This is a genomic window from Chitinophaga sp. (assembly GCF_017745275.1).
Lineage (GTDB): Bacteria > Bacteroidota > Bacteroidia > Chitinophagales > Chitinophagaceae > Chitinophaga.
Genome location: NZ_JAGHZS010000003.1, coordinates 692060 through 807402, shown reverse-complemented (window position 1 = coordinate 807402; position 115343 = coordinate 692060). Strand labels below are relative to the sequence as shown.

97 protein-coding genes (2 of these 97 running past the window's edge) are annotated in these 115343 nt (G+C 44.9%); 37 read left to right on the top strand and 60 right to left on the bottom strand.

Annotated elements, in window-relative coordinates; genetic code table 11:
• The 5 genes from J7623_RS12855 to J7623_RS12835 form a co-directional block, all read right to left on the bottom strand.
• Positions 1–1655: the 5' portion of a SusC/RagA family TonB-linked outer membrane protein gene (locus J7623_RS12855; RefSeq protein ID WP_291920697.1), read on the bottom strand. 1480 nt of this gene lie to the left of the window's left edge; 1655 of the gene's 3135 nt are visible here — the first part of the coding sequence; the start codon lies at positions 1653–1655; the stop codon falls past the left edge of the window.
• Positions 1656–1860: 205 nt separating this feature from the next.
• Positions 1861–4338, bottom strand: a complete 2478-nt coding sequence (locus J7623_RS12850; protein WP_291920696.1) for a glycoside hydrolase family 9 protein — start codon at positions 4336–4338, stop codon at positions 1861–1863.
• A gap of 101 nt (positions 4339–4439) precedes the next feature.
• Positions 4440–6824 carry an ABC transporter permease gene (locus J7623_RS12845; protein WP_291920695.1) on the bottom strand — a complete coding sequence of 795 codons (2385 nt, stop codon included), beginning with the start codon at positions 6822–6824 and terminating at the stop codon, positions 4440–4442.
• 139 nt (positions 6825–6963) lie between these two features.
• Complete coding sequence (locus J7623_RS12840) at positions 6964–7428, bottom strand: hypothetical protein (protein WP_291920694.1); 465 nt, start codon at positions 7426–7428, stop codon at positions 6964–6966.
• A 26-nt stretch (positions 7429–7454) separates the two neighbouring features.
• On the bottom strand, positions 7455–7823 hold the full coding sequence (locus J7623_RS12835) for a hypothetical protein (RefSeq protein ID WP_291920693.1): 369 nt from the start codon (positions 7821–7823) through the stop codon (positions 7455–7457).
• Positions 7824–7868: 45 nt separating this feature from the next.
• Here J7623_RS12835 and J7623_RS12830 point away from each other — a divergent pair, with 45 nt between their 5' ends.
• Entirely contained in the window at positions 7869–8264 is a 396-nt protein-coding gene (locus J7623_RS12830; protein ID WP_291920692.1) for an SRPBCC domain-containing protein, read from the top strand.
• 115 nt (positions 8265–8379) lie between these two features.
• Here the strand turns inward: J7623_RS12830 and J7623_RS12825 are convergent, their stop codons facing one another.
• Positions 8380–9018, bottom strand: a complete 639-nt coding sequence (locus J7623_RS12825) for an SMI1/KNR4 family protein (protein WP_291920691.1) — start codon at positions 9016–9018, stop codon at positions 8380–8382.
• A 39-nt stretch (positions 9019–9057) separates the two neighbouring features.
• Positions 9058–9885: a metallophosphoesterase gene (locus J7623_RS12820; protein WP_291920690.1), complete on the bottom strand. Its 828-nt coding sequence runs from the start codon at positions 9883–9885 to the stop codon at positions 9058–9060.
• A gap of 212 nt (positions 9886–10097) precedes the next feature.
• Here J7623_RS12820 and J7623_RS12815 point away from each other — a divergent pair, with 212 nt between their 5' ends.
• Positions 10098–11612 carry a malate:quinone oxidoreductase gene (locus J7623_RS12815; protein WP_291920689.1) on the top strand — a complete coding sequence of 505 codons (1515 nt, stop codon included), beginning with the start codon at positions 10098–10100 and terminating at the stop codon, positions 11610–11612.
• Between the two features lie 144 nt (positions 11613–11756).
• Here the strand turns inward: J7623_RS12815 and J7623_RS12810 are convergent, their stop codons facing one another.
• The 10 genes from J7623_RS12810 to J7623_RS12765 form a co-directional block, all read right to left on the bottom strand.
• Positions 11757–12107: a hypothetical protein gene (locus J7623_RS12810; RefSeq protein WP_291920688.1), complete on the bottom strand. Its 351-nt coding sequence runs from the start codon at positions 12105–12107 to the stop codon at positions 11757–11759.
• A 38-nt stretch (positions 12108–12145) separates the two neighbouring features.
• Positions 12146–13060 carry a M23 family metallopeptidase gene (locus tag J7623_RS12805; protein ID WP_291920687.1) on the bottom strand — a complete coding sequence of 305 codons (915 nt, stop codon included), beginning with the start codon at positions 13058–13060 and terminating at the stop codon, positions 12146–12148.
• Between the two features lie 12 nt (positions 13061–13072).
• Positions 13073–15514 (bottom strand): TonB-dependent receptor, encoded by a 2442-nt coding sequence (locus J7623_RS12800; RefSeq protein ID WP_291920686.1) that lies wholly within the window; start codon positions 15512–15514, stop codon positions 13073–13075.
• A gap of 31 nt (positions 15515–15545) precedes the next feature.
• Positions 15546–15962 carry a DCC1-like thiol-disulfide oxidoreductase family protein gene (locus tag J7623_RS12795; RefSeq protein ID WP_291920685.1) on the bottom strand — a complete coding sequence of 139 codons (417 nt, stop codon included), beginning with the start codon at positions 15960–15962 and terminating at the stop codon, positions 15546–15548.
• The gene (locus J7623_RS12790; RefSeq protein ID WP_291920684.1) at positions 15953–17467 is read right to left on the bottom strand and encodes a transglutaminase domain-containing protein; all 1515 of its coding nucleotides are present in this window, start codon (positions 17465–17467) and stop codon (positions 15953–15955) included. Before J7623_RS12790 ends, J7623_RS12795 begins: the two co-directional genes overlap by 10 nt.
• On the bottom strand, positions 17454–19181 hold the full coding sequence (locus J7623_RS12785) for an O-antigen ligase family protein (protein ID WP_291920683.1): 1728 nt from the start codon (positions 19179–19181) through the stop codon (positions 17454–17456). The genes J7623_RS12790 and J7623_RS12785 overlap by 14 nt, the downstream gene beginning before the upstream one ends.
• Before the next feature lie 7 nt (positions 19182–19188).
• Entirely contained in the window at positions 19189–19695 is a 507-nt protein-coding gene (locus J7623_RS12780; RefSeq protein ID WP_291920682.1) for a hypothetical protein, read from the bottom strand.
• Positions 19696–19740: 45 nt separating this feature from the next.
• Positions 19741–20664, bottom strand: a complete 924-nt coding sequence (locus J7623_RS12775; protein ID WP_291920681.1) for an HTTM domain-containing protein — start codon at positions 20662–20664, stop codon at positions 19741–19743.
• A 2-nt stretch (positions 20665–20666) separates the two neighbouring features.
• Positions 20667–21311: a hypothetical protein gene (locus J7623_RS12770; RefSeq protein WP_291920680.1), complete on the bottom strand. Its 645-nt coding sequence runs from the start codon at positions 21309–21311 to the stop codon at positions 20667–20669.
• A gap of 76 nt (positions 21312–21387) precedes the next feature.
• Entirely contained in the window at positions 21388–21714 is a 327-nt protein-coding gene (locus tag J7623_RS12765; RefSeq protein ID WP_291920679.1) for a hypothetical protein, read from the bottom strand.
• Between the two features lie 714 nt (positions 21715–22428).
• Here J7623_RS12765 and J7623_RS12760 point away from each other — a divergent pair.
• Complete coding sequence (locus J7623_RS12760; protein ID WP_291920678.1) at positions 22429–23004, top strand: Crp/Fnr family transcriptional regulator; 576 nt, start codon at positions 22429–22431, stop codon at positions 23002–23004.
• Between the two features lie 197 nt (positions 23005–23201).
• Positions 23202–24566 (top strand): alpha-L-fucosidase, encoded by a 1365-nt coding sequence (locus J7623_RS12755; RefSeq protein ID WP_291920677.1) that lies wholly within the window; start codon positions 23202–23204, stop codon positions 24564–24566.
• A gap of 278 nt (positions 24567–24844) precedes the next feature.
• Here J7623_RS12755 and J7623_RS12750 read toward each other — a convergent pair whose 3' ends face one another.
• Positions 24845–25240, bottom strand: coding sequence for a DUF1634 domain-containing protein (locus J7623_RS12750; RefSeq protein WP_291920676.1), 396 nt, complete (start codon positions 25238–25240; stop codon positions 24845–24847).
• A gap of 3 nt (positions 25241–25243) precedes the next feature.
• Positions 25244–26080: a sulfite exporter TauE/SafE family protein gene (locus tag J7623_RS12745; protein ID WP_291920675.1), complete on the bottom strand. Its 837-nt coding sequence runs from the start codon at positions 26078–26080 to the stop codon at positions 25244–25246.
• Positions 26081–26224: 144 nt separating this feature from the next.
• Here J7623_RS12745 and J7623_RS12740 point away from each other — a divergent pair, with 144 nt between their 5' ends.
• Positions 26225–27058: a S1-like domain-containing RNA-binding protein gene (locus J7623_RS12740; RefSeq protein ID WP_291920674.1), complete on the top strand. Its 834-nt coding sequence runs from the start codon at positions 26225–26227 to the stop codon at positions 27056–27058.
• 96 nt (positions 27059–27154) lie between these two features.
• Here J7623_RS12740 and J7623_RS12735 read toward each other — a convergent pair whose 3' ends face one another.
• The 7 genes from J7623_RS12735 to aspT all read right to left on the bottom strand — a co-directional run bounded on the left by J7623_RS12735 (position 27155) and on the right by aspT (position 35466).
• Positions 27155–28603 carry a hybrid sensor histidine kinase/response regulator gene (locus tag J7623_RS12735; protein ID WP_291920673.1) on the bottom strand — a complete coding sequence of 483 codons (1449 nt, stop codon included), beginning with the start codon at positions 28601–28603 and terminating at the stop codon, positions 27155–27157.
• Between the two features lie 51 nt (positions 28604–28654).
• Complete coding sequence (locus J7623_RS12730) at positions 28655–30076, bottom strand: DHA2 family efflux MFS transporter permease subunit (RefSeq protein WP_291920672.1); 1422 nt, start codon at positions 30074–30076, stop codon at positions 28655–28657.
• Complete coding sequence (locus tag J7623_RS12725) at positions 30073–30420, bottom strand: hypothetical protein (RefSeq protein WP_291920671.1); 348 nt, start codon at positions 30418–30420, stop codon at positions 30073–30075. The genes J7623_RS12730 and J7623_RS12725 overlap by 4 nt, the downstream gene beginning before the upstream one ends.
• Positions 30413–31360 carry a J domain-containing protein gene (locus J7623_RS12720; protein WP_291920670.1) on the bottom strand — a complete coding sequence of 316 codons (948 nt, stop codon included), beginning with the start codon at positions 31358–31360 and terminating at the stop codon, positions 30413–30415. The genes J7623_RS12725 and J7623_RS12720 overlap by 8 nt, the downstream gene beginning before the upstream one ends.
• 124 nt (positions 31361–31484) lie before the next feature.
• A complete protein-coding gene (glsA, locus tag J7623_RS12715) occupies positions 31485–32489 on the bottom strand; it encodes a glutaminase A (protein ID WP_291920669.1) in 1005 nt (334 codons plus the stop codon).
• 26 nt (positions 32490–32515) lie between these two features.
• A complete protein-coding gene (locus J7623_RS12710; RefSeq protein WP_291920668.1) occupies positions 32516–33727 on the bottom strand; it encodes a DcaP family trimeric outer membrane transporter in 1212 nt (403 codons plus the stop codon).
• A gap of 32 nt (positions 33728–33759) precedes the next feature.
• The gene (aspT, locus tag J7623_RS12705) at positions 33760–35466 is read right to left on the bottom strand and encodes an aspartate-alanine antiporter (protein ID WP_291920667.1); all 1707 of its coding nucleotides are present in this window, start codon (positions 35464–35466) and stop codon (positions 33760–33762) included.
• A 192-nt stretch (positions 35467–35658) separates the two neighbouring features.
• Here aspT and J7623_RS12700 point away from each other — a divergent pair, with 192 nt between their 5' ends.
• The gene (locus tag J7623_RS12700; RefSeq protein WP_291920666.1) at positions 35659–37047 is read left to right on the top strand and encodes a glutamate decarboxylase; all 1389 of its coding nucleotides are present in this window, start codon (positions 35659–35661) and stop codon (positions 37045–37047) included.
• Here the strand turns inward: J7623_RS12700 and J7623_RS12695 are convergent.
• The 5 genes from J7623_RS12695 to J7623_RS12675 form a co-directional block, all read right to left on the bottom strand.
• A complete protein-coding gene (locus J7623_RS12695; protein WP_291920665.1) occupies positions 37044–37370 on the bottom strand; it encodes a DUF6686 family protein in 327 nt (108 codons plus the stop codon). The genes J7623_RS12700 and J7623_RS12695 overlap by 4 nt on opposite strands.
• 235 nt (positions 37371–37605) lie before the next feature.
• The gene (locus J7623_RS12690; RefSeq protein ID WP_291920664.1) at positions 37606–38466 is read right to left on the bottom strand and encodes a DUF4249 domain-containing protein; all 861 of its coding nucleotides are present in this window, start codon (positions 38464–38466) and stop codon (positions 37606–37608) included.
• A gap of 4 nt (positions 38467–38470) precedes the next feature.
• On the bottom strand, positions 38471–41110 hold the full coding sequence (locus J7623_RS12685; RefSeq protein ID WP_291920663.1) for a TonB-dependent receptor: 2640 nt from the start codon (positions 41108–41110) through the stop codon (positions 38471–38473).
• Between the two features lie 37 nt (positions 41111–41147).
• A complete protein-coding gene (locus J7623_RS12680; protein ID WP_291920662.1) occupies positions 41148–42125 on the bottom strand; it encodes a FecR domain-containing protein in 978 nt (325 codons plus the stop codon).
• 98 nt (positions 42126–42223) lie between these two features.
• Entirely contained in the window at positions 42224–42754 is a 531-nt protein-coding gene (locus tag J7623_RS12675) for an RNA polymerase sigma-70 factor (RefSeq protein WP_291920661.1), read from the bottom strand.
• A 166-nt stretch (positions 42755–42920) separates the two neighbouring features.
• Here J7623_RS12675 and J7623_RS12670 point away from each other — a divergent pair, with 166 nt between their 5' ends.
• Entirely contained in the window at positions 42921–43946 is a 1026-nt protein-coding gene (locus J7623_RS12670; protein WP_291920660.1) for a quinone-dependent dihydroorotate dehydrogenase, read from the top strand.
• Between the two features lie 30 nt (positions 43947–43976).
• Positions 43977–44714: a TerC family protein gene (locus J7623_RS12665; protein ID WP_291920659.1), complete on the top strand. Its 738-nt coding sequence runs from the start codon at positions 43977–43979 to the stop codon at positions 44712–44714.
• A 114-nt stretch (positions 44715–44828) separates the two neighbouring features.
• Here the strand turns inward: J7623_RS12665 and J7623_RS12660 are convergent, their stop codons facing one another.
• The 3 genes from J7623_RS12660 to dnaB all read right to left on the bottom strand — a co-directional run bounded on the left by J7623_RS12660 (position 44829) and on the right by dnaB (position 48633).
• Entirely contained in the window at positions 44829–45533 is a 705-nt protein-coding gene (locus J7623_RS12660; RefSeq protein ID WP_291920658.1) for a 16S rRNA (uracil(1498)-N(3))-methyltransferase, read from the bottom strand.
• Positions 45534–45543: 10 nt separating this feature from the next.
• On the bottom strand, positions 45544–46890 hold the full coding sequence (locus J7623_RS12655; protein WP_291920657.1) for an MATE family efflux transporter: 1347 nt from the start codon (positions 46888–46890) through the stop codon (positions 45544–45546).
• Positions 46891–47058: 168 nt separating this feature from the next.
• On the bottom strand, positions 47059–48633 hold the full coding sequence (gene dnaB, locus J7623_RS12650) for a replicative DNA helicase (RefSeq protein WP_291920656.1): 1575 nt from the start codon (positions 48631–48633) through the stop codon (positions 47059–47061).
• Between the two features lie 540 nt (positions 48634–49173).
• Between dnaB and pheT the strand changes: the two genes are divergently transcribed.
• From pheT to J7623_RS12615, 7 genes are all read left to right on the top strand, one after another.
• Entirely contained in the window at positions 49174–51603 is a 2430-nt protein-coding gene (pheT, locus tag J7623_RS12645) for a phenylalanine--tRNA ligase subunit beta (protein WP_291920655.1), read from the top strand.
• Between the two features lie 8 nt (positions 51604–51611).
• Positions 51612–51920, top strand: coding sequence for a hypothetical protein (locus J7623_RS12640; protein ID WP_291920654.1), 309 nt, complete (start codon positions 51612–51614; stop codon positions 51918–51920).
• Positions 51921–51936: 16 nt separating this feature from the next.
• The gene (locus J7623_RS12635) at positions 51937–52230 is read left to right on the top strand and encodes a cell division protein ZapA (protein WP_291920653.1); all 294 of its coding nucleotides are present in this window, start codon (positions 51937–51939) and stop codon (positions 52228–52230) included.
• Between the two features lie 173 nt (positions 52231–52403).
• A complete protein-coding gene (rny, locus tag J7623_RS12630; protein WP_291920652.1) occupies positions 52404–53969 on the top strand; it encodes a ribonuclease Y in 1566 nt (521 codons plus the stop codon).
• Positions 53970–54075: 106 nt separating this feature from the next.
• Entirely contained in the window at positions 54076–54687 is a 612-nt protein-coding gene (locus J7623_RS12625; protein WP_291920651.1) for a DUF1080 domain-containing protein, read from the top strand.
• Between the two features lie 14 nt (positions 54688–54701).
• Positions 54702–55490 (top strand): SDR family oxidoreductase, encoded by a 789-nt coding sequence (locus tag J7623_RS12620; protein ID WP_291920650.1) that lies wholly within the window; start codon positions 54702–54704, stop codon positions 55488–55490.
• 22 nt (positions 55491–55512) lie between these two features.
• Positions 55513–56334: a purine-nucleoside phosphorylase gene (locus J7623_RS12615; protein WP_291920649.1), complete on the top strand. Its 822-nt coding sequence runs from the start codon at positions 55513–55515 to the stop codon at positions 56332–56334.
• 9 nt (positions 56335–56343) lie between these two features.
• On the opposite strand, the gene J7623_RS12610 is transcribed toward J7623_RS12615, so the two are convergent.
• The 6 genes from J7623_RS12610 to J7623_RS12585 all read right to left on the bottom strand — a co-directional run bounded on the left by J7623_RS12610 (position 56344) and on the right by J7623_RS12585 (position 65827).
• A complete protein-coding gene (locus J7623_RS12610; RefSeq protein WP_291920648.1) occupies positions 56344–57330 on the bottom strand; it encodes a GNAT family N-acetyltransferase in 987 nt (328 codons plus the stop codon).
• A gap of 717 nt (positions 57331–58047) precedes the next feature.
• Positions 58048–59280, bottom strand: coding sequence for an SMC-Scp complex subunit ScpB (gene scpB, locus J7623_RS12605; protein WP_291920647.1), 1233 nt, complete (start codon positions 59278–59280; stop codon positions 58048–58050).
• A gap of 120 nt (positions 59281–59400) precedes the next feature.
• Positions 59401–60285 (bottom strand): ATP synthase F1 subunit gamma, encoded by an 885-nt coding sequence (atpG, locus tag J7623_RS12600; RefSeq protein WP_291920646.1) that lies wholly within the window; start codon positions 60283–60285, stop codon positions 59401–59403.
• Between the two features lie 166 nt (positions 60286–60451).
• Positions 60452–61033, bottom strand: coding sequence for a DJ-1/PfpI family protein (locus tag J7623_RS12595; RefSeq protein ID WP_291920645.1), 582 nt, complete (start codon positions 61031–61033; stop codon positions 60452–60454).
• Between the two features lie 138 nt (positions 61034–61171).
• Positions 61172–62791: a RagB/SusD family nutrient uptake outer membrane protein gene (locus J7623_RS12590; RefSeq protein WP_291920644.1), complete on the bottom strand. Its 1620-nt coding sequence runs from the start codon at positions 62789–62791 to the stop codon at positions 61172–61174.
• 27 nt (positions 62792–62818) lie between these two features.
• Positions 62819–65827: a TonB-dependent receptor gene (locus tag J7623_RS12585; protein WP_291920643.1), complete on the bottom strand. Its 3009-nt coding sequence runs from the start codon at positions 65825–65827 to the stop codon at positions 62819–62821.
• A gap of 258 nt (positions 65828–66085) precedes the next feature.
• Between J7623_RS12585 and J7623_RS12580 the strand changes: the two genes are divergently transcribed.
• From J7623_RS12580 to J7623_RS12570, 3 genes are all read left to right on the top strand, one after another.
• Positions 66086–67453, top strand: coding sequence for a DUF1080 domain-containing protein (locus J7623_RS12580; RefSeq protein ID WP_291920642.1), 1368 nt, complete (start codon positions 66086–66088; stop codon positions 67451–67453).
• A gap of 121 nt (positions 67454–67574) precedes the next feature.
• The gene (locus tag J7623_RS12575) at positions 67575–69356 is read left to right on the top strand and encodes a DUF885 family protein (protein ID WP_291920641.1); all 1782 of its coding nucleotides are present in this window, start codon (positions 67575–67577) and stop codon (positions 69354–69356) included.
• Between the two features lie 405 nt (positions 69357–69761).
• Positions 69762–70118, top strand: a complete 357-nt coding sequence (locus J7623_RS12570) for an MmcQ/YjbR family DNA-binding protein (RefSeq protein WP_291920640.1) — start codon at positions 69762–69764, stop codon at positions 70116–70118.
• Here the strand turns inward: J7623_RS12570 and J7623_RS12565 are convergent, their stop codons facing one another.
• On the bottom strand, positions 70119–70901 hold the full coding sequence (locus tag J7623_RS12565) for a sulfite exporter TauE/SafE family protein (RefSeq protein WP_291920639.1): 783 nt from the start codon (positions 70899–70901) through the stop codon (positions 70119–70121).
• Between the two features lie 384 nt (positions 70902–71285).
• Here J7623_RS12565 and J7623_RS12560 point away from each other — a divergent pair, with 384 nt between their 5' ends.
• Both J7623_RS12560 and J7623_RS12555 read left to right on the top strand, forming a co-directional pair.
• Complete coding sequence (locus J7623_RS12560; RefSeq protein WP_291920638.1) at positions 71286–71618, top strand: AraC family transcriptional regulator; 333 nt, start codon at positions 71286–71288, stop codon at positions 71616–71618.
• 57 nt (positions 71619–71675) lie between these two features.
• The gene (locus J7623_RS12555) at positions 71676–72431 is read left to right on the top strand and encodes an SDR family oxidoreductase (RefSeq protein WP_291920637.1); all 756 of its coding nucleotides are present in this window, start codon (positions 71676–71678) and stop codon (positions 72429–72431) included.
• Positions 72432–72527: 96 nt separating this feature from the next.
• Here the strand turns inward: J7623_RS12555 and J7623_RS12550 are convergent, their stop codons facing one another.
• The 5 genes from J7623_RS12550 to J7623_RS12530 form a co-directional block, all read right to left on the bottom strand.
• The gene (locus tag J7623_RS12550) at positions 72528–73865 is read right to left on the bottom strand and encodes a Gfo/Idh/MocA family oxidoreductase (protein WP_291920636.1); all 1338 of its coding nucleotides are present in this window, start codon (positions 73863–73865) and stop codon (positions 72528–72530) included.
• A 104-nt stretch (positions 73866–73969) separates the two neighbouring features.
• Complete coding sequence (locus J7623_RS12545; protein WP_291920635.1) at positions 73970–74575, bottom strand: hypothetical protein; 606 nt, start codon at positions 74573–74575, stop codon at positions 73970–73972.
• A gap of 6 nt (positions 74576–74581) precedes the next feature.
• On the bottom strand, positions 74582–75949 hold the full coding sequence (locus J7623_RS12540; protein ID WP_291920634.1) for a nucleotide pyrophosphatase/phosphodiesterase family protein: 1368 nt from the start codon (positions 75947–75949) through the stop codon (positions 74582–74584).
• A gap of 210 nt (positions 75950–76159) precedes the next feature.
• Positions 76160–77371 (bottom strand): metabolite traffic protein EboE, encoded by a 1212-nt coding sequence (gene eboE / locus J7623_RS12535; RefSeq protein ID WP_291920633.1) that lies wholly within the window; start codon positions 77369–77371, stop codon positions 76160–76162.
• A complete protein-coding gene (locus J7623_RS12530; RefSeq protein WP_291920632.1) occupies positions 77368–78525 on the bottom strand; it encodes a 3-dehydroquinate synthase in 1158 nt (385 codons plus the stop codon). The genes eboE and J7623_RS12530 overlap by 4 nt, the downstream gene beginning before the upstream one ends.
• A gap of 598 nt (positions 78526–79123) precedes the next feature.
• Between J7623_RS12530 and J7623_RS12525 the strand changes: the two genes are divergently transcribed.
• Together J7623_RS12525 and J7623_RS12520 are read left to right on the top strand one after the other, a co-directional pair.
• Entirely contained in the window at positions 79124–81112 is a 1989-nt protein-coding gene (locus tag J7623_RS12525) for a tetratricopeptide repeat protein (protein ID WP_291920631.1), read from the top strand.
• Positions 81113–81122: 10 nt separating this feature from the next.
• Entirely contained in the window at positions 81123–81761 is a 639-nt protein-coding gene (locus J7623_RS12520) for a response regulator transcription factor (RefSeq protein ID WP_291920630.1), read from the top strand.
• Positions 81762–81879: 118 nt separating this feature from the next.
• Here J7623_RS12520 and eboC read toward each other — a convergent pair whose 3' ends face one another.
• The 6 genes from eboC to J7623_RS12490 form a co-directional block, all read right to left on the bottom strand.
• Positions 81880–82800 carry a UbiA-like protein EboC gene (gene eboC, locus J7623_RS12515; protein WP_291920629.1) on the bottom strand — a complete coding sequence of 307 codons (921 nt, stop codon included), beginning with the start codon at positions 82798–82800 and terminating at the stop codon, positions 81880–81882.
• A gap of 54 nt (positions 82801–82854) precedes the next feature.
• Complete coding sequence (locus J7623_RS12510; protein ID WP_291920628.1) at positions 82855–83841, bottom strand: TatD family hydrolase; 987 nt, start codon at positions 83839–83841, stop codon at positions 82855–82857.
• A gap of 20 nt (positions 83842–83861) precedes the next feature.
• Complete coding sequence (locus J7623_RS12505) at positions 83862–84755, bottom strand: EboA domain-containing protein (RefSeq protein ID WP_291920627.1); 894 nt, start codon at positions 84753–84755, stop codon at positions 83862–83864.
• Between the two features lie 416 nt (positions 84756–85171).
• Positions 85172–86707, bottom strand: coding sequence for an FG-GAP-like repeat-containing protein (locus J7623_RS12500; protein WP_291920626.1), 1536 nt, complete (start codon positions 86705–86707; stop codon positions 85172–85174).
• Positions 86708–86840: 133 nt separating this feature from the next.
• Positions 86841–88637 (bottom strand): RagB/SusD family nutrient uptake outer membrane protein, encoded by a 1797-nt coding sequence (locus tag J7623_RS12495; RefSeq protein WP_291920625.1) that lies wholly within the window; start codon positions 88635–88637, stop codon positions 86841–86843.
• A gap of 31 nt (positions 88638–88668) precedes the next feature.
• Positions 88669–91893, bottom strand: a complete 3225-nt coding sequence (locus J7623_RS12490; RefSeq protein WP_291920624.1) for a TonB-dependent receptor — start codon at positions 91891–91893, stop codon at positions 88669–88671.
• A gap of 652 nt (positions 91894–92545) precedes the next feature.
• On the opposite strand from J7623_RS12490, the gene J7623_RS12485 reads away from it, so the two are divergent.
• Positions 92546–92920 carry a transmembrane 220 family protein gene (locus J7623_RS12485; RefSeq protein ID WP_291920623.1) on the top strand — a complete coding sequence of 125 codons (375 nt, stop codon included), beginning with the start codon at positions 92546–92548 and terminating at the stop codon, positions 92918–92920.
• 97 nt (positions 92921–93017) lie between these two features.
• Here the strand turns inward: J7623_RS12485 and J7623_RS12480 are convergent, their stop codons facing one another.
• The gene (locus J7623_RS12480; protein ID WP_291920622.1) at positions 93018–95264 is read right to left on the bottom strand and encodes an alpha-L-rhamnosidase N-terminal domain-containing protein; all 2247 of its coding nucleotides are present in this window, start codon (positions 95262–95264) and stop codon (positions 93018–93020) included.
• A 143-nt stretch (positions 95265–95407) separates the two neighbouring features.
• On the opposite strand from J7623_RS12480, the gene J7623_RS12475 reads away from it, so the two are divergent.
• On the top strand, positions 95408–95947 hold the full coding sequence (locus tag J7623_RS12475; RefSeq protein WP_291920621.1) for a DinB family protein: 540 nt from the start codon (positions 95408–95410) through the stop codon (positions 95945–95947).
• Positions 95948–96037: 90 nt separating this feature from the next.
• Entirely contained in the window at positions 96038–96778 is a 741-nt protein-coding gene (locus J7623_RS12470; protein WP_291920620.1) for a 3-oxoacyl-ACP reductase family protein, read from the top strand.
• 121 nt (positions 96779–96899) lie between these two features.
• On the opposite strand, the gene J7623_RS12465 is transcribed toward J7623_RS12470, so the two are convergent.
• Positions 96900–97427, bottom strand: coding sequence for a DinB family protein (locus tag J7623_RS12465; RefSeq protein WP_291920619.1), 528 nt, complete (start codon positions 97425–97427; stop codon positions 96900–96902).
• Positions 97428–97652: 225 nt separating this feature from the next.
• On the opposite strand from J7623_RS12465, the gene J7623_RS12460 reads away from it, so the two are divergent.
• The 3 genes from J7623_RS12460 (at position 97653) to J7623_RS12450 (ending at position 99158) form a co-directional block, all read left to right on the top strand.
• Positions 97653–98048 (top strand): MarR family transcriptional regulator, encoded by a 396-nt coding sequence (locus J7623_RS12460; RefSeq protein WP_291920618.1) that lies wholly within the window; start codon positions 97653–97655, stop codon positions 98046–98048.
• 61 nt (positions 98049–98109) lie between these two features.
• Positions 98110–98544: a DoxX family protein gene (locus tag J7623_RS12455; protein WP_291920617.1), complete on the top strand. Its 435-nt coding sequence runs from the start codon at positions 98110–98112 to the stop codon at positions 98542–98544.
• 26 nt (positions 98545–98570) lie between these two features.
• Positions 98571–99158: a YceI family protein gene (locus J7623_RS12450; protein WP_291920616.1), complete on the top strand. Its 588-nt coding sequence runs from the start codon at positions 98571–98573 to the stop codon at positions 99156–99158.
• 53 nt (positions 99159–99211) lie between these two features.
• Here J7623_RS12450 and J7623_RS12445 read toward each other — a convergent pair whose 3' ends face one another.
• The 4 genes from J7623_RS12445 to J7623_RS12430 form a co-directional block, all read right to left on the bottom strand.
• Positions 99212–99760 (bottom strand): hypothetical protein, encoded by a 549-nt coding sequence (locus J7623_RS12445; protein ID WP_291920615.1) that lies wholly within the window; start codon positions 99758–99760, stop codon positions 99212–99214.
• Entirely contained in the window at positions 99757–100224 is a 468-nt protein-coding gene (locus tag J7623_RS12440; protein ID WP_291920614.1) for a hypothetical protein, read from the bottom strand. Before J7623_RS12440 ends, J7623_RS12445 begins: the two co-directional genes overlap by 4 nt.
• Before the next feature lie 98 nt (positions 100225–100322).
• Entirely contained in the window at positions 100323–101606 is a 1284-nt protein-coding gene (locus J7623_RS12435) for a DEAD/DEAH box helicase (protein WP_291920613.1), read from the bottom strand.
• A gap of 149 nt (positions 101607–101755) precedes the next feature.
• Entirely contained in the window at positions 101756–102283 is a 528-nt protein-coding gene (locus tag J7623_RS12430) for a YceI family protein (protein ID WP_291920612.1), read from the bottom strand.
• 171 nt (positions 102284–102454) lie between these two features.
• Between J7623_RS12430 and J7623_RS12425 the strand changes: the two genes are divergently transcribed.
• Positions 102455–103210 carry a DUF4184 family protein gene (locus J7623_RS12425; protein ID WP_291920611.1) on the top strand — a complete coding sequence of 252 codons (756 nt, stop codon included), beginning with the start codon at positions 102455–102457 and terminating at the stop codon, positions 103208–103210.
• Here J7623_RS12425 and J7623_RS12420 read toward each other — a convergent pair.
• On the bottom strand, positions 103186–103860 hold the full coding sequence (locus J7623_RS12420) for a hypothetical protein (protein ID WP_291920610.1): 675 nt from the start codon (positions 103858–103860) through the stop codon (positions 103186–103188). The two genes, J7623_RS12425 and J7623_RS12420, sit on opposite strands and share 25 nt — an antisense overlap.
• 36 nt (positions 103861–103896) lie before the next feature.
• On the opposite strand from J7623_RS12420, the gene J7623_RS12415 reads away from it, so the two are divergent.
• The 5 genes from J7623_RS12415 to J7623_RS12395 all read left to right on the top strand — a co-directional run bounded on the left by J7623_RS12415 (position 103897) and on the right by J7623_RS12395 (position 107322).
• Positions 103897–104427 (top strand): DUF1697 domain-containing protein, encoded by a 531-nt coding sequence (locus J7623_RS12415; RefSeq protein WP_291920609.1) that lies wholly within the window; start codon positions 103897–103899, stop codon positions 104425–104427.
• A gap of 64 nt (positions 104428–104491) precedes the next feature.
• Positions 104492–104977, top strand: a complete 486-nt coding sequence (locus tag J7623_RS12410; RefSeq protein ID WP_291920608.1) for a sigma-70 family RNA polymerase sigma factor — start codon at positions 104492–104494, stop codon at positions 104975–104977.
• Complete coding sequence (locus J7623_RS12405) at positions 104965–105507, top strand: hypothetical protein (RefSeq protein ID WP_291920607.1); 543 nt, start codon at positions 104965–104967, stop codon at positions 105505–105507. The genes J7623_RS12410 and J7623_RS12405 overlap by 13 nt, the downstream gene beginning before the upstream one ends.
• Before the next feature lie 109 nt (positions 105508–105616).
• Entirely contained in the window at positions 105617–106645 is a 1029-nt protein-coding gene (locus J7623_RS12400; RefSeq protein WP_291920606.1) for a sensor histidine kinase, read from the top strand.
• Entirely contained in the window at positions 106642–107322 is a 681-nt protein-coding gene (locus tag J7623_RS12395) for a LytTR family DNA-binding domain-containing protein (protein WP_291920605.1), read from the top strand. The genes J7623_RS12400 and J7623_RS12395 overlap by 4 nt, the downstream gene beginning before the upstream one ends.
• On the opposite strand, the gene J7623_RS12390 is transcribed toward J7623_RS12395, so the two are convergent.
• Positions 107323–107772 carry a DinB family protein gene (locus tag J7623_RS12390; RefSeq protein WP_291920604.1) on the bottom strand — a complete coding sequence of 150 codons (450 nt, stop codon included), beginning with the start codon at positions 107770–107772 and terminating at the stop codon, positions 107323–107325.
• An 85-nt stretch (positions 107773–107857) separates the two neighbouring features.
• Between J7623_RS12390 and J7623_RS12385 the strand changes: the two genes are divergently transcribed.
• The 3 genes from J7623_RS12385 to J7623_RS12375 form a co-directional block, all read left to right on the top strand.
• Entirely contained in the window at positions 107858–111919 is a 4062-nt protein-coding gene (locus J7623_RS12385; protein WP_291920603.1) for a two-component regulator propeller domain-containing protein, read from the top strand.
• A gap of 282 nt (positions 111920–112201) precedes the next feature.
• Entirely contained in the window at positions 112202–115243 is a 3042-nt protein-coding gene (locus tag J7623_RS12380) for a TonB-dependent receptor (RefSeq protein WP_291920602.1), read from the top strand.
• Positions 115244–115261: 18 nt separating this feature from the next.
• Positions 115262–115343: the 5' end (the start) of a RagB/SusD family nutrient uptake outer membrane protein gene (locus J7623_RS12375; protein WP_291920601.1), read on the top strand. It continues 1592 nt past the right edge of the window; only the first 82 of its 1674 coding nucleotides appear in the window; its start codon is at positions 115262–115264; its stop codon lies beyond the right edge, outside the window.

The following is a 115343-nucleotide window of genomic DNA, read 5'->3' as shown; positions in this document are numbered from 1 at the left end:
AGTTTATCATTGATATCCCAGTTATAAGTAGCATTCAGGTCGTGGTTAATCATAAAGGAATTGTTGTTCCCGGCACTGGCATATCCATTCTGTGCCGGATCCAGGGAAGTACCACCACCGTAGAATCCGGGACTTACAAAATAGGCGAAGGCTGGCATAAACGTAGTTCCTTCCTGGTTGTAATTATCGATACCCATGCGATAATCTACGGTCAGATTTTTAATTGGCCGCAGCTTAATGCCGGCGCCGGCAATTATTCTCCCTATATGTTGTTGCTGTTTAAAATCTTCAATCACAGATACCGGGTTTACCCTTCCGCGCTCTCCCACCTTCATCAACTGGCCAAAAGCATTGCGTTGCTGTATATCGTAGTAGTTACCGATGATTGTAACGGAATTCATGGGAGAATAAAAGGTATTACCATCCGGCTTCTCATTTGATTTGCTGTACACATAGTTCAGGCTGGCATTGAAGCTGATCCAGCTGGCCAGCTCCTGGTCGAGGTTTACACGGAAACTGTACCGGCTGAAATCTGTATTCTTGATGATACCCTGGTTATAAAAGTAACTGGCGGAAGCATAATACTTTGTCTTGTCTTTACCACCGGCTACAGAAATATTGTTGTCGGTACCTATACCGGTCCTGAAAATATAGTCCTGGTAGTCGTACCGTTTTACCGGTGTAGTACTCACCACAGCCGGCGTTAATATGTTCTGTGTAGAGTCATCCGGCGATCCCCCGAATTTAACCGGCGCTTCGTTGACGTCCAGTTTTTTCCGGAGCTGATTCATTGATAGCGTAGTAGAGAAATTTACTACCGGGGCGCCGGTACTGCCTCTTTTAGTGAAGATCTGCACCACGCCGGCATTGGCACGGGAGCCATAAATGGCGGCCGCAGCGGCGCCATTTAATACTTCTATTCTTTCGATGTCAGCAGGATTGATGTCAGACATGCGGCTTTGCCCTACGTTACCTACAAATTTATCGGCGTCGGGTCCGGTACCATAGCTGGGATCGGCATTAGTAACGCGGGTGGTAGAGTTGTCGATAATCACTCCATCCACAATATACAGCGGCTCTGTAGATCCTGATATAGTACTGATACCACGGAGTTTTACAGAGACGCCACCAGCAGGATCGCCTGAGTTTTGTGAGATCTGTGCGCCGGCGGTTTTACCTTGCAGGGCCGCCAACACGTTACCGGTACCACCTTTACTCAGTTCATCGGCTTTCACCGTGCTGATGTAGTTACCTAACTGACGCCGGGTGGTACCTTCAGAAGTACCGGTTACTACTATTTCGTCCAGTTTGGATACGCTGGTGGTTAATTGTATATTTTGTGTGTAGCTGCCATTGGCATCATTCACCACCAATACACTTTCTTTGGGAGCAAACCCAATCCCGGAATATGCCAGGGCATAATTACCCTTTTGAATATTGGCAGTAAAGGAGTAGCGGCCATCACCGTCTGTTTGAGCGCCTTGTTTGGTATTTTTAACAATCACGGTGATACCGGGCAAGGGAGTATTTTGTTCATCCGTTACCCGCCCGGAAATCTTCACCTGCGCCATGGCAGAAAAAACGAGTAGATTTAAAAGTAGCCATAGCAACACGGGTCGTCCCTTTGCTATTGTAGTTGACAAAAATAAGTGCATAAAAAAAGTTTGATGAGATGTTTGTTGGTTGATTACAGGTAATGGGTTTGTAAATAGGACTATCCATGCTATTAAATCTTAGCCGGCCTGGTGTTTCATAAGCTTTTTTTGAATTTTGTATATTTATTGGGTAACAAAGCAGTTAGACAAAAGTTGTGATAAATAGTTGGGCAGTACGTTTTTAGGTGAGTAATGGTGGAAACAGTTATTTCAACACTGCTTCCAATGTTGAAAAATGATATCCTTTCTTTTTCAACGTCGTAATAAGCGACGAAAGTTTGTTGTAAAATTTATCGGTACGTCTTGGATCAGTACCTATATGCATCAATAATAAAAATCCGTTTAAACCGCCGGGATGATTCGCTTCATATTGCAACACCCGGTCATAAATAGTAGCAGAAGACTGGTATTGTTTTCCCATTTCCGGATAGGTATAATCCGCATTGGAGCCTGTTCCCGGTGTAAAGTTGACCAGGTGTACACCCGCGCTGGCAGCCCATTCCGTAATACTGTCATTATACCATTCATAAGCAGGTAAAAACCAGGGAGTAGTTTTTCGGGAGATACCAACCGCCGCCATGCTATTATAATTGGCGGTCAGATCGTCGAGGAATTGTGATTTGGTAACCAGGAGGCTGTCGCGTTGTTGCCAGTCGCAATACAGCAAATGCTGATCACCATGCGGTCCCAGGTAATGACCATCGGCTTTCAACTGCTGTATCAATGCCTGTTTTGACGGGTCCCGGTAAAATTTCCCGGTAAAGAAAAACGATGCTGGTATTTGTTGTTGCCGCAGTGTAGTTCTTATCACGGCACCACCGTCTGCAAATTCATCTCCTGTAAAAACAAGTGCCAGCTGCCTGCGACTACTATCTCCGCGGATAATACCGCCATGATCGTATTGCCGCTTCCCGGCTCCTTCCTGCGCTTTGGCCGCCAGGAGGTATACCAGTGAGGCAGTACCGTCCATGGTGGGTTCATTGGTACTATAATCACCATCATCATCGTGGTATACGGCTAAGTCGCTCTGGAAGGCAGCATATTCATCCGGCTTTGACAAACGTATGCCGATAAGATTTTTGTAAATGTTGGTGTACACCGGGCCATCTACCAGGCCACCATCTACCCGGTAATGTCCAATAACGGAGAAGGCGGAATGTGGATCTTCTGGTGTATCTCCGTTTGCCGGCAAACCGTATACCATGCTGGTTCCCCAGGGATTGCAACCAAATAGCCAGTCGATATTGGCTTGTTCTAATGCTTCAAAATCCCTGCTCCCCGTGAGCTGCCGGTACCAATAACACTGGATGGCAAATGCGGCGGTAAGATTATTACTGCACCAGATAAAGGGCACGCCGCGATAAAACGCATTATGCTGCGCCTTGCTCCATACTTTTTGGATGCCTGATTTATAGTAGCTGATCAGTTGTTGCTTCTCTGCACGGTTGCTTTGTGTAGCCAGTGCATAATGCCCGAGGTTGATGAATGGATACCATTGATAATGATTAGCGGTATCTGCTCCCAGCCAGGGCGTTACTTTTTCCTGTTGTGCATTTTGCCAGGCGGCTTGCTGGTAACGTGGTTCACGGGTAACCTGGTACAAGGTGGCTGCTGCCAGCTCCATGTCATCTGTCCAGTTGTCTTCCGCATAAATATAAGGCGATAGCGTAGAGGCAGTCTGACAAACGCCCGGCTGTGCCAGTCCCATCTGATACGCGGAAAACGCGCGTTGCTTTAACAATTGCGCATAGGCGGTATCCGTTAGTTGAAATAAACGATAACCCAATGCAAATGCGCTGGAAAACTTACCTGCGGTAGAAGCTACGCCGGTACTTTTATTTTTATACTTCCCCAGGCCCTGAGGGAGTCCGGTGCAAAAGTAAACGGGCCGTTCAAAGCCTTTGCCGTAAAAATTATCTTCTCCGGGCAGGCGCATGCCGTGATGATCACGGTCATCTGCTACCTGGTTAAACATGATTTTACTATCCGGGTGCATTTTCAGCAGCCAGTCGAGGCCCCAGCGGGCTTCATCCAGCACGTCTTTTACATGATTAGGGCCAGGTAATCCGTTGGCAGCATATTGATCACCAAATACGCCCGGGAAGTCGCGGTACGCGGCCAGCAAATGAAAGGTGGCGTTGGCGGAGGTAGTAACATATTGCAGGTAGTCGCTGGCATCATGCCAGCCGCCGGCTACATCTGCATGGGTACTGTCCGGCATAGGCCCGTACATGGTGTATCCGTCGTGCGTATGACAGGAATCTTTTAAAAAAGGATTAAAGCCACTTCTTTGTTGCCGCATATAACGCAATAGAAAATCCGGCGTACCTGCGTAAACGTTATCGGCTATACGAAAAACAGGAGAAACGGTTGTTCCGGCTTTCAGGTAATATGTTCCTGTCTCTTTAAAAGCAGTAAAATCCAAACGGCATGTTTGCTGAAAAGGTCCATAGGCGCCAAATGCAGCGCTGGATGTACCCGTGAATACTACTTGTTGTGTGTTGGCTGATATCAACTGAAAGCTGTGAGGCGATACACTTTCCTTTGCGCCCCATACCGCTGCTTTAACACCACCAGGAAGATATCCCAACTGGTTAATGCGTATCCATGAAGATGACGCCTGGGCCGGGGATTCCAGCATCCATAAGCAAAACAGCAGTAATACTAAGCAGGTGTTTCTCATCGTGGCAGATCTGGTTGTAAATCCTTACACGATAAAAATACTTTTTTTACTGCATAGCAAAAAGAAATAAATTACTTAATCGTTTTCGCTGTGGTGATGAATTACTCTGCCCGCAAGCTTTTAACAGGGTTAGCCATAGCAGCTTTCGCTGCCTGATAACTCACCGTTATCAACGCAATCAGCAATGCGCCAACGCCGGTGAATACAAATATTTCCCACACAATACGGGTGTGATAATAATACTGCATTAACCATTTATGTAAGAAATACCAGGCAACAGGAATAGCCAGGCAACAGGAAAGCGTTACGAGTATCACAAAATCTTTCGACAACATCTGCCAAAGCTGAAATACAGAAGCGCCCATCACTTTGCGGATACCAATTTCCTTGGTTCTCTGCTCTGCTAAGAAAGAGGCCAGTCCAAATAAACCAAGACAGCTGATCATAATAGCCAGTATCGCAAAAAAAGTCGATAGCTGCCCGATGCGTTCTTCTTCCCTGAATTTCTTTGCATACTCTTCATCTGCGAATTTATATTCAAAAGGTGCAGCAGGATTATACTTTTGCATCACCTGCGCGATAGTGGCCAACGCCTTGCTGGTGCTTATTTCCGGGTTAACCCGGAGGTTCACAAAATTGCCACCTTCTTTCAGGAAGTAATAAATGGCAGGTTGCACCGGCTCGTAAGGCGATGCCATGATCATATTTTTAACCACCCCCAACACATGAAAATTCTCATGATTTCTCCGGATAGTTTCACCCACAGGATTTGTCAGGCCCATATATTTCACGGCAGCTTCATTCAATATCAGCCCCATGGAGTCTGTGGCAAACTGTTCAGAAAAATCACGGCCAGCCACAAATTGCCAGTCTACTACTTTACCATAGCCGTACTTTGCGCCAATTACAGAAAAGTTATTCTGTTGGTCTGATGTACGCCCTTTCCATTCCCAGTCGCCGGAACTGGTCCAGATGTCCGTTATCGGGCCCTGTGATTCTGACATTTCCGTAACGGCACCACTCGCCTTCAATTCACGCTTGATTACATTAAAGTTCGAATAGATTTCCGGAGTAGTCATTTGTATAGAAAGTAATCCATTGCGGGTATACCCCACCGGTAGATCTTTGGCAAATTGTATCTGCCGGTAAATAACAATGGTACCGATGATTAAAATAATTGACACAGTAAATTGTACTACTATCAATGTTTTGCGGGGCACAGCGGCATAACGGCCAGCCCGGAAAGTGCCTTTTAATACCTTCAGCGGTTGGAAAGAAGAAAGATAAATGGCGGGATAACTACCTGCCAGGATCCCTGTAAATAAGCTAAAACCAAGGCCTGCTATCCAAAATCCGGGGCTACTCCACGGGATATGAATATGTTTATCAGCTACCTGGTTAAACCATGGCAAAGCCGCCAACACAAATAATAAAGACAATACAAAAGAAAACAGGGCAACCAATACAGACTCGCTCAAAAACTGACCAATCAACTGACCACGCATAGATCCGATAGCTTTACGGATACCTACTTCTTTGGCGCGTTTCTCTGAGCGGGCAGTACTCAGGTTCATAAAATTGATACATGCCAGCAGTAATACAAAAACGCCAATGATGCCAAACAACCTGACATAGCGAATTTGGCCACCCGACTGCACGCCATTTTCAAAACCGGAATAAAGATGCCATTTACGCATGGGATGCAGGAAAAGCTCTATTCTATAATTCTCCTCTTTGGGGGTGTGCAGTTGTTTCACATTTTTTATCTTCTCTGACACTTTATCAAAGTCAGCATTATCGGCCAATTGTACAATGATGTGCATGGAGTTGAAATCCCAAAGGTCTTTTGCATTTTTCACCCAGTCCCATTTAGTAACATACAGCTCCCAGGGAACAATATAATTAACGCCATTGATGCTGGTATTTTCCGGCAAATCTTCATACACACCGGTGACCTTTACTGTGAGCCCATTATTGTTATCCAGTTTTATAAGCTGGTCCATAGGCTCCCTGTCACCAAACAGGGACCTGGCAAAGGAGGCCGACAATAGCACACTGGCGGGGTCTTTTAACCCTGCGCGACTGCCCTTCAGCATCTTCAGGCTAAATAGTTCCGGGCCACCAGGCTCCATGAAAGCACCTCTGCTGGTAAATTTTTTATCGCCATAGCCGACAGTATGTGTACCGTCGCTGGCCAGTATTACCTGTTTAAAATCATTGGGATAATTGTTCCTTAACTCCGCGGCTAACGGCATCGGCATTGAGTTAAAGGCCCCTGACTCAGTAGGGCTGATGGCCCGCTGCCATACCATAGCAATACGATCGTAGTTGTTGTGGTATTTATCAAAAGATATTTCATTCCATACCCACAGGCCAATCAGCATGGTAACCGCCATACCGGCAGATAAGCCAAAGATGTTGATAAAGGAAATTTGCCTGTGCTTTAACAAATTTCTGAGCGCAATTTTCAGGTAGTTCTTTACCATAACAATTGGTTTTAGAATCGGGCATGTTAAAGACACAAGAAAACTGCCATAGTTGCAAGTCTTTACTGTAAAGGGGTTACAGCTATTACCTGCGCTGGCTTTGTTCATAAATGAACAAAATATGACCGGAAATGAACAGTTAAAGCGCCAGTCCGGTGAGCTCCTCGCTGATCATATCAAAAGTATGTTCACCTATACTATCACGATTTAGCCGAATCACCTTTGTTTTACCCTGGTAAATATCCAGGTAAGGAATAAATCGCTTGCCTTCTTTTCCGGTTTTGAAACGCAGCTCCCAGAAGGGGATTTGTACTGTTTGGGGTTTAGAGAATAAGTTATTGCTGGTAATAATGACAGTTTCCAGTTCATAATCGAAATGAATAGATACGAGCACTTTTTTGTAGATGGTGTCTACTAAAAAATACAAGGCTATCAATCCAAAAATAATCCAGGTAACAGCACCATCATTAAATTTCCGGGGAACGAGAAACCCGGCTATAACTAACACGAGTATCATGAACGCAAGCGTCCCGGCTAGTCTGGCCAGTCGTTCGCCCGGACTTCGCAATTTTTCATTGTACAGCTTTTGAGATACTTTCATCATATAGGATACATAACTTTAAAACAATCTTACGCTGGTTGTTGTATAATCACACAAACATCTTCCTTGTCTTTTAAAGCAAACTCGAGTGCGCCCCAGGGTTGCAGGCGTATATCAGGCATATTGGGGTGTAATAATTCGGGATGGGTTTCTTTTACCAGTGCAAATGCAGCTTCAATGTCGTCTGTTTCCAGCCGGATCTGGGGCCTGTCTTTGATAGCCCATTCATGACTTTCAATGAGATGAATCACCAGGGTGTCCCGTTTGATGATGCAGAAAGGCTGTTCTCCATTATCATCTCTGTAGGCAATAACAAAACCGAGTGTGTCTACAAACAGCTGCAAACCCACATTCATATCTGAATAAAATATATTTGGGATCAGTTTGGTAAATTGCATACACTCAATTTTTATAGAAAAATAATTAATTCTAGTTTTGAAACCATGAAAGATTATAAAAAACATTTTATACTGGCTGCACCGCCGGAAGAAGTTTATGCGGCACTCACCAATCCCGCTACCATTCAACTGTGGACCGGCGAAGTAGCGGAAATGTCTACAGAGCCTGGTTCTGAGTTCTCTTTATGGGAATCCAGTATTGTGGGGAAAAACCTGGAATTTGAACAGGATAAAAAAATTGTGCAGCAATGGTATTTCGGGGATGATGACGAGGAAGATATGGCCAATGCTTCTATCGTAACTATTAAGTTACATCCTTCTCCCAAAGGTACCGATGTGGAATTGAAGCATACCAATATCCCCGACGAAGCGTATGAAGATATTACAGAAGGCTGGAATGACCAGTATTTTGGGGCGTTGATTGATTTTTATAAAGAATAGGAAAAAGCATAAAGCTAAAAGCAAAAAGCTATTGCAGCGAATGACCAGCGCGTATATTGAATCCGCTATAATGATCCGCTACAATAGCTTTTTGCTTTTAGCTTTATGCTTTCTCCTATCCTTTCACCTGGTATGGAAAACTACTGTCCAGCCATTCGAAATTCATTTCCTTCTCCACAATATCATGCAGGGCCACATTGGTGAGCCGGCCGAAATCATACACGGCTTCAATAATTTTAGCCTGACGGGGTGTCAGATAAGGGCTGTGAGTGCGCAGGAAATTGCTGCAATTCTCTTTCATATTGCCATGTACAATCAGCGATGGAGACTTGGGATCCAGGTCTGTTACGGCTTCCAGCATCTGCAGGAAGATGAAATCCTGCAGGTTTTTAGCCAGTATGCAAGCTTCGTTGGCATCATGAAATACCTGTACAATAGGTACGTCTTCACCATTCTGTAAATTGAAGTAGAAGGCGAACCAGTCGCCCGCGCCGCTCATGGCAAAAGGAACAAACTGGTGAACCGGATCAGCAAACAGTAACCCTTCGTCCATTTCTTCATCTACTGTAGTCAACGCCATCACTTCCAGGTCGTTGGCATAGAGCAATAATGGAGGAGCAGTTTTAATGGCAGGATATACTTTATCCAGCCAGTCTTCGCCAAACTCGCCCCAGTCGAGCATTCCATCTTTATATAATTGTTTATAGAGTGTTGGATAGGTAAATCCGTAGTCTTTTTCAAGTTCCTCCAGCATAGTTTTTCTTTTAGCATCCCGAATGTACGGGCAAAATACCTAAACTTTCGGAAATACGCGCTCGTTCTGGCGGGTCAGCGGGTTCATGATGAAAGAGAGCAGGCTGCCATCTTCTTTCAGCTCTACTACCCGGAAGCCGTGGTAGCCAACGCCCCAGCTACCACCGATATGGCCGTCGAAGAGGAAGGGTATTTTACTGTCGTTCAGCATTTTCACGCTGTCCTGGTCGTGGTCATGTCCGTTGAAGATAGCCCTGATATTAGGGTACTTTTTGATCAGCGCCTGGAATTCTGCACAATCCAGCCCGTTATCAGTCCATTTTACGGGTGTGATATGTAAGAAGATGAATATATTATTGGCGGCTTTGTACTGCTCCAGTTTACGGGCAAACCATTCTACATCGGGACAAAGGTATTTTCCTTTGTCATCTGCGGTGTTGCCAAGTAAAATTACCTGGTTGCCGATCACGATGTCGTGGTTCAGGGGTATTCCCCAGGCCTGTTCCCAGGCTTCGGCAGATACCATGTCGTGGTTACCATGTGTGACCAGCAATTTCGGGTGTAGCTGCTTTAATTTGGCGGCTGCCGGCAATAGCAGGGCGGGATCATTGTGAATGATATCGCCGTTGAGTACAAAAAATTCGCAGGGATACTGTTGTTGGTATTGATGAAAGGCCGTTTGCAGGTCCAGGAAATACTGTTCGGAAGGTGTTTTGGGCTCCCCAAAATGCCAGTCGGACCCCACCGCAAAGCGGAAAACGGTTTTGCTGTCGAAGTGCCGGGGATTTACCGCAGATACAATTTTGCCGCTCGCGGAAATAATGACTGCGGCGGATACTCCTTTTAAAAATGTGCGTCTGTTCATCATATAATAAAAATAATATTTCCGGGTAGTTCATTATTAAATAGCGGGATGTTTAACTAAAATATAAAATCCTGCGTACCGGTTCATCTATTCACAACTTTCAATCCATTCAGAAAGAATTGTAATAATATTGTTAAAGTGTAGTAAACGACCAATTTAATCACCCTGCATAATTGTTTTGATTGTAACTTTGCACCTCGAATAAAAATGGGGTTATGTTTAGAAGCAAGCGTACAGCTGGAACAGGTCCGGATGTGGTTTTAATCGGCGCTGGAATTATGAGTGCCACCTTGGGAATGCTCCTCAAAGAGCTGGAACCGGAATTAACCATTGAAATTTTTGAACGACTGGATGTGGCGGCAGCCGAAAGTTCCGATGCATGGAACAATGCTGGTACCGGTCACTCCGCATTTTGCGAGTTGAACTACACACCGCAGAAACAAGATGGATCAGTAGATATTAAAAAAGCGGTGAACATTGCAGAGCAATTTGAAGTGTCTCGCCAATTCTGGTCTTACCTGGTAGAAAATAACATCATTTCCAATCCGCACGAGTTTATACAAAGCGTTCCCCATATGAGTTTTGTTTGGGGAGAAGAAAATGTGGATTACCTCAAAAAAAGATACAAAGCCCTGCAGCAGTGCCATCTTTTCAAAACCATGGAATATTCTGAAGATCCGAAGCAACTGGAGAACTGGATGCCATTGGTGATGAAAGGACGGGAGGCTGGTCAGAAAGTAGCTGCTACCCACATGGAAATGGGTACAGACGTGAACTTCGGCGCTTTGAGCCGCGCATTGTTTCACCACCTGGAAAAACTGGACGGCGTATCCATCCACTTCAATCATGATGTACGTGATTTCAAGAAAGAAGAAGATGGTAGCTGGACGATCAAGGTAAAAAACCGCGAAACACGCGAAAAACGAAACATCAACACAAAATTCGTCTTTATAGGTGCAGGTGGCGGTTCATTGCCATTACTGGAGAAGTCAGGCATTCCGGAAGGAAAAGGTTTTGGCGGTTTCCCGGTAAGTGGTCAGTGGCTGCGTTGCAATAATCCTGAAATTATAGCACAACACCGTGCAAAAGTATACGGGAAAGCCTCTGTAGGTGCGCCTCCTATGTCGGTACCTCACCTGGATACCCGCATGATTGATGGCCAGAAAGCCCTGCTGTTTGGCCCTTACGCCGGGTTCTCCACCAAGTTCCTGAAAAACGGTTCCTTCATGGATCTGCCGCTGTCTATCAAAGCGAATAATATTCGTCCGATGGTATCTGCCGGGCTGGATAATATTCCGTTGACCAAATACCTGATTGCACAGGTAAGACAGAAGCCGGAAGACAGGCTGGAAGCCTTGCGCGAGTATTTCCCTGAAGCGAAGATGGAAGACTGGGAACTGGAAATTGCCGGACAACGCGTACAGGTTATTAAAAAAGATCCTGAACATGGTGGTATCCTGGAATTCGGTACAGAAGTAGTAAGTGCTGCCGATGGCTCCATTGCAGCCCTGCTGGGTGCTTCTCCGGGCGCATCTACCGCAGTTTCTATCATGTTGAACCTGCTGAAACGCTGCTTCCGCAACGAGGTAGAAACCGAAGCATGGCAACTGAAACTGAAAAAAATGATTCCTTCCTACGGACAATCTCTGCTGAACAATCCTGCCATGGTAGACGAACTGCGTGTTTGGACTACCCAGGTATTGGAGCTGCGCGAAGTAGAGATGGCGTAAACTGTATACTGTTGAAAGGTCAGTCTTTCAATACAAAAGCTTACAAACCCGGCAAAGTACCCGGGTCTGTAAGCTTTTTGGTTTCATAGCATCAGATCAACAATAACCTTCATAATTATATTATATATAGGCACTTCAGACCCCCTATTCCAATGCATATAGCTTACTTTCATCTGATACCATACTGCCAGCAATAAATGTGTTGCCCTCAACCGTACGGGATTCCTGTACAACACTGATTTCAAGCCCTGTAACAGAGGGGGTAAATATCAATTCTGATTGAGGCGGACCAGCTACTATTTCCGGCACCACGGCAAAAGAGACCGTCGATGCCATATCTTCTACTTTATCGGATAAACCGCACCCTTTGCCAGGGAGAATAATATGGTTCCCCTGGTTAACAGGAAGAACTTGATAACTTTCTGCGATCAATAAAGCGCCAACTGCAACAAAAACGATACAGGCGGAGCGCCTTGAGAAAATGGGAGCTTTCATAATTGAATATTTATTAATAATAGATAACAGGAAATAGGTTAGTGGCAGTTATGCACCAATTGGCCGCCGGTAATATAAGTGGCTCCTGTATTGTTTGGAGTATCAGCTATCACAATATCATTGAATGTTATTGGCAAACCTAATGCAATCCAGAACTTGCGGCTATTTTGCAGATGAAAATGAATATGCGGCATGGTGGAGTGGCCACTATTACCACATCTGCCAATTAACTGCCCCTGCTTTATCACATCACCCGTACTTACAACAATACTGCCTTGTTTGAAATGAGCAATAAAACTGTACTCGTTGGCAGCATGCTGAATGATAACGTAGTTCCCCCTGAAATCACGGGACTTCCAGTCAACAGAAAGATCACCCACATGTGTATAATCCGGGATACTATTTTTCACCGCTACCACAGTGCCATCTGCTGGCGCAATAACTTCCTGATCAAAGCAGTAATAGTCATCAAGATGGTTTCCGGTGCCGTTATTGGGTTTATCATCGGTATCAGTCATAAAAAAATCATAGGCATAACGTTGTGTATACAAATTCCAGGAATGAGACGTATCGGCTGTAATACCTCCACGTCCTACTTTCCAGGTTCCCCGGAAAGGCAGGATGTACTGCACCTTATTTTGAAAAGTGGCAGGTGAGGGTAACCGATAGGAATAGAATACCAGAATATATAGCTGGCCCAGCAATTGTTTGGCCAGCAAAACGATATTAAAGGGATTGAGCAGACTTAAATATACACTCGAATAGTAGTGCGTAAGATCCGGTGCAGTGGTTGCTAATCCTGATTCCGGCTTTTTACTTCTGTATTTCTCCACCTTCCCGAGAATAACACCTATCAGATAAAAGGGAAGAAGATATAAAAAATGTTTATCACCAAAGAAACCTATTACGCCCAGCGCCCCGATAATTTTGAATACGATAACAACTTGCTTCATATTTATGTAGACTTATTTAATACCATTGCCCAACTGATTACTTTCTTCTTTCAGGTCATTATTTTGAATCACCTGTTTTTTAGGCCTGGTAGTTTTCTTTATTTTACCAAATTGGTAGCTGAAAGTTAAGTTAACTGATCTGAAATCCAGACCGCTTTTCACATATTGATTAAAATCCGGCCCCTGCAAACGTTGATTAATTTTCACTTCAGCCCAAAAAGGATTGTTGGAAGTAATACCAATCTTTCCTTTTTTATGCAGTACTTCTTTCGTTAGTCCCATTGATACCATTCCCCATCCGGAAGTAGTGCCTTGCAAAGTAACTTTGGATGAATTATAAAGCCCAACAAAACTGGCAGCAAATCCTTTCCCGAATGTCAGATTGGAAACAACAGACCCCGTATATACGATACCGTTATTTTTATATACAGCAGCGCTCTGAATGCCATAATGATAGAGATTAAACGAGCCTGTTATACTCCACCTGGGCATAACGTAGTATACGGCATACAAATTGGCGCCAATGGTACTGCTTTTTGAAATATTCTGATAAGTAGTAAATGCCACCCCTTTATCATTAATAACGGTGACACTCTCTATAATCTTCCCCGTGCTACGGAAATATCCTGTTACACCGAAAACAATTTTTTTGAAGAAAGTATTATATCCCAGTTCAAATGCATCGGTAAGCTCCGGCTGTAATTCGGGATTACCATAACGGATATTTTTGGCGTCTGCCTGGTTCACATATGGATTCAGGTAAGTAAGACCAGGGCGTTGTATTCTTCGGCTATAGCCCACTTTGATAACAGATCCTGGTTTCTTCAATTTCCTTGCAATGCTAATCGTCGGAATCAGATTTAAATAGGTGTTATTAAATGAGGTGTCTTCCGGCATAAAATCCCCTGAGATCACCGTTTCTTCCAGCCGGGCGCCTACTTTAAACAGGTATACTTTTTTGATTGAAAAAGAATAGGTGCTGTAAATGGCATGCACGTCCTGTTTGTAACGGAAGTTGCCCGACCTGGAAGGGTCAAATGTATAATGACCATTATCAACGTCCACAATTTGGGTAGCGAAATCGCTGCTCATACTTCTGAAGATCGACTTCCAGCCAACCTCCATCGATCGCCCTTTACGGAAAGGATGTGTGTAGTCTGTCTGAAAGGTCAATTCCTTATTGTTGCCATCATTATAATTATCTTCCCGGTAAACTGCGTTTTTTTCTACAGCTGCCTGGTTAAGCAAGTACGAGGTATTTCTTTTCCCCGTACTGTATTGCACAGAGGCGGTCAGCTCCTGCTGTGGATTTTTGAAATGTTTGATATAGTCCGTGATCCAGTCTGCACCTTTATTTTTCCAGTCGCCGTTGGTATACCTTCCGCTATCTCCCATAATTCCCATGTTTCTGTCGATTTCCTTTGTAAGAAGACTATTATTATAGTCCAGCAGATAACCATTAAGCCGGACGGAAGTGCTTATTGTGCTGCTGCTATCAAGATCATACTCTGCACCGAATTGTCCGCCGGCGTTTCTCGTATTGCTTTTGCTATCCGTACGTTGGAGCAATGTCATAAGGTTCCCGACATAATTATTCCGTTCACTTGTTGCGTAGAGTATCGTTCTATTGAAGCTGGCATTCAGGGCTCCGTTAAGCCCCAATTTCCCACTCCGGTAGTTGACGCTACCAGATGCGGAGCTACTAAGATTACCCAGCGAAAGATTGGCGGTACCATTAAGACCTTCCAGGTTTTTCTTCTTGGTGATAATGTTAATGACCCCTGCGGTTCCTTCGGCATCATATTTTGCAGAAGGACTGGTGATAATCTCCACAGACCTGATCTCCGAGGCCGGAATTATTTTCATGGCATCTGAGATACTGAATGCCACTGTAGAAGAGGGTTTACCATTGATTAATACCCGAATAGACGAGGAACCAAACATAGACACATTACCATTAGGATCCACCACCAGCATCGGTATTTTGCGGAATACATCAGCGGCGGTTCCACTTTGATTGGTAACATCCTGGTCTGCATGGTAGATGAACCGGTCAATCCTGGTCTCAATAAGATTCTTCTGGCCAGTTACTTCTATCCCCCTGATAACAGTACTTTCCCGTTTAAGGAAGATCGTCCTGTATTGTACCAAGGTGTCAGTCACCTCAACATTAACAGGAAATAGTTTATTGCCATAACCAACAGTACTGACGCCAATTTTATACTTACCTGGTTCGATATGGTTGAAAAAGAAATTGCCTGCTTCGTCCGAAATACTGCTGCCACAAATTTTGTTATCCTCCGCTTTGAGTAAAGCAATCGAAACCGCCTTTATACTGGCACCGGTAACAGTATCTTTTATATTCCCTGTCAAACGGGCTTTTCCTACTTGAGCATAGCCCTGAAGTGTCATTATAAAAAAGCTGATAAATATTTTACAGATTATTTTTCTCATTGGTGTCGAAGAATATATTAAAGAATTCAGGTTATGACAGGAATTGTGCAGCCTCTGCAGCTCCAGGTATTCTACAGGTGCTTTTCATACCAAACAGCCGGTAGCGGTTCCTGGCAATAAAAGAGTAAACCGCATCCGCTAACGGACGTGGTGTTAATAATATAATCACGCCGGCAATCTTCCAGCCTCCTCCAATAAGTAACAGTATTCTGCCCACCGCCCTGGATTTATTATAGAATTGATGATTACTGTAGAAATAGATGGTGTTCAATTTACCGGTAATACCATGCCCATGCAATAAAGCACTGGCGGAAGCTGACTGCAATGAGGCATAAAAAATGATTTTTCTTTTATCCCGTGTTATCACAAAGTCAATAAATGAATTACAGAGATTGCAAATACCATCGAAATAAACTGTATTCTTTACCTGCGCTGTTATCATCTCCATATTTGTTTATTTGATTCATAAGTAAAAAAACGCTCCATTCCGGTAGATCCTGCTTTGGCCAGCCTTAGTAAAGTTTTTTGGGGAACAGCTGTAAAAGTGAGTATGTGATCTGTGGCCGATGTGTTTTTTATCAAACACCAGTGGTGAGTCGCCACATCCCAATAATACAACTGGTATTGATGACCAGGTTGAATCCCGAGCCATTCATCTACACCGGTCCCTTCTACACATATATCTTCCGTTTGTTCTTTAGCTATTTCGCGGAAAAATTCAATCTGTCCATCTTTTTTATGAAGAAACGGAGTGCCCTGTAATGTATAAGTACCTTTGTGATAAGTAGCCAGCGTGTATACAATATTTCTGCCTACATTGGGAAAAGTAAGACGACCGTTTTTACCGGCAACGGCCCAGCTGATTGCTTCCCATTTAGCAGCGTTGTATACACATAAAAAGATAACTTCATTTTCCGGCGCCATTGATTCCGCCAACACAATGTTACCGGCATTGGTTCTGAAAGTAGTGATATCCTGTAACCGATCGTTAAAAAAGAGCTCAGGGATATTCATTTTCTTTACTCCCAGCTTGTTTAACCTGGCAGCCTCACTCTCCTGTGCTGCAAAAGTTTTACGAAATACTTTCGGAGCGCCATAATAAAAACGGAGGCTATCAGGTAACTTAAAGCCCGCTGATTCATCATCCCAATAGGCGCATTCTGAATGCCCGAAATTATTATTGCCCCAGTATGGCACTATCTCAAGAGCTGCCGGAATGCCTATAGCTCGCAATGCTGCGATGTGCAGGTTAGCAATATCCAAACAATTACCGCTTCTCAATTCAAGGGCCTGGGAAAGGCTAAGGGTATTGAGTGCCGGCACATATTCCTTATTATAGGTAAACCATTGATTGATATCTTTGTCAACCGCTTTATAAATCTCTTTTGCGGACATGTTGCTATCTCTAACTAACGTATTGAATTTTCCTGAAAAAAATCGCCGCCAGTCTTCTATTCGCTCATCTCCCAATTTATATGGCAATAGATAATTACAATACACTTCGAAAGGAATCTTCCTGCGGAGGCCGTAATTCCGAAACAGCGTATATGCGCTGTCGATATTTTTTTCAAGATAGTCAGCTTTTATAAACCCAAGGTCTGCGATCTGGTAACGCTGTACGCTGATATCATCAGATGTCAGAAAATCCTGGAAACGTTTTTTGTTCTCATACAAACAAATATCAAAAGGAACTCTATGTGATTGCGCATTTACATAACTGATACTATCCGTACTCATCCCCACCATATTGGCAATCAAAAAATCTGCAGATTTTCTTAGTAATGTATCTGATTGGGTGTTGTACCTGCGCAGCAGTTTCTGAATTTCCACTTCATTATCTCCTGATTTCTTTAGGGCGTATGCAACACTATGCGGTTGTACAGGTTGACAACCCGCCCAGGTGAGTATAGCAAAAGAAAGTATAATGCAATAAATGTTTTTATCCTTTTCCATGCAATTGTATTAATGCAGATGCTTTTAATTTGATACTGTCAATTTGGGCAGAAGGGATCTTTATATCCATGCCAATAATGGTATTAGCCCATTTTACAGCCTTATCCGAAGCGCCATTGGCGGCATAATACTTCATGAGCCGGTACCTTGGATAAAACCTGTTGGGTACCAGGAAAGATGCCTTTAAATAGGACCTCTCTGCTGCTTCTTTCTGCCCCACCCTATCATAACACTCTCCCAGTCTTACATACAGATCATAGTAGTTAAAATCCAATGCGGCTTTTGTTAACACAGGAATAGCTTCCTTGTACTTTTCATGTAAACACAGTTCCGTACCGTAAGTGTATAAAAACTGTGGCTCATTTTCCAATTGGTGATATAGCTGCCTATATGAGGCTTCTACCCGTTCAAATCCCTTTCTTCTGGCAATAGTTGTTAGTGTCTGCCAGCTTCCGAGGTGATTAATGTACTGAAGTGTGCTTGCTGCTAATAGTAAACAGGGAACAAACAACATCCACCGGAGTACTTTGACTACCGGTGGATTTACTTTGAGGGAAAAGACTATTTGCTGGTCCTTCCAGGCCATGATGGCAACAAGCAGCAAAACATTTATCACCAGGGTACTACTCCTGAATGGGTAAGAAAAACAACAAAGAACAAATACGGATAGTCCATATGCATAAACGATTTGACCAAGAATATCAGATGTTCTTATAAGTTGGTTAAAAATATGTAGCCATTTTACCAGGAAGCCCGACAGCAATAAGAGAGCAACCGTTCCCAGTTCACTCCATGTTTGAAGAAATTCATTATACGCTACTGTTACATGCGATGCAAGTCGGGCGGCAGCCTTATCTTCCGGATGCTGCCTGAAATACTGCTCCTGGTAATCATTGAAAACAATTTTAAACCGGTCGAAGCCGATACCGCTGAAAGGATGATCAGCGATTATCCTCAACGTCGTTTTATAAACAAACCATCTGCCGATAGTAGAATCCTGTTTGAACTGAAGTAATTGTTTACCTGCAAATCCCACCACACACAGGAATAAAACAACCGCCACATATCTGACCACCGGCCGCTTCAATATTACCGACAGGCGGGAAATATTTTCCGGAGAGCGTAATACAAACAGGCATCCCATACCAACTATTAAGGCGACCCAGGCAGTTCTGGCCTCCGATAAACCAAGCGCCGTCACTGCTAACAGTATAATCATCCCCGCCGTTACGCGCTGCCACTTTCTTATTGAGGTGAACAATAGAAGGAGTGGACCAGGTAATAATGTAATAATAAAATTGGCATATACAGCAGGATTAGCCATAGTACCAGTGACCAGAAATAATGTATTGGTCCGGGAAATCATACCGGAAAACTGTAGTATCCCCATCACCGCCTCCAGGAAAACTATTGCCGTAAAAACAAACAACAATGCCCGGATAGCCGAATGCCCGTGCAGGAAAAAGCATCGTGCGGCAACATACATCAGCAGATACAATAACAAATCTGCAAGCTGAGCAGATTTGTTGGTACCATCTTCTTTTATAAGAATATTGATAACAATAAGCAGCCAGACAGCAATACCTGCAATATCCAACCAGGATACCGTCAGACTTGCCGGGTAGTTTTTTGCTTCTCCGCACAGATATACCGCTGTTAATAAAACAGTCAGCAAAATATAAGGATACAATATACCGGTAATAAGGCTTAACATAACTCATTTACTGTTGTTCGATCAATGTATTTACCCTTATACTGCTGGCTGCAGAACGCCCTTTCCACCTCGCCAATCTATGTCCTGCAAATACCCCCAGGGCAATCCCAAGGATATTGGTATAAACATTCTGCAAAAAGAAAGGTAGTCCGGCGAATACCTCTACTCTCCGAAGTTTAATACCCTGGGGGACTTTTCCACTCTCTACCAGATAACGCTCAAACATTTTCCCATAGGCTTTGGGAACATCCGGGCTAATCACATATACTAACCTATCTAATAAATACGCGAAAAGTACGGAAAACACTGCGAGGGCTATCCAGTCAACAACACCAGTGCGGGACGGCGATGTTCTTTTACCGGTGAAGGCCGGCATAAAAGTAGCTGTCAGTAAATAAGCTATACCGGGCAACATAGAAAAAATGAGCATGGAAAAAGCAGATCCACTATATAAGGAAATGATGCAGCCCAGATAAATAATCACCGTTGCGATGAACATTTGATTTAATGCCATCTTGATTTGGCGTTTTATTTCCATAGTTTTCATATCAACATAGTTTTAATTGGGCAATACCTGTCCTGAAGGCTCTTTTTTGCTCCTGAATTTTTCGCTAATGGGGTCAATAAAGCGTTGTTTATAGGATAATAGTTCCTCATCTGAAAAGAAAATGATGTAAGAGAAAATAAACACAAACTGAAAATCATAGATCATCATAAATACGTAGATCCCCATATGCAGCGCCAGCCCCATCATTACCAGGTAAGGCTTGAGTTTCTTTACAAATACCAGTACCGGGAAGTACATCTCAAAGAAGACAGTAAAATAGGTACTGAACGTTACAAAAAATTCATTCCTGGCCAATGCATTGTTTAACGGAGTACCCCTAAACCGGTCGAGCATAAAAGTATAATAAACCGCTATTCCGTTAAACCACACATCTGCGTGTAACTTATGCATAGCGGACACGATATAGATCAGGCAAAACTGGAACATGATCGAGTAAGCCGCCAGATTTGACAGCAGGTTCACAAGCCGTCGGGTAGATTCCCTTTTTAGTGATGGTTTGCTGATGGCGAAATGATCGAAGGAGTTAGCAAACGTTAAATAAAGTACCAGGAAAAAAAGAAGATTATCGCCGCCATTCAGGATCAGCCAGTCCAATCGCTGAAACAGGATCAGGAATGCCATCAGTATAACATTGGTGATATTTTTTCCTATCCCAAAGAAAAACAACAGGATCACCAGTATGTAGCAAGTGAGCAACAAATGGAAATGTTCTCTGAACACGGTAGAATCAAGTACATATTGTCCGAAACGCATGGGGAGATGCGATATGATGCTGGTTGGGCCATAGATCAACTCCATATTGCGCCATTCCAGAATAATTTTTTTCAACAGGTGTAAACATATAAATATTCTCAGGATGGCAAGTGCTATTGAGCTTCTGTTGGTTGACTGTAAGTAGGTTACTAACTTCTTCATAATTACCCTTTTGGAATGGCTATAAATGGCGTTTCGAATGTTTTAACTCCGGGGCTGTTTCTTTCCGTTACCTTATTCCTGTCAACGAATTTGGGAATAGGCAACTGTGCAATCATAAATTTCATTTCATAGTCAGTGCTGATATGATGCTGGGCAGCGATCAACGTACCATATTTTGTCAGGGTTGCAATACCACTCAGTTTTGCCCTGACAGCCCAGGCTTGTTGCGTTGCCATCTGCACAAGTTCTGCCTCGGGTTTATCTTTATGTCTGAACTTGAGTTCATTGGTGTATTGAAAAAGGAAATCGTTTACTTCAGAGATAGATCCCGAAATGATATAGTCTTCCTTTTCCTCCAGCATATTAAAAGGTGCTGTTTGTTGTTTTCTGGCGGTAATAGGGCCAAGTACTTCAAATACCACTTGTTGAGTTGTATCGGATTTGCTTCTGAAAAAATAGTATAAGCGCTCGTTGTTTTTAGGTGGCGGGGCAAAGAAAGACCACCGCTGGAACAACACAGATTGAAAAGCTGCCTCTTCTTTGCTGAATTTTATTTTAATTGGGTTGTCTGGCAGATTAAAAAAAATATTGGATGCCCAAAAGATCACAAAAGCAAAAAGTATGACAACACTCAGTATTTTATTCATTGGATAAAAGAGTAGAGATATTAATGTAATTACATAACAGGGCCACACGGCAGCCCTGTTATGTAGAACCTTTGGATTAATCCAGTGATGCCAGTCTTGCTTCCTGTGAAGCATTGTCGGCAGACGTGAGAAAGCCCTCCGCTGTTTTAACAGCAGTGTAAGCTACTGCGGTAGCTGCAACAGCTTCACCAACAGCCACCACAGCCTCCGTTACTGCTACAACAGTAGCCAGCACAGGGGTACATTCACTGTCAAGATTTGCAGATGCATTCTGATAATCAGGGTTACTAACTTGTTTTGCTACATTTTTAGAATTGCCGGTTTGGGCATAGGAAAAGTTGCTTAACAACAGAGCGGCAGCTAATGCGAGTGCCGCATTTCTTTTAGAAAACAGTGTTTTCATGTGCATTTTTATTTGGGTTTTAAGAATGACTTGGCGATTCCCAGGAAATCAGCATCTGGAAAACTTCCTGAGAGACAATTTCCAGGGCACATGAGAAATCTGCTGCAAGCCCCCGGGATAGGGTGCCAGCGCAAAACCGCTACATGGATTTATTGGGTATATACTAGCACTGAAACGCGCCTACTAGGGCATAATGATGTTCAAAATCTGATAATCATAGGAACTATTTCATGTCAGGTGATTGGGTTTATATGCTCGACATTAACACCTCATAATATATTGCTTGCTCAACTATTTTATACAACATGCCGGGAGGATACTATTCTACCTTTTCGCTGCACTATCCTGATAGCCTTGCAGATCATCTTTAAAAGCCGGAAAAATGTTGGCATTTCTATCTGCAATAGGATAATCCATGGGTAACATATTTCCTGGGAAAATTTCCGGATTTTTTTTGCCAAAAAGTGATTGTAGTATATTTTTGTCTACAAAATCAGTCGATTAATCATTGTTAACAATGATGCTGCTGCATATCTAAAAGAACCCGATATTAGCGTGTTAAGTCTATGAGCCATTATTTTCTACTATCTATCCAGCAGCATTGTCATTAATTAATCTGAAACAATATTCCGTCATTCGGATAAAGAAAATCTTAAGAAATCTTAAGAAATAGTTACGATTTGTTTATTATGAAGTTTTTATAAGTACCTGGAGATGCACGACAAACTGATCAAGTATATTAAAAAATATGTCCCTGTTACGCCCGCCGATATTACATTAATAGAGGAGTCTTTTACTTATCGGAAATTGGAAAAAGGAGAACTGCTACTGAGAAATGAAGAGGTGTGCCGACATCAGAACTTTGTTTTAACGGGATTCATTAAAACCTATAACTTAAACGTAATGGGGAAAGAACATTGTATCCTGCTGGTACCAGCGGAAAGATGGGCCTCCGATCTCAATTCCTATTTTAACCAGGTCCCCTCTACCGTTATCATCAAAGCCGTTGTAAATACCGAAGTACTGCAACTGAATAAGGCTACTTTTGATACCCTTTTGGACCAGTCTCCTTCTATCGAAAGGTTTTTCAGGAAGATGTACCAGGATGCACTTTGTGCACATCATAAGAAGATCACCGATACACTCATGCTATCTGCCCGGGACCGCTACATCAACTTTATAAGAAGTCATCCCGACATCACACAGTTTGTATCGCTGAAAGATATTGCATCTTACCTGGGGATGACACCTGAATATCTAAGTAATCTCCGCCGTCAGAAAATATATTGATATCCCACTCCGGCTATAATGATACTCCAATGAAATAACTACATAAAAAAATATCAGGTTCTGGTAAAATCAGTCCAGTTTGTTCTGCTTTTTTTATAGATATTTAGTTTGTTATTGGAAGATAAGAGCGCAAAGCGCTTATTTTTTACCGATATTATGCAAACGATTGCATAATATATAATATCCACATTATGTTTATGAAAAAAGGGCTCCTGTTCCTGGTGGCGCTGTTAATACCGACGTCCATCCTGTTAGCACAAACTACACTCACACATGATCAACGCATGCAATGGTGGCGGGAAGCACGCTTCGGCATGTTTATCCACTGGGGCGACTATGCCCAGCTGGCCGGCAACTACAAAGGTCAGCAGGTTGGCCGCGGCGGCGAATGGATCATGAACCGCGCAAAAATCCCGGTGCTGGAATACCAGCAATACGCCAAACAATTTAACCCCGTGAAATACGATGCAGACGCCTGGGTAAAAACCGCCAGGGACGCCGGCATGAAATATATTGTGATTACCGCCAAACACCACGACGGATTCGCCATGTTTAAATCCAATGCCAGCAAATGGAATATCGTAGATGCTACCCCGTATGGCAAGGATGTACTGGCCCCGCTGGCTGCCGCCTGCAAAAAATATGGTATCAAACTGGGCTTCTACTACTCCCAGGCGCAGGACTGGAACAATCCCGGTGGCGCCGCTGCCCGCAAAATTGCCACCGAAGGATGGCCCAACCCGGATTCCGCTAAAATAGACGCCTATACAATGGCCAACACCGGCCACTGGGACCCGCTGCAAACCAGTGCTACCATGTCCGAATACATCGATAAAGTAGCTGTACCACAGGTAAAGGAACTCCTCACCAACTACGGCGATGTAGCCGTATTATGGTGGGATACCCCTACCAACATGACAGATGAATATGCACAAAAACTACAAACCGTACTGGCACTGCAACCCAATATCATCACCAACGACCGCCTGAAACGCCCCAACTTCCCCGGCGATTATAAAACACCGGAACAGAAAATCCCTACCCAGGCAGAACTGGATGGGCGCGACTGGGAAACCTGCATGACCATGAACGGCACCTGGGGATATAAAAGCTATGATCACAAATGGAAAACTACGGAAACGCTTATACGTAACCTGGTAGATATCGCTTCCAAAAATGGTAACTATCTCCTCAATGTAGGCCCGGATGCGCTGGGACAATTCCCCGAAGGTAGTCTCACTGCATTGAAAGGCATTGGCCAGTGGATGAAGGTAAACGGAGAATCGATCTATGGCACACAAGGCAGCCCGTTGCCGGCACTGGATTGGGGCCGCTGCACCCAAAAGAAAAATGGTGATAAAACTACCTTATACCTGCACGTATTCAACTGGCCTGCTGATGGTCAGTTGCATGTACCCGGTGTAAAAGGAAAAGTGAATAGCGCCAGATTGCTGGCCAATGGTAAAAACGTGCCTACTACTGCAAACGGAGAAGAGCTGGTGATTCAGTTACCTGCCACCACTCCGGACGCCACGGATGCGGTAATTGCGGTAAGCCTGTAGTGTTGGAATACTTCGATGGCCGCTGTGCCTGTTCAGTATACAGGTTTTAGAAATTAGTTTTTGAAGCGCACATCAAATCGTCCGCTGCTGAGATGAACGGAATCTATCCGGTCGTTGTAATTGCCAGACGCAGATATTAAGGAATTATTAACTGGCATCTAAAATTTTCCTGACGAATACAAATGCTTTGTTAGCATAAGCAGGCGTCTCAAAAAAATTGAGACGCCTGCTATTATCTTTTTAAAATCCCAAAATCAGTACAATCCTGGAAAAAACAATCACCCGGCAAGCCCGCCAGACATACTAAACATAATAACACCCAGTACTACCAGCGTCAACACTACATACAGGTAATCTTTCTCCAGTAAAAATGCTATAACAGAAAAGGCTATACGAATAATAGGCGTAGCAATGAGTAACACCACTCCCAACTGGATAATATTCATGCCTTTATTTTCCAGCACCCCCTGCCAGATACCCCGCAGGTTCGTCAACCCCTCGCGAACACCGGTAAAATTGCCATAAGACGGCTGTTCATGACCATGACGGATCAGGTAAATCACCCCGCCAATCAATACAATAATGCTGGAGGTAATCACACCTATACGCAGTTGCTTGCCTATCAATTGCTGGATATCCTTATCCCGGAGATAATTAGAGAAAAACTTTTTCATAGCTTATAATTTTCCGGTGATACCATTATAAATCATTTGCAGCGCCAGGCCTCCAATTACTACGCTGAAGACTATACGCAGCCACTTTACGTTGGCCCGGGTCAGCAACTTAGAGCCCGCAAAAGCCCCTGCCAGCACGCCCAATACCACCGGCATACATAATCCCGGCGCAATGTAGCCACGCTGCAGGTATACCACGGCGCTGGCAGCCGCTGTTACCCCAATCATAAAATTGCTGGTAGTAGTAGATACTTTAAATGGGATACGCATGATGTTATCCATCGCCAGCACCTTCAGCGCCCCGGATCCGATGCCTAATAACCCGGACATAATACCTGCAAAAGTCATCATGAAGTAGCCCCCCGGCACATGATGCACCTCGTAATTAACTACCCCATCGGCCGTGGGATAACTGCTGTTAAGCCGTAACTGAGCCGCCAGCTTGCTCTTCTGTTCTCCGGCGGGCACTTCCATCTTCTTACGAAAAGACATCAACGAAGAAAAGATAAGCACCAGCCCAAAAATAATGGCCACCACATTGGTGGGCATATACACCGCTATCAGCGCCCCTACCACGGCACCGGTAGTAGTGGCAATTTCCAGGAACATCCCCAGCCGGATGTTCGTAATACCTTCCTTTACATAGGCAGAAGCAGAACCGGAAGATGTGGCAATAGACGCCACTAACGCAGTACCAATGGCATAACGGATGTCTACATGAAATACCAGGGTGAGTAAAGGGATGATCACTACGCCGCCGCCCAGCCCGGTCAGCGACCCCAGTAGTCCGGCCGTAAAGGCCCCACACAGGAGGATCAGGGTAAATGATAAAATCGTCATAAGATGGTTTGGTTGGTTTAGATCAGTGCTCCCGGAATTACAGGTAACCAGTGAATCGCTGATGTTTACAAAAGTAAGCAGAATATGATTCTCGCAATCCGGCAATCTATAAGTAACTTGCACCCGGACTATTAATCGAATTTTATGATAAAGGTGGGTGAATACAACCTGTTAAGGGTAAAAAAAGAAGCTGATTTTGGTGTATACCTCGAAGGCATAGACCAGGAAATCCTGCTCCCAACAAGGTTTGTACCCAAGGGTACCCAAATAGGTGATGAACTGGAAGTTTTCCTCTATCACGACTCGGAAAACCGGTTGATTGCTACCACCCAGCGCCCCTTCGGCATTGTAGGCGATATTGTGCTGCTGAAAGCCGTAAGCGTCACCAAACAAGGCGCATTCCTCGACTGGGGTCTCATGAAAGACTTATTTGTAGCCACTTCCCAGCAATTAACCCGCATGGCGCCCGGCCAGGAATACCTGGTGAAAATATACATCGATGAACAAACCGGCCGTCTCGCTGCCACCGAAAAAATTGACCGGTTCCTCAGCAATGAAAACCTTACCGTACAGGAAAAAGAGGCCGTTGACCTGGTCATCTACCGCCGTACTGACATCGGCTACGTGGCCATCATCAACAACCAGCACACCGGCATCCTCCACCACAACGAAATTTTCCGCCCGCTCGAAATCGGCGATAAAATGAAAGGCTTCGTTCGCCAGATCAAAGAAGATAAAATAGACCTGATCATCGGCAAACCCGGCTTCGGAAGAGTAGAAGATGAAGCGGAAAAAATTATGCGCCTGCTCGAAGAAAATAATGGCTACCTGCCCTACCATGATAAATCTACACCGGAAGAAATCCAGGAGTTCTTTGGTATGAGCAAAAAGACCTTTAAAATGACAATAGGTAACTTATATAAACAGCGGAAAATCACTTTTACACAAACAGGGATTAAAGCGGAAGAAAGCCTCTAGCAGTTAGCTGTTAGCAATTAGCTTTTAGCTTTTAGCAAAATGCAGCGGAGAACATATAGTATATGACCTCCGCTGCATTTTGCTAAAAGCTAAAAGCTAACTGCTAACAGCTATCGGAAAACTGATCACAAAACTAGTCCCTTCTCCCAGCTTACTCTCTACTGCAATATTGCCATGGTGCTGCAAAATAATATTCTGTGTGGCCGTAAGCCCCAACCCCGTTCCCTTGGTTTTATTCGTAAAAAACGGTTCGAATAATTTTGCCAGGTTCTGCTCAGAAATACCACTACCGTTATCGGATATACGAACAAATACCCGTTCTGCTTCCTGCCAGGAGGCAATGCTCAACCGGCCTTCACCGGCTTTCATCGCTTCAATACCATTGATAATAATATTCAGCAACGCAATGAGTATTTTATCTTCATCTGCCAAAATCATACAATCTGGCTGGGAGAGCTGTTGTATGACAGCAATATTGTTTAGTTGCAGGCGATCCGCAGCCAGGTGCAATGCCTTTTCCAGCAATACATTCAATCCAACTGGCAGCATATTCAACTCCGTCATGCGCGTAGATTGCAGCAGCTCTGTTACCAGGTGATTAATCCGGTGACAATTACGTTCCATGATATCCAGGTATAACTGGGCATCTTCTGTTTCTGCTACCGGCTCCATTTTAAGCTGGGAAACGGCCAGCAATATATTCGTGAGTGGGTTCCGTACCTCGTGGGCAATTAAGCGGGCAATGCGGCCGGTAATAGCGAATTTTTCCTGTTGTTGCTTCTCCCGCTCTTTGCGTTTACGGGCCGTAATATCCTGGATGATGCATAAATACAGTTGCTTCTTCTCGTCCAGCAGGGAAGCATTGATCATCACATCCAACTGCTGCCCGGTTTTGCTGCGGAACATATACTCTTTTTGCACTACACCTTCTTCTTTGCAAAGTTGATCGAGGAAGTCCCTGATCACTTGCTCCTCTGCAAACAACCCCTGCAAATGGCTGTTGTACAGCTCATCTTCCGGGTATTTCAATACATTCAGGGCGGCTGGATTAGCCGCTACTATTTTATGTTCGCAATCTGCGAGGATAATAAGGTCATTGGATTTTTCGAAGATGCTGAAATACCTTTTTTCACTTTTTTCAATTGCCTGCAGGTGATTGAATTTATCCAGGGTATAGCGGATGGCTCTTTCCAGCAGGGCGGCGGTAATTTCACTTTTTACCAGGTAATCAGCGGCTCCGGCCTGCATCGCTTCTTTATCGATGTGGTAGTCGCCCTTTCCGGTAAACAAAATAACCGGGGCTTTATATCCCAGATTGCGGAAATGATGCAACACATCAATCCCCGTATGTGCCCCCAGGCGGTAGTCTACCAGGTAAAGATCATGTGCACGCGCTTCTATGGCCAGCAACCCCTGCTTATAGGAAGAAACCCACTGAAGTACATATTGATCGGGGGAAATGTCCTGTAATAGCGAGTTTACCAGGAAAAAATCATCTTCATCATCATCAATCATCAAAATATGCTTCTTGCCAGTTGTTGCCATAAATACCAAAAAAGTTCAGGAAGGTCGTCCAATAATCATGCAGGAAAAAAATCATGTATCAATATGGGTGTCCACATCTTTGAGGGCTACATTCCGCCGGGGCAGGAACCATGCGGGAATCAGGGTGACCAGCAATATTATCAGGGAGATATGAAATCCTTCCCGCAACGCCAGGTGATGCGCAGGCATATTCGCCATACCTTCCATTACATGCCGGTTATAAGCTGCCTGCGTAACAATGGCCAGCACCGCAATACCAATAGCGCCTCCTACCTGCTGCATTAAGGTACTGATGGAAGAAGCCATAGTCACCTCGCTTGGCCTGACCGCACTCAAAGTAGCGGCATTCAGCGGTGCCAGTAACAACCCCATTCCTATGCCCCGCACTATCATGGTCACAATAACCGCATTAAGGCTGCTACCCCGGTCCAGCCGGGCAAACAGGTACATAGACAAAGCCAGCAATATAATCGCAACGATAGAAATTTCACGGGAACCATGCTTATCAGACCACTTCCCTGCAAAAGGCATCAACGCTGCCATAAAAACAGAGTTAGGTAATATCAGCAAACCAGAGACCCCTTCTGAAAACCCCATCTGTTCCTGCAAAAGGAAGGGCATGAGGAAAAGTCCGCCAAACAATGCAGCCGCGCGGGAAATAGTGACGAGGATACAACTCACAAAAGAATAATTGGTAAACAATGCGAGGTCCATAATGGGAGCCTTTATGCGCCTGTCTATCCATATAAATACAGCCAATGCTACAAAGGCTATCCCCAGTGTAATTAATATTTCGGGAGAAGTAATACCTACTACTTCTGCCCGCGCAATACCGTACTGTAAACATACCAGGAAGATGGTCAGCACCACAAAACCGGTAAGATCAAAAGGCAGCTTCAGCTTCGCCTGCTTGCGCAAGACGCCCAGGTACTGAAAAGCCAGTGCCACCGTGAGTATACCAATAGGCAGGTTAATATAAAAGATGGAAGGCCAGCCAAATTTTTCGGTGAGGATACCTCCCAGCGTAGGGCCCAGCGCGGGGCCTACCAGGTTACCCAATCCCCACCAGCCTAATACGGTTCCCCGGACCCTGGCGGGAAATACATAGGAGATGATGGCCATGGAAGTGGGTGCCATGGCGCCGCCACCGAGAGCTTGCACTACACGCCCTACCAACAGGGAATTCAAACTGGTAGACAATGCACACATCAGCGACCCCAACGTAAAAAGAGAAATAGCGCCGATATAGAGATTAAAAAAACCGATCCTGTTCTTCAGCCAGTTAGTCAGCGGCATCAGCACAGAAAAACTAAGCATGTATACCGTAATCACCCATTCTATTTCCGACAGCGTACAGTTAAACTGCCTGCTCATAACGGGAAGGGATATATTAACAATACTGGAATCTATGCCGGCCATCGTAGTGCCCATAATGACCACTATCAGGATACCGGTCCGGTTGATATCTCTCATACCCGGTCTTTCATCATAAAAATCAACTGTGCTTTAGCCACAAAAGGATTCAACGGATTACAATTTATCATGAACAGGTAGGTAGCCAGCTCCGATAACTGCCAGTCGGTAGTTAATTCGCCATCCTTAAAACAATACACTTTCTTGAAATTAAAGTCCACCGGGATATTTAATGCCGCACAGGCGTGCATCGCTCTATCCAATGGCTCCTGTTCCATACCGGACTGACCGTAGCCAAGTTCCTTCATGATTTCACTGGCAGTATATAACAGCTTCGGGTTATTCAACTGTGAAATACGCTCAGTAGATATCACTTCTTCCAGGTAATCAAAAAGTTTAAGCATGGCCATTCTCATTTAATTGTGAAAGTTGCTGAAACAGTTCTTTTTCCTTTTCGGAAAGATTTGTTGGTATATGTACAATTGCTTTGATGTATAGATCCCCTGCACTACCACTATTATCGTAAGCAGGCATTCCTTTTCCTTTTAAGCGAAATACTTTCCCGCTGTCTGTACCTGCCGGAATGTTCATGTTCAGGCTGGCACCCGGTGTATTTACGGTTTGCTTACCTCCCAGGATAGCGGTATACAAAGGTAAGGCCAGATCGGTGTAAATATCCTGTCCTTTTAATTCAAATAACGGATGCGGAGCCAGTTGTATGGTGATCAGCAAATCTCCACTGGTACCGCCTTGCCGGCCGGGACTGCCTTTCCCTTTTAAACGGATCACCTGTCCTTCATATAAGCCGGGCTTCAGCTTAATATTCAACCGGCTGCCATTAACCTCTACCTGCCGGGTAGCGCCGTTATACGCATCTTCCAACGATACCTCCATAGTAGCCTGTACATCCCGGCCACGGCCAGGCCCCTGTTGCTGCCGGCGCCCACCGCCTGAAAAACGGCTGCCAAAAAGCTGTTCAAAGAAATCGGAGAAACCCTCACCACCGCCGCCGCCAAACATATCTTCCATATTGCCGCTGCCATAGGAACGTGTGCGGCCCTGCCCGCCTCCATATTGCGACCAGTCATAATCTTCCGGCCTGCCGCCGTGTTGTTCGTAGTACTTGTAGTTTTCCCCAAACTGGTCATATTTCTTCCGCTTCTCCGGATCACTCAGTACCTCATATGCTTCGTTGATTTCTTTAAATTTATCTTCCGCGACTTTATTATCCGGATTCTTGTCCGGATGATATTTAACCGCCAGTTTGCGATAGGCTTTCTTTATTTGTTCAGCTGTTGCCGCTTTCTCTACTCCCAGCACCTTGTAATAATCCTTTACGTCCATAGTTCTAAAACATGTTAAGATGATAACTTGTTTTATGAATTTACGAATTAACCGCGAAAAAAAATTGGTGAACAGCAACCGGAATCCCGGTACCGTTCACCAATTGGCAATACAAATACTATTCTTACCTCCCCAGGTACACGTTGGCCGACAGCTTGTCTGCAATATATTTAATGGCTGTCTGCGCCCGAACGCTGTTGCCCGCTTTATCCAATGGGGGAGAAAAAACAGCAACCCCGAATTCTCCGGGAAATACGGAAATAATGCCGCCGCCCACACCACTTTTACTGGGTAACCCAACCCGGAACATCCAGTCACCGGTAGTTTCATACAACCCGGTAGTTCCCATAATCGCCAATACTTTGGGAACATATTGCGCTCTCAGCAAGCGCTCCCGGGTAATTGGATTCACGCCCCCATTTGCCAGCGTACCCGCCATGATCCCAATATCCCGGGTATTCACCCCGTAAGAACATTGTTTGGTATAAAAATCACAGGCATAAACAGGATCGTCGTACATGTATCCATACGATTTCAGCAACATGGCAATGGCTTTGTTATGCTCATTGGTAGCGGCCTCCGACTGATATAGTTCATCCAGCACCGTTAGGTTACGGCCAGCAAACCGTGCAAAGTATTCATTCACTTTATTCCAGGCATCCGCATGTCCAAAATGACTGGTCAGCAAGCTGGTAGTAGCCATGGCGCCTGCATTCACCAAAGGATTGGAGGGCTTCTGCCCGTTTAATTCAATTGCGGGTACCGAGTTAAACGGCAACCCCGTTTGGTCGGCTCCTATTTTCTGAAGAATAACGCTATCCCCGAAAATATCCATTGCCATACACAGGGTAAATACTTTCTCGATAGATTCAATACCAAATTCAAACTTCGTTTCACCCACCTGGTATACCTTTCCATCAGCTGTTACCAGTACGATACCATACAAATCAGAGTTTACTTTATCCAGGTAAGGAATGTAATCCGCATTATGTCCGCTCTTCTCATTTTTATATAAATTAAATGCTTCGTTGATAACGGTATTATAATCAACCGGCCTTGCGCGTTGCTGAGCATCCGTACCAGTTATCCCTACCGCCAGCAACAGGAATAATGCAATAATTGTTTTCATGGTGTATGATTTTTTTAGGCAGATGATCAGAATTTGAAAAAAGCGCTGAACTGCGCCCGTACATCTTCCCCGGAAGTATTATCACGATTTTCCCGCTTGCCATATAATACCTCGCCTGCAATTTTAAAGAAACCCGTGAAGTAGTAGGTCATATTGTAAGATGCGTAATGCGTGGTCTTTATTGCTGTAGCAGGCATCGCCAGGTCGGGCGTATTTAACTGCAGATAGCCGTACCCGATAGTAGAGCCCAGGCTTTTGGTCCAGAAGTGGTCAAAGTATAACCAGGTAGCCAGCATATTAATATTCTTGAGCCCTTTATCACTAGCGAAAGCATCATATCCTTGCCCGCTGATATCTTCACTATATTTCGCATAGCCGCTGCCGTAGGCAAACTGAAATTTCACATCGTCGTTTTTACCGATGTTAATATTACCCGAGAAGTTGAATGCGCCGCCAATATCTGTCTTATTGTCCTTATCTGCGTTCTGATAATCCATAGGATGCATTAAACCAGACAATCGTACATGGCTGGCGTTCTTCTCACCAAAGTTCTTTTGGAAAGCGAGCGTTACATCCGGAAAATTTGTTCTGCTTTTCCAGGTAGATGGAATAGATAAATCGCCACCCGGTTGTTCTGCAGCTGCGGAGAACTTCATAGAAGCACCTACCTGTTGTGTAAAACGTAACTGGATCTGCCGTGTCCACACATAGGAGTTAGGGCCCCAATAGTCCATGATGTTGGGCCAGTTGTCGTCGTCCATAAAGTTACTCCAGTATTGTCCGAACGTCCATTTACCATGTTGAATATAGGCGTGACGCAACCTGGGCGAACCATTCAGGCTCCCCCATAAATCAAATTCCAGCACCGCTTTTAATGCACGCCCTTTGTAATCCGGCGCACCATAGGCCGTGAAAGCAAACCGCGATTGCCGTACCGAAAATGCGGTATTACCTGCAGTAACACCAGGCACTGTAATAGTGGATGGCTGCATTGCATGGATGTTGCCGATTTCCATGAAGTCGTGGATAAAATCCGCCTGTACGTAGCCACTGAACTGCAGGCGAATGCCTTTTACATCTGTAAACAGAAATCCCTGGTACTTCCCTCCCTCAATCATATTACGGGTTAATCCCTTACCATTCTCAATGGTATCTGACTGCGCCACGGCCTGCGAACAAGCAAAAGCAGGTATAATAACGTAAACGAGTATACGTAAATAACGGGTAGATGTGCTCATCAATATATCACTGATTTATGATGAAATATTTTTTACGTCATCAATATCACAATGACGACGCCCCAGATAATCAACAGCGTATTACCTACAGCATACGTGATGGTATAACCCAGGGAAGGGAGATTACTCTGGACTTCTTCCTGTATAGCGGAAAGCGCAGCAGTAGTGGTTCTGGCGCCGGCCGTACAACCCAGCACCAACGCCGGATGAAATTTAAAAATATACCTCGCCATTAGCACCCCCGCCAACAGCGGAATAGAAGTAGCTGCAATACCTACTAAAAACAATCCCCAGCCCACTTCTTTGAAACCCGCCACAAAACTGGGTCCGGCGGTAATGCCTACTACTGCAATAAAGGTGTTCAATCCCACATTATTCATCACCCACAATGCAGGCTCCGGAATCCGCCCGAACGCAGGATGCCGGGAACGCAGCCACCCAAATACCAGCCCCATAATCAGGGCGCCGCCACTGGTGCTTAAACTGAGCGGCACGCCGCCTACTCGAATACTCATGGCACCTATCAGGCCACCCAATACAATACCTAATCCCACAAAAATCATATCTGTTTTATCTGTAGGAATATCGGCATATCCAATATGTGATACAGCTTTATCCATCTCTCTCTTATATCCTACCAACTGTATATTATCTCCCCTTTCCAGCACGGCTTCCGGATACACCGGCAAGCTGATACCCGCGCGCCGTATGCTTTGTACGGGAATACCATGCATATAATCCATGGTCCGAAGTTCCTTCACGGTTTTACCAATCACTTCTTTATTAATAACGAATACCATTACATTTTCCACCGGGAAATTCAATAGGTCTATGTCTACAATCTCCTTGCCTATGCCTTGCTCTTCGCCAAGAATGAATTCCCTGCGGCCACTCAACACCATCTCATCTCCTGCCTGTATCACATAATCCGCATCTGGCGCCATTATCTTCTTATCCTTTGCCTGGCGAATACGCTCCACAAACAAACGATGATCACGCGCTATTAACTCCGCTTCCAGTTGTTGTACCGTTTTCCCTGCGGCAATAGAAGTACTGTCAATCTGGTAAGCACGAAAAGTGACTGAAATAAAAGCAGAACGCATCCCCGGATCCTGTGTGGGATCTCCGGCTCCCATGGTTTTCTCCAGCTCCTTACAGGCTGCCCGGACTTTCTCTATTCCCCCCATCATCATCGGTGCAATGCTGGACAACAGCCATGCAGAACCAGCAGTGCCAAAAATATAAGTCACCGCATAACATACCGGCATCGCATTTATCATCAGTTGCTTCTGATCCGGCGTTAGATTTACCTGGTTAATGGTATCTGCTGCCACACCCATCACAGCAGATATCGTTTGAGAACCGGCAATCAGGCCGGCTGCCTGTCCTACGTTGTAACCGGCCATCAGCGACAGTAACCACGGGGCTACCAGGCAAACCACGCACATCAGCGCCGCAAATAATACCTGCGGCAATCCATCTTTTTTAAGGCCACGAAAAAACTGCGGCCCCACACTATAGCCTACGGCAAATAAAAACATCAGGAAGAAGACTGACTTTACATTAGCAGATACCTGTATATCCATCTGCCCAACTAATACACCCATTAACAAAACACCGGTTACGGATCCTAACGAAAACTTACCTATCCGTAAACTGCCTATAAAATAGCCGGACGCCAATGTAAGAAATACGGCCAGCTCAGGGTATTCCTGGAATGTGTGATGTAACCAATTCATGTATATCTGGATTATAAACGAACGGAAATGATCCTGATTTCGATCGTAATAGGTAACACCAGTCTTTCCTCATTTGTTCAATCCCCATGAATTTAACGGCAACACAATGATTTTTCTGACGTCGTTGAACAAGTGCGTCATCCGGTTGTTAGACAACAAAAAAGAATTTTCTAACAATTAAGCCATGTTGTTATGCCTTTATTCTTCAGGAAAAAAGAGAATGAAAATTCCCGCTTAGGGCTGTATGCCTCTGCAGACAGTAAAGAGAGCATCCCTAAATACAAAATGCCCGCCGACGCACAAGACATGCGTACCGTGTATCACCTGGTACATGATGAACTAATGCTGGATGGCAACTCCAGGATGAACCTGGCCACCTTCTGTCAAACCTGGCTGGATGAATATGTACATAAACTGATGGATGAATGTTTGGATAAAAACATGATCGATAAAGATGAATATCCGCAAACTGCCGAGATTGAAAACAGGTGTGTGCATATCCTGGCGGATTTATTCAATGCCCCGGAAAGCGCTACTACTATGGGTTGCAGCACCACTGGTTCCAGTGAAGCTGCCATGCTGGGTGGACTTGCCTTAAAATGGCAATGGCGTAAAAGAAGAGAAAAGGAAGGTAAATCAACCGATAAACCCAATCTCATTTGTGGCGCCGTACAGGTGTGCTGGCATAAATTCGCGCGGTACTTCGATGTAGAGCTGCGGGAAGTAGGCATGGAACATGGCCGCTATAATTTAACCCCTGAAAAAGTACTGGAGCTGGCAGATGAAAATACCATTGGCGTAGTACCCACGTTTGGTGTTACCTTCACGCTGATGTATGAACCGGTAGCAGAAATTGCCAAAGCGCTGGATAAACTGCAGCAGGAAAAAGGCTGGGATATTCCAATCCATGTAGACGGCGCCAGCGGCGCATTCATTGCCCCATTTGTAAGCCCTGACCTGGTTTGGGATTTCCGCATTCCAAGGGTAAAGTCTATCAATGCTTCCGGTCATAAATATGGCCTTAGCCCTTTGGGAGTAGGTTGGGTAATATGGCGGGAGAAGGAAGACCTCCCGGAAGACCTCATTTTCCGCGTAGATTATCTCGGTGGCGATATGCCTACATTTGCCCTGAATTTCTCCAGGCCCGGCGGACAAATAGTAGCGCAATACTATAATCTTTTACGCCATGGCCGGGAAGGATACAAGAAGCTACAACAGGCCTGCCTGGACCATGCCGCTTACATTGCGGAAGCCATCGAAAAGCTGGGGCACTTCGACATTCTCTATAATGGTAAGGGTGGCCTGCCCGGTGCCTGCTGGACTTTAAAACCCGGAGATCATGGTTTCAGCCTGTACGACATTTCCGATAAAATCCGCTCCCGTGGCTGGCAAATCGCGTCCTATCCACTCACCGGCGATGCGAAGGATATTATAGTGCAACGGGTATTGATACGTCACGGATTTAGCCGGGATATGGCAGATATGCTTATTGAAGACTACACCCGTTGTGTACATTTCTTCGAAGAAAATCCGGTAAGAAAACCGCTGACACAAAAAGAAGGAGGCGGATTCCATCACTAATCCGCAGCCGCAATTTCCAGGATATTGTAAGTATCCAGCAATGCCTGTACTTCCGCGGTCATATTAGCTAATGCCTGTATTTCAGCAGGTGTTACCAGCATCATCACATGATCGGCCGGCAAAGGCAAACAAATTAACTTTTCGTTTTCTGTTGCATAACAGTGGTCATCCGCCAACCGGGTGACCATTTTTTTGAAACACTCAAACTCTGTGACATCAAGGTTAACAACCGTGGTACCAAATGCAAGCTGAATGCCTTTGCAATGAGGACAGCGGATCACATATCCTGCCGCCCCATGATATAATGTCTGGTAATTACACATGGGCCTGTGGGTTTGTGCCTACAGCGGCCTTTCAGGCCGCCGTCAGGACTTAATTCATCACTCTATTATCTACCTGAATTTTGCGGTACAAACAACAGATGTATTTATGCATAGCTAAATACGCCGGGGTATGATGCAAATGTAAAACAGGAAAAACAGGAGGAATGCTCGAATCAGGAAAATGAGTTACGCAAAAGGGAAAACTATCGGCTCAGGCAAAATAGCCACTACCGGACTATTCAACTTTAAAAGTGAGTTTTTGAGTATTGATACCGCCAACAATGCCATAACCATTAGTGACATTTGTATATACACGCACAGGATTACGAACTGCCATATTACCATTTTCCTTTTGAGCAGTCATAGTGCGGAAATAATCATAAGTAGCACGGGTGAGTACGCTTACTTCCACGGTTACCTGGCTCGGGCCCGGAATAGGATCCACTGTTTGCAATACAAAGTTCACATCTTTACCATTAAAGCGCTCATCGTTCATCACCAGGCTGTTGTAACTGCTTTTAGTGAAAAAGTCTACCAGGTTATTATTGAATGCCGGATCCAGCCCGAAAAGCAGGTAAGTTCCCTGCCCACCATTTTCATTGGTTATATAAATACGAATCCGGTAATAGTTACCCGGAGCGGGATCATCTTTTAAAGTAAACAGTACCCGGTTGCTATTGCGCTGTGCACTTGCATTTTTTGCCAGCGGAGCTGCCGGCAGTGTATCCGTTGCCGTTACTGCTGTGAGCCCTGGCGCCTGTACCTGTACAGTGTACTGCTGGCCTCTCACGGCTTTTTCTGTAGAAACAAAATAAGAGAGTCCTTTAATAACCTGTACCTGGGGAGCAGGCAACGTTACGCCATTGGCGGTGATAATAACCGCACTGCCGGGGATATCTTTATAACCACTATCATCCAGCATATTGGAAGGAATACTACGGGTTACCCGCACATAGATTACACTATCCGGTTGTATTAAAGTATTCAGTACTATTTTATCGCCTTCATAAGGCATTTGAATTTCCACCCGTTTAGTACATGCATTTAAAAGCATGACTAACAGTACCGTACCTACGAAAAAATATTGTCTGCGCATCTCTTTAAAATTTAATAGCGTATGTAATACTCGGTAATATGGGTAAAATGGTAACCTGCGTCAGGTATCGCTTCTTTTCGGCCGCATCTTCATCAATGGTATAAAAGAAGGGATTTCTCCGGTTATATACATTGAATATGCTGAAGTTCCAGCTTCTGCTCCAATGCTTTTTCTGTTTAGTATGTGTAAAGCCAATATCCAGCCGGTGTACATCTGCACCGCGGTAATTATTCCAGTTGTTATAACGATCAATGGAAGTATTACCAGATCCGGGATCCCAGGGCGAAGCGCCACCAATACCGCTGTAACTGGATACCGGCAATGTAATGGGGGTACCGGAGTTATAATGCCAGGAAGCAGAGAAATCCCAGTGTTTTCCCAGGCGCTGCATCAATACCAATTCAATATCGTGACGGTGATCGTATTTATAGGGATAAATTTCATCGTTATTCACGCCGGGAAAACGGCGGGTAGACCAGGACAAGGTATAACCCAGCCATCCGGTAGTAGTTCCTTTTCTTTTCTGCAGCATCACTTCCGCTCCATAACTCCAGCCTTTACCTATGGTTACATTTTCATCCCAGCGCGGCTGGAACTGATTAATGGTATTATTCTCCTTACTTTCAATCATGTTGTGCATAGACTTGAAATAGCCTTCCAGCGAACATTCATACTTGCCATTCAGCGATGTTTTAGCCACTCCCAGTGTTACCTGTTTGGAAAACATAGGTGCTACACGTTGGGTGGAAGGTACCCATATATCTGTTGGCAGCGTGGTACCATTGCTGGATAGCAGGTGAATATACTGGTTCATATGCGTATAGGCAGCTTTCAATGCCCAGTTACGTGCCAGCATGTAACGCAGGCCCAGACGGGGTTGTATAGAATGATAAAAGCGATGCTGCACCATAAATGCAGAGGCGTGTACACCTATGTTGACATACAAATCAGGCCGTAGTTGCCAGTCGTCTTCGGCATAAGCCGATAATTCAGCACCTGTCACCCGCATCGCCGTTGCCAGCGTATCCAATGGCTTTACCGGGCTTGCTTTATCCCGGAAAGAGGAACTACCTGGCTTGAAATAATGCAGCGTAGTAATGGCGCCAAATCGTATAGAATGTCTTGGGTCAGGCCTAAAATCAAAATCAATTCTACCGCCACTGTTCTCCATCAGCGACTTATATCGCCCGTATACATCCGAGAGCTCTCCGGAAGCAGCAATCACCGCTTTTTGTTCGTACTGTGTAAAAAAGGCGTATTGTGAAAAGCTGAGGGTAACATTAGAAAACAAACGGGGACCGTAAATATGGTTCCAACGCAATGCGGCTATAGTATTCCCCCAACCCAGCTGAAATTTACTGCTCTCCGTATTAAATTTCGCAGGGTCGTTAGAGTTAGTACTGTCTATAGGTGTTTGCTTTAACAAAAGCTGATCCTCTCCTTTATAAAAACTCAGGAATATTCGGTCTTTAGCAGAAAAAATATGATTCACTTTTGCATTGATATCATAAAAATATGCCCTAAAATTTCCACCACTGCCCATCTCATTTTCAGCTCGCAGGGCTGCATTCAATATCAAATCGGGGTAAGAGCGGCGGGCCGATACTACAAAAGATGTTTTATTTTTCACGATAGGTCCTTCCACATTAAATTTGGCGGCAATTAATCCGAGAGAAACATCGCCATGATAGCTATTCATATCCCCTTCTTTCATTGCAATATCTACCACAGAAGATAAGCGGCCGCCGAAGCGTGCCGGGAATGCGCCTTTATACAGGTCGGTTGTTTTTACCACGTTGGCATTCACCAACGAATACACCCCAAAGAAATGCGAGAAATTAAAGATAGGCGTGCCATCCATCAACACCAGGTTTTGATCCGGGCTGCCACCTCTGACATATAATCCGCCGGCGCCTTCCATTCCTCCGCTAACGCCGGGCATAGACTGCAGGGTGCGCATCACATCTACTTCTCCGAGGAGCTGTGGCATCGCCTGTAAGTCGGTAGCAGATAACTTTACCCGGCTCATCTGCGTTTGCTCCTGCAGCTTAATTTGTTCTTTGGCGCTGATGACCACTTCTTTCAGACTACCAACAGGCTGTAAAGCAACATTGAGCAGTTGATCTCCTTTTTGACGGATGGGCTGTATATGTGGTTCATACCCGATGTAAGTTATTACCAGGCTGTTGGAATCCTTTACAGTAGTTAAACTAAAAAAACCATATTGATTGGTGGTGGTACCCTGTTTGAGGGCAGGGGAGTATATGGTGGCGCCAATCAGGCTTTCTCCGCTTATGGCATCTTTTATATAGCCGCTGATAGTGCGGGTAGTACGCTGATCGGGCAATAGCACAATCTGTTCACCTACACGGGTAAACCGGATGTCATCGGGGGCAAATACTTCTTCCAGTACTTTCTTTAAGCGCTGGCTACGGGCTGTTAACGTAATCTTCCGGGATAAGTTGACAAGTTCTCTACTATATGAAAAATGAATGCCATATTCTTTTTCCAGCAATCCACACACCTTTTCTATGGGCTGATCCTTTACTATTACGGTTACTCTTGTTTGCCAGTCCCACGCAAAAACAGATAGTGGGAAACATAATATAAATATTCCCGTCAGCAGTTTTCCGGCTAACGACATAGTGTCCTGAATTGAAAGGGTGACAGGTAGCTTTTAGCTACTTCAATTTGTATTGTCGATCGTTTATTTTCTCATATCCGGCATTCAGCATGAGCGCCAGTGTTTTGATAACATCATCAGTAGACTCGCCTGTAAAGTCGGCCCGCACCGGCAGTTTCAACAGGTCGGTATTCATGACTTCCACTTTGATATCGTATACTTCGGTAATGGTATGCAATACTTCTTCCAGCGACGTATCATGAAACGACAGCGACCTCGTTACCATGTCAGTAACGTGATTCGCTATACGGAATATAGGTCTGTCATTATCTTTCTGCAACAGCATGCCATCTGTGAGTACCACACTATCTTCCTTATCATGATCTATTACCATTACTTTTCCGCTGCTCACATGCACCTGTAATGCAGTGGTACCGGGTTGGTAATTTATCATGAACCGGGTGCCGAGTACTTTTACTTCTGTGCGTCCTAATGTGATCACAAAAGGATTGGCGGCGCTACCGCTTACATCGAAAGTGGCGGTACCGGTAAGGCTTACTTTCCTGTTACGGTCATTAAAGCCCCTGGCTACTTCCAGCCTGGAAGCAGCCGATAATTGCACACTGCTGCCATCCTGCAGCGTAGCCTTTACAGGGCCTGAATATATTTGTTGCGGCTGTTTTCCTACCAGGAACCACCATCCGGCGCTGAAAGCTACCAACAATATAGCGGCTACTTTCAGCCATAAAAAGCGGCTTTTAGGTTTTATCGCAATCAATGCCGGCTGAATATCCATTTTTCCGCTCAGCTGTTGCCATGCGGAATCAGTATTGGCGGCAACTGCCTTTTCATTGGCAGCAGCTGTATCTAATACCTTGGCCAGTGAGGAAAGCAGGGCACCATTTAGCGGGTCTGCTTCTTTCCACTCCTCCACCCAGGCATGCTCAGCGGCATCTGCTTCATTCAGCAGATACTTACAGAGCAAGGTATACAGTGCCTCATCAGGCATTGCCTCATTGGGTAAAGATGGTGTCATCAGTTGTTGTAAGTTTTACAGTCCAGTGTCCTAAGGACCCTAATATAATAATAAGACGCATGCGGAACACCGATGCCCCCATACGTCTTAAAATATTTTTAAAATAAAAAGCCTGTCAATAGTGGCAGGTATTCTTTCAGTTCCTGGTGAAGGATTTTCAGTGCTTTGCCCATCTGGTTCTCTACCGTTTTCACGGAAATATTCATCGCCTCCGCTATTTCAGCATATTTCATGTTTTGCTGGCGGCTCAGCACAAACACTTCCCGGCAACGTTCTGGCAGGCGATCCAATGCCTGCCGGTACAGTCTTTCCAGCTCTTTTACCTCTTCTCCCGCGCCCGTAGTAGTTTCAGATATTTTACCGTAGCCCGTTTCCTTTTCAGAACGCACCACGTCTTTCCGCCATTGACTAATGGCGGTATTACGAATAGCAGAAAACAGATATGCTTTTACAGGCCCCGTAATGGTAATCGTTTCCCTTTTTTCCCACAAACGCAGGAAGACCTGTTGCACAATCTCCTCCGCTACATGGGCGTCTCCCGTGTAGTGAGTAGCAAAGGCCAGGCAATGAGCATGGTTTTCCCTGAATAATGCTTCAAATGTTTGCAGCTCCAGCATGATGAGCAGCAAATATAGTTATGATTTATATGATTTTTAGCCCGTTTGTCATCTTTGCGTACAAATACGGAATCGGGGCATCTGCAGCCTTTATCTTAAAAACGAGTAGGGGGTAAATACCCAATTTCACGTCAGGAGAATCACTAAAATCACAAATCCTATTTATCTTTGCCCCGCAATGTACAACCTGATCAAAAACTTTCTTTTCCGCTATCCGCCGGAAAATATTCACCACAGCGTAATGCGTGGTATGAAGACAGTCTATTCCCTGCCACTGGGTAAAACAATTCTAAACGCCTTTTGCGGGGTAAAAACGAAAGGCCTGGAACGGGAAGTGTTCGGGCTAAAATTTTCCAACCCGGTAGGCCTGGCCGCCGGCTTCGATAAAGATGCGAAGTACATTGATGAACTGGCCTGTCTGGGTTTTGGTTTTGTGGAGATAGGTACCGTTACCCCACAACCCCAGCCGGGTAATGAGCAACCCCGCTTGTTCCGTTTGCCGGCCGACAAAGCCCTGATTAACCGCATGGGCTTTAACAATGAAGGCGCCGCCGCCGCCGCCAAACGCTTACAACGTAAAAAATCCAATATCATCATAGGTGGAAACATTGGGAAAAATAAAATCACCCCGAATGAAGAAGCCGTAAGTGACTACGAAAAATGTTTTCATGCGCTGTTTGACGTAGTAGACTATTTTGTGGTGAACGTAAGTTCCCCCAATACGCCTAACCTGCGCGCATTACAGGAGAAGGAGCCTTTAAAACAGCTACTGCATCACCTGCAGGTACTGAATGGTCAGAAACCTGCCCCCAAACCTATTCTTCTTAAAATAGCTCCTGACCTGACCACTGAGCAACTGGATGATATCATCGAAATCGTGACAGAAACAAGGTTGGCCGGCATTGTAGCCACCAATACTACCATCAGCCGGGCGGGTTTAAAAACACCTGCGGCGGAAGTAAATGATATTGGCGCAGGTGGTTTAAGTGGACTTCCCGTAAAACGTAAAGCCACAGAAGTTATCCGTTATATCCATACCCACAGCAAGGGCAGCATCCCTATTATCGCCGTAGGCGGTATTTTCACGGCAGAAGATGCCCAGGAAAAACTGGATGCCGGCGCTGCATTGGTACAGGTATATACCGGCTTTGTTTACGAAGGTCCAGCCATCGTGAAAAAGATCTGTGCAGGATTACGCCCCTAACATCGCCAACTATCTATTTATTCAACCTATATGGAACAGTTTCTTACTGCAGAATCACTCATCAGTTTATTCACACTGGTGCTCATGGAAATCGTATTGGGCATCGACAATGTGATCTTTGTTTCAATTGTACTTAACAGGTTAGCCCCTGAAAAAAGACCTGCAGCCCGCCGTGTATGGATGTTTGCCGGTATGGCCATCCGTATTGTCCTGCTGCTTTGCATCGGCTACATCGTAAAAGCCAAAGATCCCCTGTTCAGCATTGCTGGTCATGGCTTCAGCCTGCGCGACCTCATCATGCTTGGTGGTGGTATTTTCCTGCTGGTGAAAACCACCCTGGAAATCCATCACAAACTGGAAGGAGAAGAAGAGCACACTGATAACCCCACCGGGGGCAAACCTGCCGCTTCTTTCCTAAATATCGTAGGCCAGATTATCGTGATCGACACCGTTTTCTCCTTCGATAGCATCATTACCGCCGTAGGCCTGGCGAAACAAGTGCCCGTGATGATTGTAGCCGTTATCATCGCTATGATTGTCATGTTCCTTTTTGCGCCACGTATCAGCGACTTTATTCACAAACACCCCACGCTTAAAATGCTGGCCCTGTCATTCCTCGTGATGGTAGGCGCTATCCTGATTATTGAAGGATGGGATGCAGCAAGAGCACACGATATGAACCTGAAGAATTACGTATACTTTGCGATGGCCTTCTCGTTCGGCGTGGAAATGCTGAATATGCGGACCCGGAAAAAGCAGAAAGCATAAAGCGAAAAGCATAAAGCTATTGAGGCGATTGATCAAAGCAAACAGGTAATTTAAATACTCGCTTTGATCAATCGCCTCAATAGCTTTATGCTTTTCGCTTTATGCTTTCTGCTCCTAAAATAGATTCATCAACGTCACCGCTACCATACCCGCCGTTTCTGTACGCAACCGGGTGTTTCCCAGCGTTACCGGCACAAAGTCCTGCTCCAGTGCCAGTTTGATTTCATCCGGTGTAAAATCGCCTTCCGGCCCTATCAGTATCAACGTATCTTTTCCGGGTTGCATGCTATGCTGCAATTCCTGCTTCTGTTCCGGCAAACAGTGCGCAATAAACCGCTGTGGATCTTTATTGCCCTTCACCAGCTTATCAAAAGCCTGTGGTTCCTGTAATTCGGGTAAATAAAACTGTTGTGATTGCAGCATTGCCGATACAAGTATATTCTGCAGTCGTTCTGCTTTTATCTTTTCTTTTTCCGTGCGTTGTGTAACCAACGGTATAATAGTTTGAATACCTATTTCCGTGGCCTTTTCCAGGAACCATTCTATCCGCGAAGCATTCTTGGTAAAGGAAATACCTATACGAAGCGCTCTTGCCGGCGGCGGTACTGTTTCACAGGCCAATACCTGCACCACACATTTCTTTCGGTTATCATCGGTGATAACAGTGGTAAACTTATGCCCACGGCCATCTGCCAACAACACTTTATCACCTTTTTCATGACGTAATACCTGGATACAATACTTGGATGTATCCTCATTCATCGTATATGTAATGGCGTCCGGCTGTATTTCCGGCGCATAAAAAACTGGCAGGTCCATACGCACGAAGTTAAGCAGAAAGTTTTTTTGTTTTCACGTGGAAGCGGATAAACAGTAACACAGATGCTACCAGTAAACCCAGCAACAGCGCCCACCATACGCCTTCTACACCATATCCCAACTTAACACCCAGCAGGTAACCTAACGGAAGACCTAATACCCAGTATGCCAGCAGGGTAATCACGGTAGGAATACGTACATCGCCTAATCCGCGTAAAATACCAAGCCCTACTACCTGCATACCATCAAACAGTTGGAAGAAAGCAGCAATGATCAATAATTGAGAAGCTATTTGTATTACCTGTGGATCCTGTATATAGAAGGAAGGGAGCAGGTGATTCCCTACCGTAAACACCAATGCAGCACCTCCCATCAACAGCAGCACCATATGATAACTGGCAATAGCCGATAACCGTAATTGACCGAAATCCTTCTTCCCAAAATTATTACCACTTTTAATCCCCGCAGCAGCAGAAATACCACTGGCCATCATATAGGTCATCGCCGCCAGGCTGAGCGCTATCTGATGAGCGGCCAACTCTGCAGCCCCCATCCAGCCTACCATAACGGCAGCGCCACTGAATGCACTCACTTCAAACAAATACTGCATAGCTACCGGTGTGCCAATGCCTAATATTTTCTTAATGGCAGCCGCCTGCAGGTTTTTAAATCCAAATGATTGCAGGTAAGGCTTGAAACGAGGTGCCCGCAATACATACAACATCATGGTAATACCCATGATCAAGCGGTCGGTAAAAGTGGCAATACCTACACCGATAACGCCCAGCCGGGGCATACCAAACAAGCCATACACCAGCGTAATCCCAATCATAATGTTGATGACGTTACCAATGATGCTGATGTTCATAGCTTGCCTTGTAAATCCTAATCCTTCCGCAAATTGCTTAAAGGAAAGAAACAGCATCAACGGAATAAAAGAAAAGCCCAGGAAACGCAGGAAGGGCCTGGCTTGCTCAGCCACATCTCCTTCCTGGTGCAACAAAGACAAATGGCTACTACCAACATAAATTACGGCAGACAACAATATGCCCACCACCATATTGATGATAAGACTATGACTCAATAAAAATCCGATCGCATTTTTATTACCACGTCCATTTTCCTGTGCAATTAATGGTGTAAGGCCGTAAGACATGCCAATACCAGCTACCATGAAAACAGAAAACAGGCCATTGCCCAGTGATACTGCGGCCAGCGGCACTTTACCGGTATGCCCAATAATAATACTATCCGATAATGCCACCAGTGTATGTCCTAATTGAGAGATGACTACGGGGTAGGCTAAACTGAAATTATCTTTATAATGACCCTTATACTTTAAATACAGTTGTTTCATTGATTAATCTTATTAGTCTTTATAGTTAAACAATCTGATGGTTTACAAATGAGCGGGCAATAGTGGCTCCGGCTTATTTGCAGTGTTTACAGACAGTTATGGGAGGGTTAAAGCCAAAAAAGCCGGCGATCGATTTCGATGCCGGCTTTTAGCAATATCTTTTATGCGCTAAAACGGTGCATCTTCGAAACCTTCGTCGAAGTTCATATCATTCATTCGGGATCCCTTCTGTATATACAGTTTCGCTTCATCATTACCACCGCCGCCACCTTGTGGAGAACGGCTGATACCTGCGAAAGGACTGCCTCCGCCGCCAGGGTTTTCCAGGCTGCCATCATCTTCAAAGCGCTGGTATTCCAGTACAGCTCTCAGTTTGATGGTATCCAGCTGACCATTACGGTGCTTGGCTATACGAACGTGGGTTTCACCTTTATTGGATTCGCCCATTTCATTGGTATTGATTTCATAATATTCAGGACGATAGAGGAACATTACCATGTCCGCATCCTGCTCAATCGCTCCGGATTCACGGAGGTCACTCAACTGCGGCATCTTGTTACCATCTTTCCTTTTTTCCACATCACGGCTCAACTGGGAGAGGGCGATGACTGGTACCTGTAACTCCTTCGCCAATCCTTTCAGGTCACGGGAAATTTTACTGATTTCCTGTTCACGGTTAGAGCCTTTACCATCGCCACTACCACTCATCAGCTGCAGGTAGTCGATGATGATAACACCTACACCATGATTATGTACCAGCCTGCGGCATTTGGCACGGAGTTCAAAGATATTCAATGCCGGAGTATCGTCAATGAAGATAGGCGCTTTCGCCAGGCGTTCAATACCATGGGTCATCAGCTTCTTCATTTCATATTCTTCCAGTTTACCACGGGAAATCTTTTCCAGCTTTATTTCTGACTCGGCCGAGAGAATACGTTGTACAATCTGGCCGGAAGACATTTCCAATGAGAATACCGCTGCACCTTTCGGGAAGCGGGGGTGAAGTGCCGCGTTACGCGCCAGGTTCAGCGCGAAGGCAGTTTTACCCACAGAAGGACGGGCAGCGATGATGATCAGATCCGTAGACTGCCAGCCATAGGTCACTTTGTCCAGTGAAGGAAAGCCGGAAGGCACCCCGGTGATATCATCTCCTTTATTACGCAGATCCTCGATACGTTTCATGGTATTTACCAGTACACGGTCGATGGAATCGTAGTTTTTGCGCAAGTGGTTATTGGTTACCTCGAAAAGTTTAGACTCAGCGCTGTCCAACAAATCGAATACATCGGCAGTATCTTCATAAGACTCCGTGAGGATTTCACCGGAAATACGGATCAGTTCACGCTGAATAAACTTCTGGAGGATAATACGGGCATGTGCTTCAATATTAGCAGAGGAAACCACCATGTTGGTGAGTTTCATTACGGTAAACGGACCTCCGATTTGTTCCAGGGAACCCATTGATTTCAGTTCTTCTGTTACCGTGAGAATGTCTACCGGCATTGACTTACCCGCGAGGCGGGTCATGGCGCTAAAAATAATCTGGTGTGCTTCTACATAAAAGCACTCCCCTTTCAATATTTCAATAACGGAGTCAAAGGCTCCTTTTTCCAGCATTACGGCTCCCAAAACAGCTTCTTCCAATTCTTTAGCCTGTGGTGGTATCTTGCCATACACCAAGGATGACACATCAATGGACGGCTTTCTACGCACATTGCGGTCCTTCTTAAGATTGAGATCCATTTATGGTTAGTGTATTAAAAAAAGTTAATAAAAGGTTACTGTCAATGGGCCTTCCAGTTGTTTTTTACAATCGATATCTGCATTTTTCCCGCATTCATCAGGGTTGATAGCTACTTTAAGAAATTGTAAACTTTTGCAAGCCGTACAAACTAAGGTAAAGGCATTTTTTTAATTAACACCCTTCCTTTCGGTACTAAATTTATTAAGCCACATACACAGCTTATCCACAAGCAAAATGTCAGTTATCCACTGACAGCATAGTAGTTATCCACCAAAACACCGAAAATCCCCAAGCAAAGGTCCGATTATTCACACACATTGTGAGAAAAGATTTTCCACACACTGCAAAAATGCTGCAGAACCCAGTGGGGGCGCCGAAAAAAGCTTCTCCGGGAGCATATTTGTTCCTCCTATTTGCGATATTCCTGCTGGTCTGATCTGCCAAAATATTTACCGTAAAGGCTTTTTGCTATATCCTTTCAGCTTTAAGCGCATTATTCCTAACTTTACGCCACTTATATAAATAAACCAAGCAGATAAATGACGATTTCATACAACTGGCTATGTGATTATTTACCGGTCAGGCCTACACCGGAAGAACTATCTACTATTTTAACCAGGATTGGCCTGGAAGTAGAGAACCTGGAAAAATTTGAAGCAGTAAAGGGAAGTCTGGCTGGATTGGTGATCGGAGAAGTACTGACAGCAGAAAAACACCCCAATGCGGATAAACTGAGACTTACCACCGTAAACATCGGCAATGGCGAACCGCTGCACATTGTATGCGGCGCCCCTAACGTAGCAGTAGGACAAAAAGTAGTAGTGGCCCCTATTGGCGTTACTATTTACCCGCTGACTGGCGAACCAATGACCATGAAAAAAGCAAAGATCCGTGGAGAAGAAAGCCAGGGGATGATTTGCGCAGAAGATGAACTGGGACTGGGCAACAGTCACGATGGCATCATGGTACTGGACGCCTCCCTGGAACCGGGTACTCCTGCCGCAGAAGTATTTAAGCCCGCCAATGATTATATCTACGAAATAGGCTTAACACCGAACCGTATGGACGCCATGAGCCACATCGGTGTGGCTAAAGACGTATGTGCATTCCTGAATAACATTGAGCATACCCACAAATACCAGGTACAGCTGCCCGAAATAAAGGCGCTGCCGAAAGCAGCTGCTTCTTTACCAATCAGTGTGACCATTGAAAATACAGACGCATGCCCACGGTATAGCGGTATATCCATTACCGGTGTACAGGTAGCACCATCGCCTGAATGGCTGAAAACCAAGCTGACGGCCATTGGTGTTCGCCCTATTAACAATGTGGTAGATATCACCAACTTTATTCTGCATGAAACAGGTCTGCCACTTCATGCCTTTGATGCCGCTGCTATAAAAGGCAATGCCGTAGTGGTAAAAAATCTACCGGCAGGTACTCCTTTTATAACACTTGATGGGAAAGAAAGAAAACTGGACGCCACGGATCTGATCATCTGCAACGGCGCCGGCGAAGGCATGTGCATTGCGGGTGTATTTGGCGGACTTCACTCAGGGGTGTCTGATACTACCACCAACATTTTCCTGGAATGCGCCGTTTTCAGCCCGGGCGGTATCCGTACCACTTCCTTCCGTCATGGATTGCGCACCGACGCCGCTTCCCGTTTCGAGAAGGGTGTAGATATCTCTAATGTCCTGTTTACGCTGCAACGTGCTGCTGCATTGATTTGCGAACTGGGCGGCGGACAGGTAGCCTCCGATATCATCGATGTATACCCTACCGTAAAAGTTAAAACACAGATAGAAACAACGTATAGCTATATCCGTAAACTCAGCGGCAGTAACTACCCGGAAGATAAAATCAAAAACATCCTCCGCAGCCTGGGCTTTGAAATCCTCTCTGAATCGGCCACCGGATTTCGTGTATCCGTGCCATTCAGTAAACCTGATATCAGCCTCCCCGCCGACCTGGTTGAGGAAGTAATGAGGATAGATGGATTGGATAATATTGAAATCCCGGCTAAAATAGCCATTTCACCGGCTCTGTCTGCTCAACCGGATGCAGAAAGTGTAAAGGAAAAAATTGCCGATTACCTCGCTGGCAATGGGTTCAACGAAATTTTCACGAACTCCATTACCAACAGTAAATATTATACACCGGAAGTACTGGAACATGCAGTAAAAATGATGAACAGTCTCACTGTAGAACTGGACATCATGCGCCCTTCCATGCTGGAAACCGGCCTGGAAAGCATTTCCCATAACCTGAACCGCAAAAACGACGACCTGCTGTTCTTCGAATTCGGTAAAACATACCAGGTACTGGAGAAAGGTTACGGCGAAAACAATCACCTGGCGCTGTACCTCACGGGGAAACAAACCGGGGAAACCTGGATGCATGCCGCTAAACCGGTAGATTTTTATTACCTCAAGGGTTTTGTGATCAATATCCTTAAACAATTGGGCTACAAACAGTTTACCTGGGCAGAAAGTACTGAAAAAGGTTTACAACCAGCCTGGGAAATCAAAGTAAAAAACCAGGTGGTGGTAACCCTCGGAGGCGTTCCCACAGCGAAGCTCAAGCAGTTTGATATCAAACAACCGGTATGGTATGCCATCTTTAATTGGGATAAAATACTCGGACTCTTGCAAAAAAGTGATAACTTTTACAAAGAAATCCCCCGCTTTCCGGCAGTTCGCAGGGACCTGGCGCTGGTACTCGATAAACAGGTGAAGTTTGCCGCAGTAGAAGCAGCCGCCCGTGGCGTGAAATCCGGATTGTTACAACAGGTGAATCTGTTCGATGTATTTGAGAGCGAAAAACTGGGCACTAATAAGAAGTCTTACGCAGTAAGCTTTACTTTCCTGGATGCTCAGAAAACGCTTACTGACAAAGAAATTGACAGTGTGATGGAAAAACTCATCAAAACATTTGAAACACAGTTACTGGCGGAGATCAGAAAATAAGACATTCAATGGTGTTAGAGCAATACATTCAACGCGTAGAAGAAAAACTGCATCTGCTGGTCAAAAAGCTCCAGCAGGTGCAGTCGGAGAATGTATTGCTCAAAGAAGAAGTTAAAACACAACAACAGGAGCTGCAACAGCAGCAACAGTCGTTACAGGTCCTGGAAGACCGGCTGCAACTCATGAAAATTGCATCCACTGCCCAGGGAGGTACTGCCGTAGCAGCAGAAGATGAGGCTTTCAAAAAAGAAATCCGTGGCAAAATCAATGATTATATCAAAGAAATTGACCGTTGTATTGCTTTACTGAACAGTTGATATAAAATCATATACGATGGACACACTCATTCCTATTAATATTGTCGTATCAGACCGCTCTTACCGGATCAAGATAAAACCGGAAGAAGAAGCGGAAGTACGTCGTATTATGAAAGAAGTGAATGAGAAAATTGTAGATTTTAAGACTTCGTATGCAGGAAAAGACCTGCAGGACTATATCGCTATGGCCCTTATCATGTACGCCACGCACCCTGTTACCAGCGGCGGAAAAGCCCAGGCAAGCACTGCTCCCTTTTTGCAGGAAAAGCTGGAAAAGCTGGAAGAAATCATCAACCAGGCATTGGGGTAATTGCACCTTACCCATTGCTAAACAATGAATTAGCTAATTGGCTAATTATCACGTATCAAAGACGCTTTAACTGCTATTTTTTTGTATTTTCGCGGGTCAGTTCTCGCCCCTGTTGTGTTTTAGCAGCAACCTGGGTAGGAGAATACTACATAAATCAAGTATAAATAATTCATATGGATGTTACACTTATCACGACAATAGCTGCAATAGTGGCATTGGTCATTGGGATTGTGCTAGGTAAGGTGATTTTTGCCAAAAATACACAGCATAAAATAGACGAAGCTGAGAACCAGGCTAAAAAAATCATCGCAGATGCACAGGTTAGTGCGGAGAATCTCAAGAAAGACAGGCTGCTGGAAGCAAAAGAAAAATACCTGCAACTAAAGAGCGAGTATGAGAAAGACGTACTGCAGCGCAACCAGAAACTGGGAGAGTCGGAAAATCGTATCAAACAGAAAGAACAGGCTATTAATCAGAAAAACGAACAGCTACAGAAGCAAATAAATGAAAATGACGCCATCAAGGAAACCTTGAACCGTCAAATGGAGCTGGTAACCATCAAACGTACTGAACTGGAAAAACACCAGGAAGAACACATCCGCCGCCTCGAAAAAGTAGCCGGATTAACCGCTGAAGAGGCCAAACACCAACTGGTGGAAAGCCTGAAAGAAGAAGCCCGCTCACAAGCCCTCTCTCATATACAGGAGATCATTGAAGACGCTAAATTAAAAGCGAACAAAGAAGCGAAAAAGATCATCATACAGTCTATTCAGCGTACTGCTGCTGAACAAACCATTGAAAATACCATTACCGTATTTACCCTGGAAAGTGATGAAATCAAAGGCCAGATCATCGGTCGCGAAGGCCGTAATATCCGTGCCATTGAAGCAGCAACTGGTGTAGACCTGATTGTGGACGACACCCCCGAAGCCATCGTATTATCTTCCTTCGACCCGTTACGCCGTGAAATTGCACGTTTATCGCTGCAACGCCTGGTACAGGATGGACGTATCCACCCTGCCCGTATCGAGGAAGTAGTAGAAAAAACCAAGAAACAACTGGAAGAACAGGTAATGGATATCGGTGAAAGAACCGTGATTGAATTGGGTATCCATGGCCTTCATAAAGAACTGGTGCGCCTGGTAGGTAAGATGCGTTTCCGCTCTTCCTACGGACAAAACCTGCTCATGCACTCCAAAGAAACCGCCAACCTTTGTGCGGTGATGGCTGCTGAGCTGGGCTTAAACCCTAAACTGGCCAAGCGTGCCGGCTTACTGCACGATATTGGTAAAGTACCTGATGAAGAAACTGAGCTGAGCCACGCCCTCCTCGGTGCGAAACTCGCTGAAAAATATGGTGAACATGCCGCTGTAGTCAATGCTATTGGCGCTCACCACGATGAAATGGAAATGCAATACGTCATTTCTCCGATTGTTCAGGCCTGCGATGCTATCAGCGGTGCACGTCCTGGTGCACGCCGTGAAATTATGCAGAGCTACCTGCAACGAATCAAAGACCTGGAAAACCTGGCCCTCGCTCATGATGGAGTGGAAAAAGCCTATGCGATCCAGGCGGGTAGAGAACTGCGTATTATCGTAGAAAGTGATAAAGTATCCGATGGAGATGCTGATCGCTTATCTTTCGAAATTGCCAATAAGATACAAACAGAAATGCAGTATCCCGGGCAAATCAAAGTAACCGTGATCCGTGAAAAACGCGCGGTGAATATCGCCAGATAATTTTCTGATTTAGAAATACAGGAAATAGACCTTATATTGAGTCCTCCCACATGTGGGAGGACTTTTTTATTGTATCAACTGGTTTTCAATCAATAAATGCAGTGTTATGAAAAAAACTTGCTTCAAATTCTTCCTGGGCGCCGCCTTATTACTGGGCGCCAGCCAGGGATTTGCACAAAAAGCGCAGTCATTGTTCAATGGAAAAAATCTGGATGGCTGGAAAGTATATGGTACCGAAAAATGGTATGTAGAAAAAGGAGAACTGATCTGTGAAAGCGGCCCGGATAAAGAATACGGCTACCTGGGAACAGACGGTCAATACAAAGATTTTGAACTCACCCTCCAATTCAGGCAGGAAGCCGATGGTAACAGTGGCGTATTTTTCCACTCTTCCCTGGAAGGCACTAAAATTACCGGATGGCAGGCTGAGGTAGCACCTCCGGGCATGCATACCGGTGGTATCTATGAATCTTATGGCCGTGGATGGCTCATACAACCCGACAAGGAAAAAGAAAAGTACCTGAAAATGGGAGAATGGAATACCATGAAAGTACGGGTACAGGGCGATAATGTAACTACCTGGCTCAATGGTCATGAAATGATTACGCTGAAAGACGAAAAAATCGGCGCAGCAAATGGTCAGATTGCCCTGCAAATCCATTCCGGCGGCGGCATCAAGGTAAGATGGAAAAACATTAAACTCACTCCACTGAAGTAGCAGCGTTATTTCGTATGCACTATACGGACAAAGTAATATTGATTACAGGCGCCAGCTCGGGCATAGGCCATGAGCTGGCGCTTTTATTGGCAAAAGAAAAGGCCCGATTGATATTGGCTGCCCGTAATCAGGCGGCCCTGGAAGCGGTACGCAATCAATGTCTTTCTTATACACCCTGGTGCGAAATAGTGCTGATGGATGTTACTGATGAAGCCCAGGTACAGGAAGGCGCCCGGCGTGCTTTACAATTTTTTGGGAAGATAGATGTCCTGGTAAATAATGCCGGCGTTACTCAGCGCTCCAAGCTGATAGATACTTCGGTGGCTGCAGTAAGGCAACTAATGGAAGTAAATTTTTTCGGTGCGGTAATGCTTACCCAGGCACTGCTGCCTCATTTCAGGGCACAGGGAGGCGGACAAATCATTATTATCAGCAGCATGGCCGGACTGATGGGCTACCCCTGGCGCTCCGGCTACAATGCGGCCAAACATGCCCTGCAGGGATACTTTGAAACCCTGCAAACAGAAAATCCCATTCCCAAATTATACACTACTATTATTTGTCCCGGACGGGTACGTACTCCTATTACCTATTCCGCTATTACGGCTAACGGGGAAGCCTATGGTAAAATGGATCCCAAACAGGTAAAGGGCTTATCTGTTGCCCTATGTGCCCAACGCATTCTAAAGGCCATGCATAAACGAAAAAAGATGGTGCTGATTGCCAGGGAAGAAAGGATATTACTATGGTTTAAAAGATATTTTCCACCTCTCTTTTACATGATTGCGCGTAAAGGGAATTAATTTGCAGCAAATTCAATCTTGTATGGATCTGTTACTGCAACAAATAACTGCGGCTACCGCTTATCTGCAAACCTTTTCTTTTGAACAACCCCGGGTGGGCGTAGTACTGGGCACAGGACTGGGCGAGCTGGTTAATCATATCAATATTACACATACGATTCCTTACCACCAGATCCCTCATTTTCCGGAATCGACGGTAGAATCTCATAAAGGCAACCTGATACTGGGACATATAGGCAGTACCCCTATAATAGCCATGCAGGGACGCTTTCATTACTATGAAGGCTATACCATGCAGCAAATTACTTTTCCGGTACGGGTAATGAAGGCATTGGGCATTCAACAACTGCTGCTTAGTAATGCCGCAGGTGGAATGAATCCTGCCTTTAAAAAGGGCGATTTGATCCTGTTGGACGATCATATCAATATGCAGCCGGAAAACCCGCTACGGGGCCTTAATTCTCCTGTATATGGTTCTCGCTTCCCAGACATGAGCTGCCCATATAATCCGGCGTTGGGAGAAAAATTAAAAACCACCGCCATCGCACTTGGCACTTCATTAAAATCCGGTGTATACGTTTCCGTGATGGGTCCTAACCTTGAAACCAGGGCAGAATACCGGTTCCTCCGCATGATAGGCGCGGACCTGGTAGGAATGAGTACGGTACCGGAAGTAATTGTAGCCAATCAACTACAACTTCCCTGTGCAGCCGTATCGGTAGTCACAGATGAATGTGATCCGGATAATTTGCATCCTGTTTCTATTGAAGAAATTATTGCGGTGGCAGGTAAGGCGGATAAATTACTGAGTACACTTTTTGCTACAGTGATCGGGACATTATAGCGAATAAATTTATTGATGATAAAACTGGAGCACCTGTTTTACTGTCTCATATTTTTCTGCTCCATTATTATCTATCCAATCTCTTTTTAAGGATTCATATACTTCAGGATTATGTATTCGTTTACCAATATAAAACGGTACATAATCCTTTGAAAAATTCGATTTAAATTTAAACAAAGTATCTTGTTTGCTATTTGTTAAGCCGCCACCCAGATTAAAATAGCTATAGCCATGGAGGTGTCCCCATTCTGCCATATTGGAGAGTATAAAATTAGTAGCCGGTATCTGTGTTGTATTAAAGTTCCTGGCGGAGAGGAAATAGGTTACAATATTACCGCTGAGGAAAAACAAACTGGTGGCATAGGTAGTATTATTCATTCGCACTCTTGCCATCACCAATTTTTCTCCCAACTTATTTACCAACTTCTCAAAATATGTTTCGCTGAAAAAATAATATTGTGTTGCATGTACGTTCAGCATATTCTGATAATACATTCCCATGAATTCAGTAAGATATGGCGCCGGATCTACTAATTCAAACACATATCCTTCACTTTTCATTTTACGTACCAGATTTCGGTTGGTACTGCTAAACTGCTCATTCCAGATCTTATTCCATTCGATGTTTTCCGAAAGCATTACCACCGTGCGATTCAAAAAATTTGATGTAAAATATTTAAACCGCTCTTGTTCTCTTTTGTTATAAATAGGATGATATCTGATGAATTCAGATACTAAAAATCCTTGTTTACAAGTATATTCAATAAACATCCTTTCTCCTACCTGGAAAAACAATGGATCATTTGAATAGGGACCACAGTAACCATAGGGCGATGTTATGTCATAGTAACCATTAATTAGCGGCTTGCGGATGTAAGGATAAATAAAAACGTAATTATCTTCCTGACAAACAAATATTTCATATTCTCCTTTGTGCAGAAACGCATCTGTTTCCAAAAAACCGGGCTGATAGTAAATGTCCAAATTGAGCTTCATCTCATCTAGCAACTGATTATATTCGACGATATTCTCAGCACTAAAAACTTTACACATCTGCATATAAATGTCATAATAAGTTAAACAAACCACCAGGTAAGCATAGTATCACTGTATTAACGCTGCAAAAGGTCTTCCCCCCTAGCATTCCCCATTAATTAAATTTCATCTTTGCCGTTATTAACTTTTTCTTTGCAAAACAAAAACACCCTTTGGGGCAGGCAAAACGCATACTGCATCTTAACGGTTATTACAACCATTAAGTTACAACACATGAATATTTTATACACTGGTTAGAAAGAAATCGATACTTGTGATTTAATAAGGTTACAGTATAAAAATGTATCACCAAACAGTAGTTAATTGAAGCGGCTCTTTAGCATGACAATACTACTAAACCCTGGCAACAATTGCATTAAAATCTGATTAAATTACCCTTAGAAAAAAATGAGAAATTGTTAATAATGAGCCCGATAGCTGTCCGCTACGAATACTGCAATTACGTCTCAGGTCATATTCTTCCTAAAGCAGGCAACTTGCAGTTCGTTCGACAATTTTATCTTGTATCTTTCTATTTCAGGGCTTTGAAGTGGAAGTATCTCTTTTTTAAACAGCTTTAAACATTATTCCATCACCAACACTTCGTGACAGCTTAAATAAAAAAAACCGGGATATAAACCCGGTTTTTTATTGCTTTTGAAACGATTCGTTTTTACTTTATTTCACATCCGGGTGTGCCCCACTTTCTTCTTCCTCATCATCATCTTCATCATCATCTTCTTCTTCCTCATCATCATCTTCTTCTTCACCTTCCTCATCACCGAAGGATAATAACTTTTCTCCCAAGATCGCGTCTTCCATCATATCATCCGGATCTTTATCTCCATCATCATCTACTACATCATTATCAACATTATCTTCTTCTTTATCTTCTTCCGCGGCTTGTTCTTCTATAAGTTCCTCATCAATATCATTGCCGGAGAGATTATCTTCTACGATGTCGTCAGGATCTTCGTCGTTTTCGTCACTCACCGGATGCTCCGGTTCCCGGTCTCCGGGATCTATCCATTGTGCCTTGGGAGGCTTAGGTGTAGTTGGTTTTTTCGGCTGCTTTTCCTCTTCTTTATCAGGTGCGTCATTTTTTTCCTCATCTTTTTCCTCATCAATGAAATCATCAAAACGGATAATTTCATCATCCGGCTCCACTTCTTCATCTTCAGAAGCGGGGTGCTCTTCTTCGGTGGGCAAAAGAGTGGTAGTGGACAGGTCATCCAGTTTATGATCGGGGTCCAGCAGTTCTCCATCTTCAGATACCATGAGGGAATGGGCGGTATCTGTACTATGCTCTCCGCGGCCCAGGGTAGCTGTTTCATCGCTGATGAGGGTTGGCTGCACCATTTCTTCATCAAACAATTCCTTTAGCTTAGGCAGGTCGGCTACAGAGCTGAGTCCAAAATAATCCATAAAGGAGCGGGATACTGCATACAACAGCGGTTTGCCAGGCTGATCTTCACTACGCCCGGTAATTACAATCAGTTCTTTTTCAAGGAGTTTTTGGATGGAGTAATCGGTACTCACGCCACGGATATATTCTATTTCTCCTTTGGAGATTGGTTGCCGGTAAGCGATAATCGCCAATGTTTCCAGTGCTGCAGTGGATAAGCGTTTGAGGAACTTATCCCCATTCAGCTGGGCTACAGTTTGATAATATTCTTTTTTTGTAAGGAATTGATAGCCCCCGCCACTGCTGCGCACTTCAAATGCATAAAATTCAGAGCTGTATTTTTCCCTGATGGCTTCCATGGCAGCTTCCACCTGGTCTAGGGTGGTACGGTCTTCCAGGAAAGCCAGTGCATTATTAAGCAGATCCACTATTTCCAGCAAAGGTAAAGGCCGGTCGGCCGCAAAAATTAATGCTTCCACGTGCGGGATGATCTGTGATATTTCCATACGTTAACAGGAGGTGCAGATGTTACAAAAAAGGTCAAAGACCGAAAATACAGTCTTTGACCCTAATCTGAAAATATTAATTCAGTTGTTGACTTAGTGCTAAAAAATGCCTTACAGTACTTAACTTCCTAATGCTGCAGCACCACTCACGATTTCGGTCAGCTCTGTAGTAATGGCTGCCTGACGTGCACGGTTGTAAGAGATTTTCAGAGAACGCAGCAATTCGCTGGCATTTTCTGTTGCTTTATCCATCGCAGTCATACGGGCACCATGCTCAGAAGCATGAGAATCCAGGATGGCTTTGAAGAACTGTGTATTCAGAATTTTAGGCATCAGTTCCTGAATCAGGGTGTCTTTCGCTGGTTCGAAAATGAAGTCTGCTTTCAGGGCATTGTCTTCTTCGTTTTCTACCTTGGCGATGGGCAGGAACTGCTCCGTAACAAAAATCTGGGTAGCAGCGTTTTTAAATTCGCTGTACACGATATCCACAGCATCGTAGGTCCCTTCTGTAAAACCGTTCAGGGCTACCGCAGCAGCTTCTTTCACGTGTTCAAAGGTAAGACTGCCAAAGAGCTGCCAGAATTTATCATTTACTTTATAGCCGTTCTGTACAAAATGGTCGTAACCTTTTTTACCGATAGGCAGAATTTCTACATTGCCTTGCTCAAACTGCTCCTGGTACTTCTCGCGGATTACGCGTTTAGCCGTCTTGATCAGGTTAGAGTTGAAAGCACCGCACAAACCTCTGTCTGAAGTAATTACCACAATCAGTACTTTTTCAACGGGGCGCTGTGCCGCCAGTGGCGTGTTGATATTGCCTTCGCTGTTGGAAACAATATTCTGCAACATTTCCTGGAGCTTTACCGCATAAGGACGCATCAGCAGAATAGCATCCTGCGCACGTCTTAACTTGGCAGCACTCACCATTTTCATGGCTTTCGTGATCTGCTGACCAGATTGAATAGATTTGATTCGGTTACGAACTTCTTTAAGCTGTCCGGACATATATAAAAATCAATTACGAATTACGAATTTATCAATCAATGCAGGGATAGCCTCCTGAATTTGGCTGCAAAGGTAAGCAATGCCACTTTAATTTGAAAATCCATAGAAAGATAATTTAAACTTTCTTCTGATAATTGATAATCAATATTTTATACATATGTCAGTATTATAGTGTGATACTGGTTCCCAGCACCTGTAAAAAGGCCGCGATCCACTGCGGATGAGCTGGCCATGCCGGCGCCGTCACCAACTTTCCATCTACTACCGCCTCGTATACATTTACCGATACATAGGTACCTCCCGCCGCTGTCACCTCAGGTGCCACCGCCGGATAAGCCGTTAATTTCTTTCCGCGTACCACATCGGCAGCTGTCAGGATCTGTATACCATGACAAACAGCCGCAACGGGCTTATCTTCCACAAAAAAGTGTTTTACCAGCTCCAGCACATTCTTATTTAACCGCAGGTATTCGGGGGCACGGCCACCTGCTATCACCAGCGCATCATAATCTGCCCCGGCTACATCGTTAAAAGAAGCGTTGAGCACAAAACCGTGTCCAGGCTTTTCGCTGTAGGTCTGGTCACCCTCAAAATCATGAATCGCTGTTTTAATTTTCTCACCGGCTGCTTTATCAGGACAAACCGCATGTACCTCGTGACCAATCATCTGCAACATCTGGAAAGGAACCATTGTTTCATAGTCTTCGGCATAATCTCCGGTCAGTAACAATATCTTTTTTTGGGCCATAACAAGTAAAGTTTTTTGAGTTAGAAAAGGCTTATGAAGATAAGCAATTAGCGGAAAGCAATCAGCCTTTGATATGTATAGTGATTGTTAAATTTCACTATCATATCAAAGGCTGATTGCCGTTGTTAACAGCTGCTACTAGTACCCCGGATTCTGGGGAAATGGCGTTGAAGACCGGTCAATCTGGTCTTGTGGAATAGGACGTAATACGTGTTTGGGAGCAATGCTTTCCTTTGCCTTTTGATTATCACTATATAGTCTTACTCTTTCCAGTAATTTATGGGTACGTACCAGGTCAAACCAGCGTAGTTGTTCTCCTACCAGCTCACGGCCTCTTTCATCCAGCATAAAATCAATATTCATTTGTGCTGCAGTGGCTTTCATAGCATCCCGGTTGGCCTGGGTTTCGGCGGGTGTAGCACCTGGCCGGGCAGCCCTCATGCGCACTACGTTCACCAGGTCTGCGGCGGCCTGGTTATTTCCCAGCATCATTTGGGCTTCTGCATCTATCAGGTAGGTTTCCGCGAGACGGAAGGCTATAAATGGCCTTACCCCGGAGGCCTGGTTATCCGGCCGGAGTGCGTCGGCAAATTTATTCAGCGAAGGATATAATTTTTCGTAGTAGTTCCGCGGTGGTACCAGCAGGTATTTCTTCGACTTGATTTCAGCATCTGATACATCGTATCCCGGCATATAAACAGATGTATCGCCAAGGGCCAATGTAGCAGTGGGTGCATTGGTAAACCAAACAGTGGTAAAGAATTTTTCATAACGCACATCATGTACACGATCCCTGTACAGGGTCTCTATCAGGTATTTGGTTGGCATAAAACGCTTCCAGGGTGTACCATTCGCCAGATCACGCTTCATACCAGGCAACACATCGTACTGCATCAGGAAAAACCGGCAGGCATTGTTATCGGCATAGCCATACAATGCATCTGTGGTGTATTGCGCGGCAAAAATGGTTTCTGCATTATTTTCTTTTCCCTGTGCCCATACCTGTCCGGGATCATCCAACAGCTTAAAGCTATAGTTCTTAATCACCATATCAGCATATTTGGCGGCATCTGCATAATCTGTTGGTTTAGCATCCGGAGAAGAAGCACGGGTAAGATATACCCTGGCCAACAGGTGTTCGGCGGCGGGTTTGGTAGCGCGGCCCCAATCGGTTTGAGTGGCCGGCAGGTCCTTTTCTGCCGCCAACAAATCATTGATGACTGCGTCATATATAGCTTTGGTACTATCGCGATGTGCTTCTGTAACAATTTTCGTGTTTTCGTTTAGCCGTAAGGGTACAGCACCAAACATCTCCATCAGGATAAAATGATAATGCGCCCTGCAAAATTTTGCTTCTGCCACACCTTTTATCTTACTGGCACTATCCAGGTCAGGAATGAGATTGGCCCTGTCTACAACCACGTTACAGGTATTAATAGTTTGATAAAAACTATTCCACAAATCCCTGATATGTGTATACCGGGAATCCAGCTGAGAAGTATACTGGCTAACAAATTTAAAATCACCATCAGAGCCGTTAGTGTAGATGTCTGTCCCTGTTTCGGTCAGTGTCATCCCCCGTTCGGTGCTATAAAATGCTCTCATGGCAACATATGACCCGGTGACCGCCGTCTGAAAACCGGCTTTGGTATTATAAAACGAATCTGTCACATTGGTGATCACCTTTTCATCCAGCATTTTATTACAGGATGTTGTGGCAACAGCCAGCAACAGGATGATAGAAACTATATATTTCATAACGTTTTCTTTTAAAGATTTTGATGATTAGAACCGCGCATTTATACCAAACTGTAACATCCAGGTAGCTGGTGCATCTACCCCAATGACATTCACATCTTCAGGATCTATCCCTTTCCAGGTTTGACGATAAGGCGCCAGAATCAAAGGTTGCTTTACACCTACATTAAACCGGAGATCCTGCATCTGCATGCGTTGCACCATAGCGGTGGGCAAGGTATAGCTAAGCGTGATACTCCTGATTTTGAAGAAGGAGCCATCGAAATAACTCAGCGACTGATAATTGCTTGGACGCTCCTGGTTGGCATTAGGCCGCGGGAAATCATTGGTGGGATTAGCCGGTGTGTTATAATCAATATTGAGATTATTATAACGGCCAAACAGCGTATTATAATTCTGGTAGAAATCACTTTTGATCATACTACCCATACGGGCAAAGGCCACAACAGACAATTCAAAACCTTTGTAAGAAAAGCGTTGGGTAGTACCAGCCGACCATTTAGGTTCCGGCGAACCCAGTATCTGCCTGTCTTTCGCGTCAATAACACTGTCTTTATTCACATCTTCCAGTTTAATTTCTCCCGGAGATACGCCATACTTGTTGGCTATATTTTTTTCACCCACCTGCCAGATGCCTGTTTTCTTATAATCGTAGTACACGTAGGTAGGTTGACCTACAAACCAGCCATTGCCCACATCAGCGGTTCTGCCGTTGCCAATCGACAAAATCCGGGAACGGTTGGTGAAAAAGTTAACATCCATTTTCCAACTGAAACCTTCAGGGTTATCTATAACGGTAGCGCCTACACTTACTTCCCAACCTTTGTTACGGGTTACGCCCAGGTTTTCCAATACCGAGTTAAAACCGTTACTGTAGGGTAACAGGTGAGGCATCAGCAAATCAGTTGTTTTCTGCGTATACCATTCAATCACACCCGTAACGCGACCATTCAGGAAACCGAAATCAAGGCCTATATCAGCAGAAGTGGTGGTTTCCCAGGTGAGGTTAGGATTACGCAGTTCACCTGGTACAAAGCCCAGTGCGCCTTTATTTCCATATGAATATGGAATCCTGGTAAGTAAACCTTGTGTTGCGTAAGGGTTAATCCCTGTATTGCCGATACGGCCATAGCTGGCACGCAACTTCAGGTTATCCAGTACTTTCTGGTTTTTCAGTGGCGCTTCATTGATAATATTCCAGGCAGCTGCTACAGAAGGGAAATAGCCCCATTTCTGTCCCGGAGCAAAGCGGGAGGATCCGTCTGCGCGAAGTGTGAGCGTCAGGAGGTAGCGGTCATCATAACCATAGTTAAGACGTCCCATGTAAGAGAGAATTGTCCAGGTACTTAAACTGCTGGTAACACCGGTTACATTGAGTGCCTGCCCCAGGTTGTAATACTGTTGCGTTTCCACAGGAATACCTCTTACGTTGGTAGTAGATACATCTGCGGTTTGTCTTTGTACACTGTACAAAGCGGTGGCGCCAATGCTATGTTTTTTCACCACCTTATTATAGGTGAGTAAGTTTTCAATAGTATATGCAACGGTAGATGCATTGCCTTTCATCGCCGTAGCATCTCCACCGCCAATCAGCAGGTTGGTATTATTTTTACCCTGAAACAGGCCATAGTTGTAGTTCTGAATATCCGGTCCCACATTCAGACGATATTTCAGGCCATCTATGATTTCAGCTTCCGCGAATAAGCTGGTAAACACGCGGAACCGTTTCATGAGTTCGAGGCGGTTATTATTTACATAGTCCAGCAGGGGATTAGGTTGTTGGCTATCACCGGTAGGCAGTATAATCAGTTTCCCTTTATCATCATAAGGAGCTGCAATAGGCAGCATTTTCAAGGCATTATCAATACCATTGTAGGTTTCTCCGTTACGCAGGCTATACGCACCGAGGACAGTAGCACCTACCCGTACCCGGTTGCCGATCTGTTGTTCTATGCCCAGGCTTACGTTATAACGTTCATAGCTTTGTAGTTTGAGTACACCCTGATCTTTAAAGTAGCCCAGGCCTATATTGTACCTTGTTTTCTCTGTGCCGCCGGCTACAGAAAGTGAATGATTGGTTTGGTAGCCCGGAGAAATCATCAGTTTCTGCCAGTCAACGTCCGTTCCTTTCTTGATATTGGCCAGTTCTGTGGCGTTAAAGATGACTTTATCAGATGAATCAGGGTTGTTGTCGTTATATTTTTTAGCAACGCGGGCGGCTTCTCTGCGCATGTCTACAAACCGGGAGGCGTTCATCATATCTGTTTCACCGAGTTGTTGTACATAGCCATAGGAGCCGGTGTATGAAACCACGGGCTTACCTACTTTTCCTTTCTGGGTAGTGATGAGTACTACGCCGTTTGCGCCCCTGGAGCCATAGATGGCTGTTGCGGAAGCATCTTTCAAAATATCCATCGATTGTATTACACCCGTACCAATATCGCTGAGGCTACCAGCATATGGAATCCCATCTACTACATACAGCGGGTCGTTGCCGGCATTAAGCGAGCGGGTACCGCGAATACGTACCTGTGGCTCATCTCCGGGTTTAGCACTATTATTAATTACCTCTACACCGGGGGCGCGACCCTGCAGTGCCTGTTGGGGGTTAGTTACCGGTACATCCTGTATGGCTTTGGTACCAACGGAAGAGATGGAGCCGGTGACATCTTTTTTCTTTTGCTGACCATATCCCACCACTACAATTTCTTCCAGTTTTTTACGGTCTTCTTCCAGCACTATGGAAATAATCTTATTGCCTTTATAAGGCTCCTCACGTGAAACAAAACCGACGAAAGTAAATACCAGTACAGCTTTGTCCGGATTTGTAATGAGCAGTCGGTAATGCCCGTTTACATCTGTTTGTGTCCCAATATTTCTTCCTTTAACGGCAACGGTTACTCCTACCAGTGGAACTTTCCTGGCATCCAGTACATTTCCCTCTATGGTAGTGGGATGGTGCTCCTGGGCGATGATAAGTTGATGGAATAGCAAACACGCTACCATACAAACAAGACGTGGAAAATACTTCTTCATAACGTTGTTTAAGATAATTTGTGGAATAAAGGAAACTAGTTACAGTTAGTTAGATTTTGGCTTACGCTACGGGTTCTTCTGTTGACAAAATAAGATAATTTTAGATTTCTGCAATCGTTTGCAAAATAAAATTTGCAAACGTTTCCATAAAATGCAGATGGGGTAGGATTTTTGCCATTTTTAAAAATAAAATCTTTTGCAATCGGTTGTAAAAATGAAATTCATTGATTATTTTGGACACCTTATTCCGTTTTAGTTATGAAAAAGACGATCCTTTTATGTGGCTCCCTGCTGTGTATGTATGGTGGCCTGTTTGCTCAAAAAGCCCAGTGGCAGCAACTTTTTAATGGCAAAGACCTGAAGGGCTGGAAACAGCTGGGAGGAGAAGCTAAATATCATGTGGAGGACGGTGAAATTGTAGGTACTACGGTGATGAATACACCCAATTCCTTCCTGGCAACAGATAAAGAATATGGGGATTTCATCCTGGAGCTGGAATTTAAACTGGGTAAGGAATTTAACTCCGGGATCCAATTCCGCAGCCAGAGCAGATCTGATTATCAGAATGGCCGTGTATTTGGCTACCAGATGGAAATAGACCCATCGGACCGTAAATGGAGCGGTGGTATTTATGAAGAAGGCCGCCGGGGCTGGCAATATCCGATGGAACTGAATCCTGCCGGGCAAAATGCCTTCAAAAAAGACGGCTGGAATAAATATCGTATTGAATGCCGGGGCAATGAAATGCGTACCTGGGTAAATGGCGTACCTACCGCTCACCTGGTAGATACTGCATTGCCAAAGGGTTTCATTGCATTGCAGGTACATGGCATCGGCAAAAATGCAGCAGATGACAACAAGAATATCTACTGGAAAAATATCCGGATCATAGAAAACCCGTCTGCCTCCCAGTATTCACCGTACGACAATATCTACGTGGTGAATAATGTGGACAACACCATTTCCGGGCAGGAAAAGAAAAACGGCTACCAGTTATTATGGGATGGCAAGACCTCCAAAGGCTGGAGAGGCGTTTACAAGAAAGATTTCCCTACCAAAGGCTGGCACATGGAAAATGGTGTGCTGACCATTGGCAATTCTACAGGAGATGAGGAAGGCAGCGGTGGTGACATCATCACCGATAAACAGTACGGCGCTTTTGAGCTGGAATTTACCTTCAAACTCACGCCTGGCGCCAATAGTGGCGTAAAATACTTCGTGAGCGAAACCTATGAAACCGGTGGTAAGTCGGCTATTGGCCTGGAATACCAGGTTTTAGACGACGAAAAGCATCCGGATGCAAAATTAGGACGCGACGGAAACCGCACGTTAGCAAGTCTTTACGACCTCATGACAAGAAAACAGGAAAAACGAGCCATTAATCCTATTGGAGAATGGAACAAAGGTCGTATTATTGTGTATCCAAATAACCACGTAGAACATTGGTTAAATGGATTTAAGGTGCTGGAATATGAGCGGGGGTCCCAGGCTTTCAAGGATCTGGTGGCGATCAGCAAGTATAAAAACTGGAAGAATTTTGGTTTGTGGCCGGAAGGGCATATCCTGTTACAGGATCATGGCAATGAGGTTTCTTTCAAGAGTATTCGCATAAAAATTCTTAAATAATATTATTTATCTTTTTTTTCATTGTTCACTGTTCTAAATAAGCATTCCGATTCTTCGGAATGCTTTTTTTCTTTAGAGAAAACGGTAAATTACCCTTTATTCACCACCCACATAAATGAATATGTTACAACAAAAAGGCTACCTGTTACTATTAGGCGCCCTGTTTGCCGGCGCCTGCCAGCCGTCTGCCAATCGTAGCAACCCCGCTGCCATGCAGGACTCCCTGCACCAGTTGGCCGCCCGGTATTACGATCAGAACATGGCCCTCAACCCTTTAACGGCCACGCAAAACGGCGAAAATCAATATAACGACCAACTGCCAATCGATATCAGTGAAGGCTTCCGCGCCAAAGCCGACTCCTTTTATGCCAGCTACCAGCAAGCCATCAAAGCAATAGATACCAGCGCGCTTGCCGGTAACGACCGCATCACCTATGATATGCTGCAAAGGGAATTCGATATCAACCGCGAAGCATTGACGTTCCATGACCACCTCATGCCGGTACAACAGTTTACCTGTTTACCGCTAACACTGGCGCAACTGGGCTCTGGTTCCTCTGCCCAACCATTTAAAACGGCCAAAGACTATCACAACTTCATGAGCCGTATGGAGCGGTTTGCCATATGGACCGACACCGCTATCGCCAATATGCGCCGTGGTATTGCTACCGGGTATGTATTGCCGAAAAGCCTGGTAGTAAAGGTGATTCCACAGGTGACCGACCTCGCAAAGAAAGATACCGCTAACAACGTTTTCTACGCCCCGCTGAAAAGCATCCCGGATTCTCTGGGCGCTGACGTGATTGCCGGACTGCGTATTGATTATGCTGCGGCCGTGGAAAAATATATCCTGCCGTCCTACGCCAAACTGCGGGATTTCATGCAGCAGGAATACCTGCCCAAGGCCCGTACCAGTAGTGGTATTGAAGCTATTCCAGATGGCAAGGCCTATTACGCTTTCCTCATCAAAAGCTGGACTACCACCAGCCTGACCCCGGAAGCCATTTATGCCCTCGGCGAAAAAGAAGTTGCCCGGATCCGCGGCGAAATGGAAGCCGTGAAAAACAGTACCGGGTTTAAAGGCGATCTGCCCGCATTTTTTGCCAGTGTTCGTGCCGATAAAAAACTGCGCATTTTTAAAACGCCCGCCGCTATCCTGGACTCTTTCAAAGCGATCGAAAACAAGATCATGCCTGGTGTTAAAAAAATGTACGGCCGTCTTCCCAAAACCAAATTCGAAATCCGCCAAACGGAAGCCTACCGCGCGGCCTCCGCTTCTGCAGAGTATATACAAGGTAGTGCTGATGGTACCCGCCCCGGCGTATTTTATGTGCCTATCCTGGACGCTGCCACCTTTTCATATACCGGCATGGAATGCCTGTTTTTACATGAAGCCATTCCCGGCCACCATTTCCAGATTTCACTGCAACAGGAAAATGATTCCCTGCCTAAATTCCGCCGCTTCTCCTGGATCGGCGCCTATGGCGAAGGATATGCCCTGTATTGCGAAAGTTTAGGTAAAGAACTGGGCCTGTACACAGATCCTTACATGTACTTCGGCCGGTTAACCGATGAAATACACCGCGCTATTCGTTTAGTCGTGGATGTTGGTTTACACGCCAAAGGCTGGACCCGTGAGCAAGCCATCAAATATATGATGGACAATGAACCGTTATCCACACAGGAGGCTACCGCTGAAATAGAGCGGTATATGGCGATTCCCGGGCAAGCCCTCTCGTACAAAATCGGAGAACTGAAGATCCATGAACTGCGGAATAAATACACGAAAGAACTGGGCGGCAAATTCAGCTTATCAGCTTTTCATGATGAATTGCTGAAAGATGGTTGCGTTCCTCTTTCCGTACTGGAACAGAAAATGGCGCGTTGGGCGGAAAACAGATAATCCAGGCGGATTTTGTCTGTAGAACAGGATTAAACTGATTTTATTTTTTGATTTATGAAGATGAGCGAAGGCCGTAGCATTTACCCGCTACAGTCTTCGCTCATCTTCTTTAAATTATTAAAATATTTAATTAGTATAATTCGTCTAGTCCCTATTTCAGGACAAAATCAACTTAGTCTATTAAATTTTGATTAATAACCCAACACCGCCTTACTTTTTAACATTCGCGATTGCATTTTATTTCTTATTTTTATACAGCAGTTTCATTCACTATTTACAGCTTAACGTTACATTAACCACACATGCTTCATATTTTCATATGTTAGCCTGTGCCTATAAACTATTGGTATAAATAACCGTCTTAAAAAAACGGGTTGTATAATATTATTCTTAAAACCTGCTGCTATGTTTGATCATACCCTCAATGTGTGCCGTTCGCTTCCGGCAGTTTCCGCTGAAAACAAGTGGGAGAATGAATTGCGTTTTTATGTTGGTGAAAAGTTATTCTGCATGATGTCTCTCGAACCGCCTTACTGGTTGTCGTTTAAATGCAGTTCTGCCCAATTTCATCAGTTAATTTCGAGGCCTGGGATAGTGCCAGCTCCACAGTTGGCAAGGTATCACTGGATACAACTAAAACAGGAAGACCTGTTACCAGAACAGGAGCTGGAAAATTATTTGTTGAATGCTTATGAGTTGACGGTAAGTTCACTGCCGCCATTTGAACAGGAAGCTATTCATAAGATGAAAGCCCACGCGTAATTATTTCCAGATTGTAAAGAAGATATCGTATACGCCGAATACGATAAGGGTAAGTGCAAATAATTTTTCCAGGGCAGGTGTTTTCATTTTAACAGCCGTTTTGGCGCCCAGCCAGGAAGCAGGGAATGCTGTAAGCGACAGCAGTAGTGCAATATTCCAATCGATATGCCCCAGCCACCAATGTGTTAATGCCCCTGGAATTGATAACAGTGCCGACAATACTACTGCACAAGCCAAAGCCTGCTTGATTGGCATCCGTAATTTTTTGATAAAGAAGGAGCTGAACAGGATCCCTCCTGCATTGGCCAGCAGTCCTGATAAGAAGCCAATAAACAAAGCGGCTGCTACCAGTTTGCCGGCTGGTACATCCTCGCTTTCCACTGGTGTTTCCCCTGCTGGTTTTCCCCGCATAAAGGAATACAATAACGACATACCCGTTACCATGATAAACAAGGCGGTCATAATCATTAGTGATTTGCCAGGCAGATAGCTACTTAACCAGGATCCAATGACGGTGGCGGGAACGCCAAAAGCTGCACCCAACAGGATCACCCGCTTGTTAAATAACTTTTCTTTGCGGTATACCGCGGTGGCAGACAAGGTGCTGGTAATAGATGCCGGTAAAGGCGATGCCAGCGCAAAAAAAGGATTAACGCCTGCAAATATCTGCAGTGCGGGGGTGCTGATAGCACTGCCTCCTTTACCTAATAAACCGGACAAATAGCCGACTACCAGGCCTATAAGCAATACTGACAGGTATTCAGATTGTTGTAAAAATTCCATTCAATCATTCCTCCGGGAACGCGCAACTTCGTGGTTGGTGTGGTTGGTTATAAAAATTACAGGTAAATCAAAAATAGGGGAACCTCATTCCACAAACAAATAATACCGATAACTAAATGTTATGGGGGATAACAACTTATTATATTTATTGCTAGTCTATAAACGTAATAGGAGAAAGGGTTTTCAACGATGTGAAGGTACAGTTTTGGGGGAAACAAATGACTAAAACTATCATCCTTTTTTAAAAATCCGAAAAGTTCACCATACCCGTTTCTTTAGAAAACAACACTTTTGTATTATTTTAGGAAGAAGAAAAGCATGCGCGAAACCCATCAGCACATATTAAAAAGAAGCAAAGAAATTACCCAAAACTATTTTCAGTTTTTGGATAAGCATATTGCTGACGTTGTTTCCGGGCACGTAGCTGACTTTATGGAAATCAACCAGATTGCCAGTGAATTGTTTTTGTCTCACAAACATTTAACGGATATCATTCAACAGGAAACAGGCCATCATCCTTGTCATTTTTATGACGTCAAAATAATTGAGAAGGCGAAACAAATGCTGCTAACAACTGATAAATCTGTGGCAGACATTGCCACCACATTAACTTACGACCCTTCTAACTTCTCCAAATTCTTCAAAAAAATGGTGGGTCAAACTCCCGGAGAATTCCAGAAAGAAAATAAAAGTTCCGAAAAGTTCACCACGAAGTAACCCTATCGTCTTGCCACCTTTGCTACATCAATTTTAAACATCAAAAAAGCAAATAAAATGGCGAGAAACGATTTAAAAGGGAAAGTAGTCCTGATTGCTGGCGGCGCAAAAAATCTGGGAGGCTTATTGAGCCGCGATTTTGCAGCTAAGGGTGCAAAGGTGGCTATTCACTACAATAGCGCCAGTACCAGGGCAGATGCTGAAAAAACTTTGGCAGATATTACCCATGCAGGTGGAGAAGCATTTTTGTTCCAGGCAGATTTAACAGATGTGAAAAACATCACCCAACTTTTTGATGCCACTATCGGGAAATTTGGAGGCATTGATATTGCGATCAATACCGTAGGCAAAGTATTGAAAAAGCCTTTTGCAGATACAACGGAGGAAGAATACGACAGTATGAGTGCCATCAACGCCAAAGTAGCCTATTTCTTCATCCAGGAAGCCGGAAAGAAAATAAACGATGGTGGAAAAATCAATACCATTGTTACCTCCCTGCTGGCAGCATTTACGGGTTACTATTCTACCTATGCAGGTGCAAAGGCGCCGGTGGAGCATTTTACCAGGGCTGCTGCCAAAGAATTTGGCGCCCGTGGTATTTCGGTAACTGCAGTGGCTCCCGGCCCAATGGATACTCCTTTCTTCTACGGCCAGGAAAGTGCAGATGCTGTGGCTTATCACAAATCGGCTTCCGCTTTGGGAGGTTTGACCAATATCAGGGATATCGCTCCGTTGGTGGAATTTTTAGTCACTGATGGCTGGTGGATCACCGGGCAAACCATTTTTGCAAATGGTGGCTATACTACCAGGTGATTGAAAACATATCTTATCCTTCTGAATGTCAAATATTACGTTCATCCCGTGGATAGGGATGAACGTAATATTTGAATCCCTGTTACCGGTGCTGCATTACACTTTAGGCGCCCAGCCTTTTTCATATTCCCTGTTCCACATTTTCATCGCTTCATTATCATCCAGGATATGCCCATTGGCAGCGTCGGTATGCAGGATATGCCCTGTACGCTGTGCAATATTACCGAGCAAACAAAGCAGGGTACTGCGGTAGCCAATGTTAATTTCAGAATTGAGGGTTGCTTTGCCCCGGATACTTTCGAGGAAATTATTGAGATGTACTGCATCATAAAATTCACCGGCAGGACTAACGGTGTTGGTTACACTCTGATTAGGATTAGCGGCCTGTTTTATGTCCTTGATTACTTTTCCTTTGGGGTCAATGAGTTTGTAGCTATCGCCACCGGAATTATACAGGCTGCCGTTTTCACCAAACAGTGCAAACCCACGGCCGCTGCCTTCCAGGTTAAAGGGACTGCAGCTACGGCCTTCCCAGGAAATGGCTTTACCGCCTTCGAATTCAAAATTCAGCGTTTGTGTATCCGGTGTTTCCCAGTCGTCTTTCGGATAGGCATAGCGCCCACCGGCGGAAGTAACTTTAACAGGGAATTCCACATCCATAAACCAGCGTAAACAATCCAATTCATGGGTGGCGTTGTTACAGGTTTCCGAAGTGCCCCAGTTCCAGCGCCAATGCCAGTTATAGTGAACGATATTATCGAGATAATCGCGACGTGGAGCAGGCCCCTGCCACAGATCCCAATCCAGTGTAGCCGGCACCGGTATCTTTTTACCAATGCCAATAGGTTCACGGTTATTCACATACCATCCCTTGCCATAATATACTTTTCCCAGCACCTGTTGCTCTTTTACTTCCTTTACCGCTTGCTGCAGGTTAGGCCAGGAGCGGCGCTGGTTACCCATTTGTACCAGGCGATTGTATTTCTTTGCTGCTGCCACCAATAGTTCGCCTTCTCCCGGATCATGTGCACAAGGTTTTTCCACATATACATGCTTACCAGCGGCGGTAGCCATGATGGCTGCCGGGGCGTGCCAATGGTCTGGCGCTGCGACAATCAGCGCATCAAAATCTTTACATTCCAGCAGCTTACGAATGTCTTTGATAACAGTAGGTTGCTTCGCCTGTGCGCCGGCAACGGCTTTGAGGCCTTTCGCAATGGCGCCGTCTTCTACATCACAGATGTAACCAATTTCAGCACCGGGAAGCTTCGCTGCACATTGCGCCAGCCAGTTCCCACGGGAGTTTACTCCCATTACACCCAGTACCAGTTTGTTACTGGGGGCATTTTTCCCGAAAACAGGAAAATTAAGAATCGTTAACCCTGCTCCCAAACCGGCCATGCCACCAGTTTTCAGAAAATCTCTTCTTTTCATAACGGACAGATATTTATACTTGGTGATTCGAAATAACAATCGGTTGCATAAATGTAAAAATTTAATCCCCGGGATTATAGAAAATATGATGAGAGGAATGGATATTAAAAACGAAGGCTGGCAGCTACCTGCCCGGGTGCAAACGTTATCTGCATGCCATCAAATTTCCGGTAGAGCGCTTTTCCATGGCGGTGATGGATAGTGAGATTTACCACATCATATAACAGCAGGAAACCACCTTGTAGTATAATGGAAGAGCCATAGCCTTTCCAGCGGTCCTGCTCTTTCCCACTTTGATTTTTCCCGTACTCACGGGCGTATAAACCACCCAGGATATAAGCCACATCGAGGGCGCCATTGACCAGGTAAATCTTCTCAATTTTGTACTGCTCTTTAATGCTTCCCTGCATATTATAGCTGCCGGGATGGAGTTTACGGTTACCGAAATAGCCGGCGGTGGCAATACCCAGGTTCACCACATTCCAGATAGCATTCATCTGGTGGAAGTATTTGGCTTCACCGGAGGTTTGTCCCATGGCTACGAGGCCGGTAGCGATATTGGCCACGGACCATCCTCCCAGCACCACCATCGCAGCTTTCGTGGTTTGTATACGTTCCCGGTTAAATTCCGGCAGCGACAAACTGTCCTGCGCTACAAGCCGTACCGCTAACAGCAGTGTAAGGATGAGGGTGCCCGCATATTTATGCATACGCTATTATTTACCTGTCAACTGATTCCAGATCACCTCATATACGTCAGTGGCTAACAACTCGGTTTTGGAAACAGGATTAGGGCTGATGACCACGGGGTGATATAGTGGATTTTCCTCCAGACGTCCGTGGGAGCCTTTAATCAGCGTGGCATCCAGCGGTATCACATTCATCAGGTAGCGGAAGCCCAGCTTCTTTTTAAGCAGCTTACCGGCAGCCTTTAATTTAATGAATGGATCAGCAGGATTCATGAACATCTCCACCGGGTCATAACCCGGCTTACGGAAAATATCCACGATACGGGCAAAATCAGGCGCTTTGGCGTCATCCAGCCAGTAGTAGTAAGTAAACCAGCTATTGGCGTCTGCAACAACCACCAGGTCGCCCGCACGGCCATGATGCAACTGATGCTGGCGTTTGCCTTCACGGTCCAGCACTTGCTGCACACCTGGCACTTTTTCGAGAAGATTACGTACCTGTTTATAGCAGGAAGGATCGTTGATATAGATATGTGCGATCTGGTGATCGGCTACCGCAAATGCTTTGGAAGCGCCGGCGTCCAGCAGTTCCAGCCCGTTTTCCACCCGCAGGGTCAGCAGGCCTTCCTGTCTTAATATCCGGTTCAGGTGAATGGGATTATTCACATTGGTAATGCCGTATTCAGACAGTACAATTGGATCGCATTGCTGCTGTTGATAATAGGTGATTAATTGTTTACATACCGCATCTATTTCACTCAGCTCCTTTGCGTTACGCACCGGATCCTGCCCAAATTTCTGCAGACAATAATCAAGATGAGGCAGGTAAATGAAAGTCAGGGTAGGATTGTATAATTGATCGGTGATGATAGAAGCATCTGCTATCCACTGGCTCGACTTAATGCTGGCAGTTGGTCCCCAGTAATTAAACAGGGGAAATTTACCCAGCTTTTCAGTCAGGAGATCCCGCAATGAAGCAGGTGTAGTATAGCAATCGGGCACTTTACGGCCGTCTGACAGGTAATTGGGACGGGGAGTCAGTGAGTAGTCCACGTTGGCGTACATGTTGTACCACCAGCACATTTGCGAAACAGTGAAGGACGGATCCAGCTTCCTGGCACGATCCCAGATTTTAGGAGCATCTACCAGCTTATTGGATTGTTTCCAGAATTTCACTTCTGCATCGGTTCTGTCGTACCAACCGTTGCCTACAATGCCATGCTCGCTGGGCCACTGTCCGGTAAGATAGGTACTTTGCACGGATGTGGTGAGCGCCGGTAACATGGGTTTCACCGTAGCCAGGTGACGCTGTTGCGTATAAGCCTTCAGAAATGGCAGGTGCTCCAGCAAATTGGTGGAGAGCCCTACTACATCAATAACAACTGTCTTTCTCATAGATCCCAAGCAGAAAGCAAAAAGCGGAAAGCAAAATTTTCTTTTTGTTCCCGGTTCTTATTTCCCGGTTTTTGTTTATTTATTTTCTATTTGATTCTTTATTTCCAGGCTTCCAGTTATTAACAATAAGCGTGATCAGAAAACAAAAGTAAAAAACCGGGAAACAAAAAACCAATGCTTTTTACTTTCCGCCTTTTTGCCTGCTGTCTTCTAGGCTATCTGGCCCTTGATCCAGTTTAATTCCCGGGAAACGGACAAAGACATTTCCTGCTTTAATTCAGGTGGTAATACATCCCAGGTATATGTTTCCACTTCGAGGTGTTGTGTAAAAGGCCGTTGTTGCTGTAAAGCCAACACCTGCCTGATATCTTCCTGTGTAGATTGCAATACACCAAATTTATCGAGGAATACCGGCACATGGAAGTGCGAGCGCCATTCTGTTACTGCCGGATTAGCTTCATCCGCAAGGGCTTCCGGCAAATCAGGATAGTGAATAAGGGTCCCATCCTGTTTACGGGCAATCACCTGGTGCAGGTATACAGGCTCATTAAACCGGCGGAATGCATCCGTTACTTCTTTTCGTGCAGTCGTATCCGTTGGCATGTCCGCTTTCAGGGCTGCACTGATCTGCAGCTTGCCTACTTTCAGGCCATAGTGCTGCAAACGATCCAACACACGTTGCGGCGGCTCATATACCAAGGCAAAGTGACAAACATCGTAGCACAATTGAATATGCGACTTGATGATCGTTACGGCCTCAGTATCTGTTACGTCAAACTTCTCCATAATAAACGGAACAGCCGCAGGCAATAATTCTTCGAAATACCAGGCAATATATTCGCTGGTATTCTCCATCAGGCCATCGGGTTCCGGTTCCACGTCCAGGTGCATCAAGGGGCCTCCGTTACGATATATGCGTACCAGTTGTTCCAGTACCTGTAACATATTCAGGGTAGCGCTTTCCGTGAAAGAATTCTTTTCTTCTTCGCAGCGGTTGCACCAGAATTTATAAGTAAGCGGGTTGGTAGAAATGCCTCCTTCCATACCTGCGGGCAATAAAGCTGCCAATATACGAAACAGGCGAATAGTGTAGGCCACGCGATCCGCGCTGGTCCAATCGGGAGCATGTACCTGGTCTTTCACCACTACATTATGAAACCCACCATATGGAAAACCATTCATGGTAAACACGTAACAATCTTCTTCCTTCAACCATTGCTGAAATGCTTTCAGGGGTTCTTCTTTACTCAGTTCCAGGCTGGCGGTATTAGCCAGGCGCAGGCCGATACCGAATGGCTGATCGGGAGATACCTGTTGCTTGATGGCCGGTATAAATTGTTTCAACTGCGCAAAGTGATCACCCCAACTTTCGCCGGGATGGATATTGGTACAGTATGTCAGATGTCCTGCGGCTGTTTTCATCCTTGGTTATTTTTACAGATATCCACTGCCTGATACAGTAGCTCCAGGTTCATTTCATGTACTTCTTCTCCTTTTCCTACTGCACGCAGCAGGGAAATGGTCAGGCGGCCACCGAGGTGTTCGCGGAATTCTTCCAAGCCAACTACCACCGGAGAAGGCTTGCCATCCTGCTTTTCCAGCAGGGGATGCCAGATGGGCAGCTGCATATTTTTCAACACGGTCAGAATACGATACATATCTGCTTCCGGCAGCCAACCTAACAGGAACGAGTATACGCTATCTACTGCAATACCAATCGATACTGCTTCTCCATGGCGCAGGTCGAAGTTGGTCAGTTGTTCCAGTTTATGTGCGCTCCAGTGTCCGAAGTCAAGCGGGCGGGAAGAGCCGCTTTCAAACGGGTCGCCGGCGCCGCCAATATGTTGTACATGTAGCTCCGCGCAACGATAAATGAGGTCCTGCATAGCAGGCATATCTCCGGCAGTCATCGCTACAGCGGTGGCTTCTATACGGTTAAAGAAAGCAGCATCTTTAATGAGCGCTACTTTTACGGCTTCCACCATTCCGGAGCGCCAGTCGCGCGAATCCAGGGTTGTTAAAAATACCGGGTCGTTAAACACCGCTGCCGGTGGGGCAAAAGATCCCAGGAAATTTTTCTTTCCCTTATAGTTCACACCATTTTTTACGCCTACGCCGGAGTCGTTCTGTGACAGCACCGTAGTAGGGATCCTGATATGTTTTACGCCGCGATGAGAAATAGCGGCCGCAAATCCAACTAAGTCCAGCAGGGAGCCTCCACCGATGCCTATTACATAAGAGTGGCGATCAATACCATACTTATCAATGGCGTCTACCAGGTTAAAAAGAAGTGGTAAATCATTTTTCACCGCTTCTCCACCTGCGATGGTGACTATTTCCGGCGCCAGCTGAAAGCCGGGTACATGTTGGAAGTAATCCTGAATTTGTTGGGTAAGTTGAGGATGATGTGCCGCTACACCTCCGTCAAGAATTACGAGTATTTTTTTAACATATGCCTCTTCTGCTTTTGATGCCAGAAAAGAAGCCAAACAGGTATTGGCCGGGTCAAATAAATGGCTGCTAAAGAAAACCCCGTAAGAAAAGTTTACATTGAAATTTTGTTGAATATATTCCATGGCTTATTCCGCATCGTCTGTCTTAAAAAAACTATAGCCTTTAAAAGTACATAGAAAAAACGTGATTTTTTATAAAGAATAAGGCTCCGGGAACGGAGCCTATTTTTTGGGGTTAGCCTGTAGAATCATTTATCGGTATGCAAAGAAATCTGTTTTTAGAGGGTTTACAGACAGTAGTAACCGCTAATTTATAAATTGCGTAGTTCTACTGACATAAGCCTTTAGTCGACAAACCCAACACCACACAGCATTTCAACCCATTGCAACCTTGTCATTTGTCGTCCATTGGTCCGTTCCTCCTTTTACCTGTTGCGTATTAAAGCAGAATTATTGACCTTTATCTCACTGTAGAATAATTGTCAATATTACAGCCCGAATTTAAAGTTTCACTGAACCCCAAAAATGGGTTTCCCATTTTGTTAACTCCTGTAACATCGGTTATTATTCACGCTTTTTTGAATGTTTTGAGCATTTGTCGCGCGCTGCGCTGGCTGAGGATGGCTATTCCATTTTCTGCCTGCAGGCATCCTGTATGTTAACTGGACGTAACCGGATTATTAACAAGGCAACCCTGGGTGTTGCACAAGTATTTTTAGCGATGTGGAGAATATTAGTTTTGATTTGTTGTATTGTACTCTGTAGCAGGCAGCCTTTATCAGCGGCTTATACACCGCAACTGGACAGCCTCTCACGGGTAATTCATGAGCAGGCGGCAGACAGCAACCGGGTGCAATCTCTCTATGCGTATGGTTGTATGTTGTTGCCATATAGCATGAAAGAAGCGGAAGCAGCCTTCCGGCAGGGTTTACAACTTAGCAGACAACTTTCTTATCATAAGGGGGTAGCGGATTTCGCCTGCTACTACATGTACATACAAGACATGCGCGGGGAATATGCGATGTCGCTTTATATGGTTAAACAGGCAGTGCTTATCTATGCGGCGTTAAAAGACACGGTAAACCAGGCCATCGCTATCAGCTACTGTGGCCAGGAATATCAGCAGATGGCGAATTTCCAGGCGGCCGCCAGCGCATACCTGGAAGCCATGAAGCTGGCAGAAACCGCCAGGGACAGCGTTACCGCCGGCATGATGCTCAATAACCTGGCTGCCGTTTTTAACACCCTGGGCGATTACCGGAAAGGGTTTATTTATGCCAGCCAAGCTTATCAACAGGGCATCCAACTGAAACGGAAACTACGTATCAGCGCCGCCCTGCTGAATATGGGCCAAAGTAAACTGCTGGAAGGAAACTATGATGCTGCCAGTGATTACTTTAACCAGGCATTGTTAATGGGCAGGAGAAACGGCGACAGCCTGCTGGTATTAAACGCCCTGACCAACCAGGCCCGCGTACTCTCTGAATTATCGCAACATACCCTGGCCCTTCAAACCTATAAAAAGGCCTTACTCATTGCACAGGATGATCCGGGGCCGGAGAACCTGATGCTACTCTACATGGGTTATGCACAGGCCCTGCATAAAACCGGCGACTACACCCTTTCTGATCAATACCTGCAAAAGACCATCCAGCTGGCAAAAACGTATCACTCCGGTGATGAGTTGCGGCGCGCTTATCTTACTGCCTCCGATAATATGGCGGCACAACATCGCTATGAAGCGGCATTCCGGATGCGTAAAGCTTATGAAGCACTTAACGATTCACTTGTAGGCCGTAACACCCGCAGCAATGTACAACAACTCGAAACGCAGTACCTGACAGAGAAAAAGGACCGTGATCTTGCTGAAAAGAAGTTGCTGCTGGCCAAAAAAGACCTGGAGCTACAAAGAAAAAATATCTGGATCGGAGTTTTCCTGTGTGGCGTTCTCCTCCTATTGGCAGGATGTATATTCATCTGGCAGCGATTGCAACACCGGCATCACCTGCAGCAACAACGATTACAGCGCATGGAAATAGAAAAGACCATGCAGGTACTGGAAGCTATGATGCAAGGGGAAGAAAAAGAACGCACCCGTTTATCAAAAGACTTGCACGACGGGGTAGGCGGTATGTTATCTGCCGTAAAAATGCACTTCTGGGCACTCAAGTATGAGCGTAGCTATCTGCAGCAGGACAAAGGATTTAATCATGCACTCAACATGCTCGATGATGCGATTGGAGAAGTCCGCAAAACTGCCCATAACCTGATGCCGGAAATACTGGCGCGGATGGGGCTGGCAGGAGCGCTGGAGTTTTTCTGCAACAACGTTAGTCATTCCCGTGAGTTGCAGATCAGTTGCTATACTTTCGGTACCATGCAGCGTTTCAAGGGAAATTTTGAATTGTCTATTTACCGGTTGGTACAGGAACTGATTAACAATATTATCAAACATGCAAAAGCCACAGAGGCGCTGGTACAGATTACACAGCATGAAGAACTGCTCACCATTACGGTGGAAGACAATGGTATCGGCTTTGAAAATGTAGCCAGGATGAACAACGGCATGGGCTTAAAAAACCTGGAAAGCAGAACAGCGGCATTAAATGGTCATCTTACCCTAACGGCTACACCGGGTTGTGGCACCACCGTATACATGGAATTTAATATTGCAATTATGCAGTTGATGGAACTGCAACCTACTTTTTAATATCACTTATATGCAAATCAAACTCGCTATCACAGACGATCACCTGCTGGTTATCAACGGAATAAAAGCTATGCTGGCACCGTATTCCCACATTTCTGTGGTCTATGAAAGCAATATGCCCGATGCTTTAATGGCAGCGATACCAGCTACACAACCAGATGTATTGTTACTGGACATTCAGATGCCGGAAATAGATGGGATAGTCTTATGTAAACAGGTAAGTAAATCATATCCCAATGTAAAAATAATTGCGCTGAGCAGTTTCATGGAATCACACTATATCAAGCAAATGTTGCGTAATGGCGCCAGCGGTTACCTGTTGAAAAACACGAACCCTGACAAATTGATCCAGGCCATTGAGAAAGTAAATGCCGGAGAGCAGTTCCTGGATGATACCATTCAGCAACAAATGCTGCAGGAAATGATTACCGGGCAAAAGCGCAGCGGTTATGATATACCGCTTACGCGGAGAGAACAGGAAATTCTGAAACTGATTGCCGACGAGTATTCCAACCAGGAGATTGCAGACCAGTTGTATATCAGTTTACGTACCGTAGAAACGCACCGGCTTAACCTGACACAAAAATTAGCTGTGAAAAATACCGCAGGTTTGGTGAAAGAAGCGATGAAGCGCGGAATCGTGGCATAGATAGCTTTTAGCAGTTAGCTTTTAGCTTTTAGAAAATGCAGCAAAGGCTAATATTTGTTAATCATTCGCTGCATTTTCTAAAAGCTAAAAGCTAACTGCTAAAAGCTATCTGCTATCCTCACGTTACTGCGAAAAGTTTTCCTAATATCAACGATATGGGCAATAGCAGCAACACGATCAATGCAAATGGCAAAGTGGCAAAAGCGGCGATCCAGGCGGCATTCATAGCAATCAGCGCGATGATACCTCCTTTTACGGCTTTCCCGATGTTAGGTCCTGAAGGATCCTTCATGGCTTTGAATAAGGGCAGATTGATCATGATGGCAAAGAGCAGGATGAACGGGAGGGCGGTCCAGATGCGATGATGCAGGAAAGCCAGCAGCCCCATTGTGATATATACTACCGCGTAGCAAATAGCGGTGAGTCGTAAACTTTTCACACTGCCGCCATGTACTTCTCCTCTGCTGATATTGGTGACGGCGGCAATATATATAATGGGGATAAAGCCCATCCACCAGTAGGTTTGGAGGGCGTCTGGCACAATACTGATTCCCAGGAGGAGGTTGAGTCCCCGGCAAAGTCCCATATTGAAAGGGCCCAGGAAAGAATGATGTTTTCCCCATTTATCATATACAATAGCACTTACGGCTACGCCTATGGCGAGCCAGCCGGAAAAACCGGTGAGGCGTCCTACTGAAAAAGCCGCGAGGATGCCTACCAGCAGCAGGTAAGCGCCGAGAATAATGGCTTGTGTTTTAGAAATAACGCCGCTTGGAATTGGTCTTTCCGGGCGTTCTGTGCTATCCAGTGTGGCATCAAATACATCATTAAATACAACGCCGCCACCGTACAAACCAATAGTAGCGAGGCATAGGCACACTACAGGTAAAGTAAGGTCCAGTGTAACCGTTTCAAACGACACATTGATGAAGTAGCCCGAAATGGCTACACCAGCCAATATATCTGCGATGGCAGTAATGATATTGGCGGGTCGCATCAGGCGCAGATATCCACTCAATTTGCTAACAATATAACTCACCGTATTATCAGGTTTTCATGGTTCATTGCCAGCAGAAACGAGCCTGTCAGGCCTTTACCGGATGATGGTTGTGTTTTTGTCGATACGAGGTTGCTGCCCTCCGCGTAATATAGAGCTTCCGTTAAATTTCTCACTTTGATCGATGTTTCCTGCAATTTCAAAATCAGCTTCATTCATCTGGCCGCTCTGTGCGAAGGCTTTTACAGCGTTGCTGTAAGTTACCAAATGAATATCATTCAAGTCAATACCACTTTCGTGCATTAAAGCGGCGGTTTTCGGAACGGCCAACGGATCGCTGATACCCCAGTCTGCAGCGGAATTCACCATAATACGTTCGCTTCCATACTGTTTTACCACGGCTACCATGCGTTCATTGCCCATTTTGGTGAACGGATAGATCGTAAACGCGGCCCAGAAGCCACGATCCAGCACTTCTTTCACAGTTTCCTCGTTGTTATGATCTACAATGATCATGTGAGGCTCCAATCCATGTTCCAATGCAATATCCATACTGCGTTGGGTACCTTTTTTCTTATCGCGGTGCGGGGTGTGGATCTGAACGGGGAGTCCTGCTTCTTTGGCAAGTTCCAGTTGGGCGCGATAGTATTTTTCTTCCAGTGGCGTTTGGTCATCAAAGCCGATTTCACCAACGCCGACTACGCCTTCTTTATAAATAAACTGCGGCAGTATTTCCATGACGGCTTCTGCCAGTTTTTCGTTGTTGGCTTCTTTGGAATTGAGGCCAATGGTGCAATAGTGCTTGATACCAAACTGGGAAGCGCGGAAACGCTCCCATCCCAGGAGGCTGCTGAAGTAATCGCGGAAAGTATCCACGCCGGTTCTTGGCTGTCCTAACCAGAATGCGGGTTCAATGATAGCCACTACACCGGCATCAGCCATAGCCTGATAATCGTCGGTGGTACGGGCTGTCATATGTACATGCGGATCAAAGAAACGCATGCCTTTTATTTTATCGAGGAAAGCAGGAGTATAAGTCAGTGGTTGTAAATCTTTCTCTGTTAAATCATGAATTCCGCACATATCAAATTATTTTTATTTTATTACTTTTTATTTTTTTGTGCCAGTGTATCCCAGGAAATGCGACCAGCCTGTATTTCCGTTGCCAGTGCCGGATATTGTGCCAGTAGTGCTTTGGCAGGCGCGTAGTTGGTTTGTGCACATACCAGTGCGCCTGCTTCCTGCTCTATGCTATTCAATGAGTGCAGGACACGGGCAATATCTCCTAAATTATTTTCATTGACAAAATTCACTAAAATACGCCACTGCATTGGGTCCAGCGTTCTGCCAGCTGCCCAGCGTTCGTGTGCAAAATCCACCAGGATATTGACCAGCGCGCTGTTGGCGCGTTCGTCCAGTCCTGTAATTAAGTGAAGTGGTTTATCTGTGAAGATGGCTTTCATTACCAGCTGGTTCCATGCAGGCTCCGGGAGATACTTTGCCGGATAAGGATTATGCAACATGATGGCTTCCTGTACAATACCGATATTAGACCTGATCCCTTCCGAAGTACGGGCGATCCATTCTTCCGGCCATGGAAGCAAGGGCAGGGCGCTGTATAAAGCGGCCAGCTCATTCATTTCTGCGGCATTGAATAATTTTTCCAGCGTATCGAGATACAACGCTTTATCTGTTACCGGCAATTGTAACAGCCACCAGACACGTGCAAGGCGACTTAACGGCCACCCCTGTACGAAAAAAGATGGCAGCAGTTGTTGCAGCTGTTCATTTTCCAACGGTGAAAGTGTAATAATATCATTACCGGTGAAACGTGGAATTGCCGTAAAAGTTTGATTGAAGGGTGGAATTGCACCTGTTTGTTGCTGCACCTGCAAACGTTGCTGTAGCCAGTTATTTGCTTTCTCATTCCCCTTGTTCCTGATGATCGTACTAAGCAGCGTGCTCACTTTATCCTGATCGTATGCGTATTCAGCCACTGATATATTCCGTTTAAAAACAATAATGCTGATTTCCCACTAAAATTAACCCGTAATAATGGGATTTGGAGAATTGTGCGGCTTTTTTATGATAGATGGTAAAATCAGGGGTTGAGTGACAATATCAAAATAAAAGAGAGGCATTACTGCCTCTCCTTCCGCCATTCTAAAACCTGATTATGCATCAGGATATCTTATATCACTGAACCTCTGACGACAGGTACCGTGCAATATTTTATAAGTTGGGAAAACGCTGATCAAGAACGAAGATACATTATTGATCAGAAACATCGAGTGTAATTCTCCCTGGTTTATGATCTGACACAAAAGCAATAATGTATGTAGCAATAAATAACGGCCCTAAGATACATATTTCTACTTTCATTCCAAATAAACAAATCAATTTTACGTTGCAATTATTGCTTCGAATTATTCTGTAATACTATAAACGGCTGATACTCTTTCCAGTCCGGCTTATAATGATCGAGTATCATAAACCCGTCCGCATAGTTTCCTAGTACGATATCAGGATCACCATCGTGATCGTAATCTTTTACGTCCATACAAATCCACCGGCCCTCTTTTTCAATGGGCGGTGCATGTGGTATAAATGTAAGCGGTGATTTACCTCCTTCGAAAAAAATAAACTTCTCTGATGGATTGTGCTCAAAATCCGCAAAAAAGGCAATGGCAGCGATATCTGGTTTACCATCCTGATTAAAATCTGCTACTACAGCTTTAGTACATCCATTGATGGGATAATGCCAGGCCTGCCTGTATTTATTGCTACCCTCATTTATATAGACGTACAAACCGTGGTAAGGTTTAAGCACCATAGAAAAATCCATGTTATCCCCACAACTATATAGTATATCCAGTTGTCCATCTCCATTAAAATCTGCCAGTTGAAAACTGGTAGATCCATACAATGGCGGAAATTTCAGTAGATTTTGAGGGATAAAACCACCCTGTTTATTATTTTCAAATAACCAGATGCCTTCGTCACCTGCTGCAAACAACACCATGATATCCGTATAGCCGTCATGGTTAAAGTCGCCCGTTTCTGCATGAATAGCACCGGGGATTTCCCAGATGGGCAGCTGTTTCCATTGATGATCAGGTAATTGTTTCAACCAGTATAAGCCTCCCTGGTTGTGACCAAAAGCACATACCAGCAAGTCTTTGAGCCCATCGTTATCAAAATCTGCCGATATTGTTTGTACGGGGCGCTTCAAAAAGGGCATAATATCCGCCTGTTTGCTTTGCGGATCCTCCAGGCTGATACGGGTCACAATCCCAGCGGACACATCCAACGCACGGAGATTGCCGATTTCAGTCAGAATGGCCTGTTGCCGGCCCGCAGTGTCGTCAACATACAGCACGTCTGTAGCGGGAGACGGTAATTTCCGGACAGATATAGCCCGCCCGGCAGTATCCCATCGTGTAAGGGTGTTATTGCCGGCATCACTGGTCAACAGCCCGCCAGATGGCAGAAATGACACCATCGTGGTAGCTGCAATGAAATGACTGTCTTTCACCGCAGGTGATTTAAGGGAAAAAACAGCCCAATCATGTTGCAGGGGAACCGGTGGTTTAGCAGCGGGGAGCTTATCCGGCGCCACGCGTTCATAATACTCCACCAATGCCGTCCAGTCTTTAATGGAAATAATGGCCGGCTTGTCGCCCGGCATAGGAGGATAATACTGGTTCACGCTCCACACTTTGATGCCCAGTTTACGTGCCATTTCCGGCAATACATGTTTTGTCCAGGTTTCTTTATCCAACATATCCGGCGACACGGGTAAATGACAGCCGGAACAATATTTATCTGCCAGGGCTTTTCCTTTCTCATCCGGAGTGGTTGTATGACAGGCACTGTTGAACATTCCTCCTGTCACTATCATCAATAAAAAAATGATGACCACCTGCCGTTGGGGGGCTTGATTGAGCATGGGTTGTTTTTTGAAAATTACGAATTACAAATTACGAATTACGGATTTGTGGGAAGATAAAAGCGAAGGTAATCTTCGCGTTTACTATCTTCTCACAAATCCGTAATTCATAATTTGTAATTCGTAATTGCTTTTAGTATCCGGGATTCTGCTTCAGCACTCGTTGCCCGTTTTGCAGGGTCAAATCTATTTGCCGTTGCGGAATCGGGAAGTATTCATTGCGGTTTGGCGTAAATATTGCGCCTATCAGATCCGTGAAACCTGCTCCCCCATCTGCTATTTTACCGTTTTCATATTTATAATAAGCATTCAATACGGTTGCTGCGATGCCCCAGCGGGACAGATCGAAGAAACGATGACCTTCCATACCCAATTCCAGTTTGCGTTCAAAATAGATGGCTTTAAGCGCCAAATCTTTGCTACCGAAAATAGGATAATCACCGATTTTGTAATTAGCCGCCAGTATAGCCGGATCAAATTTCTGAGTGGCATCATCAAATTTATGCAGCCACTGGTCCGGATTATTTTTCATCCGGTCACGTACCTTGTTAACCATATCGGTGGCTACCTGCAGGTTACCGGTTTGTGCAGCCGCTTCAGCATACATCAGCAATACATCCGCAAACCGGATCAGGTTTACATTGATAGCGGAACCAGGTGCCCAACTGTGTGCATCATGGTACTTGTCCTGGTCTTTTTTCCAGTACACCATTTTTTTAGTAGAATATGGACCACCATATCCCTGATCACGCTGCCATAGAGCGCCAGGATGATTGCCCCAATCGTGGTAAGGTAAACCGCGACGGCCTACCGTCCAATCCAGGCGAGGATCCAGCAGGCCCGCATCCGGAACAAAAGGATCACTACTACCCAGCCCTTTATCAGATTTTACCGGGTGTAAATTATAATCATCGAGGTAAGGCAATCCGTTTGCATCTACCCGGAATGAATTCACGAGATCCTGTGAAGGTTGAAAAAATCCACAGCATCCAAATGGGCTGGGATCGTAAGGGAAGTTCAACATTTCGCCGGCGTTGGCGTTGGCAATGGTATTGGTACCATCATTTGCCGTCATTTCTATATAAAATACCGCTTCAGGATTGCCTGTTTTTTTGGCCGCATCGAAATTATCTTCGTAGCGGGGAGCCAGGTCGTACTTCACGCCGGCACTGGTCATACCTGTTGCTACCGCTGTTTGGAACAGGGTAAATGCCTGTGGGAATTTCTTCTCATACAGGTAAGTTTTAGCCAGATAGATTTGCGCAGCAGACTTATTTACTCTGGAAACATCGCCATTATCCTTCCAGGATACCGGCAGGTTATCCGCCGCATATTGAAAATCCGCTTCAATAAAGGGCCAGATATCTTTGTCGTTGGCGATTCTTAGGTCAACAGTAGTATCGCTGATATAAGGCACATTATTGTACATTTTCTTCAATTCAAAATAATAGTGCCCACGCAGGAAACGGGCCTGTGCACCCACCAGCTTACGCTCGGCGTCTGACATATCTGTGGCTTCGCTCATTTTCTTCAGCGTGAGATTGCAACGGCTTACGCCTTCATACACTGCTTTCCACTTGGAGTTAAAGAAGGAGTTAGCAGCGGTGTATGTACTTTTAGCAATTTCATTAATAGGCTCCTGGTCGCCGGCATTACTGCCTTTGTGGGCCTCTCCACCTACTACGCTGCCATAAATCCAGTTGGTAGGTGCAGCTTCCCAGGGGTTTCCACCACCCAGTGCGTTACCACTTCTCTGGCCGTCGAGTGCTGCGTAAGCACCTACCAGCAGGTAGTTTACGCCGGCTTTATTGGCCACAATTTCTTCCGTCATCGTTCCTACAGGTTCACGATCCAGGAAGCTTTTTTTGCAGGCCATGAACAAACCCGCAAATAATAGAATAGCAAGACTTGAATATCTTAAAGTTTTCATTTGATTCAGTTTTAACAGTTCAACAAAAGGATCAGAACGCAACATTTACACCGATCAGATATTGACGCTGATTGGGGTAAGCACCTTCGTCCAATCCGAATGACTGCGTATTTCCTGCTACTTCAGGATCTATACCAGAGTATTTAGTGATGGTAAACAGGTTAGCGGCCTGCACATATACACGGAATTTCTGAATGCCTACACGCTTCAGCATATATGAGGGCAAGGTATATCCGAGTTGCATATTTTTAGCACGCAGATAAGAACCATTCTCTACGAAATAAGAGTTAGGCGCACCGGAAGTACTGGGTGTAGAGCTGATTTCAGGAATAGGTGCTTTTGCATTCTGATGGGTAGGACTCCAGGAATCATACAGTGCTGTTTTGCTCTTGGCACTTACGAAAGAAGGATAGAAGTCTGTCCACCACAACACCTGGTTCCAGATTTTATTTCCCTGTACACCATAGAAGAAGGCAGAGAAGTCGAATTGTTTATATGTTAATCCGATATTCAATCCATAAGAAAATTTAGGATTGGGATTACCCAGGTAGGTACGGTCGTCGGCATCTACTTTACCATCGCCATTCACATCTGCATATCTGAAGCGGCCTACCCCTGCGCCTGCCTGGTATTCCTTGATATCCGGGTACTTGGCTTTAGCGGCGTTGTTAGCGGCAGTTACTTCCTCAGCACTGTTATAGAAGCCGATGATTTTGTAGCCGAAAAATTCGCTGATGGACTGACCAATAGCATTGCGGATGATAGGCGATCCGAAACGGCGGCTTTCGAGGTCAAAGTAAGGAGCCGATTCTGAAATGGCCAATATCTTGTTATTGTACGTTGTCAGGGTACCGGTTACTTCCAGTTTCAGGTCTTTCGCCACATCCTGTTTATAAGTAACAGCGGCGTCCCAGCCTTTATTTCTCATTTTAGCCACGTTGGTATATGGTGCAGTGGCCGACCCGTAAACGCCCGCCAGTTCTGGATTATACAGGAGGTCTTTTACTACTTTATTGTAGTAATCAACGGTAAATTCCAGTTGTCCTTTGAATAATGTTGCATCTATACCAATGTTAGAGTTCACGTTGCTTTCCCATTTTGCGTTGGGGTTGCCGATTTGCGTTCTCATAAAACCCTTGCTGGTAGTAGGGTTCCCATTGATGCTATAGAACGAGGAAGTTCTGTCAAATCCGTAAGCGATAAAGCGGTTACTGGGTGTTACGTTAATTTGGTTCCCCATGATACCCCATCCACCACGTAATTTCAGATCGGAAATCCAGGTCACTGATTTCATAAACTCTTCCTGTGATATACGCCAGGCGGCGCTTACAGCGGGAAAGTTTCCGTAACGGTTAGCGTCACCAAAGCGACTGGAACCATCGCGGCGAATCAGGGCGCCCAGCAGGTAGCGATCTTTATATGAGTAGTCTGCCCTGGCAAACAGGGAAAACAGTCCATCGTCACCAAATCCGCTGCCATTGGTAGGTGTACCTGTACCAGTACTCAGGTTGGTAAAGTTAGGATCAAACGTAAAGTAATCGGTAGTAGTACCGGTTAAAGTGCGGAAGTGATTATCATATGCTTCTGTACCTATCAGTACTTTCAGATCATGTTTTTGTGCAAAGTTTTTATGAAAGGTAAGGGTGTTGGTCCAGGTCCAGTCGTAGCCATTGCCGGTAGTTTCTGTATACTGGTTCACCGTAGTGTTTTCAGCGTTTTCGTATTCGGGCAGGGTGAAACTGTTATTATCGAATGAATAAATTTCACCACCGAAGCTGGTTCTTAGCGTGAAATATTTGAGGATGTCAGCTTCTGCGTAAACGTTACCCAACAGCCTGTTGGCAGCTGCTTTGGTTCTGCCGAAGCGATCCTGTATAGCTACCGGGTTGCGGGCGTTGCCAAGGTCTTTACCGCTGGAGCCGGCATAGTTGCCTTTGATATCATGCACGGGGATGATGGACAATTCTCTGAATGCCATACCAATACCGCTACCTTCCACGAGTGTACCGATTTGCGGATTGTTGATCAGGGAATACTCCATGTTTTCACCTACGCGGATGTGATCCGTAACATTAAAATTAGTATTGGCACGCACCGCGTAACGTTTATTGTAGGTATTGATTAAAGTACCTTGTTGATTGAAGTAATAGAAAGAGAAGAAATAGTTACCGATATCTCCTCCGCCGGCAACGGATACGTTGTGGCTGGTGATGGGAGCGGGTTTAAATATTTCGTGGAACCAATCTGTTCCCTGTTTATTGGCTTTTGTAATGCGATAAAAAGAGGCAAGGTCCGCAGCGGATTTGTAATTTGGATTTACAAAATAACGACTTGGATCTACGCGTGGATCGCCTTCTTTCAATCCATTAGGGGCAATATAATCCGGTAATATTGGCGTAGGTCCGTTACCGTATTGCGCATCTTCCAGTTTCACGCCCGGAGAGTTTTTGATGGCAATCCATTTGAGATCCGCCTGTTCCTGCGGGTTGAGGATATTCCATACATTGCCGCCCTGTGGCTTTTGCCGGCCGTAGTAGCCGTCGTAGGTAACTTTCACTTTGCCGGTACCTCTTTTGGTGGTGATAACGATCACCCCATTGGCGGCACGGGCTCCGTAGATAGAAGCAGCGCCGGCATCTTTCAGTACCTGCATGGTTTGTACATCATTTGGATTCACATCTGTGAGGTTAGATACCGGTACACCGTCAATGATATAAAGTGGCGTGTTGTTACCGAAGGTATTGATCCCGCGTATTTTCACCTGTGGTTCCTGACCCGGCTGGCCGCCACCGAGCACAGTTACACCGGATACCTGGCCCTGCAACTGGCTGGCCACCTGCGAGGTAGGTTGCTTGGTAAGGTTGTCTACTTTTACGATGGATACTGCTCCGGTGAGATCTTTCTTTTTCTGGCTGGCGTAACCGGTTACTACTACTTCTTCCAGTGATCCTACTTTTTCTGAGAGGGAAACATTGACGGGTCCGTTGCCTACTACTACTTCCTGTGGGTCGTAGCCAACAAAGGAGAAGACCAGTGTTTCGCCGGATCTGGCCTGCAGGGTGAAGGTGCCGGAAGGATCTGTAGCGGTACCACGGTTGGTACCTTTTACAGACACGGTAACACCGGGCAGTGCATTTCCTGAGGCCTTGTCAGACACTTTTCCGGTAATTTTTGTTTGTGCGTAAACGTTGCTTCCTGCCAATAACAGCAAGAGGCCGCATAGTGCGGCGATGGCCTGGTAGAGTTTCTTTTTCATAACGTGATTTAAGCGTAACGTTTAAGAAAAAATTGGTTAAAAAAAGGGTACCTGTTGTATAAACTGTTAGCTGTTAGCCTTTAGCTATTAGCTGTTAGCTGTTAGTTATAGGCATGACATTTTCGTGCCCATGGTGAGATATTCACTACAGGTTGACTATATTGGCCGCAATTAGGTAATTGTGGCCATAGACTAATGGCTAAAGGCTAGCCGCTAATAGCTGTTTAGTTACCCATCAACTGTACGGATGTGTTGTACAGTGAGAATAAGAAATAAGTGTCCGCACAACAGTTAAAATATATCTGTTGAAAATAGAAAAGACATTAACCAATTGTGCCGGATCTGATAATCATTATATCATGTCGGGTCATAGTTTAAATGTTTACAGATGTGGATTCAAGTCAATAAATGGTGTGAGAAACTTGCTGCTAGTAACAAACATTTTCATCTCAGATTTTGGTTCTCACGTGGAATTCTGCTAACGATTTCGAATATATAACAATATTTTAGCCCAGACAAATGCTCTTTTAACATTTTTTTCAAAAGTGCCAAATTTACAGGCCTGTCATTCCCTTATTCCAGCCTCCCGGGATAAAATAATATAAGAATATGGGTTTGTTTTGTGTATGTTTAAGCTCTAATTGTTGTTGTCATGAAAGTATTGAATATTGTTTTATGCCTGATGTTTATCCTTTTTGCCGGCTTACAGTATAATGATCCTGATCCTTACGTATGGATGCCTATCTATCTTTATTCCGCGGTACTTTGCTGGCTGGCATTCCGTCAGCAGTTTTATCCGAAATGGTACCTGGCAGGTATAGCCGTATACCTGATCTATGCTGTCTACAAATTTTTTGATCAGAATGGCGTGGAAGATTGGTTTACCAAGCACAACGCGGAGAACCTGGCTGAGACCATGAAAGCAACCAAGCCATGGATTGAAGAAACCAGGGAATTTTTTGGATTGTTTATTTGTATTGCAGCACTGGGGATGAACTATTTTTATAGCAGAAAGCGTAAAGCATAAAGCAAAAAGCTATTGTAGCGGATGAAAAAGACAAAAACTCGCTTTGATCATCCGCTACAATAGCTTTTTGCTTTATGCTTTACGCTTTCTGCTCTTTCTACAAACTGATTTCCTGTGGCCCCCCATTCAGTGTAATCTCCTTACTCCTCCAGCGGAATTTACCTGTTACACCAAAAGGCAGCTTAACGGTGCCGGTTACACGATTATTTTTGAAAGACAGGTCCACTTCCATGAGCCCGCCATCCGGATGGACCATGGTTGCTTTAACCTGTGATGAAACGCCCGGATCCGGCGCTATCAATACAGTTTTAAAATCAGGTGAAGTTGATTGTATGCCTGCGGTAATACCTAACAGGAAAAGGTTAGCCACTGCGGCGGCCGACTGATACATCATCGGACTGTTTTCTTCTTTTCTCTTCCAGAGATATTCGAGTTCGGCCGGAAATGTGGCCGTTACACCGGTTTCCTGCATGGCTTTGAACAGGTAATACTTTTCCCGCAACGATTCATCCGCTGCAGGCTTTTCACTCAACAGGCGTTGCATGGTATTTTTCACCTGCCTGGGCGGAACAGCCTGCGCCAATACAGCCATCGCGTTGGTGTAGCGGGAGAAACTTTTTTTAGCAGGTGTTTCCGCGTACATCCCTTTGTCTCCATCAAAGCATTGCTGATACCATACTTCCCGGAGTTTATCGGCAGTACGATTCCACTGCAGGGAGTCAGGTCCCTTATCACAATAGCCGGCGATGGCAGCGGCTTGTCGCAATGCATACAGGTACTGCCCTGTGAGTGGCCCGGATGCTATGCTATCCCGGTAAGGCATATTGCCCGGTAAGCCGGTGCCCGGATCGGGATAACGTTCTATCCAATCGAGAATATTTCGCACAGTAGGAAACAATTGTTTCGCCAATGCTTTATCTCCTTTATATAAAAGGTAATCCTGCAGCGTACCGATCCAGGTGAGTGCATCTGTAATGTTTAACAGGCGGTCATCCGACGGATAACGGGAACGGATGAGGCCTTCCGGGATGCGCGACTGATCTGCCTGTACCAGTGCATTTCTCAGCAGTTGATCATCTCCGGAAAAAAATGCAATGGCCAGGCCCTGGATATGTGCGTCCTGTATATATTGTAATTGTTCATTGAAAGGATCATTATACAAATTGTCCTGGGCGCCCAGCAAGGCCGCATGTTTGCCGTTGTTCCACAACGAGTCCGCTACTGCATTAGCGGTAAAGGCGGATTTATCTTTCAGTTCGTACTGTGTATATACATTGTGGTAGTCCAGCAGGGTAAGTGGTGCTTTACCCGTTTCAATATCCAGTTGTATATAGCGGAAAGTACGATAACCGGAAGGGGTGAACTTACGGCGGATACCGCCATCCGGGTGGATTACATCGGAGAGTTGGTTCGGATGATGATACGCTGATTGATAGGTCATTTTAATAGATGCATCCAGTCCACCGCTGATGAGCATTTCCGGGAACCCTGTTGTTTGCTGGCCGGCATCGACCTGCAATCGTATTTTTCGTTTAGCCGGTACCGTAATCGCTGCTGTTCCTTTCAAAAATTCAGGGTCTATGGTAATTCCCTGTGTAGCGGTAATGGCAGTAAAATTTTGCCGGTCCTGTTTCAGCGGTCCTATAGGCCGTGGAGAAAGCAGGCGCCAGTCGTTGGCACTGTTGCCCTGCAACGCCACACCAGCTGTAGCGGTGGCTACATTCCAGCTGCTGTCTTTAAAGTTCAATTGTTCCCATCCCCAGGGATGGTATTGTGCAATAATACTATCGCCGGGATAGGCGCCATAGAAAGCGTTGTTATTTGTTTTTACGGGAAGCACATCTATAGATGGGTCTTCCATCACCTGCCAGGAGGTGGTGCCGGTATTGATGATAGCGGCTTCCTGAGCGGTATGGCCTTGTATCAGTAATCCGGCAGATGCGGTGAATTGCCCACGTGGCTTACTATTGCCGTAGTTCACCACTTCCGCGGCCACTACATTTTTGCCGTATTTCAGCAGCGGGCCAATGTCGATGGTTTCATAGTTCCAGTTGGAGAGGTCGCCTCTGGCGGGTCCCAGGCCAACTAGCTGACCGTTCACATACAAACGGTAACGGTTATCCGCAGTGATGTGGATGACAAACGGACCGGAATAATTCAGCAGTTCAAATTGTTTGCGGAAAAGATATACGCCAAAGGCTGCCGGGGCAGCTGCGCCATCACTGATCCAACGCGCATCCCATTGCCGTGGCATATTATGGGGAAGTTCCGGCGCCTGTGCTTTTGCGGCCATCGTTAGCCCGATTAATGCCGGCAGTAATACACATCGATGCAGATATTTCATAGTAGTAGGTTGTAGATAACAGGTAGTCAGGATATGTTATATACAAATATATTAAATATTATAATATTTTTAAATGGTCGTTTGATATGGCCAGAGCGGCGGAGAAAATGTTCGTATATTCATCTTTCCTTAAAATTCACCATATGAAAAAAAGTGATATCCAGATCGATCCCGGATATTATACCCGCTATATCAGCCTGGTACCTGATATTGATCTTCGTGCTGCATTGGAGCAGTCGTTACAAACCTTGCAGGCATTGGATATGAAGCAATTAACGCCGTTAAGTGATTATGCCTATGCACCCGGTAAGTGGACTTTAAAAAATGTATTGCAGCATATTACAGATACAGAAAGAGTTTTCGCTTATCGCTCTATGATGTTTGCGCGGAAAGATCCGCAGGCAGCGCCCAGCATGGACCAGGACATTTACGCCGACAATGCCGATACGGATGGTCGCAGCCTGGCAAATGTGCTGGAGGAGTTGATAACGCTGCGCAAAGCTACTATCGCGCAGTTTGCCGCTTACACTGATGGCGTATTGGCAAGAACCGGCATGTGCTGGAAAACAGAAATGTCTGTATTGGCATTAGGATTTACAATTGTTGGACACCAGGTACATCACCTGGATATTATCAATACCCGTTATTTACAGCATCCTTCGGAAACAGCCACCAGCGCATAACTAACAATGATGTTAGTAGTTAACAATTAACGCACCTCTTCTTTAAGCCGGTAGCCCGTTCTAGTTTTGCAGACATAAAATCACTCAATTATGAAACGTCTGGAAAATAAGATTGCACTCGTTACCGGAGGAAGTCGTGGTATGGGAGCTGCCATTGTTAAACGTTTAGCAGGAGAAGGCGCTACTGTAGTATTCACCTATGTAAAAGGTGTTGAGGCAGCAAATGCCCTGGTAGCCGAATTAACAACGAAAGGGCAGCAGGTTTCTGCTGTTGCGGCGGACAGCGCCGATCCCCAAGCAGTAGTAGCATCCGTAGATCATACTGTTAAAGCACATGGTCGTATAGACATACTCGTTAATAACGCCGGTGTGGCGGTAATGAAACCATTCGGTGATTATACGCTGGAAGATTATGAATACACGATGTCGGTAAATACCCGCGCGGTATTTGTGGGTACACAGGCAGCATTGAAACATATGACCAAAGGAGGCCGCATCATTACTATTGGCAGTTGCATGGCCGACCGCGTAGTAGGGCCTTATGGTACGCTATATTCGATGAGTAAATCAGCACTCACGGCCTTTAATAAAGGTCTGGCTCGTGATCTTGGCGCTCAGGGTATTACTACCAACCTGGTACAACCCGGTCCGGTAGATACGGATATGAATCCTGCTGATGGTCCTCACTCCGATTTTCAGCGTCAGCACATTGCGTTAGGACATTACGGTCAGGATACAGATGTGGCAGACCTGGTGAGTTTTCTGGCAGGACCGGAAAGCGGTTATATCAATGGTTCTGCACTGACTATTGATGGCGGCCTGAATGCGTAGTAGCTTTTAGGCATTAGCTTTTAGCTTTTAGCAAAAATGCAGCGAAGACTATCAAATGATAAATGATAATCTTCGCTGCATTTTTGCTAAAAGCTAAAAGCTAATACCTAACAGCTATAAATTATCTCTCCAATAGGTTCCAGTACATATAATCCGTCATAGGCGCATCTGTAATACCCACATTGCGGGCGATGGTCACCACTTGTCCCCGGTGGTAGGAGCTATGATTGGCCACATGTTGTATCATTTCAAAACGGGGAATATCAAAGTCGCCGGTAAATGGAATGGCTACTCGGCAGGTATCAGCCATTTCTGTTGCAGATAAGAATTCAAAATAATCATGGAGGCGCTGGGAAGAGGCGGTCAGTCCTTCCATGGCATCCTTTACAGTGCCGGTATATTCCTCTCCGTAGGTAAAAGCAGGTTCTTCTCCAAGCAAGCAAGCCATCCACCAGTCCTGTACATTCCATATATGACGAAGGGTTTTGCGGATAGAGGAAAAGCTGGAGGTTACCTCCACATCCAGCAATTCAGGTGATTTGGTTTCCAGCCATGCCAGCAGGGTATTATTGGCCCAAAGGTTCCAGGCAGCATTTGCCCGGGCAATAGCAGTAAAAGATGTTTGAGGTGTAGTGGTAGCGTGTATCATAGTTGCTTGTGTTTTACAATACAAAGGAACTACCGGCAAGTGACAACTGTTTGTCAGTAAGTTTTTAAAAAAGATAAAAAAATTTCCACCGCTCTTTTTTGCCAGAAATTTGGTAAAATGAAAAATACATTTACCTTTGTTGTATAAACAACAGTTGTAACTGTAATTATGAAACTGGAAGAAGAACTGAAGCAAACTCGATTTAAGGATGAATACCAACGAGCCATGTTGAACATCATATTTACCGGTAACTGGCTGGAAGTAGGTGCTAACCAGGCGTTGAAGCAATTCGACTTATCCAGTCAGCAATTCAACGTACTGAGGATACTTCGTGGTAGTGCTCCCAAACCATTAAACCTGCTGGATATCCAGGAGCGGATGATGGACCGGATGAGCAATGCGACCCGATTAGTGGAAAAATTGCGCCAAAAAGGGTTATTAACCCGGGAACAATGCGATTCCAACCGCCGTAAAGTGGAAATTGAAATTACCAATAAAGGACTGGCTTTGCTGAAGGAACTGGATCCGATTATGGAGAAAAGCCACAAGGAATTAACCAAAAAACTGACAAAAGAAGAAGCAAACATATTAAGTGAATTGCTGGATAAACTCCGGGATTGATTTTTTTTGCTTCAACAGTTGTATATACAATAATAGTACAAACACTAACAAACCTACATCAATGTTTAAGAAATTACTTCAAACAGACAACAACCTGACTTCATTTATTGTTCGTATCACCGTAGCGTTGGTGATGTTACCACACGGAGCACAGAAATTACTGGGCATGTTCGGTGGCTATGGATTTAAAGGTACCATGAACTACTTTACTTCCAATGGCACACCTGCTATCCTCGCTTTCCTGGTAATATTCACCGAAAGCATCGGCTCATTACTAATTCTTTTTGGATTTACTACGCGTTTATGGGCAACCATGTTAACAGTTATTATGTTAGTAGCAATAAGCGTACATGCCGCTAACGGTTTCTTCATGAACTGGGGTGGAACACAAGCCGGAGAAGGATTTGAATATCACCTGCTTGTAATTGGTATCAACCTCGCCCTGATCATTAAAGGCGCCGGACGTTGGTCGGTAGATCGTCAACTCACTAAATAAATCTTTAAACTCAATAAACAACAATCATGAAAAAAGGATTCTTTTTCACTGCCCTCCTGGTATTAGCCAGCATCGCAACTTTTGCACAGGTTAAATGGAATGCTGACCCTGCACACAGCAGCATCATCTTCGGTGTAAAACACTTAGGGCTCAGCTACGTACAAGGCCATTTTACCAAATTCAGTGGCACCATTGAAACTGCCGACAGTACTAATTTCCAGAACGCGAAAGTAGATTTCACGGTAGATGCATCCAGCATTTCTACCGGTGTAGATCAACGCGATGGCCACCTGAAAACAGACGACTTCTTTAACGTTGCTGAATATCCGTCTATTACCCTGAAAAGCGTTTCTATGAAGAAACTGACAGGTAATAAATATGTATTGTTAGCAGATGTGACTATCCGCAGCACTACAAAACGTGTAGCCTTTGACGTTACTTATAATGGTGTAATTAAAGATCCATGGGGATTGAGAAGAGCAGGTTTTACTGCAAAAGCCAGCATCAACCGTCTTGACTTCGGTGTGAAGTATGCAGATAAATTACCTTCAGGCGTTTATGCAGTAGCACCAACAGTGGATATTACTGTGAACGTGGAAGCGGTGAAGCAATAATTAGCGCATGAAATGTTTGAGACGGTCCCGGTCTAAGCCGGGACCGTCTTGTATTATAACGCTAAACGGCCATCAGTTTTAATCTGCACGGTAAGTTTATTCTGGACAAATTGTTTTTCATTTTTTCGGATAGATTTATCCGTTTTAATAAAATGCTCCCGCTTCTTTTCTACTAACCGATACCAATAGTCAGCGGGAATAGCACGGTTTGAATGCAATTCCAATCTTACAGAAACATAATCAGGCGGATCACGTTTAAGATTAATCAGTTGACTTAGCAAGGTTTCATCAATACTTATTTCCTCGGCAAAAACTTTTCTTTTCTTCTCTAACAAGGTAACATACTCTCCAAGGAAATACCCAAAAGAGAGTTTTGGATTATAAGTGTTTCCATTTATGTAATCTTCAAGTTGAAACCTGAGACTCAGCAGCCCACTGATCAGTTTTTCTTTCTCTGATGCAACACCCCTTCTCTGGCTACGAACCAACGCCAACCGCTCAGCCGCCTCCTTTTGCTGCTTCTTTGAAAGCTTAACAGGGAAAATCAAAGACTCCGCCAACTCCTCCTGCGTATGTTCACTTTTAAACTTTTTGCTGCTCATATAGTATATTTTGCGACGATGATGTTCAATGGGCCCAATTCCAGGAAAAGCTGCCATCCGGCATCTATCATCCCATATTTCTTTATATAATGATTTTTTAAGGCTGTTTTAGGAATCAGGGAAATACAGGCATATTGGCCATACATTGCTAATGCGGTACGCCCTGCAAAAGCTATCATACAACCTGCAATCCCATCATAAAGGCCATTTTTTCCTATGTTCTGCCTGGAAACCTCCAGTAATTTCATTTCAATGCGCTCTTCTGATGGATAATATTCCAGAGAAATCAACCCAAGAATAGTATTGTCAGTTGATAATATCAATTTATAAACCTCGTTGTGCTTCATTATTTTCTTCCAATCGAAGGAAAATCTATCACTGGTTATTTGCGCAAGGTCTTTTTTTTCCAGTAACTGGATTAAAACATCCTTATACTCACCTGTTGATTTCTCTGTGATCTTCATCTATAAAACTACAAAAAATTGACAAAAAATGCCAAGTTTTTGTAAAAAAAATGGCCATTCCTTCCGGAATAGCCATCACATTATTTGTCACTTGATAGTTATTTCTTCTTCGCCTTCTTCTTCACATTTGCTGCCGCTCTCTTCTTCACTTTCTTCTGCAGCTCCTCCATTTCTTTATTATGCTCATCCAGCAATAGCTGCCAGTTATCATTCGGAACATCCTCAGAGAAGCTAATGGTTTCGCGATAATCATCTTTATTGATTTTCATCTCTGTGATATTCTTACCGAGAAATTTTTGGATTTCTTCCAGGATTGGTTTTTCTTCTGTACTGCAGAAAGAAACGGCTTGTCCTTTTTGTACGCCACGACCCGTACGGCCTACGCGGTGTACGTAATTTTCCGGTACGTCGGGTAAGTCGTAGTTCACTACGTAGTCAACGTTCGGAATATCAATACCACGTGCGTTTACATCGGTGGTGACCAATACTTTTATTTCGCCTTTCTTGAACACATCCATTACATCCAGGCGATCGCCTTGTTCTTTGCCGCCGTGCATGGTGAGGGCTTTGATGCCGATACGGCCCATTGCCGCCATCACGCGTTCTGCGCGAACTTTGGTGCGAACAAATACCAGGATTTTGCTTTCCGGGAATTCCTTGATCAGCCGTTCCAGGAAGAAGCGTTTATCATCCATTTCCACATAGGCTACAGCGTGACTTACATTTTTCGACACCGGGTCTTTGGGAGATATCTGGATGCGGATAGGGTTATTCACTACAGAATACGCCAGGTCCTTGATATCTTTATTCAGTGTAGCGGAGAAGAAGAGCGTCTGGTGTTCGCGGGGAATATGTTTGATCACATCGCGGATATCGCGGATAAAGCCCAGGTCCAGCATATGGTCGGCCTCATCCAGTACGAGGGTTTTCACCTGGCTCAGGTCAATATGTCCCTGGTTAATCTGGTCGAACATTCGGCCGGGAGTGGCAATGAGCACATCTACGCCTTTTTCCAGCACTTTGATCTGTGGTCCCTGATCTACGCCGCCTACCAGCGCCAGGATGGTGAGTTCTGTATATTGGGCAATAGCCTGAAATACTTCTGCGATCTGGATGGCCAGTTCGCGGGTAGGCACCATTACCAGGCACTTTACTTCATATTTACCTTTCCGGTATTTGCGGTCCTGTTGTTGCAGGCGATGCAGGATAGGAATGGCAAAAGCGGCTGTTTTACCGGTACCGGTCTGGGCAATCGCCATTACATCGTCACCGTTCAGGATGGAAGGGATGGCTTTAAATTGTATATCAGTGGGCTTTTTAAAGCCCATTTCTTCCAGACTGTCCTTTATTTCAGCCGAGATATTGTATTGTTCAAATTTCATGTGCGTTCTTGCTGTGCTTGGAGCACAAAGATAGCATAAAGCTGAAAGCATAAAGCAAAAAGCCTTTGGAGCGAAGATATTAGCGGAAATTATATTTATGTTTCGCTAATATCTTCGCTCCAAAGGCTTTTTGCTTTATGCTTTCAGCTTTATGCTTGTTTTACCAACTGTATTTCCATATTGAGCTTTACTTCATCGCTGAGTACAATACCGCCGGCTTCGGTAGTGGCATTCCAACGCAAGCCGTAATCGGTACGATGAAGGCGTCCTTTGAGTGCAAATCCGGCTTTGGTTTGTCCATAAGGATCTACAGTTACGCCACCGTGTACCACATCCAGTTCTATAGGATGTGTTTCTCCTTTAATGGTCAGGTCGCCGAGTAATTTATAAGCTTCGTCTCCTACCTTTCTGACTTTTTTGGAAACAAAGCTGATTTTAGGGTGATTGGATGCATCGAAAAAGTCGCCATTTCTCAGGTGTTCATCCCGTTGCTTGTTTTGCGTGTCAATACTATCTGCCGCTGCTTCGAACGTAATAGTCGCATCATGAAAATCATCACTGTTCGTCTGAATATTTCCTTTGAATCGTGTAAAATATCCGCTCACGTTAGTAATCATGAGATGTTTAACTTTGAATCCGATTTCGCTGTGTGATTCATCAATTTTCCAGTTTGTCATAGCACATTGTTTTTATGTTTTCAAAGACTATATAAAAATACGTGTTATCACATCAGGATGGGTTGGACATTTTACCGGAAATGATGGACGATTATAACATTAACATTTCTTTACCACAACATTATTATTTATTAGAATTAATTTAAATTTATATCCAATTACCATTAGACGATGCCATTCACAATATCACATGCGGCGATAGTTGTTCCCTTTTCTAATACTCCCAGAAAATACCTATCGGCTACGGGCCTGATTATAGGCAGCATGGTGCCTGACTTTTTATATTTTATTTTTTTGAATCCCTATTTCAATCTCGGACATTTATGGTGGGGGATTTTCGTATATGATATCCCGTTAGCCCTGTTATTGGCTTACCTGTACCATGGGCTGGTAAAGCATATACTAATGCCGTATTTACCGGGATGGGTACGCGGGCGGCTACAATTATTCCGCACTTTCAACTGGCATAACTATTTCCGGCAACATTACCTGGTAGTACTTAGCTCTGTTATCATCGGGATATTGACACATTTCTTTCTTGACGCCTTTACCCATGCAGATGGCTACTTTGTTACCTGCTCGGCGTTTTTACAAAAGGATATACTGGTAGGACAACATCCTATGAAAATGTGGTACCTGATGCAATACATCAGTTCTGTGTTGGGCTTGCTGCTTTTATTTTACTTCTTCCTGAAATTATCCATTGTAAAAAACACACCAACAGTATCCCCTGCACGAAAAGCTGCTTTCTGGCTTACGATTATCTTATTGAGTGCATTGGTACTGTTGGTCAATGAACGCTTCCATTATATTTACTGTAAGGGACTAGATTACCTGGCCACCATGCTCGGTGGCTTATTCTATGGATTGTTGATGACGCTGGTGATATTTCGTCCGGGCAACTATTCATCGCGGTCGGTCCGGTAGCACCATTCCATGTGGAGCATGTCCAATATGGAGTGAAAACGGGCTTCCTGGTTAGTGCCCAGGTACAGGCCATTCACAGCACCATCCTGTTCTGTAGTGAGTACAAGAATATCTTCGTAGTCGTTGGTAAAAAAGCGCAGCAACTGGTTAGATACACCGGTTTGCTCTTTCCAGTGACTGGTAATCGTTTTTATATGTGCAGGCGTGAGGTCTTCTTCAAGATCTGTAAACGCGGTATAGGTAAGCCCACCAAGTGCGCCATTCCACCACGCCATAGACAACAGGAAATGTTCTGTGGTATTGGAGTCGGTAAACCATTCCTTCCGGTGGCTATCGTAAGTACCGTATACGGGAGGATTGTCCTGCTGTAATTCGGCTTTGGCAATGCCCCATAATACTACGGCCTGATTTTCTTCATAAAAAATAAGGTGATCATCTTCCGAAAATCCTATTTCCTCCAAAGAAGTTAAACGATTAAAACTATCGTTCACTGTTTTGTTATTACCCAGGGAGAGATAATATTGCCGCAGGGCGGCCGGCAACCGGATCTGTAGCCGATGTTCCAGGGCGGCAATAGCTGTTTCAGGATAACCATTATTGGCATCTTCCTCCAGGTTGTATAATTTGTGTATGATTGCTAAATAGTGCATATAAAACAAACTTACAAAGTAAAGTTGACATCCTTTATGGCTAAATACGTGGCTTTTCTCCGGGCAGTAAATGTAGGCAAGCGTACCGTTAAAATGGAAACCTTGCGGCAGCAATTGGAAGCTGCCGGCTTTAAAAAAGTGAGCACCTATATACAAAGCGGCAATGTGATGTTTGAGTCGGGTAGCAATAATGCAGCGGCTTTGGCTAAAAAAATAGAAAAATTGTTGCTGGAAAATTATGGATTTGAAGTACCCACCATTATCCGGTCGGTAGCACAGCTGGAGGCCGTGGTGGCGAATACGCCGTTCCCGGAAATTGTGCCGGATAAGCAGGTACAGGTATATGTTTCCTTTCTTTCTGTACCGGCGGGCGCTCATGCGGCCGGGGTCATTGCATCCCTGCAATCGGCTGCGGAAACCCTGCATATGACAGACACCGAAGTATATACCATGATCAAAAAAGACCTGGTTCCCAAGGGGCTGGACGTCATTTCTCAATTGGAAAAAAAGCTGGGCGTACCCTGCACTACCCGCAACTGGGCCACGGTCAATAAGGTGATCTGGTAAATATTTTTGAGATCCCTGTAAGTTTTTTAACCCCGGTGGCAACTAACCTATAAAAGCAATATTCATGGATCAACCGGCCTTTCTTTCCGTTATACAGCAGCATCAGGGGATACTACATAAACTTTGCCGCCTGTACAGGGATAGTCCGGAAGACCGGGAAGACCTTTTCCAGGAAATGATTTACCAGTTGTGGAAATCGTTTCCTTCCTATGCGGGCAACGCCAAAATCAGCACCTGGATCTATCGTATTGCCCTCAATACCGCGCTGGCAGGATTTCGCAAACGCCGCATCTCCATTACTTATACTGACGCATTACCGGATATACCTGCACCCGAAAACACTGGTACGCAGCAACAGTATCAACTCTTTGCCGCACTCCGGCAGCTTTCCGATGCAGAGAAAGCCATCATCGCGCTATATCTCGATGATTTTAGCTACCAGGAAATTGCCGGGATCATCGGTATCGCCGAAAATTATGTAGGCGTAAAAATTAACCGGATTAAAACCAAACTCAAAAATATTTTAAACGCTTCATCATGGACCCTTTAAAATCTGCCTGGGATAATACGCCCACGCCTACACGAACAACTGCTGAGATCCAGTCTATTGCCAGTAAACAAGCCTCTCCGGTGATGCGGGGGATCAGGAAGCAACTGATCATAGAAACATTGGGATATACCGCTTTTCTTGTGGTTTACTACGACTTCTTCGATGGCAACAAAAAACCGTTCTATCTTAATGTGTTGTTAGTGGCAGCGATCATATTTATCGTGTTATATAATTTAACCGGCTATTGGCTGGCGAAAAATCCTGCTACCGGCCAGCATTTGCTGGAACAATTGCAACGGCAGGCGCAACAATTAAAACGCTACGCGGTAATAGCTGTGTCGTCGAGACTACTGGCGCTCGGTTGTATATTCGCTTTCTTCCTGGCACCCATTCACTGGGATAATAATAAGTCTATAGCCATGGCTGCCATTGTGGTGCTGATGGGAGTACAATTCTTTTTCCTCCGGAAAATATGGGCGGGTAGAATTCAACGACTCAACGAAACGATTATTTCTTTACAAAACGCTTAACTCAACCTCCAAAATCCATTGTTTGACACCTATTATGAAAGGTTCGGCCTAATCATTTATCTTGTTTGAAATTGCTGCCGAAATTAGCGATATGAAAACACCAGCCGACATGATAACAACAACGGGCGAGTCAGCCGCCGAAAAATGGCTGCTCGCTTTATTTTTATCAGAAAAAAAATGGCCACGCTACCTTTTTTATTCAGTGGCATTCGTCACCGGGGAATTCGCTCTTCCCCTTTATGCCCCTGGCACAAAATGGAGTGGTGCTGTTATGTCATTCCTTGTTTTAATAAACCTGGGCACAGGTATATGCAACAATCTGCTCCGTGGACGCACGATACAGTTTAGCCGTCATCTTTTATTGTCCTTTACATTCATGAACCTGCTTTTGGCAGCCATTGCCTATTACTGGGATGGGGTGCAATTCTATCACTCTTTCTGGATCACTCTTCTTGCCTTTGCTCCGTTTACGTTGTGTTCTATTTGTATTGGTATAGGATTAAAACTGGTACGTTATACCATGCAACAACAATATGCTGTTGCAACACGGCGAAAAGATGACCTGAATATGCTGCTTAATCAACTGAGCCCACATTTCCTGTTTAACACATTAAATAACCTGTATGGCCTTTCTCTTACGCAAAGCAGGCGCATGCCGGGATTAATTCTCCAACTATCAGACCTGTTGCGATATACCGTGTATGATGCGCGGCAAGACTATGTTCTGCTGCAATCTGAAATTGCTTATATCAACAACTACATAGAACTGGCCACTACCAATATTGGCAACAGACTGGTACTCACCACAGATATCGCACCAGTTACCGATCCTGACATTAAGATCGCCCCGATGCTACTGATTGTATTTATTGAAAATGCATTTAAGCATTCGCAAAATGATGATGCAGGGAAAATCTATATAGACATCTCTCTTACTGTTACAGAAAAACGTATAGGCTTTACCGTTAAGAATTCTTACAATACACAGGCAACAGATACGATTACCGAAGCCAACGGCATCGGCCTCAGCAACACCGTGAAACGCCTGAAATTATTATACAGCGATACCTATCAATACCATCACGAGAAATCAGATGGATATTATACTGTTACATTAACTATTCCCGTAAAAAAATGATGAATTGTCTTATCGTGGATGATGCACCTATTGCAAGAGAAATAGTAGCAGGTTACTGCAGTCATCTCCCTTTCATACATATTGTGGGAAGCTGCAGCAATGCACTGGAAGCCAAAGCTATTCTTGATAATACGCCAATAGATCTGCTATTCCTGGATATCAACATGCCTGTTTTAAATGGGATCAGTTTTCTGAAAACATTAAAACAGATACCCGCCGCCATTATATTTACCACTGCATATAGAGAATATGCAGCAGATGCGTTTGATTTATCGGCCTGCGATTACCTGGTAAAACCGTTCTCCCTGGAACGCTTCCTGGTGGCCATTGACAAAGCCAAAGAAAAAATTCAGCCGGCAACTGTTAACACTTCTTATTTTTTCCTGAAAGCAGATGGGAAAATTTATAAGCTATTACACAACGATATTTTATATGCAGAAGCAAAAGGGAATTATACCAAAGTGGTGTGCCAGCAGCAAGTCATTGTGCCCAATATTGCCTTTTCCGCGCTGGAAAGCATGTTACCTGCTGCTGTATTCATCAGGACACATCGGTCGTTCCTCGTGAATAAAACGAATATTACGCATATCCAGGGCAATTGCATCTACCTGCAAAAACATGAAGTACCGATTGGACACCGTTATAAAGAAATGCTTTTCCGGCAGCTGGGAATATAATTAATAACTACCCAAAATTTGCTTCAGGTGATGCTCCATATGATGCAAATAATCTTCTATTAAAAACTGCAACGGCAACACGGTACCATCGCCGTACTTACAGCATTTCAGCAGATCATCTTCCGGTATAATGGTGATAATAGCCGCCAGGTGGCGATTATACATTTCCCATAATTGCAATATCAGTTGCCGGTTCTGTTGCTGATATTGTTGGGCACTTACCCAGGCATCGCCGCCATAAGCAATGGTGGGTACATTTTCCACACGTCCTCTTACAAACCGTTGGTGATTGTTGGCAGCAGAATCTACAAGGTGACCCAGGATTTCCTTTTTAGACCACTTACCAGGAGCAGGTTTAGCTGAGAAATCGGCGTCTGGTATTTGCCGGATATGTTCAGGAATGATGTTACACAGATGTAATAGTTGTTGCGCTACATGCTGCACTGCCATGGAAATCTCTTTTTCCAAAATTAGACCTTTCTGTTTAAAAAATATCCCTCTTTTCAATAGCTTTATGAATAGTTAAAATTGGCTTATGCACCACGTGAGGAAAATTTGTTTTGTTATACTGGGGATGGTGATCTTCCTTAATCATATTTTCGCCACCGGCTATCCAATTAAATACCTGGGCCTGGAAGACGGGCTGTCGAATAATGCGGTTACCTCTGTATACCAGGACCATCAAGGGTTTATGTGGTTTGGCACTTATGATGGACTGAACCGCTATGATGGTTATAAATTCAAGATTTATCGTAATAAAATAGGTGATAGTACTTCTTTATTAGACAACGGTATTTATACGCTGGCGGATGACATTCATCATCAGCTATGGGTGGGCGGCCGCCGGGGTGTTTGTATTTTTAACCCGGTGAACGAAACCTTCTCTTCGCCTGGTTATCTCCCTGCTAATAGTAAAACAGCGCGGAAAATAACCGGCAACATACATATTATCAAATCAGATGATACCGGTATTTTATTAATCGGTACAGAAAAAGATGGACTGCTGTTATTCCGGGATGGTGTAGCCACCGGGCAACAGATTCCATTAAATATCCAACATGCCGGTATTACCAATTATGAAGTCACTGCTATTGCCTTCACCGGCAAATATGCCTGGATATTTGTACAGGGTATTGGTTTATGTCAATATGATATTGCCCGGCAACATCTGAATATCGTTTGCAGAGATATTCCACGAGGTAACTGCCTTACCATCGATCAATCCGGCACCCTCTGGCTAGGTACTGATAACAGCGTAGTTCGCTATATTCCTGCTACCGGTAAATACGACGGAAATATACTACCGGAAAACAGCAAAATTGTACACCTGTATACAGATAAGGAAGGTACGCTCTGGTGCGCATCTGATGGCAACGGCATTTACCTGAAACTCGCCGCCGATGCGGCGGCGCATGCCTTTACGCCACCAGGCAGTCCACAACAACTCAACAGCAACTCTGTATATTCTATTTATGAAGACCGCGAAGGTCGTAAATGGATTGGCACGCTCCGCGGCGGTATCAACATGATCGCTCCCAGGCATAATCCTTTTGAGCTCATGGTGCTGAACAAAAATCCAGATGCCAGGGCTATCGATAATTTTATTTTTTGTTTTTGTGAAGATGTCCACCATAATATCTGGATAGGCACCGATGGTGGTGGCCTCAAATACTGGAACCGGAGTAACAATTCATGGACGGCTTATCAACACGACTTCTCCCGTGCCGCTGGTATCAGCAGCAACTTTGTGACCTCCATTATTGCCGACAGCCAGCAAGACCTGTGGATGTCTACCTGGTTTGGTGGTGTTAACCGGTATACCGCCAACACCGGCGCCTTTGAACACTACATTTGTTTCAATCCTTATACCCGCGCCGCCGAGAATAATGTGTGGATAGTATATGAAGACCATCAGCAGGAGCTTTGGGCAAGTACCACCAACAATGGTACCCTGTATCGGCTCAACCGGCAACAAAACAGGTTTGATCTTTTCGACAGCAGCCTCGTCAACCTCCAATGCCTTGCAGAAGACAAAGCAGGTAATTTCTGGGGCGGCAACTATTCCTCCCTCATTAAAATAGACAGGGCCCGTAAACAACACCAGCGTTTTGATATAGGCTATACCGTGAGATCCATTCATGAAGATCAACATGGCGACTTCTGGGTGGGCACCGACGGTGGCGGCCTCCTGAGGTTTGACCGGAACACGGGCCAGTACAAACGCTTCTCCACCTCTGAAGGATTACCCAGCAACTCCATTCTCCGTATTTTGGAAGATAAATCCGGAAACCTCTGGCTCAGTACATTCAATGGACTATCGCGGTTTGACCCTGCGAAAAACAACTTCCGCAACTTTTCCGCCTCGGATGGGCTGCAGAGTAACCAGTTCAGTTTTAATGCCGCCCTGCAACTCACCTCCGGAGAATTCGTGTTTGGCGGCATCAAAGGATTTAACATCTTTTACCCCGACAGCATATACCCGCAAAACACGATTCCCCCTGTACTGCTGACGGCCATCCGGGTTAATAATGCTTCCATTACCCAGCAGGAAAATTATGTTACCCGGAGAAGCCAGGAAGAAGTACAGGAAATTACCGTCCCATACGACAAAGCCACGATTGCCTTTGACTTCGTAGCGCTGGAATATACGTTGCCGGATAAAATCAGCTACGCCTACCGCCTGCGTGGCTGGGACAACAACTGGAACTACGTAGGGCAAACCCGGACCGCCAACTACACCCACCTGCGGGAAGGCACCTACGTATTTGAAATAAAGGCCAGCAACGCCGATGGACGCTGGAGTCGCGATATCAGCACTGTTACCCTGATTGTGTTACCACCCTGGTACAGAACCTGGTGGGCATATCTTCTTTACATCAGCAGCACCCTGGCGGCCGTTTATGCCTACATCCGGTATAAAGCCCGCGAAGAAAGATTGAAATATGAGATTAAACTGGCGCACCTGGAAAATGAAAAAGAGAAGGAACTGAATGAAAAGAAGCTATCTTTCTTTACCAACATTTCCCATGAATTCAGAACTCCGCTCACGCTTATCATCAACCCACTGAAGGAGCTGGTGCAAGATAAAGATAACCGGGACCTGAGCATCGTATACCGCAATGCCCGGCGCCTACTTAGCCTGGTAGATCAACTCCTGCTATTCCGCAAAGCCGACCAGGAAGGTGATCACCTGAAAATTGCCAGGCTCGATATCGTGAATTTATGCCAGGAAGTGTATCTCTGCTTCTCCCAGCAGGCACGCATCAAAAATATAAATTACCAGTTCAACAGCCCGGATACCACCATTGAAATATATGGCGACAGCGAGAAACTGGAGATCGCCCTGTTTAACCTGTTGTCTAATGCCTTCAAGTTTACGCCGGACAATGGCAGCATTATTTTCGAAGTAAGCGATGCGCCAGATACCGTGACCATCACTGTGAAAGACAGCGGTTGCGGCATTGAAGGCAGTGTAGGCAACCGGATCTTCGAAAAATTCCGGCGGGCACAGGATCATAAAGAGTCGTTGCAAACCGGTTTTGGTATTGGATTATATCTTGTAAAACACTTTATCGAAAATCACCATGGCAGCATCAGCTACCAGAGCAAGGTGAATGAAGGCACTGCTTTCCTCATTACCCTGAAAAAAGGACGAACCCATTTTGCCGGGACGCCTTTACAGGAAAGTACCGGCCAGAAATCCGCCTTCCTGGAAGAGTTGACAGCCGCCAGCGCCATGCCAACGGCCACGGATACTCCCATCGACAGTAAAGAAATAGAGGGGCCAACTACCACCATCACAGAAAAGAAATCCATTTTACTGATTGATGATCATGATGAGATCAGGCAATACCTGCAACAATTATTCAAAGACCAGTTTATTATATATGAAGCCGACAACGGTACCAGTGGCTTTGCCGCCGTGCAGCAATACATGCCCGACCTGGTAATCAGCGATATCCAGATGCAGGGCATGGACGGGGTAGAACTGTGTACCAAAATCAAACAAACCGCTACCCTGAGCCATATCCCGGTGATCCTGCTTACTGGCTCCTCCGCCTCTGATACCCGGCTCAAAGGATTAGAAGGTGGCGCCGATGACTATATTACCAAACCATTTGAAAAGGATTTTCTTATGGCCAAGGTGCATAACATCATTAAAAACAGGAACCTGCTCCAACAGTATTTCTTTGACCGCATCACCCTGAAAAATACCAATATCAAGGTGCCGGCCGAATACCAGGACTTCCTGAAAAGATGTATCGAAATAATTGAAGACAACCTGGAAAATGAAGAATTCTCTATCAAGAAATTCACGCTTGAGATAGGGATGAGTCATTCCAGTCTTTATAAAAAAGTAAAATCCATCTCTGGTCAAACCATCAATTCCTTTATCCGTTCCATCCGGCTCCGGAAAGCCGCCGTTTTATTATTGAAAGAAAATTATACGATCACCCAGGCAGCCATGCAGGTAGGTATAGGGGATATCAAATACTTCCGGGAACAGTTTGTAAAGCTGTTTGGCATGAACCCTTCCGACTATGTTAAGAAATACCGGCATTCCTTTAACCGCGACTTCAATGTCACAGAAAGCTGATGGGGCTTGCTATTCAGGCAGGTCACCCATAAAATACCCCCTGCGGTAATTTACGATTTTACCCCCTTTTTTAAATGATTTACCCCCTCTATGGTTGTAAAAGGGGGTAGTATTTTGCGGGTATCAAAGGGACTGGGTATCAATAGTCCTTGCAACCAAAAGAATATTCCACCATTCCCATTCATCTAAATTTAATGCGTTATGAAAAAAATTCTATCCGGAACGGACCACTTACTTTTTGTCCCATTACGGAGCCAGCCAGTTTTAAGTCGTCTTTGTTTTTTGCTACTCTTATTTTTTACGCCTGGCGCCTATGCGCAGCAACCGGTGATTACAGGTAAGGTAACTGCAGATGCCGAAGCAATTCCAGGTGTAACCGTGCGGGTGTTACACAAAACAGCAGGTACCTTAACAGGACCCGATGGTAAATTTTCCATTGCTGCAGCTGTGGGTGATACCCTCGTATTCAATCACATTTCATATAGTGTATTGCGTTTCCCGGTAAAAAACGGGGGGCCATTAAATATTGTGCTGGAGCCACTCTCTAAAAGTGTAAGCGAAGTAGTGGTAGTGGGTTATGCTACCCAGAAAAAGGCCACCCTTACCGGATCTATCTCTGTGGTGAAGGGAGCCGACATGCTAAAAAGTCCGCAACCTAACGTTTCCAACTCCCTGACCGGCCGGTTCTCCGGCGTTATTGCCAACAACCGTTCCGGTGAGCCCGGGTATGATGGCTCCGCTGTCACCATCCGTGGATTGGCAACAACCGGCAACAATGATGTACTGGTGGTGGTAGATGGAGTACCTGGTCAGATAGGAGGCCTCGAACGCCTGGATCCTAACGATATAGAAAGTATCTCTATCCTGAAAGACGCTTCGGCGGCAGTATATGGTAGCCGTGCGGCCAATGGGGTAATGCTGGTGACTACCAAAAGAGGTAAAAGCGGTAAGCCGGTGATCAACTACAGCTTTAACCAGGGCTTTTCTTCACCTACCCGTTTACCTAAAATGGCAGATGCCGCCACTTATGCACAAATCAGGAACGAAATCCAGTATTACAGCAGCCCAACAGGTGGTATGAACCAGATTTACTCCCCGGAACAAATACAGAAATTCCGGGATGGGTCTGACCCGGTAAATTATCCCAATACCAACTGGCAGGAAGCTACCCTGAAAAAAGTGGCCACTCAAAACCAGCATAGTCTTTCTGTAAATGGGGGAAACGAAACCGTTCACTACTATGTGTCTCTCGGTATGCTGGGACAAAACGGCTTGTATAAAAATGGCGCCACCAAATACAACCAGTATAACTTCCGGTCAAATATAGATGCTGACATCACAAAAAGACTGAAAGTAAGCTTATATGTATCCGGCCGTGAAGAAAACCGCGTATTCCCTACTACTGGTGCAGGCGACATATTCCGCAGCATCTACAGGGCGTATCCTACTGTATTGGACAGGTATCCCAATGGCTTACCTACTACCGGGATAGAGCTCAACAATCCTGTTATGCAGGCAACAGCCGCAGGTGGTATTAACCGCAACCCTCAACAGGTATTCAATGGTATCCTGAAAGGTTCTTATGCTATTCCTGGTGTTGAAGGGCTTTCCCTTGACGGATATTTGTCTGCCGATAAGTCCTGGAACTTTGGTAAATCCTTTAGCACGCCTTACAAGGAATATACCTACAACCCTGCTACCCAAACTTATGATCCCAAAGTAGTAGGCGGTTCCGGAGGCAAGCCTTCCCTGTATGAGTCACAAAGAAATATATCACTGATTACCTCCAACATCAAACTGAATTACGCCCGCCGTTTTGGTCAACATAACGTCAACGCTTTTGTGGGGTATGAACAAAGTAAAAATGTGCTGGATACCTTCAACGCATCCCGGATCAACTTCCCTACACCACAAACACCGGAATTATCGCAGGGAGGTTCTACTGCTACCGACAAAAACAATTCCGGCAGCAGCTACAACTTCACCCGTAAAAGCTACTTTGGCCGTATTGCGTATGATTACCAGGAAAAATACCTGTTGGAAGTACAAGCCCGCGTAGATGGTTCTTCTACCTTCCCTGAAGGTAAGCAATATGGATTTTTCCCTTCCGTATCTGCCGGCTGGCGGGTAACCCAGGAAGAGTTTTTCAAATCCGTGAAATTTATCAATGACCTGAAATTACGCGGTTCCTATGGTACCTTAGGTAATGATAATGTTGGCTTATTCCAGTATTTCGATAACTACTCCCTGTTAAATCAGTATGTAATAGATGGACAAATTTATCCGGGTATCAGTTTAACCAAACTGGCGAATCCAAATATTACCTGGGAAGTTGCCCAAAAAATGGACCTGGGGTTAAATGCTGTTTTCCTGAATCATTTCAACCTGGAGTTTATTTACTTCAAACAGAAACGCTCTAAAATATTGACCCAACGGAATGCGTCCCTGCCGCAAACCTCTGGTATTGTGAATCCATACGATAAAAACAACCCGCTGGTACCTGCTGAAAACATCGGAGAAGTGAACAGCAGTGGTATAGAAGCTACCCTGGGCTATGATAATACCACCAGCGGCGGTTTCCACTACAACGTTTCCGGTAACATGACCTATGCCAAAAATAAAATTGTATTCATTGATGAAGCAGCGGGTATCCCTTCCTGGCAACGCCAGACAGGTGGGCCTATGAACACTTACCTGTTATACAATGTGCTGGGCATCTTCAGAACAGCAGATGAACTGAATAAGTATACCCATTTACCAAATGCACAATTAGGAGATCTGATTTATGAAGATCACAATGGAGATGGTAAAATCAATGCCGATGATGCTGTCAGAACCAAATATGGTAACATTCCCGAAATCACTTATGGTATCAACTTAAGTGGTGATTACAAAGGTTTCGACCTGTCTGTTTTATTTGCGGGTCAAGCACATGTAAGTCAGTATGTACTGCCTGAATCCGGCACTATCGGTAACTTCTACAGCAGCTGGGCCGATAACCGCTGGAGCCCTAACAACGTGAATGGCAGCTATCCAAGGGTAGATGAGCGTGCCTCTTCTTCCGTAAATGGTGGCCGCTGGCAGAATAATTTCTGGTTAAATGATGCTTCCTTCCTGCGACTGAAAAATATCTCGCTGGGATATACCATTCACGCCAACATCTTATCCCGTGCAAAGATCAGTGGGCTCCGGGTATATGCTAATGCATTTAACCTTTTCACCATTACCAAAATTAAGGACTACGATCCGGAAGGTACCAGTACCTCCGGGCAATTCTATCCGCAGCAACGGATCTTCAACCTGGGTGTTAACGTTAAATTCTAACTCGTAAAAAATCACGCAATGAAAACTTCTCATATTATATATAGCCTGGGGTTAGTGGCAGCAGGTTTATTTTCTTCCTGTCAGAAAGACTTCCTGAATA

What these genes read in the sequence shown, in the direction of transcription:
- J7623_RS12850 (WP_291920696.1), bottom strand. Translation starts at nt 4,338, where the DNA reads ATGAGAAACACCTGCTTAGTATTACTGCTGTTTTGCTTATGGATGCTG.
- J7623_RS12845 (WP_291920695.1), bottom strand. Translation starts at nt 6,824, where the DNA reads ATGGTAAAGAACTACCTGAAAATTGCGCTCAGAAATTTGTTAAAGCAC.
- J7623_RS12840 (WP_291920694.1), bottom strand. Translation starts at nt 7,428, where the DNA reads ATGATGAAAGTATCTCAAAAGCTGTACAATGAAAAATTGCGAAGTCCG.
- J7623_RS12835 (WP_291920693.1), bottom strand. Translation starts at nt 7,823, where the DNA reads ATGCAATTTACCAAACTGATCCCAAATATATTTTATTCAGATATGAAT.
- J7623_RS12830 (WP_291920692.1), top strand. Translation starts at nt 7,869, where the DNA reads ATGAAAGATTATAAAAAACATTTTATACTGGCTGCACCGCCGGAAGAA.
- J7623_RS12825 (WP_291920691.1), bottom strand. Translation starts at nt 9,018, where the DNA reads ATGCTGGAGGAACTTGAAAAAGACTACGGATTTACCTATCCAACACTC.
- J7623_RS12820 (WP_291920690.1), bottom strand. Translation starts at nt 9,885, where the DNA reads ATGATGAACAGACGCACATTTTTAAAAGGAGTATCCGCCGCAGTCATT.
- J7623_RS12815 (WP_291920689.1), top strand. Translation starts at nt 10,098, where the DNA reads ATGTTTAGAAGCAAGCGTACAGCTGGAACAGGTCCGGATGTGGTTTTA.
- J7623_RS12810 (WP_291920688.1), bottom strand. Translation starts at nt 12,107, where the DNA reads ATGAAAGCTCCCATTTTCTCAAGGCGCTCCGCCTGTATCGTTTTTGTT.
- J7623_RS12805 (WP_291920687.1), bottom strand. Translation starts at nt 13,060, where the DNA reads ATGAAGCAAGTTGTTATCGTATTCAAAATTATCGGGGCGCTGGGCGTA.
- J7623_RS12800 (WP_291920686.1), bottom strand. Translation starts at nt 15,514, where the DNA reads ATGAGAAAAATAATCTGTAAAATATTTATCAGCTTTTTTATAATGACA.
- J7623_RS12795 (WP_291920685.1), bottom strand. Translation starts at nt 15,962, where the DNA reads ATGGAGATGATAACAGCGCAGGTAAAGAATACAGTTTATTTCGATGGT.
- J7623_RS12790 (WP_291920684.1), bottom strand. Translation starts at nt 17,467, where the DNA reads ATGGAAAAGGATAAAAACATTTATTGCATTATACTTTCTTTTGCTATA.
- J7623_RS12785 (WP_291920683.1), bottom strand. Translation starts at nt 19,181, where the DNA reads ATGTTAAGCCTTATTACCGGTATATTGTATCCTTATATTTTGCTGACT.
- J7623_RS12780 (WP_291920682.1), bottom strand. Translation starts at nt 19,695, where the DNA reads ATGGCATTAAATCAAATGTTCATCGCAACGGTGATTATTTATCTGGGC.
- J7623_RS12775 (WP_291920681.1), bottom strand. Translation starts at nt 20,664, where the DNA reads ATGAAGAAGTTAGTAACCTACTTACAGTCAACCAACAGAAGCTCAATA.
- J7623_RS12770 (WP_291920680.1), bottom strand. Translation starts at nt 21,311, where the DNA reads ATGAATAAAATACTGAGTGTTGTCATACTTTTTGCTTTTGTGATCTTT.
- J7623_RS12765 (WP_291920679.1), bottom strand. Translation starts at nt 21,714, where the DNA reads ATGAAAACACTGTTTTCTAAAAGAAATGCGGCACTCGCATTAGCTGCC.
- J7623_RS12760 (WP_291920678.1), top strand. Translation starts at nt 22,429, where the DNA reads ATGCACGACAAACTGATCAAGTATATTAAAAAATATGTCCCTGTTACG.
- J7623_RS12755 (WP_291920677.1), top strand. Translation starts at nt 23,202, where the DNA reads ATGAAAAAAGGGCTCCTGTTCCTGGTGGCGCTGTTAATACCGACGTCC.
- J7623_RS12750 (WP_291920676.1), bottom strand. Translation starts at nt 25,240, where the DNA reads ATGAAAAAGTTTTTCTCTAATTATCTCCGGGATAAGGATATCCAGCAA.
- J7623_RS12745 (WP_291920675.1), bottom strand. Translation starts at nt 26,080, where the DNA reads ATGACGATTTTATCATTTACCCTGATCCTCCTGTGTGGGGCCTTTACG.
- J7623_RS12740 (WP_291920674.1), top strand. Translation starts at nt 26,225, where the DNA reads ATGATAAAGGTGGGTGAATACAACCTGTTAAGGGTAAAAAAAGAAGCT.
- J7623_RS12735 (WP_291920673.1), bottom strand. Translation starts at nt 28,603, where the DNA reads ATGGCAACAACTGGCAAGAAGCATATTTTGATGATTGATGATGATGAA.
- J7623_RS12730 (WP_291920672.1), bottom strand. Translation starts at nt 30,076, where the DNA reads ATGAGAGATATCAACCGGACCGGTATCCTGATAGTGGTCATTATGGGC.
- J7623_RS12725 (WP_291920671.1), bottom strand. Translation starts at nt 30,420, where the DNA reads ATGCTTAAACTTTTTGATTACCTGGAAGAAGTGATATCTACTGAGCGT.
- J7623_RS12720 (WP_291920670.1), bottom strand. Translation starts at nt 31,360, where the DNA reads ATGGACGTAAAGGATTATTACAAGGTGCTGGGAGTAGAGAAAGCGGCA.
- glsA (WP_291920669.1), bottom strand. Translation starts at nt 32,489, where the DNA reads ATGAAAACAATTATTGCATTATTCCTGTTGCTGGCGGTAGGGATAACT.
- J7623_RS12710 (WP_291920668.1), bottom strand. Translation starts at nt 33,727, where the DNA reads ATGAGCACATCTACCCGTTATTTACGTATACTCGTTTACGTTATTATA.
- aspT (WP_291920667.1), bottom strand. Translation starts at nt 35,466, where the DNA reads ATGAATTGGTTACATCACACATTCCAGGAATACCCTGAGCTGGCCGTA.
- J7623_RS12700 (WP_291920666.1), top strand. Translation starts at nt 35,659, where the DNA reads ATGCCTTTATTCTTCAGGAAAAAAGAGAATGAAAATTCCCGCTTAGGG.
- J7623_RS12695 (WP_291920665.1), bottom strand. Translation starts at nt 37,370, where the DNA reads ATGTGTAATTACCAGACATTATATCATGGGGCGGCAGGATATGTGATC.
- J7623_RS12690 (WP_291920664.1), bottom strand. Translation starts at nt 38,466, where the DNA reads ATGCGCAGACAATATTTTTTCGTAGGTACGGTACTGTTAGTCATGCTT.
- J7623_RS12685 (WP_291920663.1), bottom strand. Translation starts at nt 41,110, where the DNA reads ATGTCGTTAGCCGGAAAACTGCTGACGGGAATATTTATATTATGTTTC.
- J7623_RS12680 (WP_291920662.1), bottom strand. Translation starts at nt 42,125, where the DNA reads ATGACACCATCTTTACCCAATGAGGCAATGCCTGATGAGGCACTGTAT.
- J7623_RS12670 (WP_291920660.1), top strand. Translation starts at nt 42,921, where the DNA reads ATGTACAACCTGATCAAAAACTTTCTTTTCCGCTATCCGCCGGAAAAT.
- J7623_RS12665 (WP_291920659.1), top strand. Translation starts at nt 43,977, where the DNA reads ATGGAACAGTTTCTTACTGCAGAATCACTCATCAGTTTATTCACACTG.
- J7623_RS12660 (WP_291920658.1), bottom strand. Translation starts at nt 45,533, where the DNA reads ATGGACCTGCCAGTTTTTTATGCGCCGGAAATACAGCCGGACGCCATT.
- J7623_RS12655 (WP_291920657.1), bottom strand. Translation starts at nt 46,890, where the DNA reads ATGAAACAACTGTATTTAAAGTATAAGGGTCATTATAAAGATAATTTC.
- dnaB (WP_291920656.1), bottom strand. Translation starts at nt 48,633, where the DNA reads ATGGATCTCAATCTTAAGAAGGACCGCAATGTGCGTAGAAAGCCGTCC.
- pheT (WP_291920655.1), top strand. Translation starts at nt 49,174, where the DNA reads ATGACGATTTCATACAACTGGCTATGTGATTATTTACCGGTCAGGCCT.
- J7623_RS12640 (WP_291920654.1), top strand. Translation starts at nt 51,612, where the DNA reads ATGGTGTTAGAGCAATACATTCAACGCGTAGAAGAAAAACTGCATCTG.
- J7623_RS12635 (WP_291920653.1), top strand. Translation starts at nt 51,937, where the DNA reads ATGGACACACTCATTCCTATTAATATTGTCGTATCAGACCGCTCTTAC.
- rny (WP_291920652.1), top strand. Translation starts at nt 52,404, where the DNA reads ATGGATGTTACACTTATCACGACAATAGCTGCAATAGTGGCATTGGTC.
- J7623_RS12625 (WP_291920651.1), top strand. Translation starts at nt 54,076, where the DNA reads ATGAAAAAAACTTGCTTCAAATTCTTCCTGGGCGCCGCCTTATTACTG.
- J7623_RS12620 (WP_291920650.1), top strand. Translation starts at nt 54,702, where the DNA reads ATGCACTATACGGACAAAGTAATATTGATTACAGGCGCCAGCTCGGGC.
- J7623_RS12615 (WP_291920649.1), top strand. Translation starts at nt 55,513, where the DNA reads ATGGATCTGTTACTGCAACAAATAACTGCGGCTACCGCTTATCTGCAA.
- J7623_RS12610 (WP_291920648.1), bottom strand. Translation starts at nt 57,330, where the DNA reads ATGAAGCTCAATTTGGACATTTACTATCAGCCCGGTTTTTTGGAAACA.
- scpB (WP_291920647.1), bottom strand. Translation starts at nt 59,280, where the DNA reads ATGGAAATATCACAGATCATCCCGCACGTGGAAGCATTAATTTTTGCG.
- atpG (WP_291920646.1), bottom strand. Translation starts at nt 60,285, where the DNA reads ATGTCCGGACAGCTTAAAGAAGTTCGTAACCGAATCAAATCTATTCAA.
- J7623_RS12595 (WP_291920645.1), bottom strand. Translation starts at nt 61,033, where the DNA reads ATGGCCCAAAAAAAGATATTGTTACTGACCGGAGATTATGCCGAAGAC.
- J7623_RS12590 (WP_291920644.1), bottom strand. Translation starts at nt 62,791, where the DNA reads ATGAAATATATAGTTTCTATCATCCTGTTGCTGGCTGTTGCCACAACA.
- J7623_RS12585 (WP_291920643.1), bottom strand. Translation starts at nt 65,827, where the DNA reads ATGAAGAAGTATTTTCCACGTCTTGTTTGTATGGTAGCGTGTTTGCTA.
- J7623_RS12580 (WP_291920642.1), top strand. Translation starts at nt 66,086, where the DNA reads ATGAAAAAGACGATCCTTTTATGTGGCTCCCTGCTGTGTATGTATGGT.
- J7623_RS12575 (WP_291920641.1), top strand. Translation starts at nt 67,575, where the DNA reads ATGTTACAACAAAAAGGCTACCTGTTACTATTAGGCGCCCTGTTTGCC.
- J7623_RS12570 (WP_291920640.1), top strand. Translation starts at nt 69,762, where the DNA reads ATGTTTGATCATACCCTCAATGTGTGCCGTTCGCTTCCGGCAGTTTCC.
- J7623_RS12565 (WP_291920639.1), bottom strand. Translation starts at nt 70,901, where the DNA reads ATGGAATTTTTACAACAATCTGAATACCTGTCAGTATTGCTTATAGGC.
- J7623_RS12555 (WP_291920637.1), top strand. Translation starts at nt 71,676, where the DNA reads ATGGCGAGAAACGATTTAAAAGGGAAAGTAGTCCTGATTGCTGGCGGC.
- J7623_RS12550 (WP_291920636.1), bottom strand. Translation starts at nt 73,865, where the DNA reads ATGAAAAGAAGAGATTTTCTGAAAACTGGTGGCATGGCCGGTTTGGGA.
- J7623_RS12545 (WP_291920635.1), bottom strand. Translation starts at nt 74,575, where the DNA reads ATGCATAAATATGCGGGCACCCTCATCCTTACACTGCTGTTAGCGGTA.
- J7623_RS12540 (WP_291920634.1), bottom strand. Translation starts at nt 75,949, where the DNA reads ATGAGAAAGACAGTTGTTATTGATGTAGTAGGGCTCTCCACCAATTTG.
- eboE (WP_291920633.1), bottom strand. Translation starts at nt 77,371, where the DNA reads ATGAAAACAGCCGCAGGACATCTGACATACTGTACCAATATCCATCCC.
- J7623_RS12530 (WP_291920632.1), bottom strand. Translation starts at nt 78,525, where the DNA reads ATGGAATATATTCAACAAAATTTCAATGTAAACTTTTCTTACGGGGTT.
- J7623_RS12525 (WP_291920631.1), top strand. Translation starts at nt 79,124, where the DNA reads ATGTGGAGAATATTAGTTTTGATTTGTTGTATTGTACTCTGTAGCAGG.
- J7623_RS12520 (WP_291920630.1), top strand. Translation starts at nt 81,123, where the DNA reads ATGCAAATCAAACTCGCTATCACAGACGATCACCTGCTGGTTATCAAC.
- J7623_RS12510 (WP_291920628.1), bottom strand. Translation starts at nt 83,841, where the DNA reads ATGTGCGGAATTCATGATTTAACAGAGAAAGATTTACAACCACTGACT.
- J7623_RS12500 (WP_291920626.1), bottom strand. Translation starts at nt 86,707, where the DNA reads ATGCTCAATCAAGCCCCCCAACGGCAGGTGGTCATCATTTTTTTATTG.
- J7623_RS12495 (WP_291920625.1), bottom strand. Translation starts at nt 88,637, where the DNA reads ATGAAAACTTTAAGATATTCAAGTCTTGCTATTCTATTATTTGCGGGT.
- J7623_RS12490 (WP_291920624.1), bottom strand. Translation starts at nt 91,893, where the DNA reads ATGAAAAAGAAACTCTACCAGGCCATCGCCGCACTATGCGGCCTCTTG.
- J7623_RS12485 (WP_291920623.1), top strand. Translation starts at nt 92,546, where the DNA reads ATGAAAGTATTGAATATTGTTTTATGCCTGATGTTTATCCTTTTTGCC.
- J7623_RS12480 (WP_291920622.1), bottom strand. Translation starts at nt 95,264, where the DNA reads ATGAAATATCTGCATCGATGTGTATTACTGCCGGCATTAATCGGGCTA.
- J7623_RS12475 (WP_291920621.1), top strand. Translation starts at nt 95,408, where the DNA reads ATGAAAAAAAGTGATATCCAGATCGATCCCGGATATTATACCCGCTAT.
- J7623_RS12470 (WP_291920620.1), top strand. Translation starts at nt 96,038, where the DNA reads ATGAAACGTCTGGAAAATAAGATTGCACTCGTTACCGGAGGAAGTCGT.
- J7623_RS12465 (WP_291920619.1), bottom strand. Translation starts at nt 97,427, where the DNA reads ATGATACACGCTACCACTACACCTCAAACATCTTTTACTGCTATTGCC.
- J7623_RS12460 (WP_291920618.1), top strand. Translation starts at nt 97,653, where the DNA reads ATGTTGAACATCATATTTACCGGTAACTGGCTGGAAGTAGGTGCTAAC.
- J7623_RS12455 (WP_291920617.1), top strand. Translation starts at nt 98,110, where the DNA reads ATGTTTAAGAAATTACTTCAAACAGACAACAACCTGACTTCATTTATT.
- J7623_RS12450 (WP_291920616.1), top strand. Translation starts at nt 98,571, where the DNA reads ATGAAAAAAGGATTCTTTTTCACTGCCCTCCTGGTATTAGCCAGCATC.
- J7623_RS12445 (WP_291920615.1), bottom strand. Translation starts at nt 99,760, where the DNA reads ATGAGCAGCAAAAAGTTTAAAAGTGAACATACGCAGGAGGAGTTGGCG.
- J7623_RS12440 (WP_291920614.1), bottom strand. Translation starts at nt 100,224, where the DNA reads ATGAAGATCACAGAGAAATCAACAGGTGAGTATAAGGATGTTTTAATC.
- J7623_RS12435 (WP_291920613.1), bottom strand. Translation starts at nt 101,606, where the DNA reads ATGAAATTTGAACAATACAATATCTCGGCTGAAATAAAGGACAGTCTG.
- J7623_RS12430 (WP_291920612.1), bottom strand. Translation starts at nt 102,283, where the DNA reads ATGACAAACTGGAAAATTGATGAATCACACAGCGAAATCGGATTCAAA.
- J7623_RS12425 (WP_291920611.1), top strand. Translation starts at nt 102,455, where the DNA reads ATGCCATTCACAATATCACATGCGGCGATAGTTGTTCCCTTTTCTAAT.
- J7623_RS12420 (WP_291920610.1), bottom strand. Translation starts at nt 103,860, where the DNA reads ATGCACTATTTAGCAATCATACACAAATTATACAACCTGGAGGAAGAT.
- J7623_RS12415 (WP_291920609.1), top strand. Translation starts at nt 103,897, where the DNA reads ATGGCTAAATACGTGGCTTTTCTCCGGGCAGTAAATGTAGGCAAGCGT.
- J7623_RS12410 (WP_291920608.1), top strand. Translation starts at nt 104,492, where the DNA reads ATGGATCAACCGGCCTTTCTTTCCGTTATACAGCAGCATCAGGGGATA.
- J7623_RS12405 (WP_291920607.1), top strand. Translation starts at nt 104,965, where the DNA reads ATGGACCCTTTAAAATCTGCCTGGGATAATACGCCCACGCCTACACGA.
- J7623_RS12400 (WP_291920606.1), top strand. Translation starts at nt 105,617, where the DNA reads ATGATAACAACAACGGGCGAGTCAGCCGCCGAAAAATGGCTGCTCGCT.
- J7623_RS12395 (WP_291920605.1), top strand. Translation starts at nt 106,642, where the DNA reads ATGATGAATTGTCTTATCGTGGATGATGCACCTATTGCAAGAGAAATA.
- J7623_RS12390 (WP_291920604.1), bottom strand. Translation starts at nt 107,772, where the DNA reads ATGGCAGTGCAGCATGTAGCGCAACAACTATTACATCTGTGTAACATC.
- J7623_RS12385 (WP_291920603.1), top strand. Translation starts at nt 107,858, where the DNA reads ATGCACCACGTGAGGAAAATTTGTTTTGTTATACTGGGGATGGTGATC.